We start from the raw sequence: 110,790 nt of genomic DNA, 5'->3' as shown, positions 1-110,790 counted from the left end.
CGACAGCCGATTCTCCGTCGGCTACGTTCCGGCCGAAAACCTGGTTGGCCGGGCCAACCTTGTTTTCTTCTCGATCGCCGGCAAGGCGAGCCCGCTCGAAATCTGGAAGTGGCCGTCGCTTATGCGTGCTTCGCGCCTCTTCCACTTCGTTAATTAGGGTCATGGCGGCGACAAGACGGCTGACCGCCGACGCGCTCGCCGAAGCGCTGGTGGAGCGCACGGGCCATGCCTTTGCCGACCGCCGGCGCCTGCAGCGTGCCTTGACCCATGCCAGCGCCCGCGGCGCCAATGCCGGCACCGACTATGAGCGCTTTGAGTTCCTGGGCGACCGGGTTCTCGGCCTCGTGGTGGCCGATATGCTGCTGGCCGCGTTTCCCGATGCGGCGGAAGGCGAATTGTCGCTGCGGTTCAACGCGCTGGTCAATGCCGAGGCGCTGTCGGAGATCGCCGAACATATTGGTCTGCCGGAGCTGATCCGCGCCGGATCCGACGTTCAAGGGCTCGAGGGACGCAAGCGCGTCAATCTGCGCGCCGACGCGCTGGAATCACTGATCGCCGTGCTCTACCTCGACGGAGGGCTGGAAGCGGCGCGCGCTTTCATCCACAAATATTGGCAGCCGCGCTCGCAGGCGTCGGGTGCCGGCCGACGCGACGCCAAGACCGAGTTGCAGGAATGGGCGCATCAGGCGGCAAGCGCCGTGCCCGTCTACCGCATCGATAGCCGCGAGGGGCCGGATCACGATCCGCTGTTCACCGTCAGTGTCATGGTTGGTGGGTTTCAGCCGGCTGTCGGCAGCGGCCGCTCCAAACGCGAGGCCGAGCAGGCCGCCGCCGCCGCCCTTCTCATTCGTGAAGGTGTCTGGATCGATCAGGGAGACGCGGCATGACAGCCACGGAAGACACGGTTCCGGCCGCGCCTGCGGCCGTTACGCATTCCGGCTTCGTAGCGCTGATCGGTGCGCCCAATGCCGGCAAGTCGACGCTGGTCAACCAGCTTGTCGGCGCCAAGGTGTCAATCGTCACCCACAAGGTGCAGACGACGCGTGCCATCGTCAGAGGCATCGCCACGCACGACAACGCGCAGATCGTCTTCGTCGATACGCCGGGCATCTTCAAGCCGAAGCGGCGTCTCGACACGGCAATGGTGACGACAGCCTGGGGCGGCGCCAAGGATGCCGATATCGTGCTGCTCCTGATCGATGCCGAGCGTGGCATTAGAGGTGATGCCGACGCCATTCTCGAACGCCTGAAGGATGTGCGCCAGCCGATGGCGCTGATCCTCAACAAGGTCGACCGCGTCAAGCCGGAGGCGTTGTTGGCGCTGGCGGCAGCAGCGAACGAAAGAGTGCCGTTCAAGCGCACCTTCATGGTTTCGGCGCTGACCGGCTCCGGCTGCAAGGACCTTCTCGATTACCTTGCCGAGGCGCTCCCGGTGGGGCCCTGGTATTATCCGGAAGACCAGATCTCCGATCTGCCGATGCGCCAGCTCGCCGCCGAGATCACTCGCGAGAAGCTCTATCTCAGGCTGCATCAGGAACTGCCCTATTCCTCGCACATCGAAACCGAGAAATGGGAAGAGAAGAAGGACGGCTCGGTGCGCATCGAGCAGGTCATCTATGTCGAACGCGACAGCCAGAAGAAGATCGTGCTCGGCCACAAGGGCGAGACCATCCGCGCCATCGGCCAGGCGGCGCGTATGGAAATCGCCGGCATCCTCGAGCAAAAGGTGCATCTGTTCCTGTTCGTCAAGGTGCGCGAGAACTGGGGCGACGATCCCGAGCGCTACCGCGAGATGGGGCTCGAGTTTCCGCACTAGGATGGATGGATAGCAAGTCGAACATCGACGCAGCTTTGGTCAGCCGGTTGATCGCGGCGCAATTTCCTCGCTGGAGGGATCTTGCGGTTCGGCCGATTGAACCTGGCGGATGGGACAACAGAAGCTTTCGTCTCGGCGACGAGATGACCGTTCGGTTGCCCAGTGCCGCCGCCTATTTCCTGCAAGTGGAGAAGGAACATCGCTGGCTGCCGAGGCTGGCGCCGCTGTTGCCGCTGCCCATCCCTATACCGCTGGCGATGGGAGCCCCGGCCGAAGGCTATCCGTGGCATTGGTCCGTCTACAGGTGGATCGAAGGTGAGACTGCAAAGCGCGAGCGTATCGCCAACCTGTCGGAATTCGCGGCGGACCTGGCCGGCTTTCTGATTGCGCTGAAGCGGATCGACCCGGCTGGCGGACCGGGGCCGGGCCAACACAATTTCTTTCGCGGCGGGCCGCTGAACGTCTATGACGGGGAGACGAGACAAGCGATCGCGGCGCTCGACACCCGTATCGACGCCGGCGCGGCAAGCGCTGTCTGGGAAACGGCTCTTGCCGCCCCTTGGCAAGGCCCGCCCGTCTGGTTCCACGGCGATGTCAGCTGGGGCAATCTTCTGGTTGAACACGGCAGGCTAAGCGCGGTGATCGACTTCGGCACCTCCGGCGTCGGCGATCCCTCATGCGATCTGGCGATTGCCTGGACGTTGTTGGAGGGAAAGAGCAGGGGGGCCTTCCGCGCTGGCCTCGGCGTCGACGACGCGACCTGGGCGCGCGGCCGCGGCTGGGCACTGTGGAAGGCGCTGATCACCGCCGCCGGCGAGATAGACGTCAACTCGGCCGAGATCGAACAATCCTGGCGCGTGATCGACGCGGTGCTGGCCGACCACAAGCGCCGGTAATAACGACCCAAACCGTTGGCTGGTGGCTATCGACCAGGGACGCCGAGGTTCCGTTGGGTCGACTTCTCAGTTGGCCAGCGCGGATTCTTGCAGACGAGTCCGCCGACGTCGGATTGATCTTCCCATCATGGCCTGTGGTCCGTCCCGGCGTGCCCGTGACCCGCTGAAAAGACTCCTTCGAGGGGATCGGCTTCGGTTTCACGTGGCTGGGGAATGGCTAGGTAGAAACGACCATGGAAGTGGGTTTATTTACGCGAAGTTTCTCAAACAATTGGTGTTCGTAGAATATCATCATAAAATTGGAACATACAGGGAATTATTACGGAAATATGACAATGTTCCACTTGTGCGGTGCCGTGGTTTGAAGTGAATTCGCCAGTGCTATTTCTGCAACACAGATTTAATCTACGTCATCAATCCCGAATGTTTGTGGAATTGTCATTGAAGGCGGAAGATTGATGGGTATGTTCGCCGCGAAAAGGGGACGCGGTGCGGGCCTTTTTCGTTGTGGTGAGGCGGGAAAATATATCCGCCAACCAAAATCCGAAGCCATTTTTAACTTTGACTGGAGAGGTCAGAAAATGAACATCAAGAGCCTTCTTCTCGGCTCAGCCGCGGCACTGATCGCGGTCTCCGGCGCTCGCGCCGCCGACGCTGTCGTCGTCGCCGAGCCGGAACCCGCTGAATACGTCAGGATCTGCGACGTCTACGGCGCCGGCTACTTCTATATCCCCGGCACCGAGACCTGCCTGCGCATCGGCGGCTATCTCCGCTATGACATAGGCGTCGGGGACAGCGGCACGCTGGATGGCGTCAACAACGTTGCCGATCACATGGACGGCGATAGGCACGACACCTACTACAAGAACATGCGCTTCGCGCTGAAGACCTGGACCGGCCAGGAAACCGAGCTCGGTACGTTGAAGACCTACACCGAGACTCGCTTTCAATTTGGCAACAGCAGCGGCGACTATGAGACTGGCGGCACTGGCTGGCAGGCCGGCAACAAGGCGACGACCCTCAACTTCGCCTGGATTCAGCTCGGCGGCCTGCGCGTGGGTAAGGATGAAACGGCATACGATTCGTTTATCGGCTATGCCGGCAACGTCATCCAGGACACGATCATCCCGTACGGTATCAAGGATACCAACGTCGTGCAGTACTATTTCGACGCTGGCAGCGGCTTCTCGGCCGTGGTCTCGCTCGAAGAAGGTACCGGCGTCAACACGATCGACAGCTATGTTCCGCATGTCGTCGGCGGCTTGAAGTACAAGGGCGACTGGGGTGCGGTCACCGGCGTCGTCGCCTATGACAGCAATTACGAGGAAGTGGCCGGCAAGGTTCGCTTGGACGTCAATGTCGGCAAGGAACTGACGCTGTTCGTCATGGGCGGCTACGGCACCAACGACAACATCAACGACTTCGGCACGGGCCGCACCCAATACAAGCCGTGGGGTGGAAACTGGGCGATCTGGGGTGGCGGCACCTACAAGTTCAACGACAAGACCTCGTTCAACGCCCAGATCTCCTATGACGACTGGAAGAACCTCGGCGTCGCTGCCAACGTCGCATACACGATTGTGCCCGGTTACACGATCACGGCTGAAGTCGATTACCTCAATGCAGGAAAATTCGACGACGCCGACTTCAACAACTGGACCAAGGCCGACAAGAAGAGCAGCGTCGGCGGCATCCTCCGCTTCCAGCGCTCGTTCTAACGGATCGACTGACCCCACCAGACCGCCCGCAGCTATGCTGCGGGCGGCTTTTTATGCACCCTTGCGAGAGCCAGCCCAGGCACCAAGCCCGTACCTTGATTTCGCCACCCGATCGGTGAAATGCTCCAGGCATGGAATGGCGCGACGAGGGAATCATTCTCGGCACCCGCAAGCATGGCGAAACCAGCGCCATCCTCGAGGTGATGACGCGTGCGCATGGCCGCCATCTCGGCCTCGTGCGTGGCGGGCGCTCGCGCAAGCAGCAGCCTGTTCTCCAGCCCGGCAACCGTGTCGACCTGCTTTGGCGGGCGCGCCTTGATGAGCACCTCGGCACGTTCCAGGCCGAAGCGATCGAGATGAATGCGGCCAGGTTGATGGAGAGTGCGGTCGCCGTGTATGGCCTGCAGACCATGGCCGCGCATCTGCGCCTGTTGCCCGAGCGCGACGCCCATGGCGGCCTCTACGAGGCACTGTCGGTGATGATCGTGCATCTCGATGACGTCGATGCGGCCGGCGAACTGGTGGCCCGTTTCGAGCTCCTGATCCTCGACGAACTGGGTTTCGGTCTCGATCTCAGCCAGTGCGCCGCGACCGGCACGCGGCAGGATCTTGCCTATGTCTCGCCGAAATCGGGCCGAGCGGTGTCGCGGGAAGCCGGCGCGCCCTGGCGCGACAAGATGCTGGCGCTGCCGGCCTTCCTGCGTGGCTCCGGCCTGCGCGCCGATCCGGCGGCGATCCAGGATGCCTTCCGGCTCACCGGCTTCTTCTTCACCCGTCACGTCTACGAGCCGCGCGGCATCGAGCAGCCGGACGCGCGCTCCGGCTTCCTCGCCGCGCTGCGCAAGCACCACACGACAAAAGGCCTGTCGGGAGAAACCGCCGCGAGAGAAATCATCACATGAGCGAAGTGGAACTTTATCCAGGCCGGGTCTCGCCGCTCGGCCTCGGCACCATTCCGCATGCCGACATGCTTGCCTACACCGGCCTGGAACTTTTGCAGCGCATCATCGATGGCAAATATGCGGCGCCGCCGATTTCCTTCCAGCTCAGCTTCGCGCTGACCGAAGTCTCGGAAGGCCGTGCCGTGTTTCGGGGTGTGCCGAACGAGCGCCACCTGAACCCGTTGGGGGGCGTGCATGGCGGCTGGGCGGCGACACTGCTCGATTCGGCGCTTGCCTGCGCCGTGCAGACGCTGCTCGCAAAAGGCGAGGCCTATACGACGGCGGAATTCAAGGTGAACCTGACGCGGCCGATCACGCCCAGGACCGGAGAGGTGGTCTGTGAGGGCAAGGTCATTCACAAGGGCCGCACGCTGGCCGTTTCGGAAGCGACGCTGAAGGACGCCGGCGGCAAGCTGCTGGCTTTCGGCACCGAGACATGCTCGATCTTCCCGGCCTCCAATCTGGCGGCACGATAGGAATCGTCCTAAGGCGCACTGGGCGAGCGGTGATAACAGCGGATGTTATCCGGCATTTTGCCGTTCCACGAAATCGTCCAGGATCGCGCGCTGGCCTTTGAGTATCTTGAGACCGGCCTCCAACTCTGAAAACCAACCGGCCCGGTCCACTTCGGGAAATGCCTTCATGGATCCCGACCTTGGCGGCCACTCCATGGTGAACATGTTGCTTTTGATGGCATCGGTGTCGACGTCGGCCTCGACGCTCCACGCACTCACGATCTTGCCGCCAGGCTGCCGATAACTGCCGACAGGCTGGAAGTCGCCGTTGATGGCGACGCCGAGTTCTTCTTCCGCCTCACGTCGGGCGGCTTTCAACTCGTCCTCACCTTCGTCGACGAGCCCTTTGGGGATAGACCATGCCCCCTCGTCTTTTCTTGCCCAGAACGGTCCACCCGGATGGACGAGCAGGAACTGGAGGGCCCCGGCGTTTCGCCGGTAGATCAGCAGTCCTGCGCTTCGTTGCGGCATACGTATTCCCATGACATCGCTTGGAGAACCCTTTGCGGCCAAGGTATCATAGGCCATCGGCTGCGGGTTTGGCAGGCAATGTTCCGGAAACCGGCCATTCGCAAGCGATGCCGAGGGCCAATGGGCGCAAGCCGCTGGCTTTCGACGCCGAAACATGCTCGATCTTTCCAGCCGCCGATCCGACGGCCGTTGGCTGGTCGTTTGCAGGCCACATTTGATTGTCAGTAGCAACTGGTCTGGTTTGGGGGAGCCGCCATGTTTGAAAGCCTGATCGGCCTTGTCGCCATCATCGCGCTGTTCGTCATCATTTCGCGCCAGCAGAGCCGCATCGGACTGATCGAGCGTGAGCTAGGCGCACTGCGGAGCCTCGTCCTTTCCGGCGCCGTGCCGCCTCTCGCCAAGCAGTCCGAACCGGCGGCGACCGAGGGCCAGCCGGCCGAAGCCGTTGTTGCTGCGGCCGTGGTCGTTTCGCCAACGGCCAGCGAGGCAGCCACCGGGCAGGCGCTGCCGGCTCTGGAAACCGACGCCGTGACGGACGAGGTCAAGCCGGGACCATGGACACCAGGCGAGGCGGCGCCCAAGGTAGCCGAGCCTGTCGCAGCGGTGAAAGCGCCCGGCAAACCCGATATCGAAACGGCGCTCGGCACCCGCTGGGCGGTCTGGGTCGGCGGTTTGGCACTGGCGCTGGGCGGCCTGTTTCTCATCCGCTACACGATCGAAGCCGGAATTTTCGGCCCCGGTGTGCGGCTGACCATGGCCGGGCTGCTCGGCCTTGTGCTGATTGCAGCCGGCGAATTCATTCGCCGCACCGGCTTCAGGGTGCCCGTGCAAGGCGCCGCAGGCGCCTACATCCCGGCGATCCTGACTGCGGCGGGCGCCTTCATCCTGTTCGGCGCCGTCTATGCCGCACATGGCATCTACGGATTTATCGGGCCGGCGCTCGCCCTCACGCTGCTCGGCGCCATCGGCATAGCGACGATTGCCGCCGCCCTTGTCCACGGCCAGGCGCTGGCTGGTATCGGCCTAGTCGGCGCCATGGTGACGCCGATGCTGATTGCCTCTCAGGCGCCCAATCCCTGGGCCCTGTTCGGCTATCTGGCGATCGTGCTTGCCGCCAGCGGCGTCATTGCCCGCATGCGCGATTGGAAGTTGCTGATGACGGCGGCCTTTGTCGGTACCGGCATCTGGACGATCCTCTACATGACCGATGCGCCGGGCGCGAATTTATCCGTGATCCTGTTCGTGAACACCGTCACGCTGGCCGTGCTCGCCTTCGTCTGGCTCGGCCGCCGCAGCGACGAAGGCGGATCAGCCACGGCTTTCGACTGGCCGTCCGTCGCGCCGGGCCTGTTTGTTGCCCTCTCGGCGCTGGGCCTTTCGGTCGATCCGGCCTTCGTCGCTGCCGGCGATGCCTTGCCGGGAGCCGTCGTGCTCGCCGCGATGGTGGCCGTCGCGCTCTACCGCCCCCCGGCGCTGCCACTGCTCTATGCGGCGGGACTGGTGACGGTGCTGATCTATCTCGGCATCATCCCGCCGACTTCGATCGCTTCTGATTTTTCAGGCGACGTCTTGGGCATCGATGCCGTGCCCCTGGCTACATCGAACGCACTGACCTTGCGCATCGGTGTTGCGCTTGGCCTTGTCTTCATCGGCGCCGGTTTCTGGGCCGCCCGCAAATTTGCCGCCGCGACCCACTTCCGCGCTGCGTCATGGGCGGCGTGGGGCGTCATCGTGCCGTTGGTCGTCCTGCAGGCACTCTGGTTCACGTTCGGCAATCTCGACCGCGATCTTGCCTACGCCGCCGTGGCGGCGCTGCTGGTCGTGGTTTTCGCTGCCGGCGGCGAGTGGATCGCGCGCGGCGAGCAACCGCCGTTGCAGGGCAGGGCGGCCGTATCCTTCGCGCTCGGCGGAGCCGCGCTCGCAGGCCTGCTGATGCTGCATATGGCCTTCAGTTCCGGCTGGACAACCATCCTGCTTGGTGCGGCCGCAATCGTGCCGGCGCTGGCCACACGCTGGCGTTCCTATCCGGTGCTCGGCTGGATTTCGGTCAGCGCGGTCGCGGCGGTGCTTGGACGTGTCATCTTCGATCCGACCGTCGTCGGTGCCGGGTTCCTGTCGACGACCCCGGTTTTCAACTGGCTGCTGCCGGGCTATGGCGTGCCGGCGCTCGCCTTCGCTTTCGCCGCCTGGCAACTGGCCCGCACCACCGACGGCCGGCCGCGCCTGGCCATGGAAGCTTCGGCGGCGCTGTTTGCACTGCTGACGCTTGCCATGCTGGTGCGCCACGCCATGCATGGCGGTGTCCTCAACAGCGATGCGCCCACACTTGCCGAACAGGCCATCTACACGCTGATCGCGATCGGCGCCGGCGCCATACTCGTGGCCATCGACAGGCGCTCGCCAAGTTCCGTGCTGCGCTACGGGTCCATGGCGGCGGGCGTGATCTCGGTCGCCTTCATCGTCGTGCAGCATTTCCTGGTGCTGAACCCGCTCTTCACCGACGAGTCGACCGGGCAGATCCCGGCCTTCAACCTGTTGTTCCTCGCTTATCTCCTGCCGGCGGTCGCAGCCGGCGGGCTTGCGCTCTATGCCCGCAACAAGCGGCCGAAATGGTATGCCGCCATGCTGGCGCTGGTGGCGGCCCTGCTTGCCTTCGCCTATGCCACGTTGTCGGTGCGGCGCCTGTTCAAGGGCGAGTTCATCGGCTTGTGGAGCGGCCTTGGCCAGTTGGAAACCTACACCTATTCGGCACTCTGGCTGATCATCGGCGTGGCGCTGCTGACCGCCGGCGTCTGGCTGAAATCACAGGTGCTGCGCATCGCCTCGGCCGCATTGATCGCGGTCGCCGTACTGAAGGTGTTCCTCTTCGACATGTCGGAGCTGGAGGGTGTGCTTCGCGCACTGTCCTTCATCGGCCTTGGCGCCGTGCTGATCGGCATCGGCCTGTTTTACCAGCGGCTTTTGACCAGGGCGGCGAAAGAGACTTGAGGGTTAGCATTGTTTGAATATTCAAAATGGAATATATGAATATTCCACGGGAGATATTCAAATGCCGCTCTATATCCGCGACGATGAGGTAGATGCTCTGGCGACGAAATTGCAGCGCGAGACGAATGCGCCGAGCAAAACGGAAGCCGTGCGAACCGCGCTTTTGCACGAACTTGAACGAAGCCGCGCCCGCAAACCGCTGCGGGAGAGGATTGCCGTTCTTCAAGCGCAAGCAGCGGCGTTGGGGCCGTCCGACACCACCTTCGACATCAAGGCATTCATGGACGAGATGTGGGAAGACTGATGTTTGTCGACGCATCGGTTGTCGTTGCAATTCTCGCCAAGGAATCGGGTTGGGAGGAATTGCTGAAGCGGATCGCCGACGTCGACGGTCAGCTGTACATTTCAGCGCTTGTTCGGCTCGAAGCTACGCTTGCCCTCGGGCGAGTGAATGCCGGTGCCAAAAAGCCGACTCCCGAAATGCTGTCTGCGGCGCGCGATCTGGTCGATGCGTTCATTGTTGAGATCGACGCTCGCAATGTAGCCATCAACGAGGATATCGGGGGGCGCGCCATTGATGCCAGCATCCGGTACGGCAAAGCGGTCGGTCATCCGGCCGACCTTAATTTTGGTGATTGCTTTTCCTACGCCTGCGCCAAGGCTCTTGATGTTCCGTTGCTCTTTAAAGGCAATGACTTTCTCAAGACCGATTTGGCGTAGTTGGCCTCCTATTGATTGCGGGAATAAACCCGCCGCTTCCATCGTTACATCATTGCTTGGGTGACCGGGGCGGTGGACCGCTTCGCACTGGCTGCTTGCGTCGCGCCGCGAAGGCGCGTTCAATCTGATGAATAGGGCAATTCCGAAACCAGCGGTCATGGACGAAAAGAAGGCAGCAATCCTCGGCGAAATACCGCGCCTGCGCCGCTACGCACGCTCGTTGTTGCGCGACCGCGACGCCGCCGACGATCTCGTCCAGGACTGTCTCGAACGGGCCCTCATGCGGCTCGACAACTGGCAGACGGGAGAAAGCCCCAGGAGGTGGCTGTTTACGATCATGCATCATTTGTTCATTGACCAGATGCGCAAAGTGAACCGGCGCGGCGAAGCCGCGATGCTGTCGCTGGAAGCGGGCGAGGCGGTTGCACAGCCGGCCGAGCAGGTGGAAAGCATCGCCTCGCGCGAGATCGTCGACGCATTGCAGGCGATCAGCCCCGACCGCCGTGCCGCACTCGTCATGGTCGCGATCGAAGGCTTTTCCTATGCCGAGGCCGCCAACATCCTGGGAGTGCCGGCGGGAACGCTGATGTCGCGCATCGCGCGCGGGCGCGAGGAGTTGCGCGGACTGCTGGACGACACGGCACGCCGCCGTTCGATAAGGATCGTCTAGAAATGATCCGCCGCGATTTCTCCGAACGCGACATCCACATGGCACTCGACGGCGAGTTGCCGGCCGATGAGCGCGCCGCCTATGACGCATGGCTCGACGCCACTCCCGAGATGAAGGCGAAAAGCGCCCGTTTCATCGCCGACAGGACGGCATTGCGAGATGCCTTCGCTGGCGTGATCGACGAGCCGGTGCCGGTGCGGTTGCGCAAGGTGGTGCTTGGCGAGACGCCAACCAGGACGCCAATGCCACGCTCGCGCTGGTGGCTTGCCGCCGCCGCTGCCGGTCTACTGGCCGCGGGCGGGCTTGGCGGCTACTTTGCCGGCAGCGACGGTATTGGCCGGGAAGATCAGGCCGAGGATCAGTTGGCCGAGCAGGCGATCGCCGCGCATGTCATCTATGCCGCCGAGAAGCGGCATGCGGTGGAAGTGCCGGCAAGCGACAAGGATCATCTGCTGACCTGGCTGTCCAACCGGGTCGGATTGAAGCTGGTTGCGCCGGACTTGACCGGCAGCGGGTTCCAACTGGTCGGCGGCAGGTTGCTGCCGGCTGGCGAGAGCAAGGCGGCAATGCTGCTCTATGAAGACGACAAGGGCGAGCGCATATCGCTCTTTGTAACGGCCGAATCGGTGGAGAACGCCAGGGGGACCTACGCTTCGGCGCAAGCCGGCCCGCAGGCCGTCTACTGGCTGGACAAGGGCTATGGCTGCGCTGTCGTCGGCTCAGTGCCGCGCGAGCAATTGGCCATCGTGGCCAAGAGCGCCTACAGCCAGCTTCTGGCCGGCCTGGCGAGTTGAACAGCATCGTTTTTTGGCGCCGCCGCCTACTCGAAAACGGTGACCTGGTTCAAAGCCTTTGTCCTCCCGGGCTGGCGCCGAATCTGTCACAATTCGGCCCTAATCGAGGTGCGATAGCGCTGGATGGGCGCTGCCGTTTTGGGCTGGTGTCTGGACGTTTCGAATAGGGCCTTCATCACAACCCAATCGAGGTTTTCCAAGCCCGCATGCCTGCCGAGATTCGCACGGCCCGCGCGACTGACGTCGATGATCTCGCCGCCATCGAGAAAGCTGTTTTCTCCAGCGACCGCATTTCCCGTCGCTCCTTCCGACAGTTCATCGAGCGCGAGACCGCCGAGACGCTGGTCGCCGAAAGAGATGGGCGCGTCGCCGGTTATGCGATTGTGCTGTTTCGCAAGGGCAGCGGCGTGGCGCGCCTTTATTCGATCGCCACCAGTCCCTTTTTTGGCGCCCTCGGCATCGGCCGCCGGTTGCTAGTGGCGGCGGAGGAGGCGGCCTTCGAACACGATCGCATGATGCTGCGCCTAGAAGTGCGGGAGGATAATGCCCGCGCCATCAGCATCTACGAGCGGGCCGGCTACCGCAAGATCGGCCGCGAACCCGATTACTACGAGGACGGCGCCACGGCGCTGCGCTACGAGAAGACCTTGCGCGGCGAACTTCCGGCCGCCACCAGCGTGCCGTTCTACCAGCAGACCTGCGAATTCACTTGCGGTCCCTGCTGCCTGATGATGGCCATGGGCAATTTCGATCACGACTTCGTACCGGACCCGGTCAGGGAAATTCGTCTTTGGCGCGAAGCGACGACCGTCTTCATGATGTCGGGCCCGGGTGGCTGCGAGCCGTTCGGCCTCGCGGTCGCCGGCTATGAGAGCGGCCTTGCGGCCGAGATTTACGTGTCGTTCTACGGCGCGTTGTTCCTCCAGTCGGTGCGCAGCGCGGACAAGCGCCGGGTGATGGAACTGGCCCAGGTCGACTTTCGCCGACGCGCGGAACTTTACGGCATCCCGGTGAATTACCGTTCATTCACCATCGACGACATTCGCGCCGCGATCGCGAAAGGAAAATTGGTGCTGGTGCTGATCAGCGGCTTCCTGATGTTCGGCAAGAAGGTGCCGCACTGGGTGTTGGCCATCGGCGACGACGGTGACCATATCCTGATCCACGATCCCTGGGTTGAGGACGAGAGGCAGGAGACCATCCTTGATGCCGCCAACATTCCCGTGCCTTACGGCATCTTTATGAACATGGCGCAGTTCGGCCGCGACGGACTGCGCGCCGCCATCACTCTGGGGAAGCGCTGATAACAATGACCTGGGTTATCTTAACTGGCCGGCAGAGCGATCTCGACCAGGTGGCGACACCGCACAAGATTATCACCAACCGCGACTATCTCGCGCATCCGGCGCTGTTTCGCGGCCAGCGTCCCAAGGTCATCAACCTGTCGAACAATTACGGCTACCAGAGCCGCGGCTATTATGCCTCGCTGCTGGCGGGTTCGCGCGGCCACAAGGTCATCCCGACCGTAGAAACCATGATCGATCTGTCGGAGCGCAAGCTTTACGAACATGCGCTGCCCGAACTGGAGCTGGCGCTCAACAAGTGCCGCAAGGATCTTGGCGGCGCTTTTCCGGCGAAGGTCTGCATCTTCTTCGGCATTGGCCCGTCCAAGGTGTGGGACCGATTCGCCAAGCTCCTGTTCGACTGGTTCCGCGCGCCGGCGCTCGAGGTCCACATCAAGGACAGCGCCGAGTGGGCCTCGATCCGCAAGATCGGCTTTCATCCCCTTGCGCGCATGACCGAGGAGGAGGAGAGCTTCTTCCTGCAATGCCTGGACACCTATACCAATCGCGAATGGCGCGACACCAAGGGCCGCACGCCGGCGCGCTACACTTTCGCCACGCTGGTCGATCCGCATGAGGAATTGCCGCCCTCGGAAATCTCCTCGCTGCGCTACTGGGCCAGGATCGCCGAAAAGATGGGCGTCGAAATCGAGCCGATCACCAAGAGGGACCTCGCCAAGCTCGCCAATTACGACGCGCTGTTCATCCGCGAGACCACCTCGATCTCCAACCATACCTATCGTTTCGCGCGCCGCGCCCAGCAGGAAGGCATGCCGGTCATCGACGACCCGCTGTCGATGATCCGCTGCACCAACAAGGTCTATCTCAACGAGCTGATGGCCTACAACAAGGTGCCGGTTCCGCCGACCGTGATGATAGCCGGCACTTCCGACCTTGAACTGGCGGCGCAGACGCTGGGTTTTCCGCTGGTGCTGAAAATCCCGGATTCCTCCTTCTCGCGCGGCGTCAAGAAATGCGCCAATTTCGAGGAATTGAAGACACTCGCCACCGAATGGCTGGAGGATTCCGATCTTCTGATCGCGCAGAAATTCATCCCGACCGAATATGACTGGCGTGTCGGCGTGCTCGGCGGCCAACCGCTGTTTGCCGTACATTACCTAATGGCCAAGAAGCACTGGCAGATCGTCAACCACAAGGCCAGCGGCAAGCCCGACCAGGGCGGCATCAAGACCTTCACGCTGAAGGAGACGCCGCCCCATGTCGTCGAGACGGCAGTCAAGGCGGCGCGCTGCATCGGCGACGGCCTCTACGGCGTCGACCTCAAGGAGACCAAGGACGGCGTCTTCGTCATCGAGGTCAACGACAATCCCAACCTCGATCATGGCTGGGAGGACTCCGGCGAGAAGGACGAGGTCTGGGTACGGCTGACGCAATGGTTCCTGGAACGTTTGGAGCGGCCGGGCCGATAATCATCCAATCGGGGGCAGAGATGCTGTTTTTGGTGACCGAGGATTTTCGCGGCTGCGACCGCAAGGAGATCTACCGCCGCTTCCGCGATTACGGTCGCCTGAAGCCCAACGAGCTTCTGGTGCACCATAGCTGGATCGCGGCGGACATGAGCCGCTGTTTCCTGCTGGTGGAGACCGACGACGTCACGCTGCTGCAGCGCTGGGTGATCGAGTGGGCGGATCTGGTGGAGTTCGAGATCGTGCCGGTGGCGGCGAACAAGGACATGGTCGAGGCATTGAGCGGGCACCTCTGACCATCGCCGCTTGCTGGCTCAGCGGAGCGCCGGCGAGCCCACCGCGCGCTGGCATTCATCGACCAGCCAGGCGCGGAACGCCGCCACGACGTCTCTTCTTGCGCTCCGCTGCGGAATCGTCAGGCAATAGGGCTGGCGCAGCGCAATCGCCTTGGCGACAGGCCGGACCAGCCGGCCGTCCTCCACGGCCTCGGCGCAATAGATCCCTTGCGCCAGCGCCACGCCCAGTCCCGAAATGGCGAGGTCGAGCGCCGCGCGCGAGGAGTTTGCCGACAGGCCGCGCTGAATGCCGCGCCCAGGCGCTATGCCGGCCGCCTCGAACCAACTGCGCCATGAGGGAAAGGATGCGCCGGTCGGTCCCCAGTCGGTGTGGATCAGGGGCAGCCCGGCGAGCGGACCGCCATCCGCCTCCAGCACGCTGGCGAGCTTTGGCGCGCAGACGGGATAGACCGCGTCCTGGACAATGTCCTCGATCGGGTGCTCACGATAGTGCGGACCGTAGGAGAGCCTGAGGTCGATCAGGTCGCGGTCGAACGACACCGGGTCGTCATCGCCCCTGAGAGATATGTCGACGGCACCGTGGATGGCGATGAAGCCGGCAAGGCGCTCGGAAAGCCAGCCCATGGCCATGGACGGCGGGACCGAGACGACGAGCCGCGGGCGGAACGCATCGCCTGCAAGCTGGCGCGAGACGCTGCCGATTTCCTGGAAGGCCATGGTCAATCGAGGCAGCATCTCGACGCCAGCCTCGCTCAGGACGACACGCCGGTTGGCGCGGTGGAAGAGCTTGCGGCCGACTTGCTCCTCGACCATGCGGATGAGCTGGCTGACTGCGGCGGCCGAGACCGAAAGCTCTTCCGCCGCCGCGGCGAAGCTGCCGGTGCGCGCCGCCGCCTCGAAGGCCTGAAGACCTCGCAACGATGGCATTGCAACCATGGCGGTGACCAAAAAGATAAGTTCAGCTTATCTATATTGCAGAAATCCTCGTTGTTAGAAAGGTTTCTTGCTGGGGTATGCTGACCGAATGAATTCAATCAGCCGGGATGCCCCTATGGATCATCGTGACGTGATCGCCTCGCTGACGAATGAGGAGCGCAGCCGGCTAACCGGCAAGTCGGATGGGCCCGGCCTTGTTCAGCTCGCTTTCCACCTCGGCGCGATCCTGCTCCTCGGATCGTTGATCGCCGCCAAGGTGCCGTTCTGGCCGCTGCTGATGCTGCCGCAAGGCATACTGATCGTGTTCCTGTTCACGCTGCTGCATGAGACGGTGCATCGCACGGCTTTCGAAAGGCAATGGCTGAACGACGCAGTCGCGCGTGTCTGCAGCCTGGCGATCGCGCTGCCGGCCGACTGGTTCCGCTATTTCCATTTCGCCCATCACCGTTTCACACAGGATCCCGAACGCGATCCGGAGCTGGCTTTCCCGAAGCCGGAAACCTGGCGGCAGTACCTGGTCCACGTTTCCGGACTTCCAGTGTGGTTGGGGCATTTGAAGACGCTCTACGCCAATGCCGTGGGACGTTGCCAGGACAGCTACGTGCCCCCCAAGGGGCGTCCGAAGGTACGCGCCGAGGCGCGCGCGATGATTGCCTTCTACGCCGTCGTGCTGATGCTCGCGCTGTGGTTCAAGGCGACGGTGCTGCTCCATGTCTGGATCTTTCCCGCGCTGCTCGGCCAGCCGTTCCTGCGGCTCTATCTGCTGGCCGAGCATGGCCGCTGCCCCTTCGTCGCAAACATGCTGGAGAATACCAGGACGACGCTGACCAACTGGGCTGTGCGCAAGCTTGCCTGGAACATGCCCTTCCATGCCGAGCATCACGCCTATCCGGGCGTGCCCTTCCACCGGTTGCCGGAGTTTCATGCGCTGATCGAGCGGCATCTGAAGGTTGTCGAGCCGGGTTATATCGGCTTCCATGAAAAATACATCGAGACGCTGCGCTGATTTATGGCGTCAGCCGGTCTGGCTGCGCACCGCGCTCGATTTCAACAGGTGCTGAATCTCCGCCGCCTTTGACGGCACGCCGATCAGATAGCCTTGCGCCTCCACGCAGCCGTTTCGGCGCAGCATGTCGAGCTGTGCTTCGGTTTCCACGCCTTCGGCGGTGACGGTGATGCCCAGTTCGGCGCCCAGCCCGATGATGGTGCGCACGATCGCTGCGGTATCGAGATTGCCGATGTCGGAGATGAAGGAACGATCGATCTTGATCTTGTCGACGGGAAAGCGCCTGAGATAGCCGAGTGAGGAATAGCCGGTGCCAAAGTCGTCGAGCGCGATGCGGATGCCGAGTTCACGCAACTGTCGCAGCGTCTTCAGGACGGCTTTGCTCTCGTCCATCAGCACGGTTTCGGTGATCTCCAGTTCCAGTCGTCTGGCCGGCACGCCCGAAAAGGCCAGGGCAGAGATGACGCTGCGAGCAAAGCCGCCGCTTTTGAGCTGCACGGCGGAGACATTGACCGCAATGCGCAGGCCAGGTGGCCAGGCTGCCGCCGTCGCACAGGCCTTTCGCAGCGCCCATTCGCCAAGCGGCACGATCAGCCCGGTTTCCTCGGCGACCGGAATGAATTCGTCCGGCGCCACAGTGCCGCGCGACGGCGAATGCCAGCGCATCAGGGCCTCGGCGCCGACAATCTCGCCCGAAGCTATGGCCATGATCGGTTGGAAATCGAGATCGAATTCCCGGCTCGGCAGCGCCGTATCGAGATCGGCTTCGAGCGCCCGGCGCGCGCGCACCGTGGCATCCATGCCGGGCTCGAAGAAACGGTACAGGTTGCGCCCTTCGCTTTTTGCCCGGTAGAGCGCCATGTCGGCGTTTGTCAGCAATGTATCGGCGTCCCTGCCATCGCCGGGAGAAAGCGCGATGCCAACGCTGACGCCAACATGCATGTCCCGGCTCTTGTCATGAAATGGTTTGGCGATGGCCTCGACAATGCGTTTCGCCAGTTTTTCCGCGCTCGCCAGGCCCTCGACGTTGAATTGGACGATCACGAACTCGTCGCCGCCAAAACGGGCGACGATATCTGCGTCGTTGTCCACGCAGCGCAGCAGTCTTGCGGCCACGCCTTTCAGCAGCCGGTCGCCAGCCGGATGTCCCAGCGTATCGTTGACGACCTTGAAGCGGTCGAGGTCGAGCGAGAAGATTGCCAGCGGTCCCGCGGCCGCATCCTCCAGTGCCCGGTCGAGCCGGTCGCGAAACACCGAGCGATTGGGCAACCCGGTCAGCACGTCGTGATGCGCAAGATGGGTCATGCGCTCCTCGGCAAGCCTGCTCTCGGTCACGTCATCGAAAGTGGCGACCCAGCCGCCGCCGCTCATCGGCCGGCGGGCAACCATCAGCGTTCGTCCGTCGGCGAGCCGGCGGGGGGTCGACCGCGTCTGGCCGGCCAGCACGCGAGCCTCGGTCCTCGAAACTTCGTCCTCGACATCTATGGGCGCATAGACCCCAAGGCGCACCAGCCGTTCGAGGAGTTCGCGGTGAGTCATGCCGAGCGGCAGATCCACCTCGGTCACACCATAAAGCTCCAGGATGCGCTGATTGCGTACGATCAGCCTGCCGCCGGCGTCATACATCAGCAGGCCCTGCGACATGTTCGCGAGCGCCGCGTCGAAGCGGCGATGCTGTTCCTTGAGATCCTGTTCGGCGCGCCGCTGCTCGGTGATGTCTTCGTAGATCGAAACCCAGCCGCCCGATGCCAATGGCCGGTGCGAGATGCTGATGATGCGTCCATCAGAGAGCGCCTCCTCATAGGTCGAGGGTTTCGCTCCATCGATATAGGGCTTGCGGATGGCGTAAAGTTCTTCGGCGCTTTGCGAGGCGATGCCGACATCGACGCTGTGCCGCAGGATGTCGATGAAACGGATCCCCGGCTGCGCCACGTTGGCGTCGAGGCAGAAGATGTTGATATAGTTGCCGTTGCAGATGATCATACGCTCGTCGGCGTCGAACATGCAAAGACCATGCGACATGTTCTCGACGGCGGCCGAAAAGCGTTCGTTTTGTTCGCGCAGTTCGTCTTCCATATCACGACGATCCACGCCTTCGGCCCCCTGTTCAGGGACGGTCGAACCATCCTTGTCGTCAACGACGGGCATGAGGCGTGCCTGCGGCTCGTGATCGAACACCGCACTGTCGGCTGTTCCGGTTAATTTAGCGTTTTCTACCCTACCGCCGTAGCAACCTTGCGCCGCGAGTTCTCGATCGCGGAAAAACGCTTCAGGAAGGCATTCTGTGCCCAGGTTACCGAGCGCGGCGTGAAATCGAAGCGCTCGGCACTGAAGCCGCGTGGACGACCGAAGAACTCGGTCGCCTCCGCGGTCGAAAAGCCGGCGAGCAGCGTGGCCTCGAAATAGGCGGCGATCTGGTCCGCGCGCTTGATCTCCTTGCGCAGGCCGGCGCCTGGTTCCGGCGGTAGCGAGAAGCGCAGATGGATGGCGCGCTGCAAGCGCAGTTCACAGTCCTTGTAGCTGCCGCCCATCACCGATTTGAACGGCGAGATCATGTCGCCGATGACATATTCGGGCGCATCGTGCAGCAATGCCATAAGCCGGGCGTCCGCCGGCGCATCGGGCATCAGGTCGCAAAACAGCGCTTCCACCAGCAGCGAATGCTGGGCGACCGAGAAGGCGTGCTCACCGCTGGTCTGGCCGTTCCAGCGCGCGACGCGGGCGAGCCCATGGGCGATATCCGATATCTCGATGTCGAGGGGCGAGGGGTCGAGCAAGTCGAGCCGGCGGCCGGACAGCATGCGCTGCCAGGCGCGTGGCGGCGCACCGATGCGGTCGGCCGCCATCAGGCCTCCTCCGTGCCGGCGGCTTCCTGGGGAAAGCTGAATTTGGCGAAAGGTGGAATGGCCACCGTAACCGGCACGTCTCCGGCCAGGATCGGCTGGCCGGCGTCGAGCGCTGTCTTGACCCTGTCGATACGGGCGATGCCGAGGCCGATCGTGCCGGCATTCGAGCCGAGAGTGCCCACCGATCGCCCGTCGACGGTCAATTCAGCGCCGGCCTCAGGCAAGGCCCGTTCGGCCCTGACGATCAGCACCCGCCGCCTTGCCGTGCCACGATGCTGCATGCGCGAGACGACCTCCTGGCCGACATAGCAGCCCTTCCTGAAGCCGACGCCACCGGTCTCGTCGAGCAGCACGTCATGCGGGAAGGCGTCGCCGAGCTGGTAGTCGGTGCCGCTCTCGGCAATGCCATGCGCGATGCGCAAGGCCTGCCATGCGGCACCGTCGTCAGTCTCTTGAGCGCTGCCATAGGAGCGGGTGACGCTTTCATCGCGAAAGCGCCGGTCGGCCAGCACGGTTGAATCCTTTTGTGAGGGAGCTGACTCATTTCCCCAGGCAATGGAGACAAGCGTCTGTTCGGATTTGGCAATCTCGACCTTGGCGCGCAACTTGTACAGCATCAGCCGGCGTACGAAATCGTCAGCGGTGTCGGCGCGGCATTCGAGGCGGAACGCGTTTTCGCCGGCCCGTGAGATCAGGAAGTCAAACAGGATCTTGCCTTGCGGCGTCAAAAGCGCGCCCGGTTTTGCCTCGCCGGCGCCGAGCGCGTCGAGATCGGTGGTCAGGATGTTCTGCAGGAAGTGTTCGGCATCCGGACCGGAGACGGAGATCAGCGCGCGGTCTTTCAGCAGGGCAAAGGGCATGGGGCGGATAAAAGCCTGATCTTGCAAAACAGATGGCCATTACGTAAGCCGCTGACACTTCCCCTGCAAGAGATCGATCAGCATGGCCAACACCTACGACCTCATCCTGACAGGCGGCATGGTGGTCAACCATGACGGCGAGGGGCAACGCGATGTCGGCGTGAAGAATGGGCGCATCGCCGCCATCGGCGATCTGCGCCAGGCCTCGGCCGGCGAGACGATCGACTGCCGGGGCCTGCATATCCTTCCGGGCGTCGTCGACAGCCAGGTGCATTTCCGCGAGCCGGGACTGGAGCACAAGGAGGATCTGGAGACTGGATCTCGGGCGGCGGTGCTCGGTGGCGTCACCGCCGTGTTCGAAATGCCCAACACCAATCCATTGACCACCAGCGAAGAAACGCTTGCCGACAAGGTCCGACGCGGCACCGGCCGTATGCACTGCGACTTCGCCTTCTGGGTCGGCGGCACCCGCGACAACGCCAACGATGTCGCCGAGCTCGAGCGCCTGCCGGGCGCGGCCGGGATAAAGGTTTTCATGGGCTCGTCCACCGGCGACCTGCTGGTCGAGGACGATGAAGGCGTCGCCTCGATCCTCAGGAACACCCGCCGCCGCGCCGCTTTCCATTCGGAAGACGAGTTCCGGCTGCGCGAACGCCTTGGCGAGCGCATCGAGGGCGATCCTTCATCGCATCCGGTCTGGCGCGACGAGATCGCCGCCTTGCGTTGCACCGAGCGGCTGGTGCGCGTCGCGCGGGCCGCCCGTGCCCGCATCCACGTCCTGCACATCTCCACGGCCGAGGAGATATTGTTCCTCGAACAGCACAAGGATGTCGCCACCTGCGAGGCGACACCGCACCATTTGACACTGTCGGCGGACGACTACAAACGGCTCGGCACGCTGATCCAGATGAACCCGCCCGTCCGTGCCCCGCGCCATCGCGACGGCGTCTGGCACGGCATCGCGCAAGGCATTGTCGACGTACTCGGTTCCGACCATGCCCCGCACACATTGGCCGAAAAAGCAAAAGTCTATCCGGCATCGCCCTCGGGCATGACCGGGGTGCAGATGCTGGTGCCGATCATGCTCGACCACGTCAACGCCGGCAGGCTGACCTTGCAGCGCTTCGTCGATCTTTCAAGCCACGGCCCGCAGCGCATCTTCGGCATGGCCAGGAAAGGCCGTATCGCCGCCGGCTATGACGCCGATTTCACAATTGTCGACATGAAGCGGCGAGAGACCATCACCAATGCACAAGCCGGCTCAAAGGCCGGCTGGACGCCTTATGACGGCAAGGAAGTCACCGGCTGGCCGGTCGGCACTGCCATTCGAGGCCAACGCGTCATGTGGGAGGGCGAGATCGTGACGGCGGGCCAGGGCAGGGCGGTGGAGTTCTCCGAAGCGCCGCCCGCATAGCTATTTCACCTCGTTGGATTTCTTAGGCACGATCCACTAAGTTGAGTGGTTATGCGCACAGATATCACGCCAATGATTGTTCCCGCTGAGTTTCCGGAGCTCCAGGCACTCGTCTGGAGCCGCGATGCAACGCGCCCAATTCCTGCCGAGGAAGCTTTCGCCATCTACGAGCGCAACTGGCGGTTTGTCGATCAAGAGCGCCTTACAACATCTGAAAGGCTGCTTATCCAGAACCTGGCGGAAAAATTCGGCCAGGGCATTCTTTTGACCACTGGCTGAAGTTTCGTTTCCTTCCTGATTTCTCCGCAACTGGAATATTAACGGGCCCGATGCAGCCATTCGACGAGGCGATCCGCACGAATAGGCACTCGCGTGTCCGAGTTTCAGTCGCCGGCGACGAAAAACGTCCATTGCCCAGCGGGCGTGATGCCGACGCGGTAGAAGATGTAGGCGCCGAACTGCTTCATGTCGTCGAAGTCACTCGCGGTGACGATCTTGAACAACTCGACCCGTTGCCTGGCGTCGAGCTTGTCCAGGGGTAGAGCGAAGAAATACGGCCAGACATAGAGCTCTTGTGGCGTCCCGGCATCGACATGGACATAGCCGGCATTGAGCACCTCCTCCAGTATGGCAAGAATCTCCTGGCCATCCTGGTCGCCGGAGAGCCCCTTGAGGAAGGTAATGGCATCGCCATCTATGTCGGTCAGTGACAATTGGGTCATGCCGTCGCCCTTGCCGATCAAAGGCCTCAGTCTTTCGACGTCGCCGCTCTCGCAGGCTTCGATGATCAGGTCATGCATGCGCCGCACCGGTTCAGGCAGCTTGCCGAGGTCGTAGACGACCTCCGGCGTGGGCGCGTCGGGATCGACGCGCGGCCTGTTGGTGGCACCGTCGCCGTTCGGCGGGGTGACCGGCTCGGCCTTGTCCGGAGCGGTTGGCTGGCTGGTCGAAGATGGCGTTCCGACCGGATCGGGTATCGGCACGGTGCTTCCCGGCGACGACACGTCGTCGTCCACCATCGGTTGGACCGGCGACGGGAATTCTTCGCGCTTGATCTCGCTCAGCGCATAAGCGGGGCTGCTTGCCAGACACGCAACCAAGGGAATTGCGGCACTGCACGCGGCGAAACAGATGCAAAGGACCAAGCCGCGCGGCTTGCCTGACATCGAAAAATCCACTGCCCGTTTCTCCCTGCTTCCGGGCATGATGCCCGAGCGGCATTTGCCGTCAAAGAACCGGACGTCGGTTCAGTGCCGCAGCCGTTCGGGTTCGAAGGCGCCAGCAATCACCTTTTCACGCATGCGGTCGAGCAGGGCAAGGGCCGATGTCTCGCCGTTGGCGCGCAGCATTTCGCCGAACGCGGTTTCAAGCGCCGCTTCGGCGATGATCTCGGGTTCTATGCCTGCCGAAAGACCTTCGGCCCAGGCCTCGCTGTGGCTCTCCACCGCGGTCAGGCGCTTTTCTTCCCTGACCAGCGCGTCGATGTCGTTGACACCATGTTCCATAAGCGATGTCCACCCTTGCAAGCAGCGATCCTTCGATGGATCAGGCTTGATCTGTTCCGTTTACACGCAGCCGCAAATAAGTCTTTGTAAATACGACATTTTTTTGATCGTTCTTTACAGGAGGCCGGTTGCGCTTGCGAAGCTGCATTCAATCCTGGTCAAACTTAGCCGATTAGGCGTGCCTGCGGGGTGAAAACCTTCAGTTTGAGTTAATTCCACATCCGCGCGCTAACGTTTCATTAACGCTGTTGCATAAGCGCAACAAAAGGATTGCACCATGACAGTTCTCGACACAAGCTGGATATGCCCGCAGTCGCCGCCAATGGACCGGATATCTGTTGATGAAGGCCGGATGCGCTCTTGCGAGGGCACTTTGGGCGATATGGGCTAGTTTCCGTAGCGCGAGGCGATGTCGCGCGACAGGGTCTCGCCTTCCTTCATGTAGCGGCCGATGGCTTCGGTCGCCGACGCGGTGCATTGCGTGTAGGTGCCGCCGAATGAGCGGTAGCCGCGATTGAAGCTGGCGATGAAGCGGGCGCGCCGTTGCGGATCCGGGTTCTCCGATTCGAGCAGCTTCTGCATCTCGCCGCGCCACTGGTCGCCCTTTTCGCCGCACAGATTGCGCAGGAAATGCAGCGACCCCAGAACCTCCGCCAGCCGCATCAGCCCCGGTTCGAAGGGTGCCTCGGCGCTGAACGCCGGTCGTGCCGCCACAGGGCTGACGGCAAGGCATGTCGCGAGAAGGAGAGGAAGGCAACGCATAAGTCAATCTGGCCAAACAATTTGCCGCCTGCAAGGCGATTGTGCCGGGCGAATTCCGGATTTCAGGGTCGCTCAGGGGTTTGCGACGGCCGTCCGAGCAGTTCCTCGGCGACCGCGAGCACCGAACCGGCAAGCGGCAGATCAGCCATTTCGGCCAGCGTGTAGAAGGCGGCGGTCTCGGCGTCGTCGCTGGCCACGGCCTCGCCCCCGGCATGGGCCGCACCGAATACCGTCAGCAGGTAATCGACCGGATGCCCGTCGAGCGTGCCGTCGATGAGGATTTCGCGCAGCCGTCGGTAGTTTTCGGCCTGCAATTGCGTCTCCTCCAGCAATTCGCGTCGTGCCGCCTGTTCCAGCGTCTCACCGGCTTCGACCTTGCCGCCCGGGAATGCATAGAACCCTTGCGAGGGTTGTCGCGCCCGCTTGACCAGAAGCACGGCGTCGCCGCGCACAACGGCGACCGAGACCGCGGGAATGACTTTTCGCACTTCGTCCATGGATATCCGATCGCCCTGATTTACGGCAGCCTGTTGTGGACCGGCCGACGCCGGACAGCTTTAACGGTTGCAGTGCAGCTGTTCCATCGCCACTTTCGAAACCGGACATCAGGACCAATAGACATGTGCGGACGTTTTGCCTTGACCGCGACACCGGACCAGACAGCCGCTTTCCTCGGGCTGGCGGAGGTGGAGCAGTTTCCTACGCGCTACAATATAGCGCCGACGCAGCCGGTGCTGATGGCGATCTCAGGCCCGCCGCGGGCGCCGGGTTCCAACCTGCCGGACCGCCGGCCGATGCTGGTGCGCTGGGGCCTGATCCCCGCCTGGGTAAAGGATGTCGGCGAATTTCCGCTGCTGTTCAACGCACGCTCCGAAGGCGTGATCGAAAAGGCCTCGTTCAAAGCCGCCATGCGCCATCGCCGGGCGCTGGTGCCGGCATCAGGTTTTTACGAATGGCGCCAGGCGCGGCCCGGAGAGGCGGGCGGCAGGAAGGGGCAGCCTTACTGGATCAGGCCGCGGCATGGCGGGTTGGTCGCCTTTGCCGGGCTGGTTGAAACCTATGCGGAACCGGGCGGCTCGGAGTTGGACACCGGCGCCATTCTAACGGTCGAGGCCAATGCCGACATCGCGCATATCCATGACCGCATGCCCGTGGTGATCGCACCTGAAGACTTCACCCGCTGGCTCGATTGCCGCGGACTTGAGCCGCGCGACGTCGCCGACCTGTTGCGGCCGGCGCAACGCGACTTCTTCGAAGCGATTCCGGTCTCCGACCTCGTCAACAAGGTCGCCAACACCGGGCCGGAGATTCAGGAGAAGGGGGAGATCGGGCCCGAGCCCGAGAAGGTCAAGCGCCGGAAACCCGGCGCGGACGACAGTCAGATGACGCTGTTTTAGCAGGAACTCTGTTCGAGGTGCGGTTTGGCGCCTCGGTCCGACCCTTGGGCCGATCGCGCACTGCTTCAGGCAGCGCGGGGCGATACGATTTTCTGCACCGGCTTTTTCTTCTTCGCGGTGTGGAGCAGGGCGGCGACGATCGCGGCCGGGCCGATTGCGCGATAATGGTTTGCCAGCGCTGGTTGCTTGGCGCGGTTGGCTTCCTGCTTGCTTCGAGGCATGTGTCTCTTCCCAGATAACGTTTCCGTGTCTGCGTTTGGCGGCCGAATCCGACCAAATCGTGACGCAGGTTGATCTAGCCGGCGTATGTTTCATGACTGTGCCGACATGTTTAATAAAATGTTTCAGTGGCTGATTCCGTGTGATCGGGCGACGCATTTGCCAGTTCTGGCGTCGTTTTTCTCGGGATAAGCGACTTGACGGCAACACTGGCCAAGGCGATAAAGCCGTCTATGAAAACGTCTTTCGCCATTTGTGGCATTTGCATTATTGGCTAGCTTCGCGCTGGTCCGGACGTTTTCGCCTCATCTTCCCCTAGATTGGACAAACGCCCCGGCCAGCAAGCTGGAGTCCGTTTTGCGCCTCGGCGCGGAGCTGGCTTCATCCAGGCAAAAGTTCTGAACCGGAAAGGCATGGAATGTCTGACGCACCGAAGGGCCTGCGCCTCTACAACACGCTGACGCGCGCGAAGCAGGATTTCGTCCCGATCGACGCGCTGAACGTGCGCATGTATGTCTGCGGTCCGACCGTCTACGACTTCGCCCATATCGGCAATGCCAGGCCCGTAATCGTCTTCGACGTGCTGTTCCGGCTGCTGCGCCATCTCTATGGCGAGACGCACGTCACCTATGTGCGCAACATCACGGATGTCGACGACAAGATCAATGCACGCGCACTGCGCGATTTCGGCAGCGAGATATCAGCCGGCAGACTGTCGCTTAACGAGGCGATAAGGCGGGTGACGGAGAAGACCGCGGGCCAATTCCACAAGGACGTCGCGACGCTCGGCTGCCTGGAGCCAACAGTCGAGCCGCGCGCCACCGAGTTCGTCGAGCCCCGTGCCGACGGCAAGGCAGACATGATCACCTTGATTCAAAGCCTGATCAAACGCGGCCATGCCTATGTTGCCGCAGGCGAAGTGCTGTTCGACACCGCTTCGATGCCCGACTACGGCCAGTTGTCGAAGCGAAATCTCGACGAGCAGCAGGCCGGTGCTCGCGTTGCAGTCGACGCGCACAAGAAGAATCCTGGCGACTTCGTGCTGTGGAAGTTGTCGTCCCCGGAGGAGCCGGGCTGGCAGAGCCCATGGGGCAGGGGCCGGCCGGGCTGGCACATCGAATGCTCGGCCATGTCCGCCGCCTATCTGGGCGAGGTCTTCGATATTCATGGCGGCGGTCTCGACCTGATCTTCCCGCACCACGAGAACGAGATCGCCCAGTCACGCTGCGCGCACGGCACCGATGTGATGGCCAACATCTGGATGCACAACGGCTTCCTGCAGGTCGAAGGGCAGAAGATGTCGAAGAGCCTCGGCAATTTTTACTCGATCAACGAGCTGCTGGAGACCGAAACGTTCGGCGGCCGCAAATGGCCCGGCGAGGTGCTCAGGCTGGCTATGCTGATGACCCATTATCGCGAACCGATCGACTTTTCCGGGCGCAAGCTCGAGGAAGCGGAGAACACGCTGCGCAAGTGGAAACGCGCGGCCGATCTGGCGCCGGCGGTCGGGCAATTGCCGGACGAGGTCGTGCAGGCGTTGTCGGATGATCTCGCCACCTACGCCGCCTTCCAGGTTTTGACCCAGTTGGCCGGCGAGGCGGTCGACTTCAGCGGCGATGGCGAAAACGCCGCAGCGGCCTCGCTGAAGGGTGCGCTTGCCTTCCTGGGTTTCGATGTCGGGGCGGCCAAGGTCGACGAAGCCGCGGTCGCCAAGGCGATCGCCAGGCGCCTGGAATTGATCGCCGCCAAGAACTGGGCCGAAGCCGACCGCATCCGCGACGAGTTGTTGGCGCAAGGCGTGCAACTGAAGGACGGCAAGGACCCGGTCACCGGCGAACGTGTGACGACGTGGGAGGTGAAGCGGTGAGGGCGACTGTTCTTGTGGCGGGAATGGAGAGGTTGGCGCGAAGCACCCCCCTCTGTCCTGCCGGACATCTCCCCCTCAAGGGGGGAGATTGGATATCACCGAGGCTTTCGCCAATCGCTGACGTTGGAGGTTGGGTACCGTCAGCGAAACTGCCGATCTCCCCCCTTGAGGGGGAGATGTCCGGCAGGACAGAGGGGGGCGCCTCGCAGTGATCCATTATCGTGTGTCTCCTGTCAATCGAGCCAATGCGCGCAAGATGCGCAAGGCTATGACCGACGCCGAACTGAAGCTTTGGAATGAGATACGCGCACACCGACTCATGGGGCTGGCGTTTCGACGTCAAATGCCAATAGCGGGCTACATCGTCGATTTTGCTTGCCCTAACAGGAAGCTGATCGTGGAGCTGGATGGTTCTCAGCACGCCTCTCATGAGGTCTCGGCGTCTGACACCGCGCGAACAGCCAAGCTCACAGCGCTCGGCTGGACCGCCCTGCGCTTCTGGAATGATGACGTGATCCGGGATATCGACAATGTCTGTCAGCACATCGTGATTGCGGCCGGCCTGGCTGGCGCGGAAATGCCGGAACCAGCAACGGAGGAGTTCGTTCCATGATCGACCATCTCGGCATCGACGTTGCTGACTTTGACGCTTCGAAGGCTTTCTATGACAAGGCGATGGCGCCGCTTGGGGCCTCGCTGCTCCATATGGTGCCGCTGGAATACACCGGCGGCGCCAAGGTCGGTGGCTACGGCCGCGATCGGCCGGTGTTCTGGCTCCAGGAAGGCAAGGAGGGGCAAAAGGCCCGCCAGCACGTTGCCTTCACCGCGCGCAGCCGCGCCGAGGTCGACGCCTTCCATGCAGCCGCTCTTGCCGCCGGCGGCATAGACAATGGCGGGCCGGGCCTGCGCCCGCACTATCATGCGAACTACTATGGCGCCTTCGTCTTCGATCCCGACGGTAACAATGTCGAGGCCGTGTGCCATGATGCGGAGTGACCTGCCATGAGCCTCGACAACCGGCCGATCTACACCGGCGGCTGCCAGTGCGGCGCCGTGCGCTTTCGCGTCGAGGGCGCACTCGGCGATGCCTCGGTCTGCCATTGCCGCATGTGCCAGAAGGCGAGCGGCAATTTCTACCTTCCGCTGGTCTCGGTGCGCGGCGCCAAGGTGGACTGGACGCGCGGCGAGCCCAAGCGCTTCCGCTCGTCGAACGCTGCCTGGCGCGGCTTCTGCGCCGAATGCGGAACGCCGCTGACTTTCGAGGCGCCGGACGGCATGGCGTTGGCGATTGCTGCGTTCGACGCTCCGGCTGATATCGCGCCGACCATCCAGTGGGGCACCGAGGCAAAGCTGCCTTACGTGGATTCCATTCCAGAATTGCCGGGCGAGGATACGATGGCGGATATGGGTTCGGCCCCCTATCTGGCAGAGCTTGTCTCCTACCAGCATCCCGACCACGACACCGAGCAATGGCCGCCGGAGAAAACATCATGAGCGAGACCATTCGAACCGGCGGCTGCCAGTGCGGCGCCGTGCGCTTCCGCATCAAGGGCAAGCTTGGACGCCCGTCCATCTGCCACTGTCGCATGTGCCAGAAACAGTTCGGTTCCTTTTTCGGCGCCCTGGTGACAGCGCCGAAGGACGGCGTCGAATGGACACGTGAGGAGCCGAGCTATTTCCAGTCCTCGGTCAACATCGATCGCGGTTTCTGCGCCCGCTGCGGCACGCCGCTGACCTACCGCCAGCCCGGCGGCTTCGAGATCGCCATAGGCGCCTTCGACGATCGCTCCGACCTGGCGCCGCAGATCCAGGTCAATTACGCCGGGCGGCTGCCTTGGGTGGAGACGATCTTCGACCAGCCCGTCCACCAGGATCCAGACTACTACGCTAGGCAGGAGGAGATCATCTCCTTCCAGCATCCCGACCATGAAACGACGGACTGGCCGTCCAAAGGTTTGCAACTATGAGCTCTGAACTGCGCACGCTTTATCCCGAGATCGAAGCTTTCGAGAGCGGTATGCTCGACGTCGGCGACGGCCACCAGGTCTATTGGGAACGCTCCGGCACCAAAGGCGCCAAGCCGGCGGTATTCCTGCATGGCGGGCCGGGCGGCACCATCTCGCCAAAGCATCGGCGGCTGTTCGATCCCGCTCTCTACGACGTCATCCTGTTCGACCAGCGCGGTTGCGGCAAGTCGACGCCGAATGCCTCGCTGGAGGCCAACACCACGTGGCACCTGGTCGCCGATATCGAGCGCCTGCGCGAAATGGCCGGCTTCGACAAATGGCTGGTCTTCGGCGGTTCCTGGGGTTCGACGCTGGCGCTCGCCTACGCCGAGACGCACCCGCAACGCGTCAGTGAGCTCGTCGTGCGGGGCATCTACACGCTGACCCGCCCCGAACTCGAATGGTACTATCAGTTCGGCGTCTCCGAGATGTTTCCCGACAAGTGGGAGCGCTTCCTGGCGCCGATCCCCGAGGCCGAGCGCGGCGACATGATGGCCGCCTATCGCAAGCGGCTGGTAGGGTCCGACAGAAACGCGCAGATCGAGGCGGCCCGCGCCTGGAGCCTGTGGGAAGGCGAGACGATCACGCTTTTGCCCGAGCCGGAGACCAGCGGACCGTTTGGTGAGGACGACTACGCCGTCGCCTTCGCCCGCATAGAGAACCACTACTTCGTCCATGCCGGTTGGCTGGAGGAGGGACAGTTGCTGCGCGATGCCTGGAAGTTGAAGGACATTCCCGGCACCATCGTCCACGGCCGCTACGACATGCCGTGCCCGGCACGCTACGCCTGGGCGCTGCACAAGGCCTGGCCGAAGGCGGATTTTCACCTGATCGAGGGTGCCGGCCATGCCTATTCCGAGCCAGGGATATTGGACCGGCTGATCCGGGCGACGGATGGGTTTGTGGGGAAAAACTGATGTCGGCGCTCACCCCCCTCTGGCCTGCCGGCCATCTCCCCCTCAAGGGGGGAGATTGGCCATCACCTGGGGTTTCGCAAATTTTCAGCGCCGCAGGTGATGGCGGGACATTCGAACTGCCGATCTCCCCCCTTGAGGGGGAGATGTCCGGTAGGACAGAGGGGGGCGTTCAAGCGCCCACAGGACGATGAAAAAGCAACGCCTCTACCTCTTCGACACAACACTTCGCGATGGCCAGCAGACGCCCGGTATCGACTTCTCGGTCGAGGACAAGATCGCCATCGCCAAGCTGCTCGACGAATTCGGCCTCGACTATGTCGAGGGCGGTTACCCCGGCGCCAACCCGACCGACACGGCCTTCTTTAGGGAAAAGCGCACCGCGCAGGCAAAGTTCGTCGCCTTCGGCATGACCAAGCGGGCGGGGGTGTCGGCTTCCAACGATCCCGGGCTTGCCGCACTCGTCCAGTCGCGGTCGGACGCCATCTGCTTTGTCGCCAAGAGCTGGGACTATCATGTCCGTGTGGCGCTCGGCTGTACCAATGAGGAGAATCTGGAGTCCATCAAGGCCTCGGTGGAAGCCGCCATTGCTGCGGGGAAGGAGGCGATGGTCGATTGCGAGCATTTCTTCGACGGGTTCAAGGCCAATTCGGATTATGCGCTGGCGTGCGCCAAGACCGCTTATGATGCCGGCGCGCGCTGGGTGGTGCTGTGCGACACCAATGGCGGCACGCAGCCCTCGGAACTACGCGCAACCGTCGAAAGGGTCGTCGCCGCGGGCATTCCCGGCGACCATCTCGGCATCCATGCCCATGATGACACCGGCCAGGCGGTGGCGAATTCGCTGGCCGCGGTCGAAGCGGGCGTGCGCCAGATCCAGGGCACGCTGAACGGCATTGGCGAACGCTGCGGCAACGCCAATCTGATCTCCATCGTGCCGACGCTGGCGTTGAAGCCGGCCTTCGCCGACCGTTTCGAGACGGGGATTTCCGCCGAGGCGCTTACCGGCATTTCGCGCTTGTCGCGCGCCTTCGACGAACTCTTGAACCGCGCTCCGGAGGCGCAGGCGCCCTATGTCGGCGCTTCAGCCTTCGCCACCAAGGCCGGCATCCACGCTTCGGCGCTCGCCAAGGAACCTGCGACCTACGAGCATGTGCCGCCGGAAGCGGTTGGCAACCGCCGCCGCGTCATGGTTTCCGACCAGGGCGGCAAGGCCAATTTCCTGGCCGAGCTAAAGCGGCGCGGCATCGATGTGCCGAAGGACGATCACCGGCTCGACGCATTGATATCGGTGGTCAAGGAGCGTGAGGCCTCCGGCTATGCCTATGAGGGCGCCGACGCCTCCTTCGAGCTTCTGGCACGCAAGATGCTGCACGGTTTGCCCGAGTTCTTCCATGTCACCTCGTTCCGCTGCATGATCGAACGCCGCTTCGATGCCAATGGCCAGTTGAAGACGGTGTCGGAAGCGGTGGTCAAGGTGCTGGTCGAGGGCGAGGAGAAGATGTCGGTGGCCGAGGGGCACGGCCCCGTCAATGCGCTCGACATCGCGCTGCGCAAGGATCTCGGCAAATACCAGGGCGAAATCGCCGATCTGGAACTCGCCGACTTCAAGGTGCGTATCCTCAATGGCGGCACCGAGGCGATCACTCGCGTTCTGATCGAATCGCATGATGCGACCGGTGCCCGCTGGTGGACGGTCGGCGTTTCCGAAAACATCATCGACGCCTCGTTCCAGGCGCTGATGGATTCCATCATCTACAAGCTGATGAAGAACCGGGACATGGCGGGTCTGGTGGCGGCGGAGTGAGATATGGACGTCAACCTCTTCTTCAAAGAGATGTACTCCTTTGAAATTGAAAGGAAGGATAAGTTAGACGGCTCTGTCGGGGTTATGCTGACGGCCGTCACCGGAATTATTGTCTCGATGGTCTTTGTCGTAAGTGATATTGGTGAGAAGAACCCCTATCCGGACAAGAGGATGATACTTTCTCTATTTGCGGTATGTGCATTTGTTTTAGGGGGTTCTATATTATTTCTGCTCATAGGATTTTACGGCAGAACCTACAAATATGTTGATTATCCGAGCGAAATGATGAAATATTATACCGAGTTGGAGTCGTATTATCGAGAGAATAATCAGGCAGCTGAGAGGGAATTTGCTGACGCAGTGACACGTCAATTTGTGTTATTTGGGACGCACAATGCGCGGGCAAATGACGAAAAAACAGAAAATTATTTTCAGGCGAAACGCTGGTTTGCCTGGAGCTTGTTGCCCTTCGCTTGCGGAATCATAACTTACGGTCACTATCTTATTTTTGGCTGAGGAGTGATTGAAATGGGCGATGACAAAGACAAAGAAGACGAACGGCCGCGTGACGAACAGAAACCGCAGCCGCCGCCTGGGCGGGAAATCCGGGAGGGCTATGAGCCACCTCTAGAGAGGTAGCCTACTCACGGTAGAACAAAGCGTTGCGTTGGCAGGCGTGTAGCGGAGCAAGGCACACCGCTTGAACCATCAGCGAAAGTCCATTGATCCATCAGAACTTTGCGATGGTCTTGCCAAGGTTACTGGGCCATAGCGTTGGGCCATGGCCGCTGAAGCAATTACCCAGGACGCAGTTTCAAAAGCCCGCCGCGGCTTCCTGCTGGCGCTGGGTGCCTATTTCTTGTGGGGTTTGCTGCCTTTCTACATGAAAGCGGTTGCGCACCTGCCGCTTGCCGAGGTGATTGCCCACCGCATCGTCTGGTCGGTGCCGATCGCCGCCGCGGTTCTGGTCTGGGCCGGCCGCACGGCGGATTTCAAGGCGGCAATCCGTTCGCCCCGCACGATCGCCATGGCGGCGCTGACGGCGGCGCTGATCTCGGTCAATTGGGGCGTCTACGTCTGGGCGATCGCCGTCGACCGCACCGTAGAAACCGCCCTTGGCTATTACATCAATCCCCTGGTCAGCGTCGTGGTCGGCGCCCTGCTGCTCGGCGAGCGGCTCGATCGGCTGCAGATCGCGGCCGTGGTGCTTGCGGCGATCGCGGTCGCCGTGCTGACGATCGAGGCTGGCAAGTTGCCATGGGTATCGCTGGCGCTGGCCTTTTCCTTCGCCGCCTACGGTTTTTTCCGCAAGACGCTGCCGATCGGCCCCAGCCAGGGTTTTCTGCTCGAAGTGCTTCTGTTGTCGGTGCCGGCCTTGGGTTATATCGCCTGGCTGATCGCCACCGGACAGGACCATTTCGTTTCCGGCAACGGCGTCGATGCGGCGTTGCTGGCCGGTTGCGGGCCGGTGACCGCGGTGCCGCTGCTGCTGTTCGCATTCGGCGCCAGGCTTTTGCGTCTCTCCACCATAGGCATCATGCAATATATTGCGCCGACCATTGTGTTCCTGATCGCCGTGCTGATCTTCAAAGAGCCGTTCGACACCACCCAGGCTGTCGCCTTTGCCCTGATCTGGGCGGCGCTGGCCATGTATTCCTGGTCGATGCTGGCGACGGCGCGCCGGGCTACATCTGCCCGAGCCGCCTGACGAAGAGATAGGTCGCTCCGGCGATCAGCATCGAAACCGCAGTCACCACCCAGAAGCCTATCGGCGTGTTGACCAGCGGCAAGCCGCCGACATTCATGCCGAACAGGCCCGAGATGATCGTCATTGGCAACAGCACCGCGGTCATCACCGACAGCACGTAGAGCAGCCGGTTCGACTGCGTCGTCAGCTTGGCCATCAGCTCGTCCTGCAACAGCCTGGCGCGCGCCTGCAACTGCTCGCCATCATAGTGCAGCGTCTGCGCGCGGTGCGAAAGCCGTGCTGCCATGTCGTTGATCGAATCGGGCAGGTCGTTGCGGTGCGAATGGTCGAGATGGCGAAACAGATTGGTCAGGGTCGCCATCTGCCGGTGGATCACCACCAGGTGCCGGCGCGCATCGACGAGCGCCTGCCGCTCATTGTGCCATGCGTCGCAGACGATGCGGTCCTCGATGCCGTCGAGACTGTCGCCAAGTGCAGCGAGTTCCACCGCCATGCCGTCGAACGACTGGCCCACGACCGCCTCGATCAGCTCGGCCGGCGAGCGAAACTTGCGCGAGCCGTTCTCGATCGCCTTGCGGATATTGTCGACCGACTGCAAGGGCTGCTTGCGGGCGCCGACCAGCATGGTGTCGTTGAGGGCGAAACGGAAATGGCCGAGCCCGCCGGCTTCCGCCGAATAGTCGTGACGCAGGTCCGGCAGGTCGCCGTAGAGCCAGTCATCCTCGAGGTCGATGTGGCAGCCATGGCTGGCGGACAGGAAGGCCTCGCGCACTGGCGCCGGCAGGGCCTGTTCGGCGGCGATCTCGTGGCGTGCGCGCATGTCGGAAAGCTGGTAGCTGCGCCACGTCCATTGCGCGCCGGCGGCATCCTTGGTGCGCAGGCCGTCGGCGGTGAAATGATAGATGAAGAACAGCCCATGCTCGTCTGGCAGGTAGGGCGACAGGTCGGCGCCTTCCGGGGCGAGAGCAGTATCCATGGTGTAGTGCCGGATGCATATTTCGAGCATCGCACCGCTTGGCGGCGCGTGATTGCAACATCTAGCATGGGCGGCGGGGTTTCGTGTGACGGTTCCTTGACAGCCGATCACACTCTCTCGAGCGGCCGCGTCAGTGCGGCGGCGCCTTTCGCCGCCACCGCATTGCGACTGCCGCACTTAGCGCTTCGGACCGAAACCGGGATAAGGGTTCAGCGGCACGATTGCGGCAATGTCCATCATGCCGGCCTTGACCAGCGGCAAGCTGCCGAGATGATTGCGCACGTCAGCATCGCTGGCCGCCTCGAACATCATGCCGCTCCCGGGAATGTCGCCACGGTTCCAGACCTGGCGAACCGCGCCCTGGGCGTAGAGCGTGCGCCGCTGCTCGGCCTCGCCGGGCAGCAGCGGCGCGAAATCGGCATCGGCGAATTTTTCGGTGTTGCGGGTGAGGAGGGCAAAGAACTGCATGTCGGTCTCCTGTTTGTCAGCGGTAGGTGACGGCAGGTATCGCGCTGGATGGTCAGACTGTCCAAGACTGATTAGGCTAAAGTTGAGACTTTTGAAGACTTGATGCCGCGCGGAGCAAAAAATGTTCGACTTGCGCCAGATCCGATATTTCGTCGCCGTCGCGGAAACCGGCAATGTCGGTCGCGCCGCCGAGCTGCTGCATATTTCGCAGTCGCCGCTGAGCCGGCAGATCATGCAGCTTGAACAGCAGCTTGGCGTAACCCTGTTCGAACGGGTAAAACAGCGCGTCCATCTCAATGCCGAGGGCCGCGCCTTTCTCGCCGAGGCCCGCGCGCTGCTGTCGAACGCGCGCCGGCTGGAGGAACTTGGTCGAAACCTTGCCAGCGGGTCTGTCGGGCGTCTTGCCATCGGCTATGTCGAAGGCGCCGTGCACGCCGGGCTTGTCGCCGCGATGCTGCGCCAATTCCGCCGCGACCGGCCGGATTTTCATCTCCAGTTGAGAAGCCTGCGCTCGGCGGCGCAGATCGAGGAGCTGCGGCAGCGGTCGCTGGATCTGGGCCTGGTCTATTCGCCGCCCGCCGCAGACGATCCCGATATCGCCAGCACGCCGCTGCGCCACGAGCCGCTGGCGCTGGCGATGCCCGAAGGCGATCCGCTCGCCGAAGTGGCCGATATCCAGCCGCACCATCTCGACGGCCGCGTCTGGATCACCGTCGTGCGCCAGCCCGACGACACCAATCGCGGCCAGTTCCTGGCCGCCTGCGCCAAGGCGGGTTTCCTGCCCGATATCGCCTATGAGACGGCGGACCCGTTGACCTCGCTCGGCCTTGTCAGCGCCGGCCTCGGCCTTGCCACCGTCCAGTCGAGCCTGCGCATCGCCGCGCCGCCCGGGATCCTGTTTCGGGACCTGCCATGGTTCGAGCGCAAGGTCTCGATCCATCTTGCCTGGCGGCGCCAAGATCGGCGGGCGGTAATCGCTGATCTGCGGCAGGCTGGAGTAGGGCAGTAGGGCAGTAGGTTCTGTCTTCCGCTACTGCCTTACTCCCCTACTCCCCTTACTCCCCTACTCCCTTACTCCCTTACTCCCTTACTCCCCTACATCTTATCTATCACCGACTGCACGCCCTCCGTCGGCGCATCGACCGAGGAGCCTGCCACCATGATGGCGGCGACGATTGCCTCGGGGTCATTGACGACCAGCGGCTTGACCCGCTGTGCGGTGTGAATGAAGCCTTCGGTTGCCATATGGTCGATAAGCGCCAGCATCGGATCCCAGAATCCGCCGACATTGCCGAAGACGATCGGCTTTCGGTGATGGCCAAGTTGCGCCCAGGTCATGACCTCGACGATCTCCTCGACTGTGCCGATGCCGCCCGGCAGCGCCACAAAGGCGTCGGATTTCTCGAACATCTTATGTTTGCGCTCGTGCATGTTTTCGGTGATCACGAGCTCGTCGAGCCGGTCTAGCGCGGTTTCGGTTGCTTCCCTGTTGATCAGGAAGCGGGGAATGATGCCGGTGACCTTGCCGCCGGCCTTGAGCGCGCCTTCAGCGACGGCGCCCATGATACCTTTGGTGCCGCCGCCATAGATCAGCCTGAGGCCGGAGCGCGCAAGCGATCGCCCGAGCAGGTGACCAGCCTTGGCATAGGTTTCATCACGGCCCGGAGACGAGCCGCAATACACGCAGACGGATCGAATCGTATTCATGCCGATGATTGGTGATTGGGTCTGAAAGCGCGGTCAAGCCCTAAGGGCCGAGAAGTCCGGGCTTTTTCTTGTCGGTGATGGTAAAACAGGCTAGACCGGCGTTAGGTGGCTAAGGGGCAGGGAAGTAGATGGCGATCAATCCGTTGAAGGCGTTTCTGTTCGCGGCGGGTGGGACCGTTGCGGTCGCGGGAACCGCCTATGTGTCGGGCGCGCTCGACCCATATTTCAATCGCACGCCGCCGGCGGACGTCGCGGCGCAGGCTCCGGCTGTGGCGCCGAAGCCGGCCAATCCGGGCACGGAAGCGCGGCTGCCGCAGGCTGCGGCACCGTCCGCTCCCACCTCTGAGGCAACCGCGCCTGCCGTCGCGGGTCCGATCGCCCCGACCTTCGACGTGGTGCGCGTTGAAGGCGATGGTTCGATCGTCGTCGCCGGCAATGCCGCGCCCAATTCAAAGGTCGAGATCCTCAACGGTTCGACCGTGATCGGCTCGACGGTCGCCGGTCCGGATGGCGCCTTCGTCATCGTGCTCGATGATCCGCTGAAGCCTGGTGACTATACGATTGCCTTGCGCTCCACCGCCGGCGATGTCGCGACCGCTTCCGCCCAGACGGCCGTCGTCTCCATTCCCGCCAATGCGAGCGGCCAGGTGCTGGCCATGGTCGAGGAACCGGGCAAGCCGGCCGAACTGCTGACCGTGCCCCAGCCGCAGACAACACCGGAAGCGCCTGCAGCCGCGGCTCCGGCGCCAGGCGCGTCCGCCGCCATCGAAGCAACGCCTGCTCCTGCGGCGCCGACAACGCCGCCCGCGCCATCCGTGGCCGAACCCAAGATCGTTGTCGAAGCGGTCGAGATTGACGGCAGCAAGATCTTTGTCGCCGGCCTCGCCGACCCGGGCCGCAAGGTGCGCGCCTATGCCAACGACATCCTGCTTGGCGAAGCGCAGACATCGCCGAATGGCCATTTCCTGGTTGAGGCGAGGCGCGACGTACCGGTCGGCAGTTACACCATCCGTGTCGATGGCCTCGATGCCGACGGGGTGAAGGTGGTGGCCCGCGCCGCCGTACCGTTCGAGCGCGAACCGGGCGAGGCGGTCGCCGCCGTGGCGCCTGCTGGATCCAAGGCGGCCGATGCAAAGTCTGCCGAACCGTCGGCTGCCGCTGAAGCGCCCGCCAACCCGGCGGAACCGGCTCCGGCCGATGCAGTGGCCACGCCGCCTTCCGATGTGGCCGAGACTGTTTCACCTAAGCTCGAACATGCCAACGGCGCCGTGATCATCCGCCGCCACGATACGCTGTGGCGGATTTCGCGGCGCGTTTACGGTTATGGCATGCGCTACTCGACAATCTATCTCGCCAACCAGGACCAGATCCGCAATCCCGACCGCATCTGGCCGGGACAGGTGTTCAAGGTCCCGCCACGGTCTAAGGAAGGCGAGGCCGCCGACCTCAAGGCGATGGGTGACCAGATGACGACGCATTCGGCGAAGACGGAGTAGGCAAGCGTCAGCGGGGCGGCTGCAAGCCGTTCCGAAGCCGATCCTTCGCAGCCCTCCGCCTGCAATCTCCCCATCCGGCCAGCTTGCCTCGTCACTGTTCATCGTCTATCGCCGATGAACGATGACCGAGTCCCTGCCTGAACCGGACCGCGCGACGAGCGCGCCAACCTCTTGCACCACCGACAGCCACTCCATCGCGGCCCGCTTCGCCGCGCTCTCGCACCCTGCGCGCATCGAGATCCTGAAACGCCTGTCCGCCAGCGGTTTCTGCTGCTGTCGGGACGTTGTCGACCATCTCGATCTCGCCCAGTCGACCGTCTCGCAGCATCTGAAGATCCTGGTCGAGGCGGGGCTGGTGCGCTTCGCGCCTGACCGCCAGCGCTCGCGCTACGAGGTGGACCAAGCCGCGCTTGCCGGCGTGTCGGCTTCGCTGAGCGCGCTCGTCGTTTCCTGCTCGACCAGCCGCTGACCCTCTCACCCAAAAGGCAAGAAAAGTGGCCGAAAAAACCGTCTCCGCCGATTCCCCGACCTTCAAGACGCTGCTTAACCTCTGGCCCTATATGTGGCCGGCGGATCGTGCCGATCTGCGGGCGCGCGTCACCTGGGCGACAATTCTGCTGGTGGTTGCCAAGCTGACATTGGTCGCGGGACCCTATTTCTTCAAATGGGCGACCGACGCCTTGGCCGGTGACGGCAGATCGACGCCGCCGCTGCCCGCCTTCCTGCTCGCCCCGGTCATGTTGGTTGTCGCCTACAATGTGGTGCGGCTCGTGCAACTCGGCTTCAACCAGTTGCGCGACGCGCTGTTTGCCCGCGTCGGCCAGTACGCGGTGCGCCAGCTTGCCTTCCGCACCTTCGTCCACATGCACCAGTTGTCCCTGCGCTTCCATCTCGAACGGCGCACCGGCGGCTTGTCGCGCATCATCGAGCGCGGCACCAAGGGCATCGAGACGATCGTGCGCTTCATCATGCTCAACACGGCGCCGACCATCCTCGAATTCGCGCTGACCACGGGCATCTTCGCCTACACCTATGGCTGGAAATACGTAGCCGTGGTGGCGGTCACCGTCTGGCTCTATGTCTGGTTCACGGTTCGCGCCAGCGACTGGCGCATTTCGATCCGCCGCGACATGAACGACAGCGACACCGACGCCAACACCAAGGCGATCGACTCTCTGCTCAATTTCGAGACGGTCAAATATTTCAACAACGAGGCCATGGAGGCCGAGCGCTTCGACCGCTCCATGGCGCGCTACGAGATGTCGGCGACGAGAATCTGGACGTCGCTCGGCTGGCTGAATTTCGGCCAGGGCGTCATCTATGGGCTGGGCACGGTCATCGTGATGTGCATGTCCGCGCTCGAAGTGCAACGTGGCACGCAGACCGTCGGTGATTTCGTCTTCATCAACGCCATGCTGATGCAGCTCTCGGTGCCGCTCAATTTCATCGGCTTCATCTACCGCGAGATTCGCCAGGGCCTCACCGATATCGAGCAGATGTTCGACCTGCTCGACGTGCCGCAGGAGATCGTCGACAAATCTGATGCCAGGCCGCTCGCGATCGAGGCCGGCAAGGTCGAATTCCGTGACGTGCATTTCTCCTACGACCCGAACCGCAAGATCCTGAAAGGCATCAGCTTCGAGGTGCCGGCCGGCAAGACCGTCGCCATCGTCGGTCCTTCGGGCGCGGGCAAGTCGACCATCTCGCGGCTGCTGTTCCGCTTCTACGACATCCAGTCGGGCCAGGTGCTGATCGACGGCCAGGATGTCAGGGAGGTGACGCAGGAGAGCCTGCGCGCGGCGATCGGCATGGTGCCTCAGGACACCGTGCTGTTCAACGACACCATCGCCTACAACATCCGCTACGGCCGCATCGGCGCCAGCGAGGAGGAGGTGCGCAAGGCGGCCGAACTCGCCCAGATCGGCCCCTTCATCGAGCGGCTGCCCGAGGGTTACCGCTCGATGGTCGGCGAGCGCGGGCTGAAGCTTTCCGGCGGCGAGAAGCAGCGCGTGGCGATTGCCCGCACCATCCTCAAGGCGCCGCCAATCCTGATGCTCGATGAGGCGACTTCGGCGCTGGACAGCCATACCGAACAGGAAATCCAGGCCGCGCTCGACCTGGTCAGCCGGGGCCGCACCACCATCGTCATCGCCCACCGGCTGTCGACGGTGATCACGGCCGACGAAATCATCGTGCTCAAGGACGGCCAGATCGCCGAACGCGGCACACATGCCGATCTGATGCGCAAGCACGGGCTTTACGCCTCGATGTGGGACCGCCAGCGCGAGGCGACCGAAGCCGAGGAGCGTCTGCGCATCGCCCGCGAAAGCGACGAACTGGGTGTGGTGGTGCGCAGGCGCACGTCGGAGCTGTCGTAGCGGCGTTGGCTATCTCCGTCGCTTTCGCCAATCAGCGTGTGCCCGAAATGTAAGACGGCCATCCCGCGCCAGGCGAGGAAACAGCGACGCCCAGCACCTGACCAGTGCGGGCGTCGCTCGACATGTGGTCGAAGCCGGCCCATTCGGCGACGGTGATGAACAGCGTCCTGCCGTCGACACCGCCCAGCATGCAGGCGAAGCAGCCGCGATCGGCGGTCACGGTCTGCATCACTTCACCGCCTTCGCGTACCTGCGCACAGCGCTTGTTGGGAACATCCGCGTACCAGACCGCCCCTTCGGCATCGAGGCAGATGCCGTCGGGATAGCCGTCGACATCGGCCCACACCCGCCGATTAGCCAGAGTGCCGTCGGCGGCTATGTCGAAGGCGGTCAGCCGGTTGGAGTGGGATTCGGCAATGATCAGCGTCCTGTTGTCCGGGGTCACAGCCATGCCATTGGCAAACGCGATATTCCCAGCCACTTGCCTGGCCGTCCCGTCCGGCGTGATCAGCACGATCGTGCCCGGGCCGAAATGCTGGCCGGGTGCCGGCGCCGGGCCGCCGCCATTGACATAGATATTGCCGCGCCCATCGACGACGATCTCGTTCCAGGGGCTTTTCGAAAGATCGCGCAGATCGGCATGGGTGACGAGCCTGCCATCCACCTCCTGCCTTAGCAGCAGGCCTTCGCGGCCTGAAATCACGAGCAACCTGCCATCCGGCAGCCAGTCGATGGAGTAGGGCAGGACCGCTGGCACGGTGAGCATCACCCTGCTCTTGCCCTCGTCGCTCACGGCGACGATCTCTCTGGTACCCCAGTTGCAGAGCCACAGGCGTCCCTCATGCCAACGCGGCGATTCCCCGAAAGCGAGGCCCTTGGCGATAATCTTGGCGTTCTCGGCAACGGATGACATTGCTGGCTCCTTGGCTGCGTGACCCACGTCACCGTTCCGAAGGCGTCGCGGGGCACTGTCCTGTCAAGGACGGGCGAGCGTATGGCTTGCCGACATGGCGGCCGACAATTCTAAAAGGCTACTGCGCGCCCTTCCCCCCATTGTCGCGTTGCGGGCAGAGGGTGTTTCGGTTATTGAGGCCGGACCTGAAACAGGGACTGCCCCATCCCATGAGCCTTGTCGATACGGTCAAGAACGCGTTCGTACCGATCCATCGCGAGGGCTATCCGTTCATCGCCGCGTTCGGCGCGGGCACGCTTTTCCTCGGCTATTTCTCCTCGATCCTGTTCTGGATCGGGCTCATCCTCACCGCCTGGTGCGCCTATTTCTTCCGCGATCCCGAGCGGGTGACGCCGGTCGACGACCGTCTGGTGGTGAGCCCCGCCGACGGCGTCATCTCGGCGGTCGGCCCGGCCGTGCCGCCGCGCGAGCTTGGCCTCGGCAATACCGAAATGACCCGGATATCGGTGTTCATGAACGTCTTTTCCTGCCACGTGAACCGCGCCCCGGTGCGCGGCAAGATTTCCCGCATCGAGCATCGGCCCGGAAAATTCCTCAATGCCGAACTCGACAAGGCAAGCACCGAGAACGAGCGCAACGGGCTGGTCATCGACAGCCCCAACGGCACCGTCGCGGCGGTGCAGATCGCCGGCCTCGTGGCGCGGCGCATCGTCTGCTGGGCCGAGACCGGCGGCTCGATCGCCATCGGCGAGCGTTTCGGCCTGATCCGCTTCGGTTCGCGCGTCGATGTCTTCCTGCCGGAGGCGGCGACCCCACGGGTGGCCGTCGGCCAGACGGCCGTCGCCGGCGAAACGGTGCTGGCGGAATTCGGCGGTATCGCCGCCACGCCTCTCGTGCGGATCTCCTGACCGGTGGGCGCGCCGTTCAAGAAATTCGAGGCGCATGCCAGCGGCGGCCCGCGCATCCGCGAAATCCCGATGCGCATGGTGCTGCCCAATCTGGTTACGGTGCTCGCCATCTGTGCCGGCTTGTCCGGCATCCGCTTCGCTTTCGAGAACCGCTTCGAGCCCGCGGTGGTCATGGTGCTGCTCGCCGCGTTCCTCGACGGCATAGACGGCCGGTTGGCGCGAATGCTGAAGGCAACGTCGAAATTCGGCGCGCAGATGGATTCGCTGGCCGACATCGTCAATTTCGGCGTCGCGCCCGCGCTGGTGCTTTACGCTTTCCTGCTCGACCGCGCGGGATCGCCGGGCTGGATTGCCGCCCTTTTGTTCACCATCGCCTGCGGCATGCGGCTCGCCCGCTTCAATGTTCTTGACGAGGAAAAGGCCGAGCGGCCGGCATGGCAGACCGAATATTTCGTTGGGGTACCGGCGCCGGCGGGCGCCGTGCTGGTGATGCTGCCGCTTTATCTGTATTTCCTGCGGCTTGGGCTGGAGCCCGGCCGCCCGGCCGCCTTCATCGCCACCGGCTTCACCGTACTGGTCGCCTTCCTGCTGGTCAGCCGTTTGCCGGTCTATTCGGGTAAGAGCGTCAAGGTGCCGGGTGACAAGGTATTGCCGGTCATCCTGGGGGTCGTGCTCTACATCCTGCTCTTGATGACCTATCCCTGGTACACGCTGACGGCCTCCGTCGCCGGTTATCTCCTCTTCCTGCCCTTCAGCGTGCGTGCCTATTCGAAGCGCGCCAGGCTGGAAGGCGAGCAGGTGCCGCCTTCGGATATAGGATAACGCTGTTATCCCTCTTTGAAGGCGGGGATGTCGCCGAAGGCGACAGAGGGTGCATTGAAGGCCAGCGCTTTGCGCCCGGGCCTGCGATTTAGGCGAGACGACCCTTCAGGCCGTTCGCCTACGCCGCCGCACTCAGCCCCAGACGATCGATGGCCAGTCTGCGGGCCGACACATAGTCGGTCTTGCCCGAGCCCAGCGCCGGGATCTCTTCCACCTTGACGATGTCGTTGGGCACCATCAGTTCGGCCGCCCCGGCCTTCTTGCCGAATTGGCGCAGTTCCTCGGCACTCGCATCGTCGGCGGTGGTCACCAGCACGATGCGCTCGCCGCGCCGTTTGTCGGGCACCGCCACGGCGGCATGGCGCTCTTCCGGCCACAGCGACTGCACCAGCATCTCGACCGCACCCAGCGACACCATCTCGCCGGCGATCTTGGCGAAACGCTTGGCCCGGCCGCGAATGGTGATGAAGCCCTCGCGGTCGACCGAGACGATGTCGCCGGTGTCGTGCCAGCCCTCGAGCCGCTGCAATTCGCCCGGTCGGTCGGCGGTCATGTAGCCCATCATCATATTCGGGCCGTCGAGCCACAGACGGCCGGCGCCATCGATGCCGTCGACGGGTTCGAGCTTCATGCGGATGGCCGGCAGCAGCCGCCCGACGGTGCCGTCGCGGCTATGGATGGCGGTGTTGACGGCAACCACGGGCGCGGCCTCGGTCAGCCCAAAGCCTTCGATGATCTCGGCCTGGAAACGCTCGCGATAGGTGCGGCGGGTTTCCGGCTTCACCGCTTCGGCGCCGGCGACGACGAAGCGCAGGCTGGAAAAATCGCCGTCCTTGGCGGTGCGCGCGTAATTGGCGAGGAAAGTGTCGGTGCCGAACATGACCGTCGGCTTCACCTTACGGGCGATCTCGGGGATGATCTTGTAGTGGAGAGGCGAGGGGTAGAGGAACAACTTTACGCCTGTGACCAGCGGCAGGATGGTGCCGCCCGTCAGCCCGAAGGAGTGGAACACAGGCAATACGTTGAGCAGGATATCGGCCGGCGAGATGGTGATACGGGCTTCCGCCTGCATGGCGTTGGCGTAAAGGTTCTTGTGCGACAGCACCACCGCCTTCGGCGTGCCTTCCGAACCGGAGGTGAACAGGATGACCGCGGGTTTGGCTGCGTACTGGCGCTGCAGCGGCCAGCGCCACAGCAAGGCGGCGGTAAGCTTTTCCAGCGCCGTCACGCTTGCGCGTGTATCCTCCAGCCAGAGAAATTTCGCGCCGCCCTTTTCGACCGCCGTCACGATATCGCCGAGGTCGGCCTTCTCGATGAAGGCGCGGGAGGAGACGACCGTGCGGATCACCGCCGTGCGGATGGCGGCGGTGACGCTGGCCGGACCCGCGGTGTAGTTGATCATCGCGGCCACCCGACCGGCCGAGAGCAGCCCGACCAGGGACAGCACCACGCCATTGGCGTTGGGCAGGAGCAGGCCGACCGCTTCGCCGGGCGCCGTCACCGCCTCGAAACGCCTGCCCAGCACGCGCGCGCCGATGAACAGTTTTCGATAGCTGAGCGCGCCCGAGACGACGTCCTCGATGATCGGATGGGATGCGCCGACCCTGGTTGCGGCATCACGCATGGCCAGGAACAGGCCGCGATCGAGATCGGCGGCTGCGAAGCGCGCCTCGGCGAAGCGGTCGAACAGCGCGTTGGTGTTCGAGGCCTGGTCGGGAATGCGCGCCACCAGCTCGGCGATGGTCATTGGTTCCAATGCGCTGATCGACAGGCGAGGGAACCAGCGCCTTGGCGCGATGCTGGCCGGCGTCAGCGAGACAGGAAGGTCGCGGGCGCCGCCGACGAAGATCGGCACGATGCGGGCGTCGGCCTGCATGGCGATGCGGGTGACAGCGCGAAACAGCCGGAACGACTTGACGTCGGGCTCGACCGCGTCCGGCAGGTAGACGGCAAGCCGGCCCTTGCCCTTCAGCACGCGCACCAGCCTGCGGCTGACGAAGACGTGTTCGGCGTTGAAGGCGATGGTGCGGCCAAGCTCGCGCCACGGCTCTAGCCATGGTGCCCTGGCCGAGGCTCCGTCGAGGATGTGCAGCGTGTCGTCAGGCAGCAGCGACAGCATCAGCGCCGGTTCGAAGTGCGACTGATGTGAGATGACATAGATGACTGGCGCCGCCGCATCGCGCGCGATTGCCATGCGGCTGTCGCTGATCCGGTACGCGAGCTTGAACGGCACGTAGAGCAGCGCCTGGGCAAAGCGCAGGCCGAGGCGGAACTTTTCCACTACCCCGATCAGCAGCCAGGCCACGACCAGACCCGCAAGCAGCGCCAGTGTCAGGATCATGCCGCGTCTCTCCCAACGTTCCTTGCACCTCGGCTCTGCGGCCGCTTCGGCAAGAACCTAGACGATGTGCGGGCAAGGTCAATGCGCAAGGGCCTCTTGCCGCCTCTCACGAAGGGAAGGGCAAAAGCGGCATCCTTTACGCCGCCTTCAGTCTCCCGCTGATGAAGCGGAATTCCTGCGTTTTGCCGCCATAACCGTAGGCGGCGGCCGGCACTTCGTGGACGAAGGCGTAGCTTTCTTCGTGCACGGACCCGAGCAGGCGCCCGAAGGCGGCGAAGATCGCCTTGAGATAGGCTTCCAGCTCGAGCTTGGTGTTGGTGCCGTCGACCACCTTGATGTCGAGCCAGAACGTATTGGTCCCATGCTCGGCCAGCGACGTGCCGCCGGCGAACCAGTGCTGCGGATCGAGATAGGAGACGGCAACCGCCGTTATGGTCGGATCCTTGCGAAGGTGCGTGGCGGTGAGTTCGGTCGCCTCCTTGGCGATCCTGGCGGACAGCGTGGCGTCGGGCTTCCCGGTGACGCTGACGTTGATGATGGGCATTGTCCTTCTCCTTGGTTCTGGCGGCCTCTGTCAGCCGATGATGCAACCCTGTCACCAACTAGGAAACATGAAAATCGAATTGTTTTCAGAGAATACTTCGATAATATCGAATTATGAAAACGCTCGATCCCGACCTCTTGAGGACATTCCTCGCCTTCGCCGACGGCGGCTCGCTGGCGCAGGCGGCCTCTATCGTCGGCCGTTCACCGTCGGCTGTGACGGCGCAGATGCAGCGGCTGGAAGAGGCTGTCGGCGAACCGCTCCTGGCGCCGCAGGGCAGGGGCCGCAGCCTGACGCCGACCGGTGAGGAGCTTGTCGGCCATGCCCGGCGTATCCTTGCAGCGCATCGTGAAGCCTGGCTCGGCCTGAAGGGCGCAAGGGCCGACGGACGCATCGCGATCGGTACGACGCAGGATTTCGCCGACAGCGGCTTGCCCGATTTGCTGCGTGCCTTCGCCGAAAGCCATCCGCGCGTCAGGATCGAGCTGCGCGTCGGCCGCTCCGCCGAGCTGGCGCAAGCCCTTCAGGGCGGTAGCCTGGATCTGGCGATCGTTATGCGGCAGGCGGCGACGCCGGACGAAATCGGCCTGCTGCGCGAGCCGATGATGTGGCTGTGTTCGCAAAAAGGGCTGGCTGCGCGACAGGACGAATTGCCGCTTGCGCTGCTCGATCCGCATTGCGGCTTCCGCGAAGCGGCGATCTCGGCGCTCGATTCGGCCGGCCGGCGCTATCGCGTTGCGGCCGGCAGCGCGAGCCTGGCCGGCCTGCGCACGGCGGTCAAGGCCGGCATTGCGCTGACGCTGCGCACCGCGCGCTTTGCCCATTCCGGCATCGTCGAAGCACCGCGCACGTTCGACCTGCCGCCCGTGCCCGTTGCCGAATTCGCCATCCGGCTGCGCGCCGATACCGAGAACCCGGCGCGGGATTTGGCCGCACTGCTCGGCGCCGGCCTGGCTGTGCCAGGACTTTTTGGCTGACAGCTGCCTGTCTTCAGGCGTGGGGCCAAAGAAAAAGCCGACCTTGCGGTCGGCTTGGAGTAGGACGGACCGAGGGGTTTGGGGGGACTCGGGGGTGGTCCGTCGGCTCAACAATGCCTGAACCGGATGATGGTTCCGTGACTGCGCAAATTTTTTTGGGCTCGGCTTTCACAACGGACCTGGCGCTTGTTGCTGCTTTGCCGACAGCCAGTCGCGGCCGGCATGGGCAAAGACCGCGCAAAGCACGATTGCGCCGCCGATCATGCTGGCCACGGGCGGTATCTCGGCCAGGAAAAGGAAGGCAAACAGGATCGCGAACGGCACTTCGGCAGAGCCGAGCAGGCCGGATTCAGCCGCCGGGATGAGCCGCGCGCCTTCCGTCCACAGGATCGAGGAGAGCGCAAAGCTCGAACCGAAGGCGACGAGCAGCACGGCATCCCTTGCCGAGACGGCAAGCGGGTCGGTGACGAACCAGCCGAGTATGAACAACAGCAGGGCCGAGACCGCGCCTGCCCAGACCGCCGGCGTGTCGCGGAAGGCGCGCACCATGATCATGTAGAGCGCGCTGCCGATCGTCATCAGCAGCGCCAGCCCGTCTCCGAACAGATTGCCTGTGCCGAAGCTCGACCAGACCATGACCGCAACGCCGCAAAGCGAGACGGCGGCGGCTAACATCGTCTGAAGACGGAAGGGCTCGCGCACCAGCAGGAAGGCGAGCAGCGCGGCAATGAAAGGCGACGTCGCGTAGATGACCGTGACATTGGCGACGAAGGTGAATTTGAAGGCGCAGATGAAGGCGATGCTGGCCAGCGCGCCTTCCACCGCCAGCAGCCAGCCGCGCCAGCCGAGCCGCAGCGTCTCGCGGTTGCCGGAGCGGTGGCGGCGCCACAGCACATAGAGGCTGATCAGGATCGAGCCGACGAAACCGCGCCAGCAGGTGATGGTCAGCGGATCGGCATGGATCGATTTGGTCAGCACGCCGGTCAATCCGAACACCGCCGCCGACGACGACACCAGGATGATGCCAAGTGTCCGTTCTGCGGTGTCGGTGGCGGCTGCTACATCGGTCATGAAAGCCAATTTACGTGGTTCTGTTCTGACATCGTAGTGTCAGCAATCTGGACCGTCACAGCCGTTTGCGAAAATGCTCGCCGCCGACGATCAGCAGCCCTGCGGTGATGATGAGAGCAGCGCCGAAAAACACTTCGCGACGCGGCACGTCGCCCCAGATGGCGAAGCCGAGCGCGAAGGCCCACAACAGCGAAGTGTATTCCAGCGGCGCGATGATCGAGGCCGGCGTCCGTTTCATGCCTTCGAAGAGAAGATACTGCGCCAAGCCGCCGAGCGCGCCGACGCTGGCAAGCAGAAGCAGTTCGCTCCAGCCGGGCGTCTGCCACCAAAGCAGCGCGGGCACCGCCGAGAATATCAGGAAATAGAAATTGTTGAGCATGAGCTGGATCATCGAGCGCTCGGCAAGTGCTGTCTTGCGCAACAGCACGATGGCGATGCCCCACAGGAAAGCGGCGGCCAGCACAAGCAGCACCGCCACGGACAGGCCGAGATGGGCAGGGTCACAGGCGACAAAGACGCCGGCGAAGCCGATTGCCACCGCCAGCCAGCGCAGCATTGGCACTTTTTCGCCAAGCATCACCACCGAAAGCACGGTGACGATGATCGGGGCCGCGTAATAGACGGTGGTCAGTTCGGCGAGCTGCAGGCTGCGCGCGGCATTGTAATAACAAAGCCACGCCGCCAGGGTGAAGACGCCGCGCAACAGCATCGGCCACACGATCGGCGACCGCGCCGTCTCCGCATAGAGATGCCGTCCGCCGATCGCCGCGCAGGCGGTCAGTATGGTGACGCTGCGGAAGAACAGGATCTGCCAGACGCTCATGCCGGCTACCAGCAGCTTGATCGAAGCGTCCTGCGTCGAAAAAAGCAAATAGGCGGCGCCGGTCAGGAGGATACCGGCGAGAACCCTTTCGCGTGTTTCGAGAATGGCGACATCGGCCATGCGACAAGCGGCCTTGTGTGAAAACGGCTCCGGCCCCTGTCGGCTCCGCTCCCGCCAGCTATAGGGGCGAAACCTTGCATGGCGCTGCTCCAGCGCCGTGCTTGCGTTGGGGCAGGGCCGATCCCGATGCGGCTTCTGGCGCGGCGCGACTGATTGGTTTAGCATCGTCTCACAAAGCCGGCGCGTAAGGTTCGGCGAGCCAAGGGAACGGCGCGGATCAGGAAGCCAGCGCTCGCATAAGAGACGCCATTCGCTTCATGCGCGGTGGGCCTGACAGCTGGCACTTACGGATATCGAAACGCCGACATCAGGGGGAGAACGCAATGCAGAAACTGCAATCGCAAGGCGTCCATCACATCACGCTGGTCGGCGCCGGTCGCCAGACATCGATCGATTTCTGGGAAGGCGTGCTGGGCATGCCTTTCATTTTCGAGCAACCCAACCTCGACAAGGCAGCCGAAAGCCATCTCTATTTCGATCCGGGCGACGGGCGGCTGATCACCATCTTTACCGACGAGACCCGCACGCCGGCAAAGCGCCGCACCCCGACGGATACCGGCTGCGTCCACCACATCGCCTTTGCCGTGTCGCGCGTGACCTTCCTGCAGGCGGTCGCCCGGCTTGACGAGCGCGCCATCAAGCACAGTGGCGTCAAGGACCGCGGTTTCATGGATTCGATCTATTTCGAGGATCCGCTTGGCCTGCTGATCGAACTTGCTTCCTACCGTTTCGAGCCGCCGGCCGGCTTTAGCCATGCCGACGTGCTGATGGAAGCGCACAAGCTCCGCGTCGCGCGTGGCGACTACAACATTGCCGAGGCGCATCTGGCCGACGCCATCCAGGCGCTGGTCGAGCGCTCGCGCGCGAGTTTGTCGGCCGACAGGACGCCGCGCAATCCGTATTGATTTTTGAATAAGCAAAGGGAGGAACACATGGCAAAGACAGCGACGAAGGGTGCGAGGAAGCCGGCAGCTAAGGGCACACCAAAGGCTATGGCAAAACCAGCAGCAAAAGCTTCAACCAAGCCGGCGCCAAAAATATCGGCAAAGCCTTCGGCCAAGGCGGCGTCAAAAGCAGCAACCGCCGGCAAAACCGCGTCCAGGACCAAGGGGAAATCGGCGAAGAACCCCGCCCTGATGATCAGCATGCTGAAGCCCAGCGTCAACAACATGACGGTTCGGGTGTTTGCCCGCGCCGCCGGGCTGGACCATGCCGAGGCCGACGCCTGGGGCAGCACGCGTTCGCCCGAATTCATGGCGCGCAACCCGGCCCATCTGACCCCGATGATCGAGGACAAGGGCCTGCCGCGCGGGGTGCTTTGGGAAAGCTGCGCCATCATGCAGTATCTCGCCAACAAGCACGGGCTGGAGAAATTCTACCCCAAGGCGCCTGCCAAGCGGGCGATGATCGACAGCGCCATGTTCTACCTGATCGGTACGCTCTATCCCTATGTGGCGCGCGCCACCTATCCGGCGCTCGGTTTCCCGCAATATGCCGGAGAGGTCGGCCACAGCGACGCTCATCCCGACAGGAAGGCCGAGGCGCAGAAGGCGGCGATCGCCGCCATTTCCGAACCGCTGGAGGTGTTCCACTCCTTCTTCAGGGACGGCAAGCCCTTCATTGGAGGCAAGAACCCGTCTATCGCCGACATCCGCCTGGCGGCGACACTCGAATTTCTCGCCGTCATCGACTATGCCCTGCCGGAATGGGCCAGCGACTACATGGCCGCGATGGAGAAGAAGCTCGGCAAGGCCTATGCAGACCCGGCCAGCGACGTGCGCGGCTACATTGCCCATGTGAAGTCACAGCCACGGGTGTGAGATCGCTTCGGCGCCGCAGGCCGGTTGAAGGCGGCCGGCCGCCAAGATGAACTGCAATGTCCTTCGCGGCTCCTTTGCCTGGAGGACAGAGGAGGGCACTGTCCCGCCAGCGTGTCGCGGACTGCCGGTCACTCCGGTGCTACCAAGCGACGCTTACTGCGTCGCTTGGTAAAGCTCCGCCGCCGCTGCCTTGAGCGCCCGCCTTCCGTCCGGCCTGAAATACATCATGTGTCCTCCGTCCAGCACATCGACGCGGATGGGCTTTGCACCGGCCAGCGTCGGTACCTGGTTCACCAGATAGCGAGACGCCAGATAGGGCGTGACGAGGTCGGTGTAGCCGTTGACGATGACGACGCCGAGTGCGGGATTGAGCGAGCGCGCCCGCTGCAGATCGTTCATCACGCCGGCATAGCCTTGCCGCGATGTGCCGTAGTCCCAATTGCGGCTGATCTCGCCATTGAGCAGCCGGTAGCTGACATCGGTGTGGTAGTTCAATTCGTCCCGGGCATAGCCGACAAAAGCCGAGGTCAACGCTGGAACGCTGCGGTCGAGCACCGGATCGGGTCCGGCGGTGCGAGCGCTTTCAGGAGCGATGTCGGCCGTGCCGATCATGGCGTCATAGGGGCTGAGTACCTTGCTTTTCGAGCGGGCGAACTCCCTCGCGAAAAGGCTGGTCGGTATACGCGCGAAATTCCGCTGCACGAGGTCGAGGGGCAGACCGGTGATCTCGGCCACCCGCTGGCTGGCCAGCCGCCCGCCTTGCTCCAGCCCGCTGGCCAGCGCCGTGAGGTAGTCGCCAAGCGCATAGCGCTCGACCGCGGCCAACTGCGCCCGCAGCGCCTCGCCGGTAACGCCGTCGGCACTGAGCCGCACCGACGCCAGCGAGGGGAGTTCGAGAGCCCAGTGCAGCGGCTCGAATTCGTCAGGTTGCACCAGCATGAATTCCAGCGCCGGCGAGATCAGCACGATGCCGCTCGGGCTAAGGCCGACATCTTCCTGCAAAGTCCTGGCGAGCAGCGCCGCGCGAAACCCGCCATAGCTTTCCCCGGCCAGGAAAAGCGGCGAGCCGCTGCGGCCGTTCTGGGCCAGATAGAGCCGGATGAAGGCGCCGATCGAGCTGGCGTCCTGGTTGACGCCCCAGAAGTCGTGGGTGTTCTGCCCGGGAGCCTCGCGGCTGTAGCCGGTGCCGACCGGATCGACAAAGACGAGGTCGGTCATGTCGAGCCAGCTGTCCGGATTGTCGATGATCTTTTGCGGCGGCGGCAGGAATTCGCCATCGGCTCCGGTCGTGATGATGCGCGGACCGAGCGCACCGAGATGCAGATAGGCGGAAGCCGCCCCGGGGCCGCCATTGAAGACGAAGGTAATGGGGCGTGGTGCCGTTTTTGCCGCGTCGGCCGGTGGCCGCAGCGTATAGGCGACATAAAAGATCTCCGCCGTGACGTCGGCCTTGCCTGAAAGCAGCGACAGCGTGCCGGTCTTGGCCTGATAGTCCAGCTTGCGTCCGGCAACCGTGATCGAATGGCTGGTGACCTGCGGCGGCGGCAGCAGCGACAGCACACCGCCGGTCGGCGCCGGCCTCTCCGGCGTTTCAGCCAGCACAGGCTGTTCGAAGGCAGCAAGCATCAGCAGGATGAGAGAGAGCAGTTTCAACTTGAACGGCATGACGCCTCCGCGAGAACGCTTGTCGCATAGCTATAGCCGATGCGATCGAAGTCAAAGGAAAGGCTCGTCCGGCTGAAGACGGATCGCCTGCCATCAGCAACGAATCCGGGTCAGCGGGTTCCGTGCAAGCCTTCTCGACGCGCTATTGAGAGAGCATTGAATAAAAAAACCGCCTGTACGGCGGGTCCGTGGCGCAACTCAGCACCATAACCAGGAATGTACCATAGCTGCCTTCACCCTGTCAAGAAAAAATTCCTATCAGGAGAAACCGTTGGCACACCCGACTGCCCATCGCCAGCCCTTGTTGACCCGAGTCGGTCACCAGAAAATGGGACGACGGCACTCGCACGGCTCGGACGGTCTTTGAGACCTCGTCCGTCAATGTCCATTTGGGATAGTGATTGCGCGCCTGTGTCCCAGCGCGATGATTATGTTTGCTTTCCGGTGTGATCGGGTCAAATCTCGGTGGCTTGACGCACGCCAGCGCCAGAAACGATCGTCGAAAGGGGCAGCGAAATGGACGCCACCGCACTGAAGGCCATGCAGGCGCCGCTGAAAGAGACCTATCGCGATGATGCTTCGCGCGCGCTCATCACGCTCAGGGCCAGAGGCAGTCTCGATGACCAGTCGATCGCCTGCAAGGTCGAGACGGGCAGGGCTCTCGCGATTGCCGGTCTGCATCCCGCAACCGGCGGCTCGGGGCTCGAGCTTTGCTCGGGCGACATGCTGCTGGAGGCACTTGTGGCCTGCGCCGGCGTGACGCTCAAGGCGGTGGCGACGGCGCTCGAATTCAAGCTCGGCGCCGCCACGGTCGAGGCCGAAGGCGACCTTGATTTTCGCGGCACGCTTGGCGTTGCCAAGGATGCGCCGGTCGGTTTTCGCGCCATCAGGCTGAATTTCAGTCTCGACACCGATGAGCCGCAGGAGCGCATCGATTCCTTGCTGAAACTGACCGAACGCTATTGCGTGGTGTTCCAGACCATCAACCAGAAGCCGGAACTGACGGTCAGCGCACGGCGCTGACGCCGCACCGCGCCTTACTGCGCTGCCGGTTCCTCCGCGTCGCCCTCGTCGGTGAAGGGTGACGCGCTCGGCACGCATTGCAGCGACCAGCCGGTCGGAGCCGGCTGCTTCTGGTATTCGGTGATGGCGGCGGTGCATTGTTCGCGCTTGTCGAACGTGCTGGGCAACACGACCATGCCGCCTTGCGGGCCGGCGATTACTAGGTACCAGACCAACGCTACGCTCGAAGCCATGGGAATTTCCTTGCTCTGCCCAGCCGGGCTTGTTGTGGGAATCTATGCGATCCTATCAACTCTGCGGAAATGACGAAAGCATGACCGCGACTCAGCTTTCCGCCGCCACATCACAGCCGCGTGATGTGGCGGGCGGGCGGGGTCTGGTCAATTCGTTGCGAAACAATAGAACAAGCCGTCGCCGCCGGTGCCTTTCAGCGCCTCCTGGCCGCAGCCGCCGCGCGAAGCATGCGAAGAGTTCCAGGATTTGGCGGCAGCCGAATCGTCGAGCCCGGTGCGGTCGTGATGGCCCATCATGGCAGCGCCTTCCGCGCCGCTCAGGGTCCAGTCACCGCAGGTCTGGTCGGCGATCCTGGTGCCGTCGGGCTTCGAGCCGGTCAGCATGTCGTGGCGGTTCGGCGTGTCGCCGCGGCCGTTCACCATCTCGCCTTTTTCGTTGAGCGCCGTCTGCTTGGTGATGCCGTTGGCATCGCCGTGCAGCGAGGCGACGTCGTCGGCTATCTTGACGCCCTTGGCATTCACCCACGGTCCCTTGCCGATGCGGTCGCGCGCATCCTCGGTGCTGGTCGACAGATATGCGGCCCAGGTCTTGCCGGTGACGCCGGCTGCTTCCGCCAGCGAGGCGCAATGCGCGTCGGCGCCCTTCAGGCCGCCGAGGTCTGCCCCTTTGCCCGAGCCGACGCTGGTGACGAAGAAGCTCATCTTGGCATCTTGTGACAAGGCTGTGCCGGCGGCCAAGGCTGAGGCAATGGCGGTGGCGGCGATGAGAATAAGTCTGCGCATGTCGGTCCTCCGGGTTTGAGCTTCGAATGTACATTCGAGGAACGCCGCCCGGAGCCGAATTCTTCCGATAAAAAAGATGCGGCTATTCCGGCTGTCGGTAGGCGACGAAACGGTTGTGCTTGGCCTGGAAGATCAATCCTGTCTCTTTCAGATCGGGGCTTGCCAGCGGCACGATGCGTTTGGCGATCTCGGAGGGATGCGGCAGCGTTTCCGGGTCCTCGCCGGGCACGGCCTGCGCGCGCATCGCGGTGCGGGTGGCCCCCGGATCGGCGGCATTGACGCGCAAAGGCAGGCTCTGCGTCTCATGTGCCCAGGAGCGCATCATCGTCTCGACCGCCGCCTTGGAAGCCGCGTAGGGCGCCCAGAAGGCGCGCGCCGAGTGAGCAGCGTTGGACGACAGGATGATGGCCCGGCCGGCGTCGGAGAGCCGCAGCAGTGGGTCGACCGAGCGGATCAGCCGCCAGGTCGAGGTGACGTTGATGGTCATCACCTTCTCGAAGGTTTTCGCCTCGACATGGCCGATCGGCGAGATCACGCCGAGCACGCCCGCATTGGCGACGAGAATGTCGAGCTTGCCCCACCGCTCATGGATGGCGCCGCCCAGGCGGTCGATGCCGGCCATGTCGGCAAGGTCGAGCGGCACCAGCGTCGCTTCGCCCTTGCCGGTTTTGGCGCGCTCGGCCTTGATCTGGTCGTCGAGTTCTTCCAGCCCGCCCACGGTGCGCGCCACGGCAATGACGTGGGCGCCGGCGGCAGCCAGTTCCCTGGCGATGAAGTAACCGATGCCGCGCGAGGCGCCGGTGACGACCGCAACGCGGCCGGAAAGGTCGAAGGTCATGCGATAGATTCCGGAAATATGGCTATGGCAACTGGCAGTGCGGCAATCCTATGCGCCGCTCGTCGCCAGCAGCGACAGCGTGCGCACATTGTCGTGGCCTTCGAAGTCGAGCAGGCGGGTCGGATACTGGCCGGTGAAGCAGGCGTCGCAGAATTGCGGCTGCTCGTTGTCGCGGTTGGCCTCGCCGACGGCGCGATAGAGTCCGTCGATCGACAGGAAGCCGAGCGAATCGACGCGGATGAATTCGGCCATCTCCTCGATCGACATGCGTGATGCCAAAAGCTTCGATTTTTCCGGCGTATCGACGCCGTAGAAGCAGGAGGCGCTGGTCGGCGGCGAGGCGATGCGCATATGCACTTCCTTGGCGCCGGCGTCTCGCACCATCTGCACGATCTTCTGGCTGGTCGTGCCGCGCACGATGGAATCGTCGACCAGCACGACGCGCTTGCCCTCGATCATGCGGCGGTTGGCGTTGTGCTTCAGCTTGACGCCCATGTGGCGGATCGAATCGCCGGGCTGGATGAAGGTGCGGCCGACATAGTGGTTGCGGATGATGCCGAGCTCGAAGGGGATGCCCGCGGCTTGCGAAAAGCCGATTGCCGCCGGCGTGCCGGAATCCGGCACCGGCACGACGATGTCGGCCTCCACGGGATTTTCCTGCGCGAGTTCCGCGCCGATGCGCTTGCGCACCTCGTAGACGTTGCGGCCTTCGACCGAAGAGTCCGGGCGTGCGAAATAGACATATTCGAAGATGCAGAAGCGGGTTTTCTGCGGCTCGAACGGGAACAGGCTCTCGATGCCCTTGGAGGTAACGACGACCATCTCGCCGGGCTTCAGGTCGCGCACGAAACGCGCGCCGATGATGTCGAGCGCGCAGGTTTCGGAGGCCAGGATCCAGGCACCGTCGAGGTCGCCCAGCACCAGCGGGCGGATGCCGAGCGGGTCACGGCAACCGATCATCTTCTTGGCCGTCATCGCCACCAGCGAAAAGGCGCCCTCGACCTGGCGCACCGCATCGATGAAGCGCGAGTTGAGATCGCGCTCCTTGCTGGTGGCGACGAGGTGCAGAAGCGTCTCGGTGTCGGAGGTCGAGGAGAAGATCGCGCCTTGCTTCTGCAGCGCGCGCTGGACGGTCATGGCGTTGGTCAGATTGCCGTTATGGGCCACGGCAAAACCGCCATCGGCCAGTTCGGCGAAGAAGGGCTGGATGTTGCGCATGCCGGCGCCGCCGGTCGTGGCGTAGCGCGTGTGGCCGATGGCGCGATTGCCTTGCAGGCTGTCGATGACGCGTTGCTTGGTGAAGGTGTCGCCGATCAGGCCGACATGGCGTTCGACATGGAACTGGGTGCCGTCGTAGGAGACGATGCCGGCCGCTTCCTGGCCGCGATGCTGCAGCGCGTGCAGGCCGAGCGTGACGATGGCCGCCGCGTCCTGCCGGCCGAAAATGCCGAACACGCCGCATTCGTCGTGGAAGTGATCGTCAGCTTCCGCGGAAAGCACGTGGTCTGCGTCTGCCATGGGGCTCAAGCTCCGCTAAAATCGCCATATAAGGCGACAGCGCCGTAAAAGCAACGCGCCCGGCGATGGTTCACGATCACCGCCAGTCTCGGGCGCCTGTTCTGCGGCGCCCGATCACTCATCAATTCGCCGGCGCCGCCGGGGCCGGATTGGCCGGTGCGTTGTCCGCGGGAGGCGTTCCGGCATCGCTGTCGTCAGGAGCCGGCGCATTGGCATCGTCCCCTCCCGCCGGGGCATCCGTCGCCGGTGCATCCGGTGCGGCGGGCGTTTCGGCAGCCGGCTGATTCGGGTTGAGCTTCTTGAGGATGGCGTTCTCCGGATCCTCGGGCAGCAGGCTTTCGAGCTTGGCGCCGATCTGCTCCAGCAGCGGCCGCGACTTGGCCTCCGTGACCCAGGCCGGTGCCTTGGCGCCGGCCAGCCAATTGAAGAACAGCAGGGCCACGGCGACCACCAGAATGCCGCGGGCGGCGCCATAGAGGAAGCCGAGCGTGCGGTCGAGCGCGCCGATGCGGGAATCGATGATCCAGTCGGCGAGCTTCATGGTGATGACGCTGACGACGATCAAAGCAATGATGAAGACGACGCCGGCGGAGGCCGCCATGGCGATCTTTTCATTGTCGATGTAGGGCTTCAGATAGGGCAGCACGGGCTTGTAGAAAAAGAATGCCGCCGCGGCCGCCGCCGCCCAGGACACGATGGACAGGACCTCGCGTGAAAAGCCGCGAACCATGGCGAGCATCGCCGAGACCAGGGTGAAGCCGACGAGAATTCCGTCAAGCAGCGTTATCGGCATCTTTGTCGCCCCACTCCCTGTCGCTCACCACCAGGTGAGCCCGTCATTCTTCGTCGTTGGCGCGGCTGCGCCGTGAGCCGGCTATGCGCGCCACGAGGTCGGCGAGCTCGGTAGGCTGGAAAGCGCCGGCCCCGATTCCTCCGGCAAGTTCCTCGCTGCCCAAGGGCAGAACCGCGCTTGCGAAACCCAGCTTTTCGGCCTCCTTGAGACGCTGCTGCGCATGCGCAACCGGCCTCACAGCGCCAGAAAGGCTGATTTCGCCGAAATAGACGCAATCGGCGGGAAGGGCAAGACCGGTGAGCGAGGAAACCAGTGCGGCCGCCACCGCCACATCGGCCGCGGGCTCGGAAATGCGGTAGCCGCCGGCTACGTTCAGATAGACGTCCTGTTGGCCGAAGCGCACGCCGCAATGCGCCTCGAGCACCGCCAGGATCATCGACAGCCGGGCGCCGTCCCAGCCAACGACGGCGCGGCGCGGCGTGCCGAGCGAGGAGGGCGCGACCAGCGCCTGGATTTCGACCAGCACCGGCCTTGTGCCTTCCATGCCGGCGAAAACCGCTGCTCCCGGCGATTTCGCGTGGCGCTCGCCGAGGAACAGCTCGGACGGATTGGCAACCTCGCGCAGCCCCTTGTCCGACATTTCGAAGACGCCGATCTCGTCGGTCGGCCCGAAACGGTTCTTGACGGTGCGCAGGATACGGTAGTGATGGCCGCCTTCGCCCTCGAAATAGAGCACGGCGTCGACCATGTGCTCGACGACGCGCGGGCCGGCGATCTGGCCTTCCTTGGTGACATGGCCGACGAGCACGATCGCAGCACCCGTGGATTTCGCATAGCGGATCATCGCCTGGGCGGCCGCACGCACCTGGGTGACGGTGCCGGGCGCCGAATCGGCGAGGTCGGTCCACAGCGTCTGGATCGAATCGAGGATCACCAGGTCCGGCCGCTTGCCGTCCGCGATCGTGGCAAGGATATCCTCGACATTGGTCTCGGCCGCAAGCTCGACCGGTGTGGAAGCGACGCCGAGGCGCTGCGCGCGCAGCCTGATCTGGGCGACCGCCTCCTCACCCGAGACATAGACGATGCGGTGGCCCCTCGAGGCAAGGGCAGCAGCAGCCTGGGTGAGCAGCGTCGACTTGCCGATACCGGGATCGCCGCCGACCAGCAGCGCCGAGCCGCGCACGAAGCCGCCGCCCGTGGCGCGGTCGAGCTCACCGATGCCCGACACGATGCGCGGCGCGTCCTCGATATCGCCGGAAAGCGTGGTCAGCACCACCGCGCGGCCCTTGCGGGCGTTGCGCGTATTGGCCGGCCCGGAACCGATGCCGCCGGACGTACCTTCCTCGACCAGCGTGTTCCATTCGCCGCAGGCGTCGCATTTGCCGGCCCAGCGCTGATGCACCGATCCGCAGTTCTGGCAGATGAACTGGACGCGGGATTTAGCCATTAGCGAGGCCTGCTTCGGGATCGCCGATGCTGGATAGGTGGGCGGGACAGAGGGGGTGTGACGGAGCGTGACGGTGAGTCAAAAAAGCTACTCAAACCTTTCCGCGATATGATGTTCCTCCGCCAGATCCGAGAAGCGGGTAAATTCGCCGTGGAAGGCGAGCGTGACCGTGCCCGTCGGTCCGTGACGCTGCTTGGCCACGATCACCTCGGCCTTGCCGCGCATCTCGTTCATCTCGTTTTCCCACTTGATGTACTCGTCGGTGCCGAGCTTCGGCTCGCGGTTCTTGAGGTAGTATTCCTCGCGGTAGACGAAGATCACGACGTCGGCGTCCTGCTCGATCGAGCCGGATTCGCGCAAGTCCGAGAGCTGCGGGCGCTTGTCGTCGCGGCTTTCAACCTGGCGCGAGAGCTGCGACAGCGCGATGATCGGCACCGCGAGCTCCTTGGCCAGTGCCTTGAGGCCCGTGGTGATCTCGGTGATTTCCTGCACCCGGTTCTGCGAGGCCCTGGCGCTGGAGCCCTGCATCAGCTGGATATAGTCGATGACGATGAGGTCGAGGCCGCGCTGGCGCTTCAGGCGCCGGGCGCGGGCCGAGAGCTGGGCGATCGAGATGCCGCCGGTCTGGTCGATGAACAGCGGAATCTTCTGCATGGTCTGCGAACAGGCGACCAGCTTTTCGAAGTCCATTTCGGTAATCTCGCCGCGGCGGATCTTCGAGGAGGAGATTTCCGTCTGTTCGGAGATGATACGGGTCGCGAGCTGTTCCGACGACATTTCGAGCGAGAAGAAGCCGACGACACCGCCATTCGCCGCCTTGAACGACCCGTCGGCCTGCTGCGCCGGCACATAGGCCTCGGCGACGTTGAAAGCGATGTTGGTGGCGAGCGACGTCTTGCCCATGCCCGGACGGCCGGCAAGGACGATCAGATCGGACGATTGCAGGCCGCCCATGCGGCGGTCGAGGTCGCGCATGCCGGTGGCCAGCCCCGACAGATGCCCGTCGCGCATGTAGGCGGCATTGGCCATATCGACCGCGGTCTTGACCGCATCGGTGAAGCTCTCGAAACCGCCGTCATAGCGGCCGGTTTCGGCCAGCTCGAACAGGCGCCGTTCGGCATCCTCGATCTGCTCGGACGGCGACATGTCGACCGGCGCGTCATATGCGATGTTGACCATGTCCTCGCCGACGGTGATCAGGGCGCGGCGCGTCGCAAGGTCATAGATGGCGCGACCGTAATCTGCGGCGTTGACGACCGTGACGGCTTCGACCGCCAGGCGCACGACATATTGTGCCACCGTCATGTCGCCGACCTTCTCGTCGGCCGGCAGGAAGGTCTTCAGCGTGATCGGCGTTGCCACCTTGCCCATGCGAATGAGCTCTGCCGCGATCTCGAAGATCTTGCGATGCAGGGGCTCGTAGAAGTGGCTGGCCTTCAGGAAGTCGGAGACGCGATAGAAGGCATCGTTGTTGACCAGGATCGCGCCGAGCAGCGCCTGTTCCGCCTCGATGTTGTTCGGCGCCTCGCGATAGAGCGGTTGCTCCGCCACGCCGAATTTCCGCGCTGCCTCTGCCATGATGTCCCCGATTTCGATCCCGGTCTCTCGATATCAGAATCGGAAAATTGAGTGCTGACTTATCTGCAACAGTTATCACCCAAGCAGATTTGATGCCCACTGTTCACAGAAACAAAAAACCGTCCACAGGACAGTATTCCCGTGCCCTGATTCCGATTGACTCGACAAGGTGCTGATTCTACGCGACGGCTTGGAACAAAGCAAGAACAATCGTCACCCGAATCCCTAGGCTGTATCGAGCACATCGCCCCAGTCCGACCGCCGTGCCGCCTTGAACAGTTCACCGTCACGCTTGCTGAAAAGCGTCTCGCCGGCACTGCCGTCCGGCCGGCAAAGCTTGAGCGCCACCTTGCCCGAGCCGGTTTTCGGTGGCGCGATCACCCGCGCCGCGCGGACTGGCGCCGGCTGCCTCGAAGCCGCGACATAGATGAACTTCTCGTCCTCCCATGGCACTTCGGCGTCCTTGGCCAGCCGGTGCAGGCGCGAGCGGGCGACGCGCCGCGAAAAGTGGCACCAGTCGGGCGGGATGAGCGGGCAGGGGGCTTCGTGCGGGCAAGGTGCCAGTACATGCGCGCCCGCTTCCATCAGTTGCCGACGAACCGCGAGAACACGCTGCCAGCCCGCCGGCGTGCCCGGCTCCACGATCAGCAGCGTGTCTGTCGTGAGCTGCCACAGCCGATCGACCATTTTGGGCAGTGATGCCGGTGTGATCTCGTCCAGCACATAGGCGCAGGTGACGAGGTCCGCCGGCTGCGAACCGTCAAGGTCGATGGTCACATCGCCGGTCTGCCAGGCGATCCGGGCAGCGATCGCATCGGCGGCAAGCGCCTCGCCGACCTTGCGCACCGCAGCACTGGCCTCCAGCAAAACGGCATGCTGAAGATCGGGCCACAGGTCCGCCGTGGCCCAAAGCACGGTGCCCGGGCCGGCGCCGACATCGAGCAGGGTTTTCGGCGCGAATTCCGGCTGGGCTTCGTTCACCGCGTCAAGGCTGGCGCGGACGGCGGCATAGGTCGCCGGCAGCCGCGTCGCCAGATAAGCCTTGACCGCCATATCCTGCGCCATATGCAGGCGGCCGTCGCGCATCTCGGCGCGGTAACGGTCCGACAGGGTTTTCGCCGCCTGCCTGAGCACCGGCAGCGGCACGTTTTCGAGGGCACGGTCGACGGCCTGTCGAAGCGGGGCGGGCAGTTCCACGGCTCATGCCCCTCGTGGTGCGAGCAGGATGACAGAGGCACCCAGTATGCAGAGCGCCGCCCCCGCAAGGTCCCACCGGTCGGGACGCACGCTTTCCACCAACCAAAGCCAGGCCAGCGACGCCGCGATGTAGATGCCGCCATAGGCGGCATAGGCGCGGCCGGCCGCGCTGGTGTCGACCAGGGCCAGAAGCCAGGCGAAGAGAACGAGCGAAACGAAACCTGGCAGCAGCCACAGCGGCGATTTCTCCAGCCGCCACCACGCCCACACCGAAAAACAGCCAGCGATCTCGGCGAGCGCCGCGGCTGCATAGAGGAGGTAGGTCATGAAAAAGGCCTCGCGACGATCACGAGGCCTTTTTCAGGGCACGAGCCGGGAATGGCAAGCGCCAATGCGGCAAAGCGGTCTGTTCCTATTCCGCCACCTTGCGGCGCCGGGCGGGCTTGGCGGCCTCTTCGACCGGAGCCGCTTCGCGATGGCCCATGTCGCGCATTTCGAGCGCCTTTTCACATTTGACCATATAGTCGCGCGCCATCGGCAGGGTGTCGTTCTTCCTGGCAAGCTGGATCTGGAAGATGACCAGATCCTGCCAGCGGAAGGCGGCTTCCGAGGCTGCCAGATAGAATTCCCACATGCGGCAGAAGCGTTCGTCATAGATCGCCTTGGCCTTGTCGCGGTTGACGGCGAAGCGCTGGCCCCAATGCTTCAACGTGTCGGCATAATGGAGCCGCAGGATTTCGATGTCCGTGACGACGAGGCCTGACTTCTCGATCGCCGGCATGACTTCGGAAAGCGCGGGAATGTAGCCGCCCGGGAAAATGTACTTGCGGATGAAGGCGCTGGTCGCCCACGGCACGCCGGAGCGGCCGATCGTGTGCAGGAGCATGACGCCATCAGGCTTCAGCAACGTCGCGCTCTTGTCGAAGAAGGTGCGGTAATGGTTGACCCCGACATGTTCGAACATGCCGACCGAAACGATGCGGTCGAAGCGTTCGTTGAGTTCGCGGTAATCCTTCAGCTCGAAATGAACGTGGTTTTCCAGGCCCTGGGCATGCGCCCGGTCGGTGGCGACACCGTGCTGCTCGGTCGACAGTGTCACGCCCTGTACGTCGACGTCGAAGGCCTTGGCGAGGTAGAGGCCTAGCCCGCCCCAGCCGGAGCCGATGTCGAGCACCGTCTGCCCGGCCTTCAGCCTGAGCTTGGCGGCAATGTGGCGCTTCTTGGCTGCCTGCGCCTCGTCCAGCGTCATGTCCGGCTGCTCGAAATAGGCGCAGGAATACTGCATGTCCTCATCGAGGAAGAGCCGGTAAAGGTCACCCGACAGATCATAGTGGCGCTGCACGTTGCGGCGCGAACGCGACGCGGTGTTGATCTGCTGCAGGCGGCGGAAAGCGTGGCGCAGGCCTTCGATGGCTTTCGACCACGTCGCGTCGATGCCGCCGCTGCCCATGTTCTGGAAAGCGATGCGCATCAGGCCAAGGACGCCGCCCTCGAGGATGTCGAGTTCGCCATCCATGTAGGCTTCCGGCACGGCCAGCATCGGATCGAAGGTAATGGCGCGCTCGGCGTGCCTGGTTTTGATGTGCAGGTGCACCGGCTCGCCGCTGCCGTCACCGAACACGAATGTCGTGCCCTGTGGGCCGGTCACCTTGAGATTGCCTGTGCGCACCAGGCGGTCCAGAACGCGTTTCAACAGAATATTCATGACCCAAATGTCCCCTCTCGGTCAGACAGGCTGTCCTACTCTGCATCAATATATAGGGTTTCGAAAAGTTCCTTTTGGCACAAAAATGCCCAGGTGGTGAACCCGGGCATTGGTCCAGTCTGGCTTGAACTGCCAGTCTGATTGGAGCTGCCAGTCTGATTGAACTGATTGAGGCCGAAGCCGAATGCGGCGCGCCGGCAGGCGCGCCGCGCCGATGTCAGGCGTTCTCTTCGCCGCCCTCGAACTCGGCGTTCGGGTCGAAGAAGTTCTCCGGCCGGGCATTGTCGTTGATGTCCTCGCCATAGATGGCCTCGGCGGTGGTCAGCGTCTCGCCCTTGGCCTGCCGCTCGGCTTCGTCGGCCGTGCGGGCGATGTTGAGCGTGATCGTGACCTCGACTTCCGGATGCAGCGCGATCGCCACATTGGTCACGCCGATGGTCTTGATCGGCTGGTTGAGCTGGATCTGGTTGCGGTTGACCGAAAAGCCCTCTGCCGTCAGCAGGTCGGCGATATCGCGCGTCGACACCGAGCCGTAGAGCTGGCCGGTCTCGCCGGCCGAGCGAACGGCGATGAAGCTCTTGCCGTCGAGCTGTTCGGCGACCTGCGAGGCTTCGGACTTCCGCTCGAGGTTGCGGGCTTCGAGCTGCGCGCGCTGGCCTTCGAACTTCTTCTTGTTGGCTTCGTTGGCGCGCAGCGCCTTGCCCTGCGGCAACAGGAAATTGCGGGCAAAGCCGTCCTTGACCTTGACGGTGTCGCCCATTTGGCCGAGGCGGGAAACGCGTTCGAGAAGAATGACTTCCATGGTTTTGTTCCTTTTGGTTAGGGCGCCAATCACGGGATCGGTGCGAAATTCTTTGGAACAGGTCAGGAAGCAAAAGGGCGTTGCCGCCGGTGTCGCTGTCCTGCCTGTCGCGGCAGTTAGAGGCTTTTGGCCTCAACTCGGGATTTGATGCGCAACCCAGCGGCGCCCGTCGCCGTGGAAGAGAAGCGGGCGGCGGAGCCGCCCGCGTCAAGGATTAGCGAACCACGTAGGGCAGCAGGCCGAGGAAGCGGGCGCGCTTGATCGCCTTGGCGAGCTCGCGCTGCTTCTTCTGGCTGACGGCGGTGATGCGCGACGGCACGATCTTGCCGCGCTCGGAAATGTAGCGCTGCAGGAGGCGCACGTCCTTGTAATCGATCTTGGGCGCGTTGGCGCCCGAGAACGGGCAGGTCTTGCGGCGGCGATGGAACGGGCGCCGGGTCGGGATCTGGTTAATGTCGACCATTATTCTGCACCCCCTTCAAAGCCTTCGCGCGGACGGCGCGGACCACGATCGCCACCAGCGTCGCCGCCGAAGCTGCGTGGCGGACGATCGCCGCGATCACGGTCGCCGAACGAGCGCGGACCACGGTCGCCGCGGTCGCGGTCGCCGAAGCCGCCGCGTTCCGAGCGCTCTTCGCGCTTCTGCATCATGGCGGAGGGACCTTCCTCATGCGCATCGACCTTGATGGTCAGAAAACGCAGCACGTCCTCGGACAGGCCCATCTGGCGCTCCATTTCGTTGAGCGCTGCCGGCGGGCAGTCAAGATCCATCAGCGTGTAGTATGCCTTCCGGTTCTTGTTGACCCGGTAGGTGAGGGACTTCAGTCCCCAGTTCTCGACCCGGCCGACGGACCCGCCATTGGCGGAGATGACGCCCTTGTACTGTTCGACAAGCGCATCGACCTGCTGCTGCGAGAGGTCCTGCCGGGCAAGAAACACATGTTCGTAAAGAGCCATTATGTCTTTTCGCCTTTCTTCGTTTCTCTCCCGGTTCCCGGCGGCAAAAGCCTCTGCAACTTCTCTGACCCGCCAGGAGCGGGGAAGAAAGGAGCATGACGAGACGGTCGAGAGCGGAGACACGGGAGGCGGAAGCGCTTCTGGCTTCACGCGAAGGTTTTCGAAAACCTCCGGCCCTCCGTTCAGCCCCCAGCTGGGACCGGCAGATTGGCGGCGTCTATATAGCAATTCACGTGGAAGGCAAGAGCAGGCGGCAATCCCGGATGTCGCAGGGCCGGAAAACCGGCATGTGCGGCGATAGGACTCCGTGGTTCCCGGAAACCAGGCCTTAACCACCATGACAGGTTGTATGGGGTTGCGGCCCCGGCATCAACCGCCGATTCATCATGTCTGGCGCAAAAAGCGGCATCCCGCTGTCAGCAACGGGCTAGGCATTTCCGGGGGTAAGGATGCTTCTCAAGAAATTCTGGCGCTCGAAAAGCGGCAACTTCGCGCTTTTGCTCGGGATCGGCTTGCCGGCCATCCTGTCGGCGGTGGCCTTCGCAGCCGATGTCTCCACCATCATGCGGGCCAAGAGCAACCTGCAGAATGCGCTCGACGCGGCAAATCTCGCCTCCTCGCATCTCGGCGATCTGGACATCACCCGCACCGACGCCTTCAACCGCTATTTCCAGGCCAACGTAGCCGGACATGGCGAACTCACAAATGCGCGGGCCACGTTGACGGTCGACAGGGGCGTCAACTTCGTCAAGACGAAGGCCGTCGCCTCGGCTGACGTCGATTTGAACTTCGCCTTCCTGCTCGGTGAGAGCAGGCACATCGTGGTCGATGCCTCGGCGGTCGAATCGAACAACCAGCTCGAAGTCGTGCTGGTTCTGGACAACACCGGCTCGATGGCCGGCGCCAAAATTGCTGCCCTCAAGACAGCGACGGACAATCTGCTCAAATATCTGGAAGCGGCGCAATCACCGACGCGCAAGGTCCGCGTGGCGCTGGTACCCTTCGTCACGGCTGTCAATGTCAACGGCGACGGGTTCGACCCGTCCTGGATCGACATGGACGGCAAGTCATCCACCAATGGAATCAATTTCCCCGTCATCAACGACAAGCGTCCCAATCATATGGCGCTGTTCAGGCAGTTGATGAAAGATCCGGCCTCTGCCGCCAAATTGACGGGGTGGAAGGACGGCAAGGGGGAGGATACGGGTTGGAAAGGCTGCGTCGAGGCGCGGCCTGGTGTCCTTAATATCGCCGATACGCCGCCTGATCCACGTTACCCTGACACTCTGTTCGTGCCTTATTTCGCGCCGGACAGTCCGGGAAAGGGGACGAGACCTTCCAGCGGCTATTCAAACGATGCCTATCACTACAACAATTCCTTTATCGACGACGCCCCTGATGAGGCCAAACTTGCTCGGAATGGCGGACTGAATATTCTCGGAATAGATCTGAGCGGCTTGCTTGGAAGTGCTACCGGGCTTTTGCGGGGTGATCTTGAAACAGTCGCCAAATATGTGGCGCCGCAGAACACCGCCATTGCCACCGCGGTCACAAACGATCCAAACGCCTTGCAATTGACGGTGGGGCCAAACCGGTCCTGTCCCTCGCCAATCGTCCCCTTGACCGAAGACTTTACAAAACTTCGCAACGAGGCCGCCAAGATGCTTGCATGGGCGGGGTCCGGCACCAATGTTTCCGAGGGCCTGGCCTGGGGCCAGCGGGTGTTGTCGCCGGGTGCGCCATACGCCGAGGGTACGCCTTGGAAGACGCCTGGGGTGAGCAAGATCGTCATGTTGCTCACCGACGGCGAGAATGTCGTCTACGGCGCCAGCAACGAGACGACCAAGTCAGACTATACGTCCTATGGTTTTCTCGCGGGCTCAACCTATGGCGCTGCCGGTCGGCTTGGATCGGACAATCAGACCACCGCCGCGCGCAATGTCGACGGATGGACCAAAAGCGTCTGCACGCAGTTGAAGAAGCAGGGCGCCGAAATCTACACGATGGTGCTGCAATCCGATACCGCCGCCAACCGCACGCTTTACAGCGCCTGCGCCTCGGATCCCAGCGACTACTACGCCGTCAACGATCCAAACAAATTGCCGAACGTGTTCCAGCAGATCGCCAACAAATTCTCGAAATTGCAACTGACGAATTGAACGCTCGACCCCGCTGGGCGGCATCCTGGAAGGATGCCGCGAATTTCAGCTCATATGGGCGACGACCTTGTCCACCGTTTCGGGGAAGAAGTCGGGCGCCGCGTGGCGTTTGCCGAACATCATGTCGTATTGCAGCAGCCGGAAGTCGCGGATCGCCGGGTCGATCTGCTTTTGCCGCGCCCAATCGGGCGTGGCTTCTCCCGCCGGCGTCAGCAGCAGATTGCGGTCGACCACGCGGTAGCGTTCGCGCATCTCGCCCAGGAAGCCGGTATAGTAGGGGTGGGTGATGCCGGCCGTTTTCAGGATGTGATAGGGCAGGAAGGCGGGGCTGACGGCGCCCATGTCCTTGGCAGGGCCTGTGCGGTTCGACCAGATGACCAGTGGCGTCTGATGATGCTCCAGCGCCGCCTCGGCGGAAGCCTCCTTGCGCGGCGCGACATTGTCCTTCATGAACCCGGTCTCTACATAGACCGGCCCAAGCGGCGGCAGATGGTCGCCGAAGAAGGCGATGACGGTGGGGCGAGAGCGTTTCTTTGCCCATTCGATCAGGCGTTCGAGACCGCGGTCCGCGTCGGCCGAGCCCTCGGTGTAACTCAGCAGCGATTCACGCGCCCATTGGCTGATCGGCGCCTGCACGGTGTGGGTCGGGTTGTAGTAGCGGTTCGGCTCGTAAGGGCCGTGGTTCTGCAGGCTGACGGCAAAGAAGAACACCGGGGCATCGCTGGCATCGGCCTCGCTGATGATCTCGTCCGTCATCGCCGCGTCGGATGCCAGCGGCCCGCGCTTTTGCATCGGCGGCAACGTCTCTTCCGATCTGAAGTCGTCGAAGCCGAAATCGGCATAGACCGCGCCGCGGTTCCAGAACCAGTTGGTGCCCGGATGGATGGCGCGCGCCCTGTAGCCCTCCCTCTTCAGGAAGGTCGCCAGCGACGGCGTCGGCGTGCGCACATATTGCTGGTAGGGGATGCTGCCGGCCGGCAGGAAGGCGTTGGAGAAGCCGGTCAGTGCCTCGAACTCGATGTTGGCGGTCATGCCGCCGAATTCGGGTGAGAACATGGAGCCCGAACGCAGCGCCCGCACGTTGGGGATCGGATCGGGCGTGATGGTGACCCCGGGCAGCTTGGTCGGATCCCAGAAGGATTCGCTCATGACGACGATGATGTCGGGCTTTTCCTGGGGCACCGAGGCGGTCACCTGCGGCCTGTCGATGGCCGCGATCGCCTTTTCCGAATAGCCTGGCGGCGCCGAGACATGCGCCATCGGCACGTTCAGCGCGAAGGCGAGCGCAAAGCCGTTGGAGGCGTAATTTTCCTTCTGGTCCCACATAATCGGGATGATCTGCAGCCGGTCCCGGGTCCAGGAGAAGGTGGCATAGTCCATGATCGAGACGAAGAAGGCGAGCAGCGGCACCGCCAGCGTCAGCCGGGCGAGACGGCCCTTGCGGCTGAGTATGGGCACCTTTCGACGCCAGACCCGCCAGCCATAGATGAGCAGCGACAGGCCGGCGACGATGCCGACAATCATGGCAAGGGCAGTCATCGGACGGTCACGCACCAGAAGCGGCAGCAGCGCCACGATCTGGCGGGAGTAGAGGAAATCGGTCGGGTAGAGGGGATCGCCGAGATAATGCGATTTCTGGTGACCGATGAAAGCCAGCGAGAGCGTCAGCGGCGCGACGATCATCAGGCTTTGATAGCTGCGGCCGAAAACGGCATCGAGGCCGACCAGAACCAGTGCGAACACCACGATCGTGGTCCAGCCCGGCTTGAGCGGCTGCAGGAAGAAGGAAACCGTGCCGGCGAAGTCGCCGCGCACGATCAATTCGATGGCGAACACCAGGACGGCCGCGATCAGCAGGCTGGTCAGCCCATAGCGTATGGTCGGCCACTTCCGTCCCGGCAGGTAGCCGGTGGAAGGATCGTCTTCCAGAAACTGTGGCGCGGCTTTGCCTGCGCCTTTCGAAATCCTAGCCACTTTAACTTCCCCACCCAGCGACAGACCCGTCACTCGATTGTCATGGAATTGTCACGCAAAGCTAGCGCCTGTGGCGGAAATAAGAAGAGCCAGCAAACGATTCGTGAGCGGTTTTCATCAGGAGTGATCGCCAAAAAGCCTTTTGGAACAGGCACTCGGCCGGCAAAGCTGCCAAGGGGCCGGGTCGAACCGGGCTTGACTTGGCAGGCCGCGTTGCGTCACAGGCAGGAAAATTCGTGTATCAGGCAAGCAGAACCGAGCTTTGGGAGCCCACACATGGCCGTTGCATTCACCTTTCCGGGACAAGGCAGCCAGGCTGTCGGCATGGGCAAGGACCTCGCCGATGCCTTCCCCGAGGCGCGTAGGGTTTTTAGCGAAGTCGACGACGCGCTCGGCGAAAACCTGTCGAGGCTGATCTGGGAAGGGCCGGAAGAGACGCTGACGCTCACCGCCAACGCGCAGCCGGCGCTGATGGCCGTATCGCTGGCCGCGATCAGGGCCTTGGAAGCGCGCGGCTTCTCGCTGAAGGACAAGATTACCTACGTCGCTGGCCATTCGCTGGGCGAATATTCGGCGCTTGCCGCCGCCGGCTTCGTCTCGGTTGCCGATGCCGCCAGGCTGCTGCGCATCCGCGGCAATGCCATGCAAGCGGCGGTGCCCGCCGGCGAAGGCGCCATGGCGGCGATCATCGGACTGGAGCAGGCCGATGTCGAAGCCGCCTGCGCCGAGGCTGCCAAAGGATCGGTCTGCCAGATCGCCAACGACAATGGCGGTGGCCAGCTGGTGATTTCCGGCGCCAAGGCAGCGGTCGAACTGGCTGCCAAACTGTGCACGGAAAAAGGCGCCAAGCGAGCGCTGATGCTGCAGGTCTCCGCGCCCTTCCATTCGGCGCTGATGGCGCCCGCCGCCGAGATCATGCGCGAGGCGCTGGCCGGGGTAACCAAGAACGCGCCTGTCGTGCCGCTCGTCTCCAATGTCACGGTCACTCCGACCAGCGATCCCGAAATCATTGCGCGCCGTCTGTTCGAACAGGTGATCGGCCGCGTGCGCTGGCGCGAGACGGTGGAGTGGTTCGGCGCGAACGGCGTCACCACGCTCTATGAAGTCGGCGCGGGAAAAGTGCTTTCAGGGCTGGCCCGGCGCATCAACCGCGAAATCGCCACGGCATCGGTCGGTTCCGCGGCCGAGGTCGAAACCGCACTGGCGGCGCTCGGGTGAGGCGCCGCGTGTGAATTTGATGGCGCGGCTTGTATCGCTGAAGATATTCCGTTGGTGATGGCAATCGGATACCCGCGAGACGTATACAGATAAGGTTGCTCGCTGAGCTTCCGAAACCAAAGAGGAAAACACATGTTCGAACTGACCGGCCGCAAGGCACTTGTCACCGGCGCGTCGGGAGGCATCGGCGAGGCGATCGCCAGGGTGCTGCATGCGCAAGGCGCCATCGTCGGCCTGCACGGCACGCGCGTCGAGAGACTGGAGGCGCTGGCCGCCGACCTGGGCGACCGGGTGAAGCTGTTTCCGGCCGACCTGTCGAACCGCGATGAGGTCAAGGCGCTCGGCCAGAAAGCGGAGGCCGATCTCGAGGGCGTCGACATCCTGGTCAACAATGCCGGCATCACCAAGGACGGGCTGTTCGTGCGGATGTCGGACGCCGACTGGGACAGCGTGCTCGAAGTCAATCTGACGGCCGTGTTCAGGCTGACGCGTGAGCTGACCCATCCGATGATGCGCCGTCGCCACGGCCGCATCATCAACATTACCTCGGTGGTCGGCGTCACCGGCAATCCCGGCCAGACCAACTACTGCGCCTCCAAGGCCGGCATGATCGGCTTTTCCAAATCGCTGGCGCAGGAGATCGCCACCCGCAGCATAACCGTCAACTGTGTCGCCCCGGGCTTCATCGAATCGGCGATGACCGACAAGCTCAACGACAAGCAGAAGGAGGCGATCATGGCCGCTATCCCGACGCGCCGCATGGGCACCAGCGCCGAAGTGGCGTCCGCCGTCGCTTATCTTGCCTCCAACGAGGCCGGCTACGTCACCGGCCAAACCATCCATGTGAACGGCGGCATGGCGATGATCTGATCGGGTCGGCCAAAGCATGCATTTCGGGCCGGGCCCGGGCATTCGCGGTGGCTTTGAGACGGCGACAGGCAACGCCTGGGCGGGCTGTGAAAAGCGACCATTTCGGCTTGGACGCCCACGATTTTTCGTGTAATGCGGCCCGCAACCCGGCGGTTCGGGCAAAAACCGGTCTGCGGCCATTGCGTTTCCGGCGGGACCATCTTTCAGCTTGATTAGCGGCATTCCGCCCGCTAACGAAGACAGACAACCAAAAGACGAGGATGCCCCAAATGAGTGACACCGCAGAGCGCGTCAAGAAGATTGTCATCGAGCACCTGGGCGTCGATGCCGACAAGGTGACGGAGCAGGCGAGCTTCATCGACGATCTGGGCGCCGACAGTCTCGACACGGTCGAACTCGTCATGGCGTTTGAAGAAGAATTCGGCGTCGAGATCCCCGATGACGCGGCTGAAACCATCCTGACGGTGGGCGATGCCGTGAAGTACATCGACAAGGCTTCGGCCTGACGCTTTCCGCAGTCATCACCGGGGAGGACCTGCGATGAGGCGTGTCGTCGTCACGGGCCTTGGGTTGCTGTCGCCGTTCGGCATGGGCTTCGAGCACAGCTGGAAGGAACTTCTGACCGGCCGCAGCGCCGCCAAGCGCATCACCGAGTTCGAGGTGGAGGATCTTGCCTGCAAGATCGCCCATGTCGTTCCGCGTGGTGACGGCAGCAACGCCACCTTCAATCCCGAGGCGGTGCTCGAGCCGAAGGAACTGCGCAAGATCGGCGACTTCATCCTGTACGGGATCGCAGCCGCCGACGAGGCGCTGAAGGATTCCGGCTGGCAGCCGAAGACCCATGCCGAGCAGTGCGCCACCGGCGTTCTGATCGGTTCGGGCATTGGCGGCATCGAAGGCATCGCCGAGAACGCGATGATCCTGAAGGAGCGCGGCCCGCGCCGCATCAGCCCCTTCTTCATCCCCGGCCAGATCATCAATCTCGTCTCCGGCCAGGTTTCGATCCGGCATGGGCTGAAAGGCCCCAACCATGCCGTCGTCACCGCTTGCTCGACCGGCGCGCATGCGATCGGCGACGCAGCCCGGCTGATCATCTGGGGCGATGCCGACGTCATGGTCGCCGGCGGCGCCGAAGCGCCGGTGACGCGACTGTCGATCGCTGGCTTCGCTGCCTGCCGTGCGCTCTCGACCGAGCGCAACGACGCGCCGCAAACGGCTTCGCGGCCCTATGACCGCGATCGCGACGGCTTCGTCATGGGCGAGGGCGCCGGCGTCGTCGTGCTTGAGGAACTCGAGCATGCCAAGGCGCGCGGCGCGAAGATCTATGCGGAAGTGACCGGCTACGGCCTGACCGGCGACGCCTATCACATCACCGCACCGGCTGAAGATGGCGACGGCGCATTCCGTTGCATGACGGCGGCGTTGAACCGGGCAAAGCTGACGCCCGCCGATGTCGATTACATCAACGCGCACGGCACTTCGACCATGGCCGACACGATCGAGCTCGGCGCTGTCGAGCGGCTGGTCGGCAATGCCGCATCGAAGATTTCGATGTCGTCGACCAAGTCGTCGATCGGCCATCTCCTCGGCGCGGCAGGGGCTGCCGAAGCGATCTTTTCGATCCTCGCCATCCGCGACAACATCGCGCCGGCGACCATCAACCTTGACAATCCGGAGCGTGAGACCGCGATCGACCTGGTGCCGAACAAGCCGCGTGCCCGCCAGATCGACGTGGCGTTGTCCAATTCCTTCGGCTTCGGCGGCACCAACGCTTCACTGGTCTTCCAGCGCTACAATGGCTGACCGTCCGCCTGCCGGACGGCGCTTCGGCGTGTCGTCAATTTTGCCATATTCGCCCCTACTCTGCCGCAGGGGATTCGTTGAGAGATCAAACGGTAGGGCGAAATGAACACAAATCCGGCCGGCAACGGAGAGTTCGGGCAAGGGCAGGCGACATCGGGGCCGATCGTACCGAAGACAGCCGCCGAAGCCTTGCGGCCGGAGGCCGGCACGCCGCCGCCGAAGCGCTCGCGTGCTTCGCGCAGTCAGGTCGTCGTGTTCATGAACTTCGTCATCTCCTTGGTGATGCTGATGGTTCTGGCGGCGGGTATCGCGCTTTACTTCGGCAAGCAGGAATTCACCGAGCCCGGCCCATCGGCCAATGGCGACACCTTCCTGGTCAAGCCGAACACCGGCGTCCAGGATATCGCCGACCAGCTCGAGCGGCGCGGCCTGATCAGCGACGCCCGCATATTCCGTCTTGGCGTTAGGGCCTTCGGCAATGATTCGGCGCTGAAGGCCGGCGAATACGAGATCAAGCCCCGGGCGTCCATGCGCGACATCATGGAATTGCTGAAGAGCGGCAAGTCGGTCATGTACTCGCTGACCATTCCCGAAGGGCTGACAGTCGAGCAGGCGCTGGCGCGCATCGCAGGCGAGCCCGCCTTGAGCGGCGACATGCCGGCCACCGTGCCTCCAGAGGGCAGTCTCGCCACCGATACGCTGCGCTTCACGCGCGGCGCCACGCGCCAGCAGATGATCGACAAGCTGCTGGCCGACCAGAAGAAGCTGGTCGAGGAGGTCTGGCAGCGGCGCGCCGCCGACCTGCCGCTCGCCAGCATTGACGAGTTCGTCACGCTGGCCTCGATAGTCGAGAAGGAAACAGGCAAGGGCGATGAGCGCTCGCGCGTCGCCGCGGTCTTCCTGAACCGGCTGGCCAAGGGCATGCGCCTGCAATCCGATCCGACCATCATCTACGGTCTGTTCGGCGGCAAGGGCAAACCCGCCGACCGGCCGATCTATCAGTCGGACATCCAGAAGCCGACGCCCTACAACACCTATGTGATCAACGGCCTGCCGCCGACGCCTATCGCCAATCCCGGCCGCGCGGCGCTGGAGGCGGTAGCCAATCCATCAAAGACCGACGACCTCTATTTCGTTGCCGACGGCACTGGCGGACACGTCTTCGCCGCCACGCTTAACGAGCACAATGAGAACGTTGCGCGCTATCGAGCCCAGCAGAAGAAGCAAGTCGACGACGCGGCCAAGGCTGATGCCAAGGTGGAGGGGCAGACCGACGCGCCCATTGACGGCGACGCGGGGGCGGCCCAGTAGCGGCGCACGGTTTTTCCAGCTCGTCCACGCTATCGGTTGAAGACAGGAGCGTTTGGATTTATCGGGGCGCCTCGTAAGCCGATTGGCAGGCGGGCATTTCGGCTTTCTGAAGGTGCGCGAGGCCGGATCAAGCAGTATCCGTAGTACGCGCCAGGGGGTATGCAGGCACCATGAATTTGCAGAGCATGACCGGGTTTGCGCGTGCTGTCGCCGAGCATGACGGCACCTCGATTGCCTGGGAGGTCAAATCCGTCAACGGCAAGAGCGTCGAGGTGCGGCTGCGGCTGCCGCAGGGCTTCGAGCGGCTGGAGCCGGCCATCAGGCAGACGCTTCAGAAACGTTTCGCGCGCGGCAATTTTCAGGCGACGCTGACCATCACGCGCGCCGCCGGAATGCAGTCCCAGCCCGTTGTCAACGAGGCCTTCCTCAAGGACCTGGCCGGGCTCGCCAAGCGGATCGAGGAACAATTTGGTGTTGCTCCTGCGACCGCCGACGGATTGTTGTCGCTGCGCGGCGTGCTCGATATTCCCGAGACCACTGAAACCGAGGATGTGCGCACGGCGCTCGACAACGCCGTCATGGCGGCACTCGAGGTGGCGCTGGAGGGGCTGGAGCGGTCCCGCGAGGGTGAGGGCGCGGCACTTCGCACGCTTCTGCTGGGCCACATCGACGCCATCGAGGCGCTGACGCTGGGCGCTGAAGCGGATCCGTCGCGCGAACCGGCGGCCATCCGCGAGCGCCTCGCCGAACAGGTGCGGCTCTTGATGGATGCTTCGGCCAACCTCGATGTCGGCCGCTTGCACCAGGAAGCCGCCTTCCTCGCCACCAAGGCCGATATTCGCGAGGAGATCGACCGCTTGAAGACGCATGTGACGTCCGGTCGTGCATTGCTTTCCGGCGGCGGCGCCATCGGACGCAAGCTCGATTTTCTAGCACAGGAATTTAACCGCGAATCGAATACGCTGTGCTCAAAGTCGAACGCTGCCGCGGTCACCGCCATTGGACTGGAACTGAAGGCCGTGGTCGATCAGTTCCGTGAACAGGTCCAGAATCTGGAGTAGCCGATGGTCGCCAGGGATTTAGGGTCCCGCATTCGCCGCCGGGGCCTGATGCTCGTGCTGTCGTCGCCGTCGGGCGCCGGCAAGTCGACGATTGCGCGCAACCTTCTGGAAAGCGATTCCAGCCTCGAATTGTCGGTCTCCGTCACCACCAGGCCTCGCCGCGGCTCGGAGATCGAAGGCGTTCACTATCATTTCCGCACCATGCGCGAGTTCGAGCGGCTGCGCGATTCGGACGCCCTGCTCGAATGGGCGGAGGTGCATGGCAATTGCTACGCGACACCGCGCGAACCGGCGGAACTTGCGCTCGCTCAAGGGCGCGACATGCTGTTCGACATCGATTGGCAAGGCGCCCAGCAGCTCAAGGAGAAGATGCGCGCCGACATCGTCTCGATCTTCATCCTGCCGCCGTCGATGAAGGAGTTGAAGGCAAGGCTGAAGCGCCGCGCCGAGGATCAGGAAGCGGTGATCGAGACGCGGCTGAAGAACGCGCGCAACGAGATCGAGCACTGGAAGGAGTATGATTTCGTCATCGTCAACGATGATCTCGATCGCGCCTTCGCCGAAGTGCGCGGCATCGTTGTCGCCGAGCGGTTGCGGCGCGATCGTCGGCCCGGCTTGTTCGACTTCGTCTCGGGACTTTTGGACGAGAAGACGAGCTAGCCTTTCCTTTGCCCACGAAGATGGGCCGGCGGACAAGCCGAAGGCCGGCAGCACCAAACGATGTGCCCGGGCAGGTCGCGCCTGCAAGATGCGCTTTTCGGCGCCATAAATCAGACAATTGACGAAGAGGGCAGCGCCCCTAGTTTCTCCCGCACGAACGCGTCCGCGGCGCCGGTAACGGCCGGGGCGGCAGCGTTTCAGCGTACCGCCATGAGGGAGAGCAGATCTTGAAACGCTTCTGGCTGGGCGTTCTTGCCATCATCATTGTCTGCGGCGCCGGATTTTTCGCCTATGCCTGGAAGCCGGCAATCGATCTTGTCGAGCCGCCGCAACGATCGTCGTTCGACCCGGCGTTGATCGAGAAAGGCGCTGTACTGGCCTCCGTCGGCAATTGCACCTCCTGCCACACCAGGCCCGGTGAAAAGTCCTATGCCGGCGGGCTCGCCGTGCCGACGCCGTTCGGCACCATCTATTCGACCAACATCACGCCAGATCCGCAGACCGGTATCGGCCGCTGGTCGCAGGCAGCCTTCGACCGCGCCATGCGCGAAGGCGTCGACCGCGAGGGCAGGCATCTCTACCCGGCCTTCCCGTTCGATCATTTCACGCGTGTCTCCGATGAGGACAACCGCGCGCTCTACGCCTATCTGATGACGCGCCAGCCGGTGAACAACCCGCCGCCTCCGAACGAGCTGCCTTTCCCGCTCGATATGCGCCTGGTGCTGGCCGGCTGGAAGCTGCTGTTCTTCGACAGGGGCGCCTATCAAAACGATGCGTCGCAAAGCACGCAGTGGAACCGCGGCGCCTATCTGGTCGATGGGCTCGGTCATTGCGGCGCCTGCCACACGCCGCGCAATCGGTTCGGCGCGGAAGAGAAGGGGTCGCACATGGCCGGCGGCGAGGCCGAAGGCTGGACGGCCTTTGCGCTCGAGGGCACTTCACCGGCGCCGATACCGTGGACGCATGACAGCCTGTTTGCCTATCTCAGGCAAGGCTGGCATGCCGACCACGGCGTCGCCAATGGCCCGATGGGCGAAGTGACGGGCAATCTCGGCCGGCTTCCCGATACCGACATCGACGCCATGGCCACTTACGTCATGTCGCTCATGGGCGAACCATCCGCCGAACGGACGGCTGCCGCGCAGGCTATCCGCGGCCGCGCCGCGGCCGACCCGGCGTCGACCGCCGGCGTGGCGCCGACATCCGCCGATACGCCGGCGGCGCGTGGAGCCGTCATCTACCAGGCGGCATGCGCCACCTGCCACGACGGCAGCCGTCCGCCGCCTTTTGGCGGTATCAATTTCCATCTGTCGAGCGCGGTCAACGCGTCAGATCCGCAGAACGTCATCAACACGGTGCTGTTTGGCCTGCCGGCGGCGGGTGGACGCCCGAGCGCCATCATGCCGGGATTCGCAGCGACGCTGAAGGACGACCAGGTGAATGACCTGCTGGCCTATCTGCGCGATGCCTTTGCCGGCAAGCCGGCCTGGCAGGATGCGGCGGCCAGGATCGCCGACACCAGGAGTGGAAAATACCGGGTCAGCGTTCGGCCCTCGGACGGCATCGAGCGCGGCCCGGACAATGTAGGAGCGAAGGACAGATGATCAATCTCAACGTCAACGGCATCTCCCACGACGTCGACGTCGATCCGGCGACGCCGCTGCTTTACGTGCTGCGCAACGATTTGAAGCTGAACGGCGCCAAGTTCGGCTGCGGCCTTGGCCAATGCGGCGCCTGCACGGTGATGGTGGACGGCAAGCCCGTCTTCTCCTGCCTGACGCCAGCGATGCTGGTGGAGGGCCGCGAGGTCAAGACCGTCGAGGGCTTGGGCACGATCGAGAACCCGGGTCCGATGCAGAAAGCGTTCATCGAGGAGCAGGCGGCGCAATGCGGCTATTGCATCGCCGGCATGATGATGCGGGCGCAGGCGCTGCTCGAGGCCAAACCCGATGCCGGTGACGCCGATATCAGGCAGGCGCTGGAACCTAACCTCTGCCGCTGTGGCACGCATATGCGCATCCTGCGGGCAGTGAGCCGCGCGCGCGACCTGATGAAATCGAAATCGGCCGGCTTGGCGCCGGCCGCGGCCGCAGGGAGGGCATGATGAACGCGCCAACCTTTCCCGACCTGACACGACGCGGCTTTCTCGCCGGGACCGGCGCGCTGGTCGTGTCCTTCACCATTCCCGTGCAGGCTCAGGAGGCCGCGCCCACGGCGCAGACGCCCGCGACGCCGGCGCCGGCCAAGAAACTGCCGGGCAGCCTTGCCGATACGCCCTCGCTCGACGCCTGGATCAGGTTGGATGCCGACGGTTCGATCACCGTCTTCACTGGCAAGGCCGAGCTCGGCCAAGGCACCAGGACGTCGCTGCGCCAGATCGCCGCCGAAGAACTGGAGGTCGAGCCGGCGGCCATCAAGCTCATCACCGCCGATACCGCGCTGACGCCGAACGAGGGCTATACCGCCGGCAGCCAGACGATCCAGAACAGCGGCACCGCCATACGCTACGCCTCGGCACAGGTGCGCCAGATCCTTATCGCTAAGGCCAGCGAAAAGCTCGGCGTTCCGGCCGACCAGCTCAAGGCGGCAAGCGGCAGGATCACCGGGTCGGACGGGAAGTCCGCGGGCTATGGCGAACTCGTGGTGGCGGATTTGCTGCATGTGGACGCATCGGCCGACACGGCGCTGAAATCGCCGGACAGCTATCACGCGATCGGCAAGCCGTTCGCCCGCGTCGATATTCCGGCAAAGGTGACGGGCGGCGAGGCCTATGTGCAGGACATGCGGCTTCCCGGCATGGTGCATGCCCGCGTCGTTCGCCCACCAAGCTATTTGGCCAAGCTCGTCAGCGTCGACGAGGCCGCCATCAAGACGATGCCGGGCGTGGTGGCGGTGATCCGCGACGGCGACTTCCTGGCCGTGGTGGCCAGGCAGGAATTCCAGGCGGTCCAGGCGATGCGCGCCATGGCCGCCAAGGCGAAGTGGCAGGTGCAGCCGGCCTTGCCGGACCAGGACAATATCCCCGCCTTCCTCGAACGCTCGGTCGCCGAGGTCGGCACCGTGACTTCGGTCGGCGCGGACACGGCAGCCGGCGCAAAGACGCTGCAGGCACAGTTCACCCGCGCCTACCAGATGCATGGGTCGATTGGCCCCTCCGCTGCCGTTGCCCTGTCGGACAAGGGTCTCATCACGGTGTGGACGCATACTCAAGGCGTCTATCCAGACCGCAAGGCGATCGCCGAGATGCTCGGCGTCGGACCGGAAAAGGTGCGCTGCATCCACACCGAGGGATCAGGCTGCTACGGCCACAATGGCGCCGACGACGCGGCGGCCGACGCCGCGCTGATCGCGCAGGCGCTGCCCGGCACGCCGGTGCGCGTGCAGTGGATGCGCGATCAGGAGCATTTGTGGGAGCCCTATGGCCCTGGCATGCTGACGCGCGCCAGCGCAACGCTCGACGCCGGCGGCAAGATCGTCAACTGGCACTATGATCTGTGGAGCAACAGTCACGGCACGCGGCCGGGAACGGCAGGTTCGCTGATCGCCGGCCGGCTGGTGGCGAAGCATTTCCCGCCCGATCCGGCCAAGCTGCAGATCTCGCCGCTCGGCAATGGCGACCGCAACGCCATCCCGCTATACGATGTGCCGAACCAGCGGGTGAACTGGCATTTCGTCGCCGACATGCCGGTGCGCGTCTCGTCCCTGCGCGGTCTCGGCGCCTACTGCAACGTCTTCTCGATCGAAAGCTTCATGGACGAGCTGGCCCTCGCGGCCGGCGCCGACCCCGTGGAATACCGGCTGAGGCACATGAAGGACCCGCGCGCCAGGAAGGTGATCGAGGTTGCGGCTCAAAAATTCGGCTGGAGCAATGATCCTATGCCGGAGGGCCGCGGTCGGGGGTTCGCCTTCGCCAAGTACAAGAACCACGCCGCCTATCTCGCAGTCGCGCTTGAAGCGGAGGTCGATCGCGACAGCGGCGCGATCGCTATCTCGCATGTGGTCTCGGCGGTCGACTGCGGCGAAGCGGTGGCGCCGGATTCGATCATCAACCAGACCGAAGGCGGTATCTTGCAGTCGCTGAGCTGGACGCTTTACGAGGCCGTCCATTTCGACGACACCCGCATCCTGAGCGCGGATTGGTCGGCCTATCCGATCCTGCGCTTCAGCGCCGTTCCGGACAGCGTGGAAGTGCATGTCGTCGACAATCCCGGCACGCCCTATCTCGGCGTCGCGGAAGCAGCGCAGGGCCCGACAGCCGGCGCGATCGCCAACGCCTTCCGCCATGCGGCGGGAAAACGCATCTATGACCTGCCCTACACGCGCGAGCGCGTGAAAGCGGTGTTGGGCGTCTAGTTCGAAGCGTGCGCTCGACAAGGATCGGATTGCGCGGCGCTTCCACGGCCGGCGGCGCTACACCGCATTGGTCAGCCGCACGAACTCCTCGACATCGAGCGTCTCGGCGCGCCGGGTCGGGTCGATCCCGGCGCGTTCGAGCAGGGCTTCGCCGCCGAGGCTCTTAACGCTCTGCCGCAGCATCTTTCGGCGCTGGCCGAAGGCGGCTTCCGTGACGCGGCCGAGTTTTTTCACGTCGGCATGTAGCGGTGTCACACGCGGCTCGAGATGCACGACGGAAGAGGTCACCTTGGGGGGCGGTGTGAACGCCTGGGACGGCACGTCGAACGCTATCCTGGCCTGCGTGCGCCACCCCGCCAGCACGCCGAGCCTGCCATAGGCTTCGCTGCCAGGCGCGGCGACGATACGCTGGGCCACCTCGCGCTGGAACATCAGGGTCATCGAGGCATAGAAGGGAGGCCACTCCGCGGCGGTCAGCCAGCGGACCAGCAGTTCCGTGCCGATATTGTAGGGCAGGTTGGCCGCGATCCTGATCGGCCCGCCGTCACCGGCGGTCGCGGCAAGCGTCGGGAAGTCGATCTTCAGAGCGTCGCCGGAAACGACCTCCAGCCGACCGGGATAATGGGCCGATATCTCGGCGAGGGCCGCCAGGCAGCGTTCGTCGCGCTCGATGGCGACGACCTTGCGCGCGCCGTTGAAAAGCAGGGCCCTTGTCAACCCGCCAGGGCCGGGGCCGACCTCGATTACGGTCGTCTCCGCCAGGCTGCCGGCGGCGCGCGCTATCTTGCCGGTCAGGTTGAGGTCGAACAGAAAATTCTGGCCCAGTGCCTTCTTTGCCTGCAAACCGTGGCGCTCGATGACCTCGCGCAGCGGCGGCAGCCCATCCATGCTCATGAGTTGAGCCTCATTGCGTGACAAATTTGGCGTCGGTGTCGGCCAGCTGCCGTGCAAGCCGCAGCGCCGCCATCAGGCTGTCGGGCCGGGCGATGCCCTTGCCGGCGATATCGAAGGCGGTGCCGTGGTCGGGCGACGTGCGGATGAAGGGCAGGCCGAGCGTGACGTTGACCGCTTCGTCGAAGGCCAGCGCCTTGGCCGGTATCAGCGCCTGGTCGTGATACATGCACAGCGCCACGTCGTAGCCGGCCCGGGCCCGGGCATGGAACAAGGTATCCGCGGGCAACGGCCCGAACGCGTCGATGCCTTCGGCTCGCAGGATCTCGATTGCCGGTCGGATGATGCGCTGGTCCTCCAGGCCCATGGAGCCATCCTCGCCCGCATGCGGGTTGAGGCCGGCGATGGCGAGCCGTGGGTTGGCGATGCCAAAGCGGTCCCTGAGGTCGGCGGCGGTGACCCGCGTCGTAGCGAGGATCAGGTCTGTGGTCAGCGCCTTCGGCACTTCGGCCAGCGCGATGTGAATGGTGACGGGAACGGTGCGCAGGTCGGGGCCTGCCAGCATCATCACCGGCATCGCTTCCACGCCGCTGTGGCGCGCCGCCAGATACGCCAGATATTCGGTGTGGCCGGGAAAGCGGAAGCCGGCGTCGTAGAGCGGCTTCTTGGCGATCGGGCAGGTGACGACGGCCGCGGCGTCGCCGGCGAGGCTAGCGGCCACCGCCCGATCGATCGCTTCGATGATGCCCGCCGCATTGGCCGGGTCCGGCTGGCCGGGGCTGTCGATGAAGCGGGCAGCCAGCGTAACGACCGGCAGAGCGCGGCCAAAGACCTCGGTTGCCTGCGCTGGCGTCGTTTCCTCGATAGGCAGCGAAACGCCGAGACGGCGCGCCCGCGAGGCGATTAGCGCGGGATCGGCGAGGAGATAGAAGGGCGGAAGGGCTGCGGCTGTACGCGCCAGAAACGCGGCAATCGCGATTTCCGGCCCGATGCCGGATGGATCGCCGACGCTCAACGCCAGCGCGCGCATCGCCCTTTCCACCTCAGCGCTTGACGATGCGGGCTTTTGCCTTCAGCTCGTCGACATATTTCTTGCTGAGATCGTCGGCTGCCTTGTCGTTGGAGCCTTCGCTCTGGAACACCATCTGGGCGACCTTGTCGTCGGACACCTCGCGCGACGAACAGATGCCGATGAACTCGACACCGCGCTCCGTTTGGCGGGTAGGCGTGGCGCCGCCAACCTTGGTGGCCTTGATCTGCTCGGCCCAGTCCGGCGGCAGTTGCGGCGCCAGCACCCGGCCGAGATCGCGAACCGTGACGTCGATCAGGCCCTTGGCGAACTGCCGCGTCGTGTTGCAGCCATTGAAGCGGGCACGCATGGCGTCGGCTTCGCGCTTGCGCTTGCCCAGCGTCGCGCTGCGTTCGGCCGCCGGCACGACGAAGATGACCTGCTGGAGCATGTATTCAGTGGCGCTCGGCTTGGAGCCGCCCTTGTCGAGCATGCGCCTGACCGCGTCCTGCTCGGTCACGCTGCCGCCCTCGCCGGAACGGTACCGCGCGCTCAAGGCCTGATTCCAGGCCATCTGGGCGCGGATGAACTCTTTGAAATGGCCCTTGCTGACGCCGGACTTTTCCATGACGCCGTCGAGCTGGCTGAGCTGCATCTTGTTGCTCGAGGCAAAGCGCTGGTACGCGGCCTCGACCTGCGCGTCGCTGATGTGAATCCCAAGCCGTCTGGCTTCGGCCATGCGCAAGGTCTGATCGATCATTTCCTGGCCGGCGTCGCCCTTCTTGCGCTGCAGCTTGAGGAAGGCGGCGCGATGCGCGATGTCGCCGCTGGTGATCGGTATGTCGTTGACGACGTACTTGATCTCGCTGGCGAAAGCCGGCGGCGTGATGACGGTCATCGACACGGATGTCGCCACCACAAGCAGCGCCAACCCTGCTGAAAAGAGGTATTTCCTCATCGCAAACATCCCAATTCTATCCCGGTCCCGCCCAACTTCATCCTTCTTCGGGGTTTGTGAAGTCCCTGCCAGCCCTATGCGGCGAAACGATGTCGCGGACTACTGGGTGGTGTCGAAGGCGCTGCTCGACGATCCGAAATCGCCGAGGGTGCGGAACGACAGGTTGAAGCCGATGCTCTGCGTCACCTCCCTGGTGTTCAGGTCGCGCGACTGCGAGTACGTCATCAGATAGGTGAAGCAGGAATCATTGTAGGCGAAACCGACCCCGTCCTTGACCAGCAGGCTTTCCTCGAGGTCATAGGTTCCCGTCCCGAACACGCGCCAGTTCTCGGCAAGATGCGTGGACGCGCCGAGCGTGACCTCGTGGCGGTCGGTGGTGAAGCCATAGAGCGGCTGAGCCTGGATGAAGGCGTATTTGGCGCTCAGCGACACCGGTAGGCCGGAATAGGCGGCCTTTACCTCGGCGCGGCGAACCTCGAAGCTCTGCTCGTCGAAACGGCCGCTGACCGAGGCGGCGAACCCGTTCGGGCTGCTGACGCCAAACAGGCCGACATAGTCCGACTTGGTGTTTTCGAGGCCCGAATAGGCGCCGACATTGACCAGGTCCGGCGCGTCGAAGGAGTTCTCGCCGCCGATCTGGTAGGACTGGCCGAAGATGGCGTTGGTGCCCCAGCCGTTGATGTAGGAACCGGAATAGCGAAGGCCCACATTGGCGCGCGAGCCGCCTTCGATGCGGTCATAGCCGGAGAACTTGTCGCGCTCGAACAGGGTGCTCGCGTCGAAAACCATGCTCTGCGCATCTTCGTTCGGGACGGCAAGGCCGCCGACATATTGTTCGTTCGGGCGCAGGAAGACCTGCGCCATCGGCTCGAACACATGACTGGAGCCGCTGGCCATCGAAAACAGCAGCGGCCAGCTCATCTCGAGTCCGGCGGTTGCCATATAGCGGGCGAAAGACGAGCGCATGTCATCCTGCTCGCCCAAATTCGTCGCCATCTGGTTGACGGCTGCGAGTGAAGCTGATGACGCGTTGACATAGTCGACGTCGCCCTGCAGCGCCAGCAAGGGTGTCAGCACCAACCCGTCATCGGTGACAAATGACCGCTTCCATTCGGCTTGGGCGGTGAGCCGGCCGGATTCGCCCTCGATGCCGCGCACACGTTGGGTGCCTGAAGGGGGGAAGTAGGGAGTGAAATAGGTCTCGTCGAGGTCATCGCGGCGGATGACGCGCGAATTGACGTTGAACGACAGCTGGCCGCCTGCGACCGATGTATCCGGAATGTAGGCATAGTCAAGCGAGGGCAGCACCCAGGGCTGCTGGCCGCTTCGCGCAGCGATGCTGCTGTCGAGCGTGTTTTCCTGCACCTCGAAATGCATGGCGCGCAGGTCGAAATAATTACGGCCGTCGAGCCCCGTCAGGTAAACCGACGACTGGTGAACGTACCCGTTGTATTTGTCGATGGCGTAGGTATTCGAGAAGTTCTTGTCGGTCTGCAGCAGCACGTCCCAGCCGAAATTCCAGCGCGAATTGATGGCGAACTGGCCTTGTGTGCCCATCATGCCGCGGAATTTGTTGGGATCGCCAGCCTTGCCCGAATCGATATTGCGGCCGGCGGCGTCGATGAAGGCGTCGGGGTCTCGCTGCTGAATCCCCGCGATCTTCAGGCTGTATTCGCCATTGTTGAAGCGCTGGCGCCACTCGGCCTCACCGAGAAAGCCCTGCTTGGTAAAGCCGGTGCCGGTGACGGTCAGGTCGTAGGTCGGCGAGAGCGCGAAATAATAGGGGACCTTCACCCCCACGCCCAGATCGCTTTTGAAGACGATGCCGGGGATCAGGAAGCCGCTCTTGCGCTTCACCGTCGGGTCGGCGATCTCGAACGCCGGCAGGTAGGCTAGCGGGAAGCCGAAGAATTCGAAATTCGCGTTCTCGAAGCGGACCGTCTTCTTTTCGCCGTTCCAGATGATCTTCCTGGCCTTCACACGCCAGGTCGGCGCCTTGTCGGGCTTGTCCTCGCACGGTTCGCAGGCAGTGTAGACGCCATTGTGGAAGGTGGTCAGCACGCCGCCCATGCGTTCGGCGCTTTCGGCGGCGAAATAGGCCTTGTCGATGGTTTCGACGCGGAGCGCGTTGACGAAACCGTCGGCGAAGTCGTCGGTGATGTCGATATGATCCGAATTGATCTTGGTGCCGTCGCTGTTGATCACCTCGACATTGCCGCTTGCGACCATGCGCTTGGTGTTGCGGTTGTACTCGACCTTCTGCGCGACAAGTCGGTTGCCGCCATAGTCGATCTGCACGCCGCCGACGGCGGTCACGGTCTGATTGTCGTTGTTATAGACCAGCGTATCGGCCGCCAGCAGCATCTGCGAGCCGGACGGCACCTTGGTCGCCATGTCGCCGACATCCTGCGCGATCGCAGGCAGCGGAACCGCGCATGCAAACAGGCATGCCAAGGCGGTCGCCGCATAAAGGCGCGCCAAACCGGCCTGCCTGTTACTGGGCAAAAAGGCCTCCCTCACTAGCCGTCTTCCTTGTATAGCAGGAAAGTCACCCCGAAGAACATAGCTACCACGACCGGCACCCAGGCAGCTACGACAGTCGGCACGAACCCCGCCACGCCGAATGCCTTCACCAGCACCGAAACGACATAAAGCAGAAACCCGGCAACGACGCCACCCAGAATCATCGTTGCCGATTGCCCCATCCTCGCAAATCGCATTGAAACTGTTGCCGCAATTAGCGTCATGGCGACGAGCAGGAACGGCAACGCCACCAGCGAATCGAACTGCATGGCAAAGGCATTTGCCTTGAGGCCGAAGGAACGGGCAACCTCGATTTTTCCCGGCAGATCGTAGAATGGAATGGTCTCCGGGCGCGCCAGCCGCTCCTGCACGAATTCGGGCTTCAGATTGGTCGGCACGCGATCGTTTGCCGCAGGCTGGATGGTGCCGTTCCTGAAGGTCTTGACGTCCTGCAATTCCCAGTAGCCGTCCCGCAGGTAGGCGCGCGCGGCATCCTTGCGCTCGACGATATCGCCTTGCGGGTCGAGGATGAAAAAGACAGCGTCAGCCATCTCCAGGCCCTGGTTGAGGATGGCGCGCGCTCCGATGATGGTGTCTCCGGAGCTGGTTTTCTGCCGGATCCAGGGCGCGGCGTCGGCCGACACCGTATTCGACTTGCCCGAGCGCAACTGGGTTTCGATCTGTTCGGACCAGGAAAAGGCGTGCGCTGCGAGCGGGTTGATGAGACCGACCGACAGGACGCCGAACAACAGCGCTCCGATGCAGCACGGCAGAAGGAACTGCCAGGCCGAAACGCCGGCTGAGCGCGCTATGACCAGTTCATACCTGCGGTTGAGCGAGACCAGCGTCGCCATCGCCGAGAAGAGACCGACAAACGGCACGGTCTGCAGCATGATCATCGGCATCCTGAGTCCGGAAATGGCCAGCGCCGTTCCATAGGTGAAGCCGGGCAGGCCGGTCGTGCGGCCGGAAAGCTCGGTGAAATCGATCAGGAACACCAGCGCAAGCAGGCCGATGAAGAACCACACGGTGATCGTGACATAGCGGAAGAAGAAGTAGCGTCCCAGCGTCCAGCCCATCAGCTGACCCCCTGGCCCGAGGCGCTGCGCCTGGAGAGGCGCAGCTTGACGGCATTCCAGGCGTCAGCCATCCGGCTTGCGAGATTCGTCAGCCAATCTGCCCAGGCCACTGGCAGTTCCATCGTCCGGTTGGATGCGATGAACCAGATTGCCACCGCCGACGACACGATGGGCACGCCGTAGACCATATACGCATATTGCGGGACCTCGTCGGCCTTGCTGGCGGCGAAGAAGCCCAGCCAGCGCACGAACAGCGATATCGCGATGGCCGTGATCAGCGGATTGACGCGCGCCTCGCGATGCGAGCGTGCGTCTCCGGCGACCGCCAGTGCGATCAGCGCGAAGACCATGGAATAGAGCCATTCCGAGAATCGCTGGTCGACCTCCGCCCGGTATTCGTTCGGGCGCTGCTGGTAGACCTTGTCGTTGGCACTCGGGTTGAGCAGGTACTGGGTCGTCTGGTCTTTTGGCATCAGCGTCACCTCCGACGCTGCCGCCATGAAGGCCGACATGTCGAAGGCATAGGAGGTGAAGCGGATAACCGAGAGGTCGCCGGTCAGCGTCTTTCGATGGATGACACCGTCATTCATCATCAGCACCTTTTCGCCGCCGCGTTCGACGATGCTGCCGGTCTTGGCATAATAGACGAGGTTGACGCCTTCCTCGCGCGAATCCGCGACGAAGATGCCGCCCAGCCGGTTGTCGGGAAGCCGCTCGCCGATCTGCAGGAACAGCCCATCATCGATCTTGCGGAATGTGCCCTCCTGGATGATCAGCGACAGAAGATCCGCGCGTGACTCCGCCACCAGCATCCGGTTCTTCTGGCGCGCGTAAGGGTCGATGCCGTTGTCGACGGCGAAGGAAAAGACGCTGGCCGCGGCCGCGAGAATCATGATCGGCCGCACGATGGTCCAGCGCGAGGCGCCCGCTGCGTTGACGACGGCGAGCTCCGAATCCGAATTCATGACGCTGAGCGTCTGGGCAACCGCCACCACGAGCGCGAAGGGCACCACGATCGGAATGATCGAGGGAAGAATGAGGGCCGCAACCTCGAAGAAGGTCAGCGCCGACTGGCCGCTGTCGGTGACGAGGTCGATCTTGGCCAGCACCTGCGTCGTCCAGACAATGGCCAGCGTCCAGGCCAGCGCTGCAATAAAGACCACGAAAGCGCGGCGCATGATGTAGCGTTCAACGACCTTCATGAAGGCTTTTCTCAATTTTCTCGAACGGCATCATGCCACCGGATAAGGGTAGCCGTCCGGCGACGCCCGCACAACTGGCTGCGTCGGGCTCTGTCAGGCAGACGATCCGGTTCCCGTCCCACATCGCGCGCCACGTTGGGCCGGAGTGTCGGCGGGATTGGATAAGAAAGGGCGAACATCGATGGTTAACAACAGGTTGCGGCCAAAAAGCGGAGCCGTGCCGCGACGAATCGCCGTCGATTCATGTGCCATATGGGGAGCCCGTTTGGCAAAGTCTTGCCAAATGCCGGAAAACGACCAAATGTCGCGGATCGCTCCCAACCGCTTCGCGCGAGCCGCGCATTCCCCGAAAGCAGGACATGATGAACCAGAGACCCTCGATCGCCTTCGCAAAATTCGCCGCGCCGCAGACCGCCGCGAACAGAAGGGGGACGGTCTTCGTGCTGGCGGCGGATGATGGTGACCTGAGCGAAACCGCCGCGGCGTATGATCCCGGCAAGACGCTGGAACGGGCCTTCCCTGTGGCCGAATTCACGGCCAAGTTCGCCAGCGTGGTGGAAGTGCTGACGCCACAGGCAAGCTCGCTCGACAGGCTGGTCGCGATCGGCGCCGGCAAGGTATCCGGGCTCGACGAATACGCCTGGACGAAGCTTGGAGGCACCATCGCGGGGTCGCTACGCAAGGCGACGGACGTGGCGGTGGTGCTCGACGTGGTCGGCGCCTCGTCAAGCGGTGCGCAGGCGGCCAGCCTTGCCGCGGGTATTCTTCTGCGCAGCTATTCCTTCGATAAGTACAAGACCAGGAAAGACAAGGACGATGGCCAAGGCGACAAGGCCGAGCCGAAAAAGCCGGCCAAGATAACCATCCACACCGCCGATCCGGCGGGTGCGAAGAAGGCCTTCGCCGAGACCGAGGCGGTGATCGACGGCGTGCTTTTGGCACGTGACCTCGTCAACGAGCCGGCAAACGTCCTGGGACCGGTCGAGTTTGCCGCCCGCGCCAAGGAACTGGAGGCCCTCGGCGTCAAGGTCGAGATCCTGGCCGAGAAGGAACTGAAGAAACTCGGCATGGGGTCGCTGCTCGGTGTTGCGCAAGGCTCGCCGCGCGGCGCCCGCATGGCCGTCATGCAGTGGAACGGCGGCAAGGCCAAGGACAGCCCGGTCGCCTTCATCGGCAAGGGCGTCACTTTCGACACTGGCGGCAATTCGATGAAACCGGCATCCGGCATGGAGGACATGAAGGGCGACATGGGCGGGGCCGCGGCTGTGACCGGGCTGATGCATGCGCTCGCCGGCCGCAAGGCGAAGGCCAATGTCGTCGGCATCATCGGGCTTGTGGAAAATGCCGTCGACGGCCATGCGCAGCGTCCCGGCGACATCGTTACCTCGATGTCGGGCCAGACCATCGAAGTGCTCAACACCGATGCGGAGGGGCGCCTGGTGCTGGCCGACGCGCTCTGGTACTGCAATGACCGCTTCCAGCCGAAGTTCATGGTCAATCTGGCGACGTTGACCGGCGCGATCATGGTCGCGCTCGGCCAGCACTATGCCGGCCTGTTCTCCAACAATGACGAACTGGCGGAACGCCTGGCGACAGCCGGGCAGTCGACGCAGGAGCGACTGTGGCGCATGCCGCTCGGTCCTGAATATGACAAGCTGATCGATTCCAAGAATGCCGATATGAAGAACATCGGCGGCCGCTATGGCGGCGCCATCATCGCCGCGCAGTTCTTGCAGCGCTTCGTCAAGGACACGCCCTGGGCGCATCTCGACATCGCAGGCACCGCCATGGGGGCGCTGTCGAACGAAATCAACCAGTCCTGGGGTTCCGGCTTTGGCGTGCGGCTGCTCGACCGGCTCGTGCGCGACCACTACGAGAGCTGATCGGGACCCATGGCCGACGTGCTGTTTTATCACCTGACCGAATCGACGCTGGAGGATGCGCTGCCCGGCCTCCTTGAGCGCAGCGTCGATCGCGGCTGGCGCGCCGTGGTGCAGACAGGCACCGAGGAGCGGCGCGACGCGCTCGACCAGCATCTGTGGACGTTCCGTGACGATTCTTTCCTCGCGCACGCCACTGATCGCGAAGCCCATCCCGCTGAACAGCCGATCCTTTTGACCACCGGCGAAGGCAACCCGAACGCGGCGCAGATACGCTTCCTGGTGGACGGCGCTGCGCCGCCGGACCTTGGCGGCTACGAGCGCGCCGTGTTCCTGTTCGACGGCCACGATGCGGCCCAGGTCGAGGCCGCCCGCGGGCACTGGAAGACGATGAAAGACGCCGGCCACGCGGTGACGTATTGGCAGCAGACGCCCGACCGCCGCTGGGAACGCAAGGCCTGAGGGACGTCAGCGGCGGCTGATCACTGCCTTGTTGATAATGTGGATCGCGATCATCGAGCCGGAAGAAACCTGTCGCTCGTCACATGAGCAGCCTTACTTCTTCACTTGCGGATGGATCGTCTCCCCGCGCTTGAGCATCTCGACAAAACTCTCGATCTTCTTCCTGCGCCCGGCTTCGGTCTTCATGTTGTGGATACGGAAGGCGAGCGCGAAGCGGTTCTGCGCGCTGAGTTTTTCGAGCATTTGCCGAGCCTCTGGCTCGGCATCGATCGCGGCCTGCAGGTCATCGGGAATTTTCATGTCCTTGCCGCTGGCATAGGCACGCGCCCAGCGGCCATCGGCCTTGGCGGCTTCGACCTCGGCGAGCCCATGCCGCGTCATCCGGCCGTCGTCGATCAGCCGGGCGACATTGTCGATGTTGATCTGGCTCCAGATGCTTTTCTTCGTCCTCGGCGTGTAACGCTGCAGGAAGCTCTTGTCGTCGAGCCCCTTGCGCACCGCGTCGATCCAGCCCCAGCACAGCACGACCTCGATCGCCTCCTTTGCCGAGATCGACTTCAGTCCCGAGCCGGTCTTGTGGATTTTGATCCAGACCTCGGTTTCCCTGTCATGATGCTCGCCGAGCCAGGTATAAAAGCTCTCGGCGTCCTCGAATTCGTGCACCTTGTCGGGGTCGACCTTGACCGGCGCCATTTGCGGCCTCGTCCATGCTTTGCGATTGCACCTTTCAATGCGGCATTTCCCGCTGGATGACAATCGAAGGCGAAGATCATGGCGCTGCCCGATGACGGCGGTTCTGCGGTGGCCCGCAGGCGCGGACCACCGCAGGGTCGTTTCACTGCCCGCCCATTTCCTTCTTGAACGTGTCGAAATCGACCTGCATGCCATTGAAGATGGTGCTCCAATGGCGGGTCAGCGCCGCCATCGCCACCGCCTCCTGGATTTCCTCATCGGTAGCGCCGGCGCGCTTGGCGTTTTGCGTGTCCGACCAGATGCAGTAGTTGCACGGGATCTGCGCCGCCACTGCCAGCGAGATCAATGACTTTACCTTTGGCGGCAGCGCCGTCTTGTCGCTGAGTTCGATGGCCTTGACCTCGGCCCAGGCGCCGGGCAGACCGGCTTTGGGAAGTTGCTTCACAAAGCTCGGCACGCCGCCCATGGTCGACTGGATGTCCTTTATGGTTGCATCGTAGTCGTCGGCATAGGCAGGGGCCGCGGCGAGGACGCAGGCCACGGCGGTTAGAGCCAACGCACGATGGAGGGACGAATGCACGGATTTGGCAATGCGATGGTGTGACATGTTTTCCTCCTCTGGTCTTTGTTAGCCTTACTGTGTAAGGTGAAGTGAAAAATGAACCTTACGCTGTAAGTTGTCAAGCGCGGCCATGGACTCATCGATCAAAAAAAAGCGAGCACGCGGACGGCTGTCCCGCGAGATGATCGAGGATGCCGCTTTCGAGGTGATCGAGAAGGAGGGCCTTTCCGGTTTTTCGATGCGCAAGCTCGCCGCCGTGCTCGGCTGCGAGGCGATGAGCATTTATCATCACTTCCCCTCGCAAGCGCACCTCTATGAGGCGTTGGTCGATCGCCAGGTCAGCGGGATGGTTATCCCCGACGACAGCATGCCGTGGCGCGACAGGATTCGGATGGTCATGCATGAGTTTCGCCGTGTTGCGAGGGAGCACCCGGCCTTTGCGCCATTCCTTGTCGTCTACCGGATGAATTCGCCGCCTTGCCTTGCTATGCTGAACGGCGTCATCGGCCTGTTCGAGGCTGGCGGTTTCGGCCCGGAACTCAGCGCCAGGCTGTTTCGCACCGCCAGCTATTATCTCATGGGCGCGATCCTCGACGAGACCGCGGGCTACGCCAAGGGCCCGTCGGCGGTGACCACCGTCGACGACGAGCAACTGGCGAAGGATTTCCCCAGTGTCATGGCGGCCGGGACCTATTTCGGCACCGGCGGTTTCGACAAGACATTCGAACTCGGCCTCGACATGCTATTGGACGAAATGGAGCGCCTGCGCGACAGCGCCAATGCAGCCTAATTGTCCGGCAACGTCCGACTACAAGGTGATTCCCTGAATGCGCTTTCTGTTCCTGTTGATCCTGCTCGCCGGCATCGGCGTCGGCGCCATCTATCCATGGGCGATGACTAATTTCTCCGGTCACCAGATCGGCAGCTGGCGGGTCTATGAGGGCGGCCGCTTCAGGCAGGTCACAGTGCCGCTTGCCGCGCGCGATGCGCCGGTCAGGGTGCTGGTCGACTTGACCGCGAGGGCCGAGCGCATCGCTTCGCAGCAGCGCACGGTGCTGACGCTGACAGCCGCCTCCGGCGGCCGCACGGTGCTTGCCTCGACGCTTCAGTTCAATCATTCCGACAATCCGCGTCAGGCGAGCCCGCAACTGCCCGACAAGATCTTCCGCGATGAGGCTGGCGTGATCCGGACCGTCGGCCCCGGCCCCTATGTCTTCACCGTCGGTCCCGGCGACGCCGACGACATCCCGATACGCGCGGTCGATCTTGTCTTGCGCTCCGGTGTGGGCGAGACCGACAGCCGTGCGCGACCGGTTGGCTTCGCGCTGATGGCGATCGGCTTGATCGGCTTCCTGCTGTCCTTGCGTTCTGCCGGCGGCCGGCCGCAAAATCCGAATTCACAGCCACCGCCGCCACGTTGGGGCAGGGGTTCCACATGAACTATCGCCACGCCTATCACGCCGGAAATTTTGCCGACGTCGTCAAGCACGTCGTGCTGACGCGGCTGCTTGAATATCTGAAGCAGAAGGACAAGGCGTTCCGCGTCATCGACACTCATGCAGGCATCGGCCGCTACGATCTGTCCTCGCTCGAGGCGCAGAAGACCGGCGAATGGCAAGGCGGCATCGGCCGGCTGGTCGATGCCGCGCCCGAAGCCCAGGCCGCAATGCTGCTCGCGCCCTATCTCGACGCGGTGCGTGCGTGCAACGCAGACGGTCCATTGAAAAAATATCCGGGCTCGCCGCTGGTCGCGCGGCACCTTCTGCGTAAGCAGGACCGGCTATCGGCGATCGAGCTGCACCCGAAGGATGTCGCGAAGCTGAAGACGGAATTCGCCGGCGATTTCCAGACAAGGGTGATCGAGCTCGACGGCTGGCTGGCGCTCGGCGCACACCTGCCGCCGAAGGAAAAGCGAGGACTGGTGCTGATCGATCCGCCATTCGAGGAAGAGGGCGAGTTCGGCCGCCTCGTCGACGGGCTGGCGAAGGCGCACAAGCGCTGGCCGGGCGGCATCTATGCGCTGTGGTATCCGATCAAGGACCGCAAGGCGGTGATTGGCTTCCGCAAGGCACTGAAGGAAACCGGCGTTCCGAAATTGCTCGACATCGAATTCGAAATCCGGCCCGCGTCGCAAGAGCCCAGCCTCGACGGCAGCGGCCTGGTCGTGGCCAACCCGCCTTTCACGCTGGAAGGTGAATTGCGCATTCTCCTGCCGGCCCTGCACAAATTGCTGGTCTTGGAAAAGCCGGCGCACTGGACGCTGAACTGGCTGGCAGGGGAGTAGCAGCGGGATGCAGGCTGCGAGCGGCGTCCTTACAGATGCGCCAAGACAAACAGTTAAAGCGGGTCTGCGGCCGGCCCGGCTCCGCTCCGCTGGAATTGGTGGCCGGCTTCTGCCTCGCCATCGGCGCCGCGGTGCCCTATGCCGCCGGCGCGCTCATCCTGTTCACGGTGGCGGCGAACCTGCTCGTCCTGCCCTTCTGGCGCCATCACGGGCCGGAAAGGCAGGCGCTGAGGTCCGCCTTCCTGGTCAACATCGCCGTTATCGGCGGGCTGCTGCTGGCGGCGCGCCCCGGCTGATGGCCGGCGGCCAAAGTCGGCGGCCACGCCCTGGAAACCATTGTCAATGCAATCGCTTGACCGCCGCCCGGCGAATCCCGCACAGTGCGCGCAATCGACCTTGAGAGGCTGCCATGACTCGCTTCGCCCGCTCCGCCCTTGCCGCCCTGATCTCGCTCTGCACGCCATTTGGCACATCGCTTGGCTTCACCCAGGCGGCGCAAGCCGCCGATCTTGCCGTCTATTCTGACGAGGACAGCGGCATTTGCGGCGAAGCCTGGGTGCTGAACAAGATCACCAGCCGCTTCTCCTATCAGGTGCGGCACGTCCCGCACCTGCCGGATGTCGCGATCACCGATTTCCACCGCATCCACCAGCACCGCTACTTGCCGGCCAGCGAGGAATGGCCGATCGGCCGGCGCTATTGCGGCGCCACGGTCGCCCTGTCAGATGGCCGCGACCGCGCCATCTGGTACCTGATCGAGGAAGGCCAGGGCTTTGCCTCCATCGGCGACAATGTCGAATTCTGCGTCTCGGGCTTCGACCGCTGGATGGTCTACAACGGCCGCTGCCGCATCCTGCGGTAGCGGGCGGTTTCCAGTCTCGATTTCGTTAGAGCCTGCGGCTCAAGCCGCGGGCCTTTTCTGGGACTCGGGGTATCGGCCCTGACGAAAATATGTGCCGCGCGGCACGCGCCGACAATTTCTGCCCAATCGCAGTGCTATTTCCTGCCTCGCGTCGCCTCGGCTTCACCGATGATCTTTCGAAGAAAGGCAACGTGACCGCGAAAAGCGCGGCGCCCGATCGTCGTTGCTTTGATCCGTGTCCGCGGCCGCCGCCCGACGAAAAGCTTTTCAACATCGACGTAGCCCGCTTTGGCCAGCGTATCGAGATGCGCGCCGAGATTTCCGTCGGTGGTTTCGATCATGGCTTTCAGTTGCGTGAACTCCAGCGCCTCGCGTCTTTCCAGCGTGTTCAGGGCGGCCATGATCCTGAGCCGTGTACCCTGATGGATGATGTCGTCGGCACTCATCAATGGCTCCAATGCTGCGGACCTTGAGCTGTCACCCTACGGCTCTGCAGCCTCGGGCAGTACTAACCATTCGCCTTTGTGAACGACATCGAACACACTTGTCAGAATACTCTGGCATACAGAGTAATCTGTCAATTCAGTGATGAAGCCAGGCTTGACAAGGTGATCTCCAGATCGGCGCATCGCATTGCACTTGTAATCCGAAGGGACCGGTCGCCTGCAAAAGATGATCATTCTCTATAAGCCGCAGCTTCATGATATTCGCGGCCGAAGATCAATGCGCGAAGCTGCTTGCTGATCTTTGCAGCTTCATGGCAGGCGCGCCCACGCAGCGCATCGAGAATGTCGATGCCAAATTGCTGGCGATATCGGAAGATAACGCCATATTTTTGCGATGATGAGTGTGATCATGTGTCGATCGCAACGAAAATTTAAGCTGAGAAAATCATATCATTGCTTCGCTGGCTAGCGAGGCGCGAGTCAGATAAGCATGACACGCCGGGCCATTAACGGTCGTCGGCATAACGCAAGGGGCATCGCATGGCTAAGCAGTCATCAAAAGCGCCGGCATCCAAGGCACCGGCAAAGAAAGCACCTGTAAAAGCGGCGGCGGCGAAAGCCGCGACCGCGGTCAAGAAAGCAGCACCCGCTGCCAAGCCGAAGGCGGCAGCGCCGAAGGCAAAGGCGGCACCGGCCAAGAAGCCGGCAGCCAAGACAGCCGCGAAACCGGCGGCGAAGAAGGCAGCGCCCGCCAAGGCCAGCGCCGCATCCGCAAAGAAGGCTGCACCGGCCAAGAAGGCCGCTCCGGCAAAGAAAGCCGCTCCGGCCAGGAAGCCGGCTGCCAAGGCCGCGGCCAAGCCCGCTGCCAAGAAGGCAGCCCCTGCCAAGGCTCCGGCCAAGGCTGCCGCGGCGAAGTCTTCGGCACCGGTGAAGAAGGCGGCGCCAGCCGCCAAGAAAGCAGCGCCGGCGAAGGCCGCGAAGAAGTAGTCACGTTTCTTCGCGCCGGGGACCGTGTCGGCAGAAATGAGGGCAGGTGCCGTTGAGGCCTCGCGCCCTCTGCTCTGGCATTGGGGCGCAACGAGAGGGGCGGACGCCAGATATCTTTCGCAGCTCCCAGGACTTCGCCGCAGGGCGAAGTCCGGTGGGCTTTTGTTGCCCGCGCCATCACGCGGCGACGGGACGATTGTTGGTCTTGTCCGGCCTGTCGGAGTGTTGCCGTCATCACATGTGGCGCATCCGGATCAAGGCGTCCAAGAGACCAAGGCATGCAGGAGTGGTCGCCGGCTGCTGGCGGCTGGTTTTTCCGCTTCTGGCTGTTGCGCGGGGAAGGGCGCCCGGTCAACAGTGACGGGCTGCCAACAGGAACCCGATCATGCCGAAGCTGCTTTACGCCTCCACGTCCCCCTATAGTTCCAAGGTACGAATGGCGGCCCTTTATGCCGGCATCGCGGTCGACCTGGCGCCTGTCAAAACCGAAGACAAGCCGGCCGAACTGATCGGCGCCAATCCGCTGGGCAAGATCCCCGTGCTGGTGCTCGACGATGGCCGCTCGATCCACGACAGCCGAGCCATCACCCAGCAGCTCAACCGGATGTCGAAGAGCGCGCTGTTTCCGCGCAATCCCGACAAGCGGCTGGAAGCGGAAGTGCTGGAAGCGTTGGCGGACGGCATCTGCGACTGTGCGCTGTCGATGGTTTATGAGCGCCGCACGCGGCCCGAGGAGATGGTCTACCAGCCCTGGCTCGATCGCCAGTGGGCGAAGATCACCGCCGCGCTCGATCTACTCAACGCCAATCCGCCGAAACTGCCGAAGAAGATCACCGCCGGCCAGATGGCGCTGCGCGCCTGCCTTGGCTACCTGGCGCTGCGTTTCGCCGGGAAATGGGAAAAAGGCCGCAACCGGCTGGTCCGCTGGGCCGCGCGCTTCGATGAGAAATTCCCGGACCTGAAACCCTGCGTTCCCGCGTGAGCGGCCGACAATAAAAAAGCCGGGCGCGAGGCCCGGCTTCTTCGTGTCGTGGCTTGAACGACTTAGAACTTCATACCGACGCCGAAGGTGACGCGGTTGTCGGTGGCCTTGACCTTGCCGATGCCATCGAAGTCCTTGCTGCCGAAGTCGGTGTAGCGGTATTCGACGCGGCCGAACACATTGTCGGTCAGCTTGATGTCGGTACCAAGACCGGCGGTCCAGCCGATCATGGTGGCGCGGTCGCTGGCGCCGAGGACGCTGTCCTCCACCTTCAGGCTCCTGCCGGCGAGACCACCGGTGCCGTACAGCAGGATTTCCGGGGTCACAGCGTAGCCGAGACGGGCACGCAGCGAGCCTTCGAAGCCGGCCTTGGAATCGATGCCATTATCGTCGCCCTTGACGCCGTTGTAGCCGAGTTCGGCTTCACCGCCGTAGACGAAGTTCTCCTGCTGCCACTGATAGCCGCCGAAGACGCTGCCGATGAAGCCCTTGGTATCGGTTTCAACGTCGAAATCCTTTTCCTTGGTACGGCCGCTGAAGCCATAGCCAAGATTAAGACCGGCATAGGGGCCGGCCCAGGACGCGACGGGCAGTTCGGCGACCGGGGCAGGCGCCGGCGGCTCTTCCTGGACCACATCGGCGGCATAGGCAGTTCCACCGAGGGCGAAGAGCCCGAGCGCTACGGCCAGCGGCCGTGCGAATTTGAGATTGGCTTGCATTGTTGTCTACTCCTTAAGCCACAGGACACAGGCTTGTTCTTACGATCGCCCATCAACCCGTCCGGGGGGTGAAACGGATCTGGCGTTCGTCGGTTCCAAATGTCGTGTCGAAATACGGCTGAAGCGAACCTGAACTTGGGTCATTCCCCGGCGCGAATGAGGCAGAAATTTGGCGTTGCATCTTCGCAACAGCGAAATGTCAGCAGATTGGCCGTGCTGCACCGCAGGTGGCTTGGTGCAAGGAGTCCAGCCTCCTATATTGTGTTGAGGCCGGCTCATTGCCGGCCGGCTCGAGATGCCGAACCGGCCGTTTCGCCACAATGTTGCCGCAGCTGCGAACGCCATTTGACGGGTGGCGGGCCATAATTTGCCGGCGCCCTCCTTCGCGCCGAAACCGAGGATTGACAACAGATGAGCAAAGCCACCGCGGCGCTGGTGACGGGCGGGGCAAAACGGATCGGTAGCGCGATTGTCGAGGATCTCGCCGCCCACGGTTTTGCCGTCGCCATTCACTGCAACCGCTCGCGCGACGACGCGGATGCGCTTGCCCAGCGGATCAACCGCGCCGGCGGCCACGCCGCCGTGGTCGCCGCCGATCTGACCGACATGGCCGAGGTCGGCGACCTGGTCGGCCGCGCCGAAGCCGCGCTCGGGCCGATCTCGCTGCTGGTCAACAACGCTTCGCTGTTCGAGGACGATTCGGTTCTTGACTTCGACTGGGAGGCCTGGGACCGCCACTTCGCTATTCATGTGAAGACCCCGGCGCTGTTGGCGCAGAACTTTGCCCGGGCCCTGCCGGACAGGCGAGAGGGGCTGATCGTCAACATGATCGACCAGCGTGTCTGGCGGCCGACGCCGCGCTACTTCTCCTATGCGCTGTCGAAGTCCGCCTTGTGGACGGCAACCCAGATGATGGCGCAGGCGCTCGGCCCGCGCATCCGCGTCAACGCCATCGGTCCCGGCCCGACCTTGAAGAACGCGCACCAGGACGACAGCGACTTTGCCGCGCAACTCGCCGGTCTCATTTTGAAACGCGGCCCGCAATTGCCGGAATTCGGCGCCACAATCCGCTATCTCTGGGAAGCCCGCTCGGTTACCGGGCAGATGATCGCGCTTGATGGCGGCCAGCATCTTGCATGGCGCACACCTGATGTGACAGGCATGACGGAATGAGTCCCGCAGAGCAGAAACACAAGATGCGTGGCGGCGCCGACGATCTGCCACCCGAAATCGACCTCGAGGACGAGGCGGCGGAGGAGATCGTCGAACCGGCCGGCCCGGACGTCGCCTTCACCGCCATCGACTGGACGCCGCATGCCGGCGATGCCGACGGCATGGTCGGCGCCGAAGTGATCCAGACGCTGGTCAAGCGGCTGCCCAATGCGCCGGGCGTCTACCGCATGATGAATGCCAATGGCGACGTGCTCTATGTCGGCAAGGCCCGCAGCCTGAAGAAGCGCGTCACCAATTACGCGCAAGGCCGCTTCCACACCAACCGCATCGGCCGCATGGTGCGCGAGACCGCGACGATGGAGTTCGTCGTCACCCGCACCGAGATCGAGGCGCTGCTGTTGGAGGCCAACCTCATCAAGCGGCTGCGGCCACGTTTCAACGTGCTGATGCGCGACGACAAGTCGTTTCCCTACATTCTCTTGACGGGCGACCATGTCTCGCCCGGCATCTACAAGCATCGCGGCGCGCGTTCGCGCAAAGGTGATTATTTCGGCCCCTTCGCTTCCGCGGGCGCGGTCGGCCGCACCATCAATTCCTTGCAGCGCGCCTTCCTCCTGAGGAGTTGCACCAACTCCTTCTACGAGAACCGCACGCGGCCTTGCCTGCTCTATCAGATCAAGCGCTGCGCCGGTCCGTGCACCGGCGAGATTTCGCATAGCGACTATGCCGAGCTGGTCGCCGAGGCGAAGGATTTTCTTTCCGGCCGCAGCCAGAAGGTGAAGACCGAGATTTCGGCCGCCATGCAGCAGGCCTCGCAAGACCTCGATTTCGAGCGCGCCGCCATCTATCGAGACCGGCTGGCGGCACTCTCGCACGTGCAGAGCCACCAGGGCATCAATCCGCAGACCGTCGACGAGGCCGATGTCTTCGCAATCCATCAGGAGGGCGGCCAGGTCTGCATCCAGGTGTTCTTCTTCCGCACCGGCCAGAACTGGGGCAACCGCGCCTATTTCCCGAAGGCCGATCCGGCGCTGGAAGGCGCAGAGGTGCTGGGCTCGTTCCTGGCGCAGTTCTATGACGACAAGCCGACGCCGCGGGCCATTCTGCTGTCGCACGCCGTGGAGGACCAGGAACTGTTGGCCGAGGCGCTCTCGACCCGCGCCGGCCGCAAAGTATCGATCTCGGTGCCGCAGCGCGGCGAGAAGAAGGACCTGACCGACAACGCGTTGCAAAATGCCCGCGAGGCGCTCGGCCGTCGGCTGGCCGAAACCTCGACGCAGGCCAGGTTGCTCGCCGGCTTCGCCGAGACCTTCGGGCTCGAAAAGCCGCCGGTGCGCATCGAGGTCTACGACAATTCGCACATCATGGGCACCAACGCCGTCGGCGCCATGGTCGTCGCCGGGCCGGAAGGTTTTGTGAAGAACCAGTACCGGAAATTCAATATCCGCTCGACCGAGATCACGCCCGGCGACGATTTCGGCATGATGCGCGAAGTGATGGAGCGGCGGTTTTCACGATTGCTCAAGGAGCATGGCGATATGACGCCCAACGATGCCGCGGCAGGCGAGGCGGACAGCGATGAGGGCGACATGTCGGGCGGCTTCCCTGCCTGGCCCGACGTCATCCTGATCGATGGCGGCCAGGGCCAGATGAGCGCGGTGCGCAAGACCCTCGCCGATCTCGGCATCGAGGACCGGGTCGTGGCCATCGGCATCGCCAAGGGCCAGGACCGCGACGCGGGCCGCGAGCGCTTCTTCGTCAAGGGCAGGGACTCGTTTTCGCTGCCGGTACGCGATCCCGTGCTCTATTTTGTCCAGCGCCTGCGCGACGAGGTTCACCGTTTCGCCATCGGCTCGCACCGGGCTCGCCGCAAGAAGGAGATGGTCAAGAGCCCGCTCGACGAGATCGGCGGCATCGGCCCCAGCCGCAAGCGGGCGCTGCTGATGCATTTCGGCACCGCCAAGGCGGTCGGTCGCGCGGCAATCGAGGACCTGGTAAAGGTCGACGGCATTTCCGAGCAGGTGGCCAGACTGGTTTACAACCATTTTCACGAGAACTGATGCATGTCGCCCGAAAGCCACCGTCGGCTCCCGGGCGAAGCAAGGGGCGGCGCGGCGTAGCCCGCGAGATGACAAGATTGGCCTATTTTTGCTGGCCAATCGATTTTGGCCTGTTGACCCCCTACATCAGCTTCTGATTTGAGTACGCAGGCAGAAAGAGTTCCCCCGGATATGGCTCAGCGCGCGTTCAACCTTCCGAACATCCTCACCTACGCCCGCATTATCGCGGTGCCGCTGGTGGTGCTGTGCTTTTTCCTCGAGGGACATCTGAAGTCGAGCGACTTCGCCCGCTGGTCGGCGCTGATCATTTTCCTGCTGGCGTCCATCACCGATTATTTCGACGGCTATTTCGCCCGCGCCTGGAAGCAGACCTCGAACATCGGCAAGATGCTCGACCCCATTGCCGACAAACTGCTGGTCGCGACATGCCTGCTGCTGCTTGCCGCCGACACCGACCGCCATGCCGGCATTGCCGGCTGGTCGCTGTGGGCGGCGATCATCATCCTGTGCCGCGAAATCCTGGTTTCGGGCCTGCGCGAATATCTGGCGGCGCTCAAGGTCTCCGTGCCGGTGACGCAGCTTGCCAAATGGAAGACCACCATCCAGATGGTCGCTATCGCCTTCCTGCTCGCCGGTCCGGCCGGCGACAAGATTTTTCCGCTGACCACACAGACCGGCCTGGTGCTGTTGTGGATCGCGGCCCTGGTCACGCTTTACACCGGCTATGACTATTTCCGCGCCGGCCTCAAGCACATCATGGACGAATAGGATGACGAAGCTCATCTACTTCGCCTGGGTGCGGGAGCGAATCGGCAAGCCGGACGAAGACGTGGACTTGCCGCATGGCGTCGACACGGTCGCGGACCTGTTGCGCTGGCTGAAGTCGCGCGGCGAGGAATACGACCATGCGCTGCAATATCCCGACGTGATCCGCGTCGCCATCAACCAGGAACATGTCGAGCACGGCGAGAAGATAGCAGGCGCGCGCGAGATCGCGCTGTTTCCGCCGATGACCGGGGGCTGAGATGGCCGGCGCGGTCGTACCCGTCGTGCGCGTTCAGCGCCGAGATTTTGACGTTGCCGCCGAAATCGCCAGACTGACGCAAGGCCGCGCCGACATCGGCGCTGTGGTCACCTTCTCGGGCCTGTGCCGTGACGAGCAGGGGACGCTCTCGGCCCTTGAGCTCGAGCATTATCCGGGCATGGCCGAGGCCGAAATCGCCCGCATCGCGGCCGAAGCGGTTCAGCGCTGGCCGCTGCAGGGCATCACCGCCATCCACCGTCATGGCAAGATCCGGCCAGGCGAGAACATCGTGCTGGTGGTGGCGGCCTCCGTGCATCGGCAAGCCGCGTTCGAGGCGGCGAATTTCCTCATGGATTATCTGAAGTCGCAGGCTCCCTTCTGGAAAAAGGAGCATCATGCCGACGGCTCCGAGGGCGGCTGGGTCGAGGCCAAGGAGAAAGACGAGCAGGCGGCAGGGCGCTGGAAAAGGCCACCGTCCGAATAATTTTGCATCAGCCACGCATTGACCGCAATCCTTTGGCCAATTCGTTGTTGGTCAGCCTGGGCTGTGGCCAGCCCGGGGAAGGGAGATGGTCGTGCTGGACAGGATAGCGGAGTTCTTCGTCTTCGGTTTCGTGCCTCTGGTCGTCGGTATACTGGCCGTGCCGGAACTCTCCGTGGCCGCCGAAAAAGCCCTGAAAGGCGAGGTGACCTACCGCGAGCGCATCGCTTTGCCGCCCAATGCCGTGCTCTCGGTCCAGCTTGCCGATGTCTCGTTGGCCGACGCGCCCGCCAAAATCGTCGGCGAACAGAAGCTGACGCCGGCAGGCCAGGTGCCGATCAGCTTTGCGGTCAAATTCGATCCGTCCCGGATCCAGCGGCGGATGACCTATGCGTTGCAGGCCCGCATCACCGTCGGCGACAGGCTCCTGTTCATCTCGGATGAGCGCCATCAAGTCGATCCGCTGACCGATGCGCCGCAAACAATCATGCTCAAGATGGTGACGCCAAGTCCCGAGCCCACTGCTTCCGTTCTCGATCAGCTTTGGCTTCTCGATTATGTCGACGGCGTAGCCATCACCGCATCGCAAGCGACATTCCGGGTGAGTGAAGCAGGCAAGGCCGACGGCAACGGTCCCTGCAACAGCTATTTTGCCACCGCCAACCTCGATGGCCAGAAGATCGCGATCAGCGACATCGGCTCGACCTACAAGGCCTGCGCGCCCGAGGTGATGGCGGAGGAAAAGGCGCTGTTCGAGGCTCTGGCAAAGGCGGCTTCGTATAAAGTCGATGCCGGCAAGTTGACCATCGCCGACGGGAACGGCCGCGAAATCCTGCGTTTCAGCGCCGCGAGCTGATGCCGTGAAAGGGCTGTCGGCGGAGGTCAGCCGCTCATTTTTTCGAACACGGCGCCATAGTGGTAGGGCGGCACCTCGACCAGCTCGATGAATTTGAGGCCGGCCGCCTCGACGGCCGTGATGGTCTGTTCCGGCGATATCCTCAATTCGGTCTTCGGTCCGCGGGGCTCGCCGAGCACCCTGGTTTGTTCACGCGGCTGCTGATGCCAGTTGACGACAACAAAGCGTCCGGCAGGGACGAGCGCTTCGCTAACGGCTCGCGCCAGCCGTGGCCGGTCCGGCACGCCGTGGAAGGCGTTTGCCATGAAGATGAAATCGACGGGGCGGGATATCAGGCTCGCGAGTTCATAGGCATCGCCCGCTACGAGATCGAAATTCCTCGTGCCGTTTTCATTGAGCCGGCGACGGGTGACGTCGAGCAGGTCGGTATCGATATCGATGCCGACGACATGGCGGGCGACCCTGGCGATGGGCAACGTAAACCAGCCGTCGCCACAGCAGAGGTCGGCCACCTCCATGCCCGGCTTCAGTCCCGTTGACGAAAGCACGGCACCGGGGTCGGGCCACAGCACCTCCCACCAGCCGCTCGATGGCATCTCGGTGCCCTGGAAGAAGCCGGGAATGGTGCTGGTCATGCTTCGCCGGCTCCCTGTGCCTGACCGACTTTAGCGCGGGCAAGGGTTCAACGGCAGTGCCGGATCGATCCGTTTCAATGAAAAAGGCCGGCAATCCGCCGGCCTTTTTCGGTCACAATGCCAGGGTCGGCTCAGCCGACGATCTCGGTGTCGGAGAACCAGTACTTGATCTCCTGCGCGGCGGTTTCCGGCGCGTCCGAACCGTGCACCGAATTCTCGCCGATCGACAGCGCATGCACCTTGCGGATGGTGCCTTCGGCGGCGTTGGCCGGGTTGGTGGCGCCCATCACCTCACGGTTCCTGGCAATGGCGTTCTCGCCTTCCAGCACCTGCACGATCGTCGGCGCCGACGACATGAATTCCACCAGCTCGCCGAAGAACGGACGATCCTTGTGGACGGCGTAAAAACCTTCCGCCTCACGGCGGCTCATCCAAACGCGGCGCGAAGCGATGACGCGCAGACCGGCATCTTCCAGCATCTTGGTGATAGCGCCGGTGAGATTGCGCCGCGTTGCGTCCGGCTTGATCATGGAAAAGGTGCGTTCGAGCGCCATTGGGTCGTCCTTGTCTGGTTGGATTGGGAGTGGCGGGCTCTATACAAGCCGGCCGGCCCATTGCCAAGAGGAAGTCGACAGAGGTGTCGACAGGGGAAGTCGACGCCATGCGCGTTTGCGTGCCGGGCCGATATCGGCGATGCCGCCAGCCCGAGATCGGACGGCTGCAATATTAGGCTTTGCTTGCTATAGTCACATGTCGGCGCCGCGCTGAGGTCGGCCCGGATGGAGACCATGACCATGACAGACGATCGCCAGGAGCGCATTCGCAGCCGCGCACATCATATCTGGCAGGAAGAAGGGCAACCGGCCGGACAGCATGAGCGCCATTGGCAACAGGCGACGGCCGACATCGACCAGGAGGACGCAGGGTCATCCGCGGTGAAGAAGCCAGCAAGAAAGGCGGCCGTCGCCGGCAAGGCAAAAACCGCGCCCAATGAGGCCAAGACCGCGGCCAAGCTCGGCAAGCCAAAAAAGGCGGCCAAATAAGACCTGGCCATAGCGGAGCCGATGGCTCGTCGTTAGCCCTGCCGCAAGATCAGGCGCTACGGTTCACGCGGCCGCCGCAACCGTTCGACCCAGCCCGCCATGCAGGTCGAGGCAGCGGGCGAACCACTGCGCCACGACATCGTGGTCGTCGAGCAATGGGTAGGGCGAGGCGACGCGTGCCCATTGCAGCGCGCCGAACACGATATAGTCGGCGAACAGGGGCGAATCTCCGCCGATGAATGGCTGATAGGCGAGCATCGAGCGCAGCGGCTCCAGCGAAGCCCTGAAATTGCCAAGCCCGGCGTCCCGCGCGGCCATCACCTCTTCCAGGCTCTTGCCCAGGCGCTGCTCCCGGCTCTGGCGGAAATAGGCGGCGTTCTCCGTATCCTGCATAGCATAAAGGTCCATGATCGCGGCGGTGGTCACATAGGGATGGATGGTCAGTTGCGACCAGCGCTCGATGAAGCGCGCCATGGCCTTGCCGCCTTCGCCGCCAAACAGCGACGGCCGGTCCGGATAGGTTTCGTCGAGATAAAGCGCGATGGCGAAGGAATCCGCGACGACCGTCTCGCCGTCGCGGATCACCGGCACGAGTTTCGATGCGCCGCCCTCGACGCGGGGCACTTCGAGAAAACGCGTCGGCACCGCGCTGATCTCCAGCCCCTTATGCGCCAGCGCCATCGTCGCCTTCCAGCAATGCGGGCTGAAGGGGCGGGTGGCGTCGCGTCCGACGAGATCATAAAGCAGAATGGTCATTGGCGGCGGCTTCCTTGCGGTTTAGGTATCCCGCAACGCCTCGACACAGGCCGGCGGGAGAAAAGATGAAACGGCACTTCATGATGTTTGCGGCCTATAATCAATGGGCCAATGGCCGCATCTACGATGCCGCCGCCGATCTCGACGAAGAGGAATTCAATCGCGACGTCGGCGCTTTCTTCGGCTCGATGAAGGGCACGCTCAACCATCTCCTGGCCGCCGATCGCATCTGGATGAAGCGCTTTACCGGCGAGGGCGATGCGCCGACGGCGCTGGACGCCATACTGTACCAGGCGTTGCCGGGCCTGCGCATGGCGCGCGAGGCGGAGGACCGGCGGATCGTCGACTGGGTTGGCGGTTTGAGCGACAAGGCGCTGTCGGGCCGCTTTATATACATGACGGTATCGGACATGCGCACCGTCTCGCAACGGCTGGCTCCGGCGCTCGACCACGTCTTCAACCACCAGACCCACCACCGCGGCCAGGCCCATATGATCCTGACGGTTCTGGGCCGCCCTTCCGTGCAGCTCGATCTGGCGCATTTCCAGCGCACCGAGGAAGGGCGCGCATACGCCTGATTTCGGCCGCCGGCTGCGATAGAGCAGTTTTCACCGTTTCACGGAAACTGCGAACTGAGGGCCGAAAGACGTTGGAGCGCGTTATGACCGACGACGCGTGTTTTACAGATATTGGCCTTCCAACCGGGCCGCCTAAGTCTGCCGACCCGAAAAATTAGCTTTTCTAGTTTGCACGGAGCCGATTTCCCTAAAAAATATTTGACTGCAAGTCTTGATTCGTTTTGAGATTTGCTGGTCCGTTTGGGGGACGCGGTTAAATAAATGCATCGACGAAATTCTTCTCTGGGGTAGATGATTTTGTCGCAAATAGGGTGAAAGATTTGTCAAATATCGAGGATAAGACCGTTATCGAGCTGACCGCTGACATTGTCTCGGCCTATGTCGGCAACAACCCGCTGCCGGTTTCCGGCCTGCCTGACCTGATTGCCAGCGTCAGTGCCTCGGTGCGAAAGCTCGGAGGTGCCGTTGTCGCGGAAAGCCCAAGCCTGGTTCCTGCGGTGAACCCGAAGAAGTCGGTTTTTCCCGACTACATCGTCTGCCTGGAAGACGGCAAGAAGTTCAAGTCGCTCAAGCGGCACCTCAGGACGGACTATGGGCTGAGCCCGGATGAGTATCGCACCAAATGGGGCCTGCCGCCCGACTATCCGATGGTCGCTCCGAACTACTCAGCGACACGGTCAGCGCTGGCGAAGTCGACGGGACTTGGCCGCAAGCCGGCAGCGCCGGCCCCCGTGGCCAAGGCGACAAAGCGCGGCAAAGCCAGCGCCTGAGCGCGGCCGACCGCAGCCGGAAGCCTCTGAGCTGCGATGTTGACGGCGCCATTGCGCGCGCCGTTTTCATGCCTTGCGTGGCCAACCGGCCCGCAAGGTCTTGCGAAGCGCCGGTCTCCCGTGCAAAAGCGCGGCCATGCTTATCATCAACGACCTCTCGCTGCGCATGGCGGGGCGCTTGCTTCTCGACCATGCCTCGCTGACCTTGCCGGCCGGCACCAAGGCCGGACTTGTCGGCCGCAACGGTACCGGCAAGACCACGCTGTTCAAGGCTATAACAGGCGATTTCCCTTCCGAGACGGGCTCGATCAGCCTGCCGAAGAACACGCGGATCGGCCAGGTGGCGCAAGAAGCGCCCGGAACCGAGGAGCCGCTGATCGAGATCGTGCTCAAGGCCGACCTCGAGCGCACGGCGCTGCTCGAGGAGGAAAAGACGGCGACCGATCCGCACCGTATTGCCGACATCCATATGCGGCTGGCCGATATCGACGCGCATTCGGCCGAGTCGCGCGCCGCCACCATCCTGGCCGGTCTCGGCTTCGACGACGCCGCGCAGCGCCGTCCGGCCTCCTCGTTTTCCGGCGGCTGGCGCATGCGCGTGGCACTCGCTGCCGTGCTGTTTTCCGAACCCGATCTTCTGCTGCTCGACGAGCCGACCAATTATCTCGATCTCGAAGGCACGCTGTGGCTTGAGAACTATGTTTCCAAATATCCGCACACGGTGCTGCTGATCTCGCACGATCGCGACCTGCTTAACCGCGCCGTCAATTCGATCGTCCATCTCGACCAGAAGAAGCTGACCTTCTGGCGCGGCGGCTACGATCAGTTCGAACGCCAGTACACCGAGCAGAAAGAACAGCAGGAAAAGGGCCGTATCAAGCAGGAAGCCGCCCGCAAGCATATGGAATCCTTCGTCGAGCGTTTTCGCGCAAAGGCATCCAAGGCAAGACAGGCTCAGTCCCGCATCAAGGCGCTTGAAAAGATGAAGCCGATCACGGCCATCGTGAACGACACGGTGCGGCCATTTTCTTTCCCGGAGCCGGTGAAGACGGTGGCCTCGCCAATCGTCGCGCTGAACAATGTCAATGTCGGCTATACCCCCGGTGAGCCGATTCTGAAGAAAATGACCTTGCGCATCGATGCCGACGACCGAATCGCGCTGCTTGGCGCGAATGGCAACGGCAAATCGACCTTCGCCAAGCTTCTGTCCGGTCGCCTGAAGCAGGAGACCGGCACCATGACCGTGGCGCCCGGGCTGAAGGTGGCGATCTTTGCACAGCACCAGCTCGACGATCTCAGGCCTGAGGAAAACGCCTACGAGCATGTTCGCAGGCTGATGCCCGAAGCGCCGGAATCGAAAGTGCGCGGCCGTGTCGCCCAGTTTGGGCTCACCACCGAAAAGATGAACACGGCGGCGAAAGACCTGTCCGGCGGCGAGAAGGCGCGGCTGTTGATGGGGCTGTCGGCCTTCGAGGGGCCGAACCTGTTCATCCTTGACGAGCCGACCAATCATCTCGACATCGACAGCCGCGAATCCTTGATCCATGCGCTGAACGAGTTCCCCGGCGCCGTCATCCTAATCTCGCACGACCGCCATCTCCTGGAAGCGACGGCGGACCGGCTGTGGCTGGTCAAGGATGGCGCGGTCAATCCCTATGACGGCGACCTCGAAGATTACAAGACGCTGGTCACCGGCGTGTCCGGCGACCGGCGCGAGCGGCGCGAGGCGGAAAAAGCCTCGAAGGCCGACCGCCGCCGCGAGGCGGCCCAGCGCCGCGCCGCCTTTGAGCCGCTGGCCAAGGAAATTCGCGCCACCGAAGCGCTGATGGACCGCATCCGCAAGCGCATCGACGGCATCGAGGACGAACTGGCCAACCCAGCAATCTACGAAAAGGATCCCTCGACGGCGACAAGGCTGGCCAAGGAGCGATCGCAACTCGCCCAGACGCTCGCCGGCCACGAGGAAAAATGGCTGACCATGTCGGCCGAGTATGAGGAAGGCACGGCGGAGTAGTTACCCTCCCCCTTGTGGGGAGGGTCGATCCGCGAAGCGGAGCGGGGTGGGGGTCTGCGCCACAACCCACCCCGGCGCTACGCGCCGACCCTCTCCTTCAAGGGGACGGTCAGATCTGGCCCTACACGCCTTGTTCGAAAACGGCTAAACACGTGCCATGAACCAGCACGCCAGCCTTCGCATCGGCCATTCGGCCTGTCCGCATGATTGCCCGTCGACCTGCGCGCTCGAGGTCGAGTTGCTTGACGGCAACCGCATCGGCCGCGTCCATGGCGCCAAGTCCAACAGCTATACGGCTGGCGTTGTCTGCGCCAAGGTTGCTCGTTACGCAGACCGCGTCCACCATCCCGACCGCTTGCTGAAGCCGCTGGTGCGCAAAGGCGCCAAGGGCGAGGGCGCCTGGCAGGAAACAAGTTGGGAGGCGGCGCTGGATCTCGTCGCCGAAAAATTCATCGCGGCCGAGGAAAAATACGGCTCGGAGACGGTCTGGCCCTATTTCTATGCCGGCACGATGGGGCTGGTGCAGCGCGACGGTATCGAGCGGCTGCGGCATGCGAAGAAATATTCGGGCTTCTTTGGCTCGATCTGCACCAACCTGGCCTGGACCGGCTGGATGATGGGGGCGGGCGCGCTGCGCGGTCCCGACCCGCGCGAAATGGCCAAGTCCGATTGCGTGGTGATCTGGGGCACCAATGCCGTGGTGACCC

The 110,790-nt window shown here is 63.4% G+C and carries 115 protein-coding genes (2 of these 115 running past the window's edge); 69 read left to right on the top strand and 46 right to left on the bottom strand.

Going from position 1 to position 110,790, the window contains the following annotated elements; genetic code table 11:
- The 7 genes from lepB to FJ949_RS07340 all read left to right on the top strand — a co-directional run.
- Window positions 1–157, top strand: partial view of a signal peptidase I gene (gene lepB, locus FJ949_RS07370; RefSeq protein ID WP_140494595.1) — the final stretch only. 593 nt of this gene lie to the left of the window's left edge; only the last 157 of its 750 coding nucleotides appear in the window; its start codon lies off the left edge, out of view; its stop codon occupies window positions 155–157.
- 4 nt (window positions 158–161) lie between these two features.
- Window positions 162–887, top strand: a complete 726-nt coding sequence (rnc, locus tag FJ949_RS07365; protein ID WP_140494593.1) for a ribonuclease III — start codon at window positions 162–164, stop codon at window positions 885–887.
- Entirely contained in the window at window positions 884–1,816 is a 933-nt protein-coding gene (gene era / locus FJ949_RS07360; protein WP_140494591.1) for a GTPase Era, read from the top strand. The genes rnc and era overlap by 4 nt, the downstream gene beginning before the upstream one ends.
- A 5-nt stretch (window positions 1,817–1,821) precedes the next feature.
- Entirely contained in the window at window positions 1,822–2,712 is an 891-nt protein-coding gene (locus FJ949_RS07355) for an aminoglycoside phosphotransferase family protein (protein WP_140494589.1), read from the top strand.
- A gap of 581 nt (window positions 2,713–3,293) precedes the next feature.
- Window positions 3,294–4,430, top strand: coding sequence for a porin (locus tag FJ949_RS07350; RefSeq protein WP_140494587.1), 1,137 nt, complete (start codon window positions 3,294–3,296; stop codon window positions 4,428–4,430).
- A gap of 131 nt (window positions 4,431–4,561) precedes the next feature.
- Window positions 4,562–5,332 carry a DNA repair protein RecO gene (gene recO / locus FJ949_RS07345; protein ID WP_140494585.1) on the top strand — a complete coding sequence of 257 codons (771 nt, stop codon included), beginning with the start codon at window positions 4,562–4,564 and terminating at the stop codon, window positions 5,330–5,332.
- Window positions 5,329–5,847, top strand: a complete 519-nt coding sequence (locus FJ949_RS07340) for a PaaI family thioesterase (RefSeq protein ID WP_140494583.1) — start codon at window positions 5,329–5,331, stop codon at window positions 5,845–5,847. Before recO ends, FJ949_RS07340 begins: the two co-directional genes overlap by 4 nt.
- Before the next feature lie 45 nt (window positions 5,848–5,892).
- On the opposite strand, the gene FJ949_RS07335 is transcribed toward FJ949_RS07340, so the two are convergent.
- Window positions 5,893–6,357 (bottom strand): NUDIX domain-containing protein, encoded by a 465-nt coding sequence (locus FJ949_RS07335; RefSeq protein WP_140495041.1) that lies wholly within the window; start codon window positions 6,355–6,357, stop codon window positions 5,893–5,895.
- Between the two features lie 255 nt (window positions 6,358–6,612).
- Here FJ949_RS07335 and FJ949_RS07330 point away from each other — a divergent pair, with 255 nt between their 5' ends.
- The 8 genes from FJ949_RS07330 (at window position 6,613) to FJ949_RS07295 (ending at window position 14,595) form a co-directional block, all read left to right on the top strand.
- Window positions 6,613–9,345, top strand: coding sequence for a DUF2339 domain-containing protein (locus FJ949_RS07330; RefSeq protein WP_140494581.1), 2,733 nt, complete (start codon window positions 6,613–6,615; stop codon window positions 9,343–9,345).
- Between the two features lie 61 nt (window positions 9,346–9,406).
- Window positions 9,407–9,649, top strand: a complete 243-nt coding sequence (locus FJ949_RS07325) for a type II toxin-antitoxin system VapB family antitoxin (protein ID WP_140494579.1) — start codon at window positions 9,407–9,409, stop codon at window positions 9,647–9,649.
- Window positions 9,649–10,065 carry a type II toxin-antitoxin system VapC family toxin gene (locus FJ949_RS07320; RefSeq protein WP_140494577.1) on the top strand — a complete coding sequence of 139 codons (417 nt, stop codon included), beginning with the start codon at window positions 9,649–9,651 and terminating at the stop codon, window positions 10,063–10,065. Before FJ949_RS07325 ends, FJ949_RS07320 begins: the two co-directional genes overlap by 1 nt.
- Before the next feature lie 157 nt (window positions 10,066–10,222).
- Window positions 10,223–10,735: an RNA polymerase sigma factor gene (locus tag FJ949_RS07315; RefSeq protein ID WP_140494575.1), complete on the top strand. Its 513-nt coding sequence runs from the start codon at window positions 10,223–10,225 to the stop codon at window positions 10,733–10,735.
- Window positions 10,736–10,737: 2 nt separating this feature from the next.
- A complete protein-coding gene (locus tag FJ949_RS07310) occupies window positions 10,738–11,529 on the top strand; it encodes an anti-sigma factor (protein WP_140494573.1) in 792 nt (263 codons plus the stop codon).
- Window positions 11,530–11,735: 206 nt separating this feature from the next.
- Window positions 11,736–12,833, top strand: a complete 1,098-nt coding sequence (locus tag FJ949_RS07305) for a GNAT family N-acetyltransferase/peptidase C39 family protein (protein ID WP_140494571.1) — start codon at window positions 11,736–11,738, stop codon at window positions 12,831–12,833.
- 5 nt (window positions 12,834–12,838) lie between these two features.
- The gene (locus tag FJ949_RS07300) at window positions 12,839–14,302 is read left to right on the top strand and encodes a RimK family protein (RefSeq protein ID WP_140494569.1); all 1,464 of its coding nucleotides are present in this window, start codon (window positions 12,839–12,841) and stop codon (window positions 14,300–14,302) included.
- Window positions 14,303–14,322: 20 nt separating this feature from the next.
- Window positions 14,323–14,595, top strand: a complete 273-nt coding sequence (locus tag FJ949_RS07295; protein ID WP_140494567.1) for a DUF3303 family protein — start codon at window positions 14,323–14,325, stop codon at window positions 14,593–14,595.
- A gap of 18 nt (window positions 14,596–14,613) precedes the next feature.
- On the opposite strand, the gene FJ949_RS07290 is transcribed toward FJ949_RS07295, so the two are convergent.
- A complete protein-coding gene (locus FJ949_RS07290; protein ID WP_140494565.1) occupies window positions 14,614–15,531 on the bottom strand; it encodes a LysR substrate-binding domain-containing protein in 918 nt (305 codons plus the stop codon).
- 115 nt (window positions 15,532–15,646) lie between these two features.
- On the opposite strand from FJ949_RS07290, the gene FJ949_RS07285 reads away from it, so the two are divergent.
- Window positions 15,647–16,537: a fatty acid desaturase family protein gene (locus FJ949_RS07285; protein WP_140494563.1), complete on the top strand. Its 891-nt coding sequence runs from the start codon at window positions 15,647–15,649 to the stop codon at window positions 16,535–16,537.
- A 9-nt stretch (window positions 16,538–16,546) separates the two neighbouring features.
- Here FJ949_RS07285 and FJ949_RS07280 read toward each other — a convergent pair whose 3' ends face one another.
- The 3 genes from FJ949_RS07280 to FJ949_RS07270 form a co-directional block, all read right to left on the bottom strand.
- Window positions 16,547–18,685 (bottom strand): EAL domain-containing protein, encoded by a 2,139-nt coding sequence (locus FJ949_RS07280; protein WP_140494561.1) that lies wholly within the window; start codon window positions 18,683–18,685, stop codon window positions 16,547–16,549.
- A gap of 65 nt (window positions 18,686–18,750) precedes the next feature.
- Window positions 18,751–19,383: an HD family hydrolase gene (locus FJ949_RS07275; protein WP_140494559.1), complete on the bottom strand. Its 633-nt coding sequence runs from the start codon at window positions 19,381–19,383 to the stop codon at window positions 18,751–18,753.
- Window positions 19,383–20,243, bottom strand: coding sequence for a folate-binding protein YgfZ (locus FJ949_RS07270; RefSeq protein ID WP_140494557.1), 861 nt, complete (start codon window positions 20,241–20,243; stop codon window positions 19,383–19,385). Before FJ949_RS07270 ends, FJ949_RS07275 begins: the two co-directional genes overlap by 1 nt.
- 82 nt (window positions 20,244–20,325) lie before the next feature.
- Here FJ949_RS07270 and FJ949_RS07265 point away from each other — a divergent pair, with 82 nt between their 5' ends.
- Together FJ949_RS07265 and FJ949_RS07260 are read left to right on the top strand one after the other, a co-directional pair.
- Complete coding sequence (locus tag FJ949_RS07265) at window positions 20,326–21,657, top strand: dihydroorotase (RefSeq protein ID WP_140494555.1); 1,332 nt, start codon at window positions 20,326–20,328, stop codon at window positions 21,655–21,657.
- Between the two features lie 51 nt (window positions 21,658–21,708).
- Window positions 21,709–21,936, top strand: a complete 228-nt coding sequence (locus FJ949_RS07260; RefSeq protein WP_140494553.1) for a hypothetical protein — start codon at window positions 21,709–21,711, stop codon at window positions 21,934–21,936.
- A gap of 104 nt (window positions 21,937–22,040) precedes the next feature.
- On the opposite strand, the gene FJ949_RS07255 is transcribed toward FJ949_RS07260, so the two are convergent.
- From FJ949_RS07255 to FJ949_RS07240, 4 genes are all read right to left on the bottom strand, one after another.
- Window positions 22,041–22,835 carry a hypothetical protein gene (locus FJ949_RS07255; RefSeq protein ID WP_181172058.1) on the bottom strand — a complete coding sequence of 265 codons (795 nt, stop codon included), beginning with the start codon at window positions 22,833–22,835 and terminating at the stop codon, window positions 22,041–22,043.
- Between the two features lie 69 nt (window positions 22,836–22,904).
- Window positions 22,905–23,162 (bottom strand): hypothetical protein, encoded by a 258-nt coding sequence (locus FJ949_RS07250; protein WP_008874920.1) that lies wholly within the window; start codon window positions 23,160–23,162, stop codon window positions 22,905–22,907.
- A 387-nt stretch (window positions 23,163–23,549) separates the two neighbouring features.
- The gene (locus FJ949_RS07245; RefSeq protein WP_140494550.1) at window positions 23,550–23,924 is read right to left on the bottom strand and encodes a TIGR02301 family protein; all 375 of its coding nucleotides are present in this window, start codon (window positions 23,922–23,924) and stop codon (window positions 23,550–23,552) included.
- Between the two features lie 62 nt (window positions 23,925–23,986).
- Window positions 23,987–24,421 (bottom strand): NUDIX domain-containing protein, encoded by a 435-nt coding sequence (locus FJ949_RS07240; protein WP_140494548.1) that lies wholly within the window; start codon window positions 24,419–24,421, stop codon window positions 23,987–23,989.
- Between the two features lie 123 nt (window positions 24,422–24,544).
- Between FJ949_RS07240 and FJ949_RS07235 the strand changes: the two genes are divergently transcribed.
- On the top strand, window positions 24,545–25,321 hold the full coding sequence (locus FJ949_RS07235) for an SOS response-associated peptidase (RefSeq protein WP_140494546.1): 777 nt from the start codon (window positions 24,545–24,547) through the stop codon (window positions 25,319–25,321).
- A 65-nt stretch (window positions 25,322–25,386) separates the two neighbouring features.
- Here the strand turns inward: FJ949_RS07235 and FJ949_RS07230 are convergent, their stop codons facing one another.
- Window positions 25,387–25,542 (bottom strand): hypothetical protein, encoded by a 156-nt coding sequence (locus FJ949_RS07230; protein WP_140494544.1) that lies wholly within the window; start codon window positions 25,540–25,542, stop codon window positions 25,387–25,389.
- Window positions 25,543–25,958: 416 nt separating this feature from the next.
- Here FJ949_RS07230 and cysS point away from each other — a divergent pair, with 416 nt between their 5' ends.
- The 9 genes from cysS (at window position 25,959) to rarD (ending at window position 33,842) form a co-directional block, all read left to right on the top strand.
- A complete protein-coding gene (gene cysS / locus FJ949_RS07225; protein WP_140494542.1) occupies window positions 25,959–27,407 on the top strand; it encodes a cysteine--tRNA ligase in 1,449 nt (482 codons plus the stop codon).
- A gap of 268 nt (window positions 27,408–27,675) precedes the next feature.
- On the top strand, window positions 27,676–28,020 hold the full coding sequence (locus tag FJ949_RS07215; protein WP_246671777.1) for an endonuclease domain-containing protein: 345 nt from the start codon (window positions 27,676–27,678) through the stop codon (window positions 28,018–28,020).
- Window positions 28,017–28,403: a VOC family protein gene (locus FJ949_RS07210; protein WP_140494538.1), complete on the top strand. Its 387-nt coding sequence runs from the start codon at window positions 28,017–28,019 to the stop codon at window positions 28,401–28,403. Before FJ949_RS07215 ends, FJ949_RS07210 begins: the two co-directional genes overlap by 4 nt.
- 6 nt (window positions 28,404–28,409) lie before the next feature.
- On the top strand, window positions 28,410–28,901 hold the full coding sequence (locus tag FJ949_RS07205) for a GFA family protein (RefSeq protein WP_140494536.1): 492 nt from the start codon (window positions 28,410–28,412) through the stop codon (window positions 28,899–28,901).
- Window positions 28,898–29,374: a GFA family protein gene (locus FJ949_RS07200; protein WP_140494534.1), complete on the top strand. Its 477-nt coding sequence runs from the start codon at window positions 28,898–28,900 to the stop codon at window positions 29,372–29,374. Before FJ949_RS07205 ends, FJ949_RS07200 begins: the two co-directional genes overlap by 4 nt.
- Window positions 29,371–30,330, top strand: coding sequence for a prolyl aminopeptidase (gene pip, locus FJ949_RS07195; protein WP_140494532.1), 960 nt, complete (start codon window positions 29,371–29,373; stop codon window positions 30,328–30,330). Before FJ949_RS07200 ends, pip begins: the two co-directional genes overlap by 4 nt.
- A 187-nt stretch (window positions 30,331–30,517) precedes the next feature.
- On the top strand, window positions 30,518–32,134 hold the full coding sequence (gene cimA, locus FJ949_RS07190) for a citramalate synthase (protein ID WP_140494530.1): 1,617 nt from the start codon (window positions 30,518–30,520) through the stop codon (window positions 32,132–32,134).
- 3 nt (window positions 32,135–32,137) lie between these two features.
- A complete protein-coding gene (locus tag FJ949_RS07185) occupies window positions 32,138–32,650 on the top strand; it encodes a hypothetical protein (protein WP_140494528.1) in 513 nt (170 codons plus the stop codon).
- A gap of 265 nt (window positions 32,651–32,915) precedes the next feature.
- Entirely contained in the window at window positions 32,916–33,842 is a 927-nt protein-coding gene (rarD, locus tag FJ949_RS07180; protein ID WP_140494526.1) for an EamA family transporter RarD, read from the top strand.
- Here the strand turns inward: rarD and FJ949_RS07175 are convergent.
- Together FJ949_RS07175 and FJ949_RS07170 are read right to left on the bottom strand one after the other, a co-directional pair.
- The gene (locus tag FJ949_RS07175; protein WP_140494524.1) at window positions 33,820–34,818 is read right to left on the bottom strand and encodes a transporter; all 999 of its coding nucleotides are present in this window, start codon (window positions 34,816–34,818) and stop codon (window positions 33,820–33,822) included. The two genes, rarD and FJ949_RS07175, sit on opposite strands and share 23 nt — an antisense overlap.
- A 177-nt stretch (window positions 34,819–34,995) precedes the next feature.
- Window positions 34,996–35,286 (bottom strand): muconolactone Delta-isomerase family protein, encoded by a 291-nt coding sequence (locus tag FJ949_RS07170; RefSeq protein ID WP_140494522.1) that lies wholly within the window; start codon window positions 35,284–35,286, stop codon window positions 34,996–34,998.
- Between the two features lie 121 nt (window positions 35,287–35,407).
- Between FJ949_RS07170 and FJ949_RS07165 the strand changes: the two genes are divergently transcribed.
- Window positions 35,408–36,295 (top strand): LysR substrate-binding domain-containing protein, encoded by an 888-nt coding sequence (locus FJ949_RS07165; protein ID WP_140494520.1) that lies wholly within the window; start codon window positions 35,408–35,410, stop codon window positions 36,293–36,295.
- Window positions 36,296–36,381: 86 nt separating this feature from the next.
- Here FJ949_RS07165 and FJ949_RS07160 read toward each other — a convergent pair whose 3' ends face one another.
- Window positions 36,382–36,993, bottom strand: a complete 612-nt coding sequence (locus tag FJ949_RS07160) for a TIGR00730 family Rossman fold protein (protein WP_140494518.1) — start codon at window positions 36,991–36,993, stop codon at window positions 36,382–36,384.
- Between the two features lie 128 nt (window positions 36,994–37,121).
- On the opposite strand from FJ949_RS07160, the gene FJ949_RS07155 reads away from it, so the two are divergent.
- From FJ949_RS07155 to FJ949_RS07145, 3 genes are all read left to right on the top strand, one after another.
- The gene (locus FJ949_RS07155; protein WP_140494516.1) at window positions 37,122–38,489 is read left to right on the top strand and encodes an Ig-like domain-containing protein; all 1,368 of its coding nucleotides are present in this window, start codon (window positions 37,122–37,124) and stop codon (window positions 38,487–38,489) included.
- A gap of 121 nt (window positions 38,490–38,610) precedes the next feature.
- A complete protein-coding gene (locus FJ949_RS07150) occupies window positions 38,611–38,958 on the top strand; it encodes a metalloregulator ArsR/SmtB family transcription factor (RefSeq protein WP_140494514.1) in 348 nt (115 codons plus the stop codon).
- Between the two features lie 25 nt (window positions 38,959–38,983).
- Entirely contained in the window at window positions 38,984–40,867 is a 1,884-nt protein-coding gene (locus FJ949_RS07145; protein ID WP_140494512.1) for an ABC transporter ATP-binding protein/permease, read from the top strand.
- Between the two features lie 31 nt (window positions 40,868–40,898).
- On the opposite strand, the gene FJ949_RS07140 is transcribed toward FJ949_RS07145, so the two are convergent.
- Entirely contained in the window at window positions 40,899–41,780 is an 882-nt protein-coding gene (locus tag FJ949_RS07140; protein ID WP_140494509.1) for an SMP-30/gluconolactonase/LRE family protein, read from the bottom strand.
- A 209-nt stretch (window positions 41,781–41,989) separates the two neighbouring features.
- On the opposite strand from FJ949_RS07140, the gene FJ949_RS07135 reads away from it, so the two are divergent.
- Together FJ949_RS07135 and FJ949_RS07130 are read left to right on the top strand one after the other, a co-directional pair.
- The gene (locus FJ949_RS07135; RefSeq protein ID WP_140494507.1) at window positions 41,990–42,688 is read left to right on the top strand and encodes a phosphatidylserine decarboxylase; all 699 of its coding nucleotides are present in this window, start codon (window positions 41,990–41,992) and stop codon (window positions 42,686–42,688) included.
- Between the two features lie 3 nt (window positions 42,689–42,691).
- Window positions 42,692–43,510, top strand: a complete 819-nt coding sequence (locus FJ949_RS07130) for a phosphatidylcholine/phosphatidylserine synthase (RefSeq protein WP_140494505.1) — start codon at window positions 42,692–42,694, stop codon at window positions 43,508–43,510.
- A gap of 118 nt (window positions 43,511–43,628) precedes the next feature.
- Here FJ949_RS07130 and FJ949_RS07125 read toward each other — a convergent pair whose 3' ends face one another.
- Window positions 43,629–45,851, bottom strand: coding sequence for an AMP-binding protein (locus tag FJ949_RS07125; RefSeq protein WP_140494503.1), 2,223 nt, complete (start codon window positions 45,849–45,851; stop codon window positions 43,629–43,631).
- 136 nt (window positions 45,852–45,987) lie between these two features.
- Complete coding sequence (locus FJ949_RS07120; RefSeq protein ID WP_140494501.1) at window positions 45,988–46,395, bottom strand: 4-oxalocrotonate tautomerase family protein; 408 nt, start codon at window positions 46,393–46,395, stop codon at window positions 45,988–45,990.
- A gap of 113 nt (window positions 46,396–46,508) precedes the next feature.
- On the opposite strand from FJ949_RS07120, the gene FJ949_RS07115 reads away from it, so the two are divergent.
- Window positions 46,509–47,372 (top strand): LysR substrate-binding domain-containing protein, encoded by an 864-nt coding sequence (locus tag FJ949_RS07115; protein WP_140494499.1) that lies wholly within the window; start codon window positions 46,509–46,511, stop codon window positions 47,370–47,372.
- 168 nt (window positions 47,373–47,540) lie between these two features.
- Here the strand turns inward: FJ949_RS07115 and FJ949_RS07110 are convergent, their stop codons facing one another.
- Window positions 47,541–48,443, bottom strand: a complete 903-nt coding sequence (locus FJ949_RS07110; protein ID WP_140494497.1) for a DMT family transporter — start codon at window positions 48,441–48,443, stop codon at window positions 47,541–47,543.
- Between the two features lie 55 nt (window positions 48,444–48,498).
- Window positions 48,499–49,386, bottom strand: coding sequence for a DMT family transporter (locus tag FJ949_RS07105; RefSeq protein WP_140494495.1), 888 nt, complete (start codon window positions 49,384–49,386; stop codon window positions 48,499–48,501).
- A gap of 323 nt (window positions 49,387–49,709) precedes the next feature.
- Here FJ949_RS07105 and FJ949_RS07100 point away from each other — a divergent pair, with 323 nt between their 5' ends.
- Together FJ949_RS07100 and FJ949_RS07095 are read left to right on the top strand one after the other, a co-directional pair.
- Window positions 49,710–50,291, top strand: a complete 582-nt coding sequence (locus FJ949_RS07100; protein WP_140494493.1) for a VOC family protein — start codon at window positions 49,710–49,712, stop codon at window positions 50,289–50,291.
- Window positions 50,292–50,318: 27 nt separating this feature from the next.
- Window positions 50,319–51,206: a glutathione S-transferase family protein gene (locus tag FJ949_RS07095; RefSeq protein ID WP_140494491.1), complete on the top strand. Its 888-nt coding sequence runs from the start codon at window positions 50,319–50,321 to the stop codon at window positions 51,204–51,206.
- Window positions 51,207–51,359: 153 nt separating this feature from the next.
- Here the strand turns inward: FJ949_RS07095 and FJ949_RS07090 are convergent, their stop codons facing one another.
- Entirely contained in the window at window positions 51,360–52,871 is a 1,512-nt protein-coding gene (locus FJ949_RS07090; RefSeq protein WP_140494490.1) for a peptidase S10, read from the bottom strand.
- Window positions 52,872–53,387: 516 nt separating this feature from the next.
- Here FJ949_RS07090 and FJ949_RS07085 point away from each other — a divergent pair.
- Entirely contained in the window at window positions 53,388–53,894 is a 507-nt protein-coding gene (locus FJ949_RS07085; protein WP_140494488.1) for an OsmC family protein, read from the top strand.
- A 14-nt stretch (window positions 53,895–53,908) separates the two neighbouring features.
- Here the strand turns inward: FJ949_RS07085 and FJ949_RS07080 are convergent, their stop codons facing one another.
- The 13 genes from FJ949_RS07080 to rpsF all read right to left on the bottom strand — a co-directional run bounded on the left by FJ949_RS07080 (window position 53,909) and on the right by rpsF (window position 65,745).
- On the bottom strand, window positions 53,909–54,127 hold the full coding sequence (locus FJ949_RS07080) for a hypothetical protein (protein ID WP_140494486.1): 219 nt from the start codon (window positions 54,125–54,127) through the stop codon (window positions 53,909–53,911).
- Between the two features lie 147 nt (window positions 54,128–54,274).
- Window positions 54,275–54,910, bottom strand: coding sequence for a hypothetical protein (locus FJ949_RS07075; RefSeq protein ID WP_140494484.1), 636 nt, complete (start codon window positions 54,908–54,910; stop codon window positions 54,275–54,277).
- Between the two features lie 82 nt (window positions 54,911–54,992).
- A complete protein-coding gene (locus tag FJ949_RS07070; RefSeq protein WP_140494482.1) occupies window positions 54,993–55,748 on the bottom strand; it encodes an SDR family NAD(P)-dependent oxidoreductase in 756 nt (251 codons plus the stop codon).
- 48 nt (window positions 55,749–55,796) lie between these two features.
- Window positions 55,797–57,266, bottom strand: coding sequence for an amidophosphoribosyltransferase (purF, locus tag FJ949_RS07065; RefSeq protein ID WP_140494480.1), 1,470 nt, complete (start codon window positions 57,264–57,266; stop codon window positions 55,797–55,799).
- A gap of 121 nt (window positions 57,267–57,387) precedes the next feature.
- A complete protein-coding gene (locus tag FJ949_RS07060) occupies window positions 57,388–58,059 on the bottom strand; it encodes a CvpA family protein (RefSeq protein ID WP_140494478.1) in 672 nt (223 codons plus the stop codon).
- 43 nt (window positions 58,060–58,102) lie between these two features.
- Window positions 58,103–59,506, bottom strand: coding sequence for a DNA repair protein RadA (radA, locus tag FJ949_RS07055; RefSeq protein WP_140494476.1), 1,404 nt, complete (start codon window positions 59,504–59,506; stop codon window positions 58,103–58,105).
- A gap of 87 nt (window positions 59,507–59,593) precedes the next feature.
- Window positions 59,594–61,084 (bottom strand): replicative DNA helicase, encoded by a 1,491-nt coding sequence (locus FJ949_RS07050; RefSeq protein WP_140494474.1) that lies wholly within the window; start codon window positions 61,082–61,084, stop codon window positions 59,594–59,596.
- Between the two features lie 225 nt (window positions 61,085–61,309).
- Window positions 61,310–62,281 carry a small ribosomal subunit Rsm22 family protein gene (locus FJ949_RS07045; protein ID WP_140494472.1) on the bottom strand — a complete coding sequence of 324 codons (972 nt, stop codon included), beginning with the start codon at window positions 62,279–62,281 and terminating at the stop codon, window positions 61,310–61,312.
- A gap of 3 nt (window positions 62,282–62,284) precedes the next feature.
- A complete protein-coding gene (locus FJ949_RS07040) occupies window positions 62,285–62,608 on the bottom strand; it encodes a YnfA family protein (RefSeq protein WP_140494469.1) in 324 nt (107 codons plus the stop codon).
- Between the two features lie 85 nt (window positions 62,609–62,693).
- Complete coding sequence (locus FJ949_RS07035; protein ID WP_140494467.1) at window positions 62,694–63,986, bottom strand: cyclopropane-fatty-acyl-phospholipid synthase family protein; 1,293 nt, start codon at window positions 63,984–63,986, stop codon at window positions 62,694–62,696.
- Between the two features lie 217 nt (window positions 63,987–64,203).
- Window positions 64,204–64,788, bottom strand: a complete 585-nt coding sequence (rplI, locus tag FJ949_RS07030; RefSeq protein ID WP_140494465.1) for a 50S ribosomal protein L9 — start codon at window positions 64,786–64,788, stop codon at window positions 64,204–64,206.
- Window positions 64,789–65,002: 214 nt separating this feature from the next.
- A complete protein-coding gene (rpsR, locus tag FJ949_RS07025) occupies window positions 65,003–65,251 on the bottom strand; it encodes a 30S ribosomal protein S18 (protein WP_006203718.1) in 249 nt (82 codons plus the stop codon).
- Window positions 65,251–65,745: a 30S ribosomal protein S6 gene (gene rpsF / locus FJ949_RS07020; RefSeq protein ID WP_140494463.1), complete on the bottom strand. Its 495-nt coding sequence runs from the start codon at window positions 65,743–65,745 to the stop codon at window positions 65,251–65,253. Before rpsF ends, rpsR begins: the two co-directional genes overlap by 1 nt.
- Window positions 65,746–66,194: 449 nt before the next feature.
- On the opposite strand from rpsF, the gene FJ949_RS07015 reads away from it, so the two are divergent.
- On the top strand, window positions 66,195–67,904 hold the full coding sequence (locus tag FJ949_RS07015; RefSeq protein ID WP_140494460.1) for a pilus assembly protein: 1,710 nt from the start codon (window positions 66,195–66,197) through the stop codon (window positions 67,902–67,904).
- A gap of 45 nt (window positions 67,905–67,949) precedes the next feature.
- Here FJ949_RS07015 and FJ949_RS07010 read toward each other — a convergent pair whose 3' ends face one another.
- On the bottom strand, window positions 67,950–69,878 hold the full coding sequence (locus FJ949_RS07010; RefSeq protein ID WP_224646406.1) for an LTA synthase family protein: 1,929 nt from the start codon (window positions 69,876–69,878) through the stop codon (window positions 67,950–67,952).
- 276 nt (window positions 69,879–70,154) lie between these two features.
- Between FJ949_RS07010 and fabD the strand changes: the two genes are divergently transcribed.
- The 10 genes from fabD (at window position 70,155) to FJ949_RS06960 (ending at window position 81,154) form a co-directional block, all read left to right on the top strand.
- Window positions 70,155–71,096, top strand: coding sequence for an ACP S-malonyltransferase (gene fabD, locus FJ949_RS07005; protein ID WP_140494459.1), 942 nt, complete (start codon window positions 70,155–70,157; stop codon window positions 71,094–71,096).
- A 132-nt stretch (window positions 71,097–71,228) separates the two neighbouring features.
- Window positions 71,229–71,966, top strand: a complete 738-nt coding sequence (gene fabG / locus FJ949_RS07000) for a 3-oxoacyl-[acyl-carrier-protein] reductase (protein WP_140494457.1) — start codon at window positions 71,229–71,231, stop codon at window positions 71,964–71,966.
- A 269-nt stretch (window positions 71,967–72,235) separates the two neighbouring features.
- The gene (locus FJ949_RS06995) at window positions 72,236–72,472 is read left to right on the top strand and encodes an acyl carrier protein (RefSeq protein ID WP_006203723.1); all 237 of its coding nucleotides are present in this window, start codon (window positions 72,236–72,238) and stop codon (window positions 72,470–72,472) included.
- Window positions 72,473–72,506: 34 nt separating this feature from the next.
- On the top strand, window positions 72,507–73,769 hold the full coding sequence (fabF, locus tag FJ949_RS06990; protein ID WP_140494455.1) for a beta-ketoacyl-ACP synthase II: 1,263 nt from the start codon (window positions 72,507–72,509) through the stop codon (window positions 73,767–73,769).
- Window positions 73,770–73,871: 102 nt separating this feature from the next.
- Window positions 73,872–75,080, top strand: coding sequence for an endolytic transglycosylase MltG (gene mltG, locus FJ949_RS06985; protein WP_140494453.1), 1,209 nt, complete (start codon window positions 73,872–73,874; stop codon window positions 75,078–75,080).
- 170 nt (window positions 75,081–75,250) lie between these two features.
- Window positions 75,251–76,141 carry a YicC/YloC family endoribonuclease gene (locus tag FJ949_RS06980; protein ID WP_140494450.1) on the top strand — a complete coding sequence of 297 codons (891 nt, stop codon included), beginning with the start codon at window positions 75,251–75,253 and terminating at the stop codon, window positions 76,139–76,141.
- Between the two features lie 3 nt (window positions 76,142–76,144).
- Complete coding sequence (gene gmk / locus FJ949_RS06975; RefSeq protein ID WP_140494448.1) at window positions 76,145–76,801, top strand: guanylate kinase; 657 nt, start codon at window positions 76,145–76,147, stop codon at window positions 76,799–76,801.
- A 227-nt stretch (window positions 76,802–77,028) separates the two neighbouring features.
- A complete protein-coding gene (locus tag FJ949_RS06970; protein ID WP_140494446.1) occupies window positions 77,029–78,405 on the top strand; it encodes a c-type cytochrome in 1,377 nt (458 codons plus the stop codon).
- Complete coding sequence (locus tag FJ949_RS06965; RefSeq protein WP_140494444.1) at window positions 78,402–78,905, top strand: (2Fe-2S)-binding protein; 504 nt, start codon at window positions 78,402–78,404, stop codon at window positions 78,903–78,905. Before FJ949_RS06970 ends, FJ949_RS06965 begins: the two co-directional genes overlap by 4 nt.
- A complete protein-coding gene (locus FJ949_RS06960) occupies window positions 78,905–81,154 on the top strand; it encodes a molybdopterin cofactor-binding domain-containing protein (protein WP_140494442.1) in 2,250 nt (749 codons plus the stop codon). Before FJ949_RS06965 ends, FJ949_RS06960 begins: the two co-directional genes overlap by 1 nt.
- Before the next feature lie 57 nt (window positions 81,155–81,211).
- Here FJ949_RS06960 and rsmA read toward each other — a convergent pair whose 3' ends face one another.
- The 6 genes from rsmA to lptF form a co-directional block, all read right to left on the bottom strand.
- Complete coding sequence (rsmA, locus tag FJ949_RS06955; protein WP_140494440.1) at window positions 81,212–82,048, bottom strand: 16S rRNA (adenine(1518)-N(6)/adenine(1519)-N(6))-dimethyltransferase RsmA; 837 nt, start codon at window positions 82,046–82,048, stop codon at window positions 81,212–81,214.
- Window positions 82,049–82,058: 10 nt separating this feature from the next.
- Window positions 82,059–83,075, bottom strand: a complete 1,017-nt coding sequence (pdxA, locus tag FJ949_RS06950) for a 4-hydroxythreonine-4-phosphate dehydrogenase PdxA (RefSeq protein ID WP_181172057.1) — start codon at window positions 83,073–83,075, stop codon at window positions 82,059–82,061.
- A 13-nt stretch (window positions 83,076–83,088) separates the two neighbouring features.
- Window positions 83,089–84,021 carry a peptidylprolyl isomerase gene (locus tag FJ949_RS06945; RefSeq protein WP_181165136.1) on the bottom strand — a complete coding sequence of 311 codons (933 nt, stop codon included), beginning with the start codon at window positions 84,019–84,021 and terminating at the stop codon, window positions 83,089–83,091.
- A gap of 90 nt (window positions 84,022–84,111) precedes the next feature.
- A complete protein-coding gene (locus FJ949_RS06940; RefSeq protein ID WP_181172056.1) occupies window positions 84,112–86,532 on the bottom strand; it encodes an LPS-assembly protein LptD in 2,421 nt (806 codons plus the stop codon).
- Window positions 86,532–87,617, bottom strand: a complete 1,086-nt coding sequence (gene lptG / locus FJ949_RS06935; protein ID WP_181165175.1) for an LPS export ABC transporter permease LptG — start codon at window positions 87,615–87,617, stop codon at window positions 86,532–86,534. The genes FJ949_RS06940 and lptG overlap by 1 nt, the downstream gene beginning before the upstream one ends.
- Entirely contained in the window at window positions 87,614–88,816 is a 1,203-nt protein-coding gene (gene lptF / locus FJ949_RS06930) for an LPS export ABC transporter permease LptF (RefSeq protein WP_140494430.1), read from the bottom strand. Before lptF ends, lptG begins: the two co-directional genes overlap by 4 nt.
- 362 nt (window positions 88,817–89,178) lie before the next feature.
- Between lptF and FJ949_RS06925 the strand changes: the two genes are divergently transcribed.
- Together FJ949_RS06925 and FJ949_RS06920 are read left to right on the top strand one after the other, a co-directional pair.
- On the top strand, window positions 89,179–90,699 hold the full coding sequence (locus FJ949_RS06925; protein WP_140494428.1) for a leucyl aminopeptidase: 1,521 nt from the start codon (window positions 89,179–89,181) through the stop codon (window positions 90,697–90,699).
- A 9-nt stretch (window positions 90,700–90,708) separates the two neighbouring features.
- Window positions 90,709–91,158 carry a DNA polymerase III subunit chi gene (locus FJ949_RS06920; protein ID WP_140494426.1) on the top strand — a complete coding sequence of 150 codons (450 nt, stop codon included), beginning with the start codon at window positions 90,709–90,711 and terminating at the stop codon, window positions 91,156–91,158.
- Between the two features lie 93 nt (window positions 91,159–91,251).
- Here the strand turns inward: FJ949_RS06920 and FJ949_RS06915 are convergent, their stop codons facing one another.
- Together FJ949_RS06915 and FJ949_RS06910 are read right to left on the bottom strand one after the other, a co-directional pair.
- On the bottom strand, window positions 91,252–91,851 hold the full coding sequence (locus tag FJ949_RS06915) for a YdeI/OmpD-associated family protein (RefSeq protein WP_140494424.1): 600 nt from the start codon (window positions 91,849–91,851) through the stop codon (window positions 91,252–91,254).
- 142 nt (window positions 91,852–91,993) lie between these two features.
- Window positions 91,994–92,458, bottom strand: coding sequence for a carboxymuconolactone decarboxylase family protein (locus FJ949_RS06910; RefSeq protein WP_140494422.1), 465 nt, complete (start codon window positions 92,456–92,458; stop codon window positions 91,994–91,996).
- 85 nt (window positions 92,459–92,543) lie between these two features.
- Here FJ949_RS06910 and FJ949_RS06905 point away from each other — a divergent pair, with 85 nt between their 5' ends.
- The 5 genes from FJ949_RS06905 (at window position 92,544) to FJ949_RS06885 (ending at window position 95,559) form a co-directional block, all read left to right on the top strand.
- Complete coding sequence (locus tag FJ949_RS06905) at window positions 92,544–93,203, top strand: TetR/AcrR family transcriptional regulator (RefSeq protein WP_140494420.1); 660 nt, start codon at window positions 92,544–92,546, stop codon at window positions 93,201–93,203.
- 37 nt (window positions 93,204–93,240) lie between these two features.
- Window positions 93,241–93,852, top strand: a complete 612-nt coding sequence (locus tag FJ949_RS06900) for a hypothetical protein (protein WP_140494418.1) — start codon at window positions 93,241–93,243, stop codon at window positions 93,850–93,852.
- On the top strand, window positions 93,849–94,697 hold the full coding sequence (locus tag FJ949_RS06895; protein ID WP_140494416.1) for a 23S rRNA (adenine(2030)-N(6))-methyltransferase RlmJ: 849 nt from the start codon (window positions 93,849–93,851) through the stop codon (window positions 94,695–94,697). The genes FJ949_RS06900 and FJ949_RS06895 overlap by 4 nt, the downstream gene beginning before the upstream one ends.
- A 35-nt stretch (window positions 94,698–94,732) precedes the next feature.
- Window positions 94,733–94,993, top strand: coding sequence for a DoxX family protein (locus FJ949_RS06890; RefSeq protein ID WP_181165134.1), 261 nt, complete (start codon window positions 94,733–94,735; stop codon window positions 94,991–94,993).
- A 113-nt stretch (window positions 94,994–95,106) separates the two neighbouring features.
- Entirely contained in the window at window positions 95,107–95,559 is a 453-nt protein-coding gene (locus FJ949_RS06885) for a hypothetical protein (RefSeq protein ID WP_140494414.1), read from the top strand.
- A 134-nt stretch (window positions 95,560–95,693) separates the two neighbouring features.
- Here the strand turns inward: FJ949_RS06885 and FJ949_RS06880 are convergent, their stop codons facing one another.
- The gene (locus tag FJ949_RS06880; RefSeq protein WP_140494412.1) at window positions 95,694–96,005 is read right to left on the bottom strand and encodes a transcriptional regulator; all 312 of its coding nucleotides are present in this window, start codon (window positions 96,003–96,005) and stop codon (window positions 95,694–95,696) included.
- A gap of 540 nt (window positions 96,006–96,545) precedes the next feature.
- Between FJ949_RS06880 and FJ949_RS06875 the strand changes: the two genes are divergently transcribed.
- Together FJ949_RS06875 and FJ949_RS06870 are read left to right on the top strand one after the other, a co-directional pair.
- Window positions 96,546–96,992, top strand: a complete 447-nt coding sequence (locus FJ949_RS06875; protein WP_140494410.1) for a histone — start codon at window positions 96,546–96,548, stop codon at window positions 96,990–96,992.
- Window positions 96,993–97,377: 385 nt separating this feature from the next.
- Complete coding sequence (locus FJ949_RS06870; RefSeq protein WP_140494408.1) at window positions 97,378–97,974, top strand: glutathione S-transferase family protein; 597 nt, start codon at window positions 97,378–97,380, stop codon at window positions 97,972–97,974.
- A 62-nt stretch (window positions 97,975–98,036) separates the two neighbouring features.
- Here FJ949_RS06870 and FJ949_RS06865 read toward each other — a convergent pair whose 3' ends face one another.
- Window positions 98,037–98,693: an outer membrane protein gene (locus tag FJ949_RS06865; protein WP_140494406.1), complete on the bottom strand. Its 657-nt coding sequence runs from the start codon at window positions 98,691–98,693 to the stop codon at window positions 98,037–98,039.
- 411 nt (window positions 98,694–99,104) lie between these two features.
- On the opposite strand from FJ949_RS06865, the gene FJ949_RS06860 reads away from it, so the two are divergent.
- The 6 genes from FJ949_RS06860 to FJ949_RS06835 all read left to right on the top strand — a co-directional run bounded on the left by FJ949_RS06860 (window position 99,105) and on the right by FJ949_RS06835 (window position 104,287).
- Window positions 99,105–99,866, top strand: coding sequence for an SDR family oxidoreductase (locus tag FJ949_RS06860; RefSeq protein ID WP_140494404.1), 762 nt, complete (start codon window positions 99,105–99,107; stop codon window positions 99,864–99,866).
- Entirely contained in the window at window positions 99,863–101,926 is a 2,064-nt protein-coding gene (gene uvrC / locus FJ949_RS06855; RefSeq protein ID WP_140494402.1) for an excinuclease ABC subunit UvrC, read from the top strand. Before FJ949_RS06860 ends, uvrC begins: the two co-directional genes overlap by 4 nt.
- A 171-nt stretch (window positions 101,927–102,097) precedes the next feature.
- On the top strand, window positions 102,098–102,694 hold the full coding sequence (gene pgsA, locus FJ949_RS06850; protein WP_140494400.1) for a CDP-diacylglycerol--glycerol-3-phosphate 3-phosphatidyltransferase: 597 nt from the start codon (window positions 102,098–102,100) through the stop codon (window positions 102,692–102,694).
- A gap of 1 nt (window position 102,695) precedes the next feature.
- A complete protein-coding gene (gene moaD, locus FJ949_RS06845; protein ID WP_140494396.1) occupies window positions 102,696–102,950 on the top strand; it encodes a molybdopterin converting factor subunit 1 in 255 nt (84 codons plus the stop codon).
- A gap of 1 nt (window position 102,951) precedes the next feature.
- Window positions 102,952–103,434, top strand: coding sequence for a molybdenum cofactor biosynthesis protein MoaE (locus FJ949_RS06840; RefSeq protein ID WP_140494394.1), 483 nt, complete (start codon window positions 102,952–102,954; stop codon window positions 103,432–103,434).
- A gap of 91 nt (window positions 103,435–103,525) precedes the next feature.
- The gene (locus FJ949_RS06835) at window positions 103,526–104,287 is read left to right on the top strand and encodes a YbaY family lipoprotein (RefSeq protein ID WP_140494392.1); all 762 of its coding nucleotides are present in this window, start codon (window positions 103,526–103,528) and stop codon (window positions 104,285–104,287) included.
- 26 nt (window positions 104,288–104,313) lie between these two features.
- Here the strand turns inward: FJ949_RS06835 and FJ949_RS06830 are convergent, their stop codons facing one another.
- Entirely contained in the window at window positions 104,314–104,922 is a 609-nt protein-coding gene (locus FJ949_RS06830) for a class I SAM-dependent methyltransferase (RefSeq protein ID WP_140494390.1), read from the bottom strand.
- A 131-nt stretch (window positions 104,923–105,053) separates the two neighbouring features.
- Complete coding sequence (gene ndk / locus FJ949_RS06825; protein ID WP_010915217.1) at window positions 105,054–105,476, bottom strand: nucleoside-diphosphate kinase; 423 nt, start codon at window positions 105,474–105,476, stop codon at window positions 105,054–105,056.
- Between the two features lie 240 nt (window positions 105,477–105,716).
- On the opposite strand from ndk, the gene FJ949_RS06820 reads away from it, so the two are divergent.
- Entirely contained in the window at window positions 105,717–105,965 is a 249-nt protein-coding gene (locus tag FJ949_RS06820) for a DUF2934 domain-containing protein (protein ID WP_224646404.1), read from the top strand.
- A gap of 63 nt (window positions 105,966–106,028) precedes the next feature.
- On the opposite strand, the gene FJ949_RS06815 is transcribed toward FJ949_RS06820, so the two are convergent.
- The gene (locus FJ949_RS06815; RefSeq protein ID WP_140494385.1) at window positions 106,029–106,721 is read right to left on the bottom strand and encodes a glutathione S-transferase family protein; all 693 of its coding nucleotides are present in this window, start codon (window positions 106,719–106,721) and stop codon (window positions 106,029–106,031) included.
- A 65-nt stretch (window positions 106,722–106,786) separates the two neighbouring features.
- Between FJ949_RS06815 and FJ949_RS06810 the strand changes: the two genes are divergently transcribed.
- From FJ949_RS06810 to FJ949_RS06795, 4 genes are all read left to right on the top strand, one after another.
- Window positions 106,787–107,299 carry a DinB family protein gene (locus FJ949_RS06810; RefSeq protein ID WP_140494383.1) on the top strand — a complete coding sequence of 171 codons (513 nt, stop codon included), beginning with the start codon at window positions 106,787–106,789 and terminating at the stop codon, window positions 107,297–107,299.
- A 320-nt stretch (window positions 107,300–107,619) separates the two neighbouring features.
- The gene (locus tag FJ949_RS06805; protein ID WP_140494381.1) at window positions 107,620–108,069 is read left to right on the top strand and encodes a MucR family transcriptional regulator; all 450 of its coding nucleotides are present in this window, start codon (window positions 107,620–107,622) and stop codon (window positions 108,067–108,069) included.
- Between the two features lie 136 nt (window positions 108,070–108,205).
- Entirely contained in the window at window positions 108,206–110,083 is a 1,878-nt protein-coding gene (locus tag FJ949_RS06800; RefSeq protein ID WP_140494379.1) for an ABC-F family ATP-binding cassette domain-containing protein, read from the top strand.
- Between the two features lie 157 nt (window positions 110,084–110,240).
- Window positions 110,241–110,790: the beginning of a molybdopterin oxidoreductase family protein gene (locus tag FJ949_RS06795; RefSeq protein ID WP_140494376.1), read on the top strand. Its footprint extends 1,559 nt past the window's final position; the window shows 550 of its 2,109 coding nt (coding positions 1–550); the start codon lies at window positions 110,241–110,243; its stop codon lies beyond the right edge, outside the window.

The sequence above is a fragment of the Mesorhizobium sp. B2-4-1 genome (assembly GCF_006442185.1).
Lineage (GTDB): Bacteria > Pseudomonadota > Alphaproteobacteria > Rhizobiales > Rhizobiaceae > Mesorhizobium.
Note: the sequence above shows the minus strand (reverse complement) of the source record. Positions and strands in the feature narration are given on the sequence as shown.

Coding starts and splice junctions, on each gene's coding strand:
- FJ949_RS07320 (WP_140494577.1), top strand. CDS start 9,649: ATGTTTGTCGACGCATCGGTTGTCGTTGCAATTCTCGCCAAGGAATCG.
- lptF (WP_140494430.1), bottom strand. CDS start 88,816: ATGAAGGTCGTTGAACGCTACATCATGCGCCGCGCTTTCGTGGTCTTT.
- rpsR (WP_006203718.1), bottom strand. CDS start 65,251: ATGGTCGACATTAACCAGATCCCGACCCGGCGCCCGTTCCATCGCCGC.
- FJ949_RS07340 (WP_140494583.1), top strand. CDS start 5,329: ATGAGCGAAGTGGAACTTTATCCAGGCCGGGTCTCGCCGCTCGGCCTC.
- FJ949_RS06880 (WP_140494412.1), bottom strand. CDS start 96,005: ATGAGTGCCGACGACATCATCCATCAGGGTACACGGCTCAGGATCATG.
- FJ949_RS06980 (WP_140494450.1), top strand. CDS start 75,251: ATGAATTTGCAGAGCATGACCGGGTTTGCGCGTGCTGTCGCCGAGCAT.
- FJ949_RS07185 (WP_140494528.1), top strand. CDS start 32,138: ATGGACGTCAACCTCTTCTTCAAAGAGATGTACTCCTTTGAAATTGAA.
- FJ949_RS07140 (WP_140494509.1), bottom strand. CDS start 41,780: ATGTCATCCGTTGCCGAGAACGCCAAGATTATCGCCAAGGGCCTCGCT.
- FJ949_RS07305 (WP_140494571.1), top strand. CDS start 11,736: ATGCCTGCCGAGATTCGCACGGCCCGCGCGACTGACGTCGATGATCTC.
- FJ949_RS06895 (WP_140494416.1), top strand. CDS start 93,849: ATGAACTATCGCCACGCCTATCACGCCGGAAATTTTGCCGACGTCGTC.
- FJ949_RS07125 (WP_140494503.1), bottom strand. CDS start 45,851: ATGATCCTGACACTGGCGCTGCTTGCGGGTCTGGTCGTGGCCTGGCTG.
- FJ949_RS07275 (WP_140494559.1), bottom strand. CDS start 19,383: ATGGCGGCCGACCGCATCGGTGCGCCGCCACGCGCCTGGCAGCGCATG.
- FJ949_RS07160 (WP_140494518.1), bottom strand. CDS start 36,993: ATGAATACGATTCGATCCGTCTGCGTGTATTGCGGCTCGTCTCCGGGC.
- FJ949_RS07015 (WP_140494460.1), top strand. CDS start 66,195: ATGCTTCTCAAGAAATTCTGGCGCTCGAAAAGCGGCAACTTCGCGCTT.
- recO (WP_140494585.1), top strand. CDS start 4,562: ATGGAATGGCGCGACGAGGGAATCATTCTCGGCACCCGCAAGCATGGC.
- FJ949_RS07105 (WP_140494495.1), bottom strand. CDS start 49,386: ATGGCCGATGTCGCCATTCTCGAAACACGCGAAAGGGTTCTCGCCGGT.
- FJ949_RS07240 (WP_140494548.1), bottom strand. CDS start 24,421: ATGGACGAAGTGCGAAAAGTCATTCCCGCGGTCTCGGTCGCCGTTGTG.
- FJ949_RS07080 (WP_140494486.1), bottom strand. CDS start 54,127: ATGGCTTCGAGCGTAGCGTTGGTCTGGTACCTAGTAATCGCCGGCCCG.
- cimA (WP_140494530.1), top strand. CDS start 30,518: ATGAAAAAGCAACGCCTCTACCTCTTCGACACAACACTTCGCGATGGC.
- FJ949_RS07200 (WP_140494534.1), top strand. CDS start 28,898: ATGAGCGAGACCATTCGAACCGGCGGCTGCCAGTGCGGCGCCGTGCGC.
- FJ949_RS07150 (WP_140494514.1), top strand. CDS start 38,611: ATGACCGAGTCCCTGCCTGAACCGGACCGCGCGACGAGCGCGCCAACC.
- FJ949_RS06945 (WP_181165136.1), bottom strand. CDS start 84,021: ATGTTTGCGATGAGGAAATACCTCTTTTCAGCAGGGTTGGCGCTGCTT.
- FJ949_RS07165 (WP_140494520.1), top strand. CDS start 35,408: ATGTTCGACTTGCGCCAGATCCGATATTTCGTCGCCGTCGCGGAAACC.
- FJ949_RS06915 (WP_140494424.1), bottom strand. CDS start 91,851: ATGGCGCCGGTCAAGGTCGACCCCGACAAGGTGCACGAATTCGAGGAC.
- FJ949_RS06925 (WP_140494428.1), top strand. CDS start 89,179: ATGAACCAGAGACCCTCGATCGCCTTCGCAAAATTCGCCGCGCCGCAG.
- FJ949_RS06865 (WP_140494406.1), bottom strand. CDS start 98,693: ATGCAAGCCAATCTCAAATTCGCACGGCCGCTGGCCGTAGCGCTCGGG.
- FJ949_RS07210 (WP_140494538.1), top strand. CDS start 28,017: ATGATCGACCATCTCGGCATCGACGTTGCTGACTTTGACGCTTCGAAG.
- rnc (WP_140494593.1), top strand. CDS start 162: ATGGCGGCGACAAGACGGCTGACCGCCGACGCGCTCGCCGAAGCGCTG.
- era (WP_140494591.1), top strand. CDS start 884: ATGACAGCCACGGAAGACACGGTTCCGGCCGCGCCTGCGGCCGTTACG.
- FJ949_RS06905 (WP_140494420.1), top strand. CDS start 92,544: ATGGACTCATCGATCAAAAAAAAGCGAGCACGCGGACGGCTGTCCCGC.
- FJ949_RS06965 (WP_140494444.1), top strand. CDS start 78,402: ATGATCAATCTCAACGTCAACGGCATCTCCCACGACGTCGACGTCGAT.
- FJ949_RS07085 (WP_140494488.1), top strand. CDS start 53,388: ATGGACGCCACCGCACTGAAGGCCATGCAGGCGCCGCTGAAAGAGACC.
- FJ949_RS07070 (WP_140494482.1), bottom strand. CDS start 55,748: ATGACCTTCGACCTTTCCGGCCGCGTTGCGGTCGTCACCGGCGCCTCG.
- rpsF (WP_140494463.1), bottom strand. CDS start 65,745: ATGGCTCTTTACGAACATGTGTTTCTTGCCCGGCAGGACCTCTCGCAG.
- fabG (WP_140494457.1), top strand. CDS start 71,229: ATGTTCGAACTGACCGGCCGCAAGGCACTTGTCACCGGCGCGTCGGGA.
- FJ949_RS07260 (WP_140494553.1), top strand. CDS start 21,709: ATGCGCACAGATATCACGCCAATGATTGTTCCCGCTGAGTTTCCGGAG.
- FJ949_RS07270 (WP_140494557.1), bottom strand. CDS start 20,243: ATGCCCTTTGCCCTGCTGAAAGACCGCGCGCTGATCTCCGTCTCCGGT.
- FJ949_RS06860 (WP_140494404.1), top strand. CDS start 99,105: ATGAGCAAAGCCACCGCGGCGCTGGTGACGGGCGGGGCAAAACGGATC.
- FJ949_RS07155 (WP_140494516.1), top strand. CDS start 37,122: ATGGCGATCAATCCGTTGAAGGCGTTTCTGTTCGCGGCGGGTGGGACC.
- FJ949_RS06995 (WP_006203723.1), top strand. CDS start 72,236: ATGAGTGACACCGCAGAGCGCGTCAAGAAGATTGTCATCGAGCACCTG.
- FJ949_RS06810 (WP_140494383.1), top strand. CDS start 106,787: ATGAAACGGCACTTCATGATGTTTGCGGCCTATAATCAATGGGCCAAT.
- FJ949_RS07175 (WP_140494524.1), bottom strand. CDS start 34,818: ATGGATACTGCTCTCGCCCCGGAAGGCGCCGACCTGTCGCCCTACCTG.
- FJ949_RS06890 (WP_181165134.1), top strand. CDS start 94,733: ATGCGCCAAGACAAACAGTTAAAGCGGGTCTGCGGCCGGCCCGGCTCC.
- FJ949_RS07170 (WP_140494522.1), bottom strand. CDS start 35,286: ATGCAGTTCTTTGCCCTCCTCACCCGCAACACCGAAAAATTCGCCGAT.
- FJ949_RS07235 (WP_140494546.1), top strand. CDS start 24,545: ATGTGCGGACGTTTTGCCTTGACCGCGACACCGGACCAGACAGCCGCT.
- FJ949_RS07315 (WP_140494575.1), top strand. CDS start 10,223: ATGGACGAAAAGAAGGCAGCAATCCTCGGCGAAATACCGCGCCTGCGC.
- moaD (WP_140494396.1), top strand. CDS start 102,696: ATGACGAAGCTCATCTACTTCGCCTGGGTGCGGGAGCGAATCGGCAAG.
- FJ949_RS07280 (WP_140494561.1), bottom strand. CDS start 18,685: ATGCCCGTCGTTGACGACAAGGATGGTTCGACCGTCCCTGAACAGGGG.
- fabF (WP_140494455.1), top strand. CDS start 72,507: ATGAGGCGTGTCGTCGTCACGGGCCTTGGGTTGCTGTCGCCGTTCGGC.
- FJ949_RS07115 (WP_140494499.1), top strand. CDS start 46,509: ATGAAAACGCTCGATCCCGACCTCTTGAGGACATTCCTCGCCTTCGCC.
- FJ949_RS07135 (WP_140494507.1), top strand. CDS start 41,990: ATGAGCCTTGTCGATACGGTCAAGAACGCGTTCGTACCGATCCATCGC.
- FJ949_RS07335 (WP_140495041.1), bottom strand. CDS start 6,357: ATGCCGCAACGAAGCGCAGGACTGCTGATCTACCGGCGAAACGCCGGG.
- FJ949_RS06885 (WP_140494414.1), top strand. CDS start 95,107: ATGACTCGCTTCGCCCGCTCCGCCCTTGCCGCCCTGATCTCGCTCTGC.
- FJ949_RS07350 (WP_140494587.1), top strand. CDS start 3,294: ATGAACATCAAGAGCCTTCTTCTCGGCTCAGCCGCGGCACTGATCGCG.
- FJ949_RS07215 (WP_246671777.1), top strand. CDS start 27,676: ATGACCGACGCCGAACTGAAGCTTTGGAATGAGATACGCGCACACCGA.
- rsmA (WP_140494440.1), bottom strand. CDS start 82,048: ATGAGCATGGATGGGCTGCCGCCGCTGCGCGAGGTCATCGAGCGCCAC.
- FJ949_RS07250 (WP_008874920.1), bottom strand. CDS start 23,162: ATGGAACATGGTGTCAACGACATCGACGCGCTGGTCAGGGAAGAAAAG.
- FJ949_RS07355 (WP_140494589.1), top strand. CDS start 1,822: ATGGATAGCAAGTCGAACATCGACGCAGCTTTGGTCAGCCGGTTGATC.
- FJ949_RS07050 (WP_140494474.1), bottom strand. CDS start 61,084: ATGGCAGAGGCAGCGCGGAAATTCGGCGTGGCGGAGCAACCGCTCTAT.
- pip (WP_140494532.1), top strand. CDS start 29,371: ATGAGCTCTGAACTGCGCACGCTTTATCCCGAGATCGAAGCTTTCGAG.
- FJ949_RS06840 (WP_140494394.1), top strand. CDS start 102,952: ATGGCCGGCGCGGTCGTACCCGTCGTGCGCGTTCAGCGCCGAGATTTT.
- pgsA (WP_140494400.1), top strand. CDS start 102,098: ATGGCTCAGCGCGCGTTCAACCTTCCGAACATCCTCACCTACGCCCGC.
- FJ949_RS07100 (WP_140494493.1), top strand. CDS start 49,710: ATGCAGAAACTGCAATCGCAAGGCGTCCATCACATCACGCTGGTCGGC.
- FJ949_RS07075 (WP_140494484.1), bottom strand. CDS start 54,910: ATGCGCAGACTTATTCTCATCGCCGCCACCGCCATTGCCTCAGCCTTG.
- FJ949_RS07120 (WP_140494501.1), bottom strand. CDS start 46,395: ATGCCCATCATCAACGTCAGCGTCACCGGGAAGCCCGACGCCACGCTG.
- FJ949_RS07295 (WP_140494567.1), top strand. CDS start 14,323: ATGCTGTTTTTGGTGACCGAGGATTTTCGCGGCTGCGACCGCAAGGAG.
- rarD (WP_140494526.1), top strand. CDS start 32,916: ATGGCCGCTGAAGCAATTACCCAGGACGCAGTTTCAAAAGCCCGCCGC.
- FJ949_RS07040 (WP_140494469.1), bottom strand. CDS start 62,608: ATGACCTACCTCCTCTATGCAGCCGCGGCGCTCGCCGAGATCGCTGGC.
- FJ949_RS07205 (WP_140494536.1), top strand. CDS start 28,410: ATGAGCCTCGACAACCGGCCGATCTACACCGGCGGCTGCCAGTGCGGC.
- FJ949_RS06920 (WP_140494426.1), top strand. CDS start 90,709: ATGGCCGACGTGCTGTTTTATCACCTGACCGAATCGACGCTGGAGGAT.
- FJ949_RS07330 (WP_140494581.1), top strand. CDS start 6,613: ATGTTTGAAAGCCTGATCGGCCTTGTCGCCATCATCGCGCTGTTCGTC.
- FJ949_RS07060 (WP_140494478.1), bottom strand. CDS start 58,059: ATGCCGATAACGCTGCTTGACGGAATTCTCGTCGGCTTCACCCTGGTC.
- radA (WP_140494476.1), bottom strand. CDS start 59,506: ATGGCTAAATCCCGCGTCCAGTTCATCTGCCAGAACTGCGGATCGGTG.
- FJ949_RS07110 (WP_140494497.1), bottom strand. CDS start 48,443: ATGACCGATGTAGCAGCCGCCACCGACACCGCAGAACGGACACTTGGC.
- uvrC (WP_140494402.1), top strand. CDS start 99,863: ATGAGTCCCGCAGAGCAGAAACACAAGATGCGTGGCGGCGCCGACGAT.
- FJ949_RS06800 (WP_140494379.1), top strand. CDS start 108,206: ATGCTTATCATCAACGACCTCTCGCTGCGCATGGCGGGGCGCTTGCTT.
- mltG (WP_140494453.1), top strand. CDS start 73,872: ATGAACACAAATCCGGCCGGCAACGGAGAGTTCGGGCAAGGGCAGGCG.
- purF (WP_140494480.1), bottom strand. CDS start 57,266: ATGGCAGACGCAGACCACGTGCTTTCCGCGGAAGCTGACGATCACTTC.
- gmk (WP_140494448.1), top strand. CDS start 76,145: ATGGTCGCCAGGGATTTAGGGTCCCGCATTCGCCGCCGGGGCCTGATG.
- FJ949_RS06960 (WP_140494442.1), top strand. CDS start 78,905: ATGAACGCGCCAACCTTTCCCGACCTGACACGACGCGGCTTTCTCGCC.
- FJ949_RS07090 (WP_140494490.1), bottom strand. CDS start 52,871: ATGCCGTTCAAGTTGAAACTGCTCTCTCTCATCCTGCTGATGCTTGCT.
- FJ949_RS06910 (WP_140494422.1), bottom strand. CDS start 92,458: ATGTCACACCATCGCATTGCCAAATCCGTGCATTCGTCCCTCCATCGT.
- pdxA (WP_181172057.1), bottom strand. CDS start 83,075: ATGCGCGCGCTGGCGTTGAGCGTCGGCGATCCATCCGGCATCGGGCCG.
- fabD (WP_140494459.1), top strand. CDS start 70,155: ATGGCCGTTGCATTCACCTTTCCGGGACAAGGCAGCCAGGCTGTCGGC.
- FJ949_RS07245 (WP_140494550.1), bottom strand. CDS start 23,924: ATGCGTTGCCTTCCTCTCCTTCTCGCGACATGCCTTGCCGTCAGCCCT.
- rplI (WP_140494465.1), bottom strand. CDS start 64,788: ATGGAAGTCATTCTTCTCGAACGCGTTTCCCGCCTCGGCCAAATGGGC.
- FJ949_RS07265 (WP_140494555.1), top strand. CDS start 20,326: ATGGCCAACACCTACGACCTCATCCTGACAGGCGGCATGGTGGTCAAC.
- FJ949_RS07095 (WP_140494491.1), top strand. CDS start 50,319: ATGGCAAAGACAGCGACGAAGGGTGCGAGGAAGCCGGCAGCTAAGGGC.
- FJ949_RS06870 (WP_140494408.1), top strand. CDS start 97,378: ATGCCGAAGCTGCTTTACGCCTCCACGTCCCCCTATAGTTCCAAGGTA.
- FJ949_RS06820 (WP_224646404.1), top strand. CDS start 105,717: ATGACAGACGATCGCCAGGAGCGCATTCGCAGCCGCGCACATCATATC.
- FJ949_RS07310 (WP_140494573.1), top strand. CDS start 10,738: ATGATCCGCCGCGATTTCTCCGAACGCGACATCCACATGGCACTCGAC.
- FJ949_RS06900 (WP_140494418.1), top strand. CDS start 93,241: ATGCGCTTTCTGTTCCTGTTGATCCTGCTCGCCGGCATCGGCGTCGGC.
- FJ949_RS07300 (WP_140494569.1), top strand. CDS start 12,839: ATGACCTGGGTTATCTTAACTGGCCGGCAGAGCGATCTCGACCAGGTG.
- FJ949_RS07290 (WP_140494565.1), bottom strand. CDS start 15,531: ATGGTTGCAATGCCATCGTTGCGAGGTCTTCAGGCCTTCGAGGCGGCG.
- FJ949_RS06830 (WP_140494390.1), bottom strand. CDS start 104,922: ATGACCAGCACCATTCCCGGCTTCTTCCAGGGCACCGAGATGCCATCG.
- FJ949_RS06875 (WP_140494410.1), top strand. CDS start 96,546: ATGGCTAAGCAGTCATCAAAAGCGCCGGCATCCAAGGCACCGGCAAAG.
- FJ949_RS06815 (WP_140494385.1), bottom strand. CDS start 106,721: ATGACCATTCTGCTTTATGATCTCGTCGGACGCGACGCCACCCGCCCC.
- FJ949_RS07325 (WP_140494579.1), top strand. CDS start 9,407: ATGCCGCTCTATATCCGCGACGATGAGGTAGATGCTCTGGCGACGAAA.
- FJ949_RS07230 (WP_140494544.1), bottom strand. CDS start 25,542: ATGCCTCGAAGCAAGCAGGAAGCCAACCGCGCCAAGCAACCAGCGCTG.
- FJ949_RS07285 (WP_140494563.1), top strand. CDS start 15,647: ATGGATCATCGTGACGTGATCGCCTCGCTGACGAATGAGGAGCGCAGC.
- cysS (WP_140494542.1), top strand. CDS start 25,959: ATGTCTGACGCACCGAAGGGCCTGCGCCTCTACAACACGCTGACGCGC.
- ndk (WP_010915217.1), bottom strand. CDS start 105,476: ATGGCGCTCGAACGCACCTTTTCCATGATCAAGCCGGACGCAACGCGG.
- FJ949_RS07035 (WP_140494467.1), bottom strand. CDS start 63,986: ATGAATATTCTGTTGAAACGCGTTCTGGACCGCCTGGTGCGCACAGGC.